Source organism: Enterococcus sp. DIV0756 (genome assembly GCF_051710745.1).
In the GTDB taxonomy this organism is placed as follows: Bacteria; Bacillota; Bacilli; order Lactobacillales; family Enterococcaceae; genus Enterococcus_A.
In genome coordinates, this window is sequence record NZ_JBIOLF010000001.1 from 905,515 (window position 1) to 1,020,857 (window position 115,343).

The window sequence follows — 115,343 nt, forward strand, 5'->3', positions numbered from 1 at the left end:
CAGCAAACGCAAAGCTATCTATTAGAAGGATTTCACTTGATCCAAGAAGCAAAAGCAGCAAATGTGGGTTTAAAGGAAGTTTTTGTTAACCAGCGCGGGTTGAACGAATGGTCTGAATGGATCGAGGAAAATTTGACAGATTATTATTTGGTTTCCGATGACGTGCTAAAAACATTAGCCAGTCAACCGACACCTCAAGGCATGATTGCAGTAGCAGAGATGCCGCAAGAGGAGACAGCAGATCTCACTGGTGCTTGGCTACTATTGGATAATGTTCAAGACCCCGGCAATGTAGGGACGATGATTCGTACAGCGGATGCAGCTGGCTTCACTGGCGTCTTCTTAGGGCAAGGCAGTGCGGATCTGTATAATCCTAAAACACTGCGCAGCACACAAGGTAGTCTTTATCATCTATCTATCAAAACTGGCGATTTAACAGAAAGAATTCCACAGTTCCAGCAAGCTGGCAGCCCAGTTCTTGGAACGGCATTAGACAAAGAGGCAAAGGATTATTTAAACGTTGAGAAACTGTCTGATTTTGCCCTCGTAATGGGAAATGAAGGTCAAGGGATGTCGGCAGAATTATTAGCGCTGACTGATCAAAATCTCTATATTCCAATTAAAGGGCAGGCGGAGTCTTTGAATGTTGCCATCGCTGCGGGTATTCTAATGTTCCATTTACTTAAATAAGTCTTCACATTTTCGCAACTGTTATTAAGGAACCCTTAAACTTTTTTCACAAGCTCATGGAAGCCTATTCAATCATGAGTAGCCGTGATATAATGAGCGACAGAACGAAGAAAAGGGGCTTTTTTATCCATGACAGAAAATTGGCGTGATGACGAAGAATACGTTTCTTATATTGAGGATTTACTAGCTACCGATGAAGTCCAAAGACTAGCAGATTACACCCAACATATGAACTCAACCAGACTGGAGCACTCTATCAGTGTTTCTTACAATAGCTACAAATTAGCAAAACAATTCAATGGCGACGCAAGAGCGACTGCTCGTGCCGGCTTACTACACGATTTGTTTTACTATGACTGGCGGACAACAAAATTCGATGAAGGTTCACATGCCTACATGCATCCACGTATCGCCGTGAAGAATGCAGAAAAAATCACCGAATTGTCTGACCTTGAACGTGATATTATTATTAAACACATGTGGGGAGCAACAATCACTCCTCCGAAATATAAGGAAAGTTATATCGTTACGATGGTCGACAAATATTGCGCCATTAAAGAAGCAGCCGAGCCTTTAGTAGATCGATTCAATTCCTACAAGGCACGTTTAAGAAAAGAATGGAACTAATCCAACAATTTTAGGCACCAAACAAAAACTTGTTTGGTGCCTTATTTTCGCAATTTATTAAGGAAGCATATTTCAATCAAAGGATAGTACTCTCAGCTCGTTCGAGTTAGTGTAAAGCTGAGCTTACAATCAATAGTAGAAATAGCTCTATTTAGACAGGTTAATAGTAATTCAATTGGGTGTCTCTTATTTTTCAAGTAAAACAGTTTACCATCATTATGAAGGATTGATTAGAGAACGGCCGGTTCAATAGTTGAAACCATAGAAAGTGAGGAAAAGGCTTATCAAACCAAATATTATCAAACAGTTATTTTTTGCCATAGTCGGGACGTTCATTGCAGCAATCGGTATTCGCCTAATTGTCGTTAGTGGATTAGGGGCGGATGCTATCAGTACATTAGTGTTAGGGATTTTACAGCACGTTCCCTTGAAATTTGGAACAATCAGTATGTTGTTTAATGGAATTATTTTAGTGTTGATCTTCTTCTATGACCGGAAGATGATCGGCATTGGAAGTATCATTAATAGCTTCGGTATTGGTTTTTGTTTGAATCTATTGGATTGGATGGGAATCTTGCATACGATTCCAGATGGCACAAATTATTTAGCCATCATCACAGGTTCGATCGTATTTGGCATCGGTACTGGCATTTATTTGTTAGCGGATTCAGGATCTGGTGCATACGAATCTCTGATGATCTTATTGAAGCGAGTGTTGAGAAGTTCTGTTAAAGTAGCTCGGATCGTTTTAGACGCAGCCTTCTTTTTAACTGGTTTCCTACTGGGCGGACATATCGGTTTAGGGACGTTGATCGTGCTTTTATTGATGGGACCTTCCTTGGAATTTACCTTGAATCAATTACCTAAGTTACGATTTTTCCGCGTACAGCAGGCAAAATAATCGATTTGCATCGTTTTTGTGCATAGTAGATTATTTTTTCCTAGTAACTACAAGGGTTATTTGCTACAATGAATAAGGTTCATTTTATCGTAGATTCGGATCAGAATGACGATCCATCGAATTTTTACAATGAAAAATTCGAACATATAAAATAGGAATAGGAGTGCTTATTAATGATTTCAGCAAGCGATTTACGCGCTGGTATGACTTTCGTTCAAGACGGAAAGTTGATCAAAGTATTAGATGCTAGCCACCACAAACCTGGTAAAGGAAATACAGTTATGCGTATGAAATTACGCGACGTGCGTTCAGGTTCAACGTACGACACAACCTTCCGCCCAGATGAAAAATTCGAAAAAGCAATGATCGATACAAAACCTGTTCAATATTTGTACAGCCAAGACGATGTTGCAATCTTTATGGATTTAGAAACATATGAACAATATGAGATCCCTGTAAAGACTGTTGAAGATGAAATGAAATTCATCCTTGAAAACATGGAAGTAAAAATTCAATTCTTCGGCGATGAAGTTATCGGCGTAATGTTGCCATCTTCAGTTGTCTTGCGAGTAGTTGAAACACAACCATCAATCAAAGGCGCAACAGTAACCGGCTCAGGCAAACCAGCAACAATGGAAACAGGTTTAGTTGTGAACGTTCCTGACTTTATTGAAGAAGGCGAGTTGCTAGAAGTAAGTACCCAAGAAGGTACCTACCAAAAACGCGCGACGAAATAGTAAAATAAAAACCACGGTCTTAAGTGATCGTGGTTTTTTTGTATGCGGATTGATACATTCATAAGCTAAAGTATCTGAAATTTCATTTAAAGAGAGTCCGATTTTTTACTTTTTCACATGATAATGAAAGGCTTGATCAATACAAATTTTTAACGGTTCCTCAGGTAAAGATTCATCTAGCTGGAAGAGGATCGCTCGGTTTTTCGAAAAGCTTAACGATTCAGAAAACAAGGATTTCCAATCATCAATCAAATGTGTTTGGCAATGGACGAAGAGAGCAACCTGAGTATCAGAAAAACGGTCAATTCTTATAGGTGTTCCATTAGGCGTGGCGAAAGAAAGCTGTCCCCATTTAGCACTCTCAACAAGTTGAATATCAGATTCTCCCGCGATTTCATGGATCAGATTTTGTAATTCTATCAGTTTTTGTTTTTCTTGTGCGGAGTACGTTGGATAGAAAGTTTGGATATCGGTTTTCATCATAATTTTCTCCCTTCACATGGCCTATTCAGTGATTATGAAGAACTGGTTTCTTATAAATTAGTCTACTTTCAGTTACCTATTCCTGCAAGCTAAAATTAAGAAAGCACAAATAAGGCGGAATAAACTCTTCAGAAGTTTATTCCGCCTTATTTGTGTTGTTACGGAGAAGGAGGGATTTGAACCCTCGCGCCGATTTCTCGACCTACACCCTTAGCAGGGGCGCCTCTTCAGCCACTTGAGTACTTCCCCAGATGAATGAAATAGGACATTCGAATCAGCCTAATTTTTACTTTGAAAAAATTATTACTTTGAAACGAATAAGGATGTCAGTTCAACTTTTCGCAGGAGACTTAGCAAGAAAACTATAAAACAAAATTAGTTAATCAATTGAGAAGCCGCCTTAGTTGAATGATATACGGCATTCGAATCGGCTTAATTTTTTCCTTGAAAAAATTATTACTTTGAAACGAATAAGGAGGATAAGGGATTCGAACCCTTGCACGGTTTTACCCGCCTGACGGTTTTCAAGACCGTTCCCTTCAGCCGGACTTGGGTAATCCTCCATGATGATAAACGGTTCCGACGGGATTTGAACCCGCGATCTCCTGCGTGACAGGCAGGCATGTTAACCCCTACACCACGGAACCTTCTTAGCACAAAGATTAGTATACCGAAAGATAAAGCTATCTGCAAGATAAAATCGATAAAATAAATAACTAGTATTTTATATGTATGGGCTTTTTAAATGCTTGTATATAAGGTTTTTAATAGATGTAAAACAACGAAATTAAGAAAAGTTCTATTCTGTTAGAGGGCGATTCTTATTTTTCTTACGTAATTGTAATCGGAGGTTATGGAAATCAATCTAAATATACTGGTGAAAAAAATTTCCTTTGATTATCAACAAGAGCAAACTGCTTTTATAAACATCCTATTTTCAAATAGAAATGACACTTAAAAACATTTTATTATGAGTTTAGAGTGGAATAAGTCGATATTGTTTTGATGATCGAAACCTTAAATTCTTTTTTTTATTAATTAAAGTCTTGTATTTGTACTTTTATGACTTAAAAATAATTTATGTTATTAATTACTTAGGAATTAGTGTAAACTATAATTAGTGTTGAAAAGAGTATCAATTTTTAGTGAGGAGAATATAGAATGAAAAAATGGATTGTTTTAGTGGCAATGGTTGCAGTGTTAGCAGGATGCGGCTCAGGTGGAGCGAAGGAAACTAGTGAATCAGAGAAAAATACCGAGTCAGCATCTACGACAGAAGTTTCAGCGTCAAAACCAGAAACTTCTTCTTCAGAAAAGAAAATTGAAATGAAGGATGTCGATTTTCAAGTTGAAGGAACGAATTATAAAATGAAGATTTTAGATAACTGGGGAGTTCTTGAAGATGAAGAATTCTCTTTTAGCGCTGACAATGAAAATACTATTGAAAAAATAATGGTTTCCGGAATGAAGAGGACTGATGTCGATGATTTCGTTGCCTTAAAAAGTGCGATGAAAGAAGAAATGAAATTTGATGATGAAGTCCGAATAAAAGAGGAAACGATTAAAGAAGAAACATATCAATCACCATATTATGCAGGTGAATGTTATAGCTTTATAGGAACTGCGGATGGAGCAAATGCAGAATTTCGTTTTTATTTTTTAGAAACGGAAACCGAGTACGTCATTCTAAACTTCATGGGGCGGCCATCATTTTTTTCAAAAAATGATGATTTAATTACTGAGATGGTGAATTCATTTGTGGCTAGGTAGATGAAAAAGCGATAGATACGGACCACAGTGTCCAGTCAGTATTAGGAGTGTTTATTGAACAGCGGACAATCAGTGGCTAGAGAAGCAAGTACGATTATTAACAGTTTACAAAGGAGAACAATATGATAAAGAAATTGGTTGTTTTAGGATTGGTATTGTTGGCAAGCAGCGGTTGCGCTGCAAAGGATACAGGAGCCATCGAAGAAACGCAAGAACCAAAGAAAGTACAAGAAAGTAGCGAACTTTTGAAAGGGGAAGCAACTAAAAACTATGTGACCGAAGTCAGCGCTGAAAATGGTGAATTATTTCATTACACAGTACTAAAGGGATGGGTAGAGCGTGCAGATAAGAATTCAGATCTGTTTGTTACGACCACTAATGAAGGCTTGAGTTTGTTCATAGAAGATAAAATAGATTATGAGGATTTTACAAGCTGTAAAAATACGCTGATCGATACCTATGAATCTATGGGGTATCAATTCATCGAGCAAGAAAAACCTATTGAGGTTCACGGGATGCCTGGAGTTGAGCTAGTGCTTGAAGGCCATGTAGATGGTGTGAAACATAAAGCACTTGTCTATCTTTTAGAGGCGGAACAAAATTTCGTGCAAGTATACATCTCTACTAAACCAAGTCGATTTGATGATAATCGGGAAAAACTCAAAGAAGCCGCTAGTTCGCTAAAAAGAGCAGAAGAACAAACAACAAACTAGTAAGTTCTGAAGAGGATATTGATTATTTTGATGCCTCGATTGCTATTCCTGTAAGAAGACATACTTTTTTTGCTGAATGATTCATTTTGCTAATAGATAATTTTGAAGAGACCTCAAGAAAAACATTAACACGTTTTTTAAGAGAATAGAAAAGATATAGTTAAAAAAACGCTGAAGACACTTTTACTAGTGTCTTCAGCGTTCTTTTAACTATAAAACGTCTTGATCTTTATATCCTGATCGTAATTTCCAAAGCCTTTGCCAAATAACGTACAACCGCCAGCGTTTTTGGCATCCTCTTTGACTTCTATGCGCAGGGTCCAGATTTCACTTTGGGTCGGTATGTCGTCAATGGTGATAGTCGATAAGGGTTCGCCATCCATGTTCGTCAGATGGTTGCTGATCCGAATCGTTTTTAAAAGACCGTACTGATTCAAATTATCTGGGTACCACTCAGGGGTCAGTTTTCCACGAATATCTGCGAAATCCCCAGGGCTTGTCCAAGTACCAAGCTCAACATCGTTCAAGTAAAAGGTAATATCAGAAGGCCAATTATTATTATGAAAAGGGAATTCAGACGATATTTCCATGGAAATTTCAATCATTTCCGCCTTTTCATCTTCATTTAGGTAGTTCGGTGTCTGGTATTCAACAAAGCCTTCTGTAAACCAAAGAATCCGTGCATCCATTCGGCGAGTATCCATAAAGTATCTTGGCTCATCGACCTTTCCGATAAATTCTTGCAGGGTCGCGAGTCCGCAGGTAGGCTTGATGGAGTAGTTGGTGTAATGACCAACAGGGATGCATGTTTCCCGTGTATCGAAAGCATTGAAAATCTTCTTTGGAAAATGAACGTCAATTTCATCGACACGAAGGCTGGAAATTTTACGTTGAGCGACTCGTTCTGTTCGAATAATATTGGCTTCCTCTAGCTTTTTAATGTGCATAGTCACAATCGCACTACTCAAGTGAAGCTTATCCGCAATTTCCTTCACGCTTAGCTTGTCTTTGGAGAGCAATTTGATAATGTCGATTCGTACTTTGCTTGCAAGCGCTTCGAAAATTGGTAACGACTCATGAGAGACATCTATCTGCATTAAGAGACTTCCTTTCTTGTATCATTTATCTGCTTGTATATTAACATATATATTAACGTGTGTAAAACTCATAATCAATGGCACTAGCATATTAATAAATATGTTAATGAATGTATTGGTTAATTTATACTAATTAATAAAAATATTGTTGACAGCGGTTTCTCAAAAATGTATTATTTGCGTAGAGGTTAAAAGCGCTTTCTTAACTATGTTCTATTTTTTTGGCTTTGACGCTGAGTGTTTCTACCCATTCAGTGTAAAAATAAATGAAAAGGGAGAATCAGAAATGAAACTGAAGAAATTTTTTATTGGTGCAGCAGCATTTGCTTTGACGACTTCTTTGCTTGCTGGTTGCGGAAATAAGGGGAAAGCTAGTGGTGATGGCGACGGCGGTGACAAAACAACTTTGACGTTTTGGAATGGCTTTACAGCTTCTGATGGAGAGATTTTAAAGGGAATTGTTGATACTTTCAATAAAGAAAATGATAAGAACATAACGATTGAAATGGATGTCATGACGTGGGCAAACTTAAATGAAAAGCTGCCTCCGGCAATCTCAGCCAAAAAAGCACCTGATTTTGTTGCTTTAAATTATGGAGATTTTGCGCAATACGTGAAAAATGGCGCGGTTCAGGATTTGGAAGATTTCTGGGAATATGATGGCGTTGATAAGAGCGATTTTGTAGACACGGCTGTTGATTTAGGAAAAGTAGAGGATAAGCAATACTTCATCCCAATGCAAGTACAGGGAATGTACATGTACTGGAACAAGGATTTATTCAAAGCAGCAGGTCTAGATGAAAATCAGCCGCCTCGCACATGGGAAAAATTAGCAGAAATGGCGCCAAAATTAGCGGATTCGTCCAAAAATGTTCACGGATTTATTTTTAATAAAGATGGCACTTGGCCATTATACAATTGGATGCTGGCAAATGGCGGTAAGTTGGTCAATGACGATTACACTAAGTCTGAATTTGATTCACCAGAAAACTTGGAAACATTAAAAACGATTCAAAAAATGATCCACGACGATAAAGCGGGTCCAGAATCTATCTCAGGTGCTGAGATGGACAACGTGATGAATGCGAACCAATTAGCGATTGAGTTGAATGGTCCTTGGTTGAACAATGGCTTGAAGGCCAACGAAATCAATTACAGTGTGACAACGATCCCTCAAGGCAGCGAAGATGGCAAGCAGCAAGCCATTCTAGATGGTGTAGGCTACGCGATTCCTGCAAGCACCGATCCGAAGAAAAAAGAAGCGATTTACGAATTCTTGAAATATTGGAATTCAACCGAGATTGGTAAAAAATGGAGTATGGAAAATGGTTTCCCTGCATACCTGAACTCTGTGAATGAAGACAAAGAAGTAAAAGAAGATCCAATCGTTTCAGAGCTGTCTAAACAAATGGATTTTGCAGAACCATTCCTACCTGGATTTGAAAAACTGCCAACCATTAACAACGATATCATCAATCCACTCATTGAGCGTTTGTTAGCAGGGGAAGATGCTGAAAAACTAATGAAGGAAGCAGACAAAAAGATCAACGATTTGCTTGCTGAGTAATTTTTAAGCAATTCAGAAGTCAACATCGACAAGCTTTGGATTGTCGATGTTGACTTTCAAATGACTCTTTTCTTAGTGATGAAAAGAGTAAACGAATCACTTTAGGAGGAGAACTAATGAACCAAGGGAAACGTGGACTGCTGACCTATTGGAACAAACCGAATCATGCAGCATATCTTTTCTTGCTACCGTCCTTTTTAATTCTTTTATTATTTACTGTTATCCCATTAATCGGGACCTTTGTTTTAAGCTTTACCAACATGAATATTTTCTTCACGAGTCAAGATTTTGTCGGCTTTGAAAACTTTATTCGTGTCTTTCAAGACCCGCGGGCAGTCAATTCGTTTATCCACTCGCTTTACTTTACGTTACTGGAAACACCTGCCCAAATTATTGTCGGATTAATCTTCGCAGTGGTTCTTTCAAGGAACACCATGTTTAATCGTTTTTGTCGTTCGACATTCTATATTCCGGTCATTTGTTCGTTAACCTCGATTGCCATTATTTTTTCCATGCTTTTAGATCCGAACATCGGGGCGATCCCTTACCTGTTCACACAGCTGGGGATGGAGACACCGCAGTTCTTCCGTGATCCGACGTTAGCGATGCCGACGGTTGCTTTCATGACTGTTTGGAAAAACTTTGGGGTGACCATGACGATTCTCTTAACCGCGATCCAAGGGATTTCGCCTTCTTTATATGAGTCAGCAGAAATGGATGGCGCTACTAAGAATCAACAGTTTTTCAACATTACGTTACCGCAAATTGTCCCTTCACTAGGCTTTTGTATTTTGACCAATTTCATTGGATCAATGCAAGTTTTCGACCAAGTCTATGTAGCAACGGCTGGTGGACCGCAATTTAAGACGGAAACGGCTGTTCAATACATCTATTCTCGAGGCTTCACCGCACCTTATGAATTAGGCTATGCTTCGGCACTATCAAGTGTTCTTTTTGTAATTATTGCTGTATTAGCAGTATCGATCAATTTGTACATGACCCGTAAAGAAAAACAAATGAGATAGGGGGAGAAAAGACATGGAAGCTTCTACAGTGATAAAACCAGTGTCAAAAAAGAAGCAAAAGACAAAGCAAATTGTGGGAAAACTGATTCTTTGTGTCGTAATTTTATTAGTTGCCTTTCCCTTCTTGTGGCTTTTGATTTCTTCATTTAAGTATGAAAAGGACATTATTTCCTTTCCGCCAAAGATTTTCGCGGATCGGTATACCTTGGAAAACTATACCAAGGTTTGGACGACCATCCCGTTGATGGATTACATCAAAAATACGGTGATCTTCGCAGGCGGCGTGGTCATTACCTCGGTATTTTTTGATTCATTAGCAGGTTATGCCTTTGCGCGAATGCACTTTAAAGGCAAATCCGCCTTCTTCTATTTCGTCATGATTACTATGATGATTCCGTTCCAAGTATTTATGATTCCTCTTTATATGGAAGTCAACTTCTTGGGGATTATTGATAGCTATCCTGGGTTAATCATTCCGCGAATGACCACCGCTTTTGGGATTTTTATGATGCGTTCCTTCTTTATCACCTTACCGAAGGATTTGGAGGAAGCGGCCCGGATTGACGGATTGAACGAGTTTAATATCTTTTTGAAAATCATGTTGCCGTTAAGCAAACCAACCATGCTGTCACTGGGGATTTTTACCTTGATGAATAGCTGGAACGACTTGCTATATCCATTGATTATGACAACCAGTTCAAAAATGCGCACCTTACCAGCTGGACTTGCTTTATTTACTGGACAAAACATTTCCTTCTACGGACCTGTAATGGCGGGAACTGTGATCTCGATGCTGCCGCTTTTGCTTATTTACATGTTTGCACAAAAATATTTTGTTCAAAGTACTGCGATGTCAGGCATGAAAGAATAGAAGGAAAAACAGATGAAACTAGTAGAGACAAGGGTTTACGCCTTTTTGATGCTTATTACGGACTATATTTTAATCGGAATTTTGTGGGTAGTGGGTTGCTTGCCACTAGTGACCTTTGTGGCTTCCTGCAATGGCGTTGTCTACACCATGCGTCAGTGGCACGGACAAGGATCAGGAGAAATTTTGCGAAATTACTGGACCGGCTTTAAACGGCAGCTGCCATTGTCGCTTTTAGTCAGTCTGCTGTATCTCAGCCTGTATTTTGTCAGTGATTCAAATGCACGGCAGATGCAAGGGGGCTTATCGAGTCAATGGGTAGCGGTGCTCTATCTAATCTCTCTCATTGTCAGTCTAAGTTTGCTGTTTCGAATCGTTTGGCAGATGACAGGGGAACGGCAATCGTGGCAAGCGGTTTTACGATCAGCCGCTTTTAGTGTAGTGACTTATTTTCTATCCAATCTATTGGTCGTAGGAATCACACTTTTGTTTATTGGCTTGGTCTTTGTTTTTCCACCGTTTATCTTTCTATTCGCGGGCGGCTATTGGAAGCTGATTCAATTAAGCTTGGCACAAAAATTTTAACGACGAGGTTTACAGCATGAAAACAACACTTACAGCACGAAAAACATTTACAGTTGGCGAGATTAGTCCACGCTTATTTGGTTCCTTTGTGGAACATATGGGCAGTGTCATTTATACCGGAATTTACGAGCCTGGGCATCCGACTGCGGATGAAAATGGCTTTCGTCAAGATGTGATGAAATTAATCAACGAACTAAATCTGGGCGTTATTCGCTATCCAGGAGGAAATTTTACTTCGGGCTATGACTGGAAGGATACGATTGGCCCGGTGGAACAACGCCCACGAAAAATCGACATTGCTTGGCGTGCGATTGAACCCAATACGTTTGGGATTCATGAGTTTATGAAATGGGTGGAGCAAACCGGTGCGGAGCCGATCTTCACGATTAACTTAGGGACGAAGGGGATTGACGATGCGCGGGATATTGTTGAATATTGCAATTTTCCAGAAGGAACCTATTGGAGTGATTTACGTCAGCAAAATGGTGCCAAGGAGCCTTTCGGGATTAAGCTTTGGTGCTTAGGCAATGAATTGGATGGTCCTTGGCAGATTGGAACGAAGCTGCCTGAAGAGTATGGTCGAATCGCCAATGAAGCAGCAAAAGCGATGAAATGGGTGGACGACTCCATCGAAACCGTTCTAGTCGGCAGCTCCACACCGCGTTTATCTAGTTATCCAGAATGGGATCGCTTAGTTCTAGAAGCGGCCTATGAAAATGTCGACTATCTTGCCTTGCACAATTACATTGATAAATACGATGAAGACGATTTGACGCGTCCACCAAAAACGGAGCGTGACGATACACCGACCTATTTAGCAAAATCGAAGCGATTTGATCGTCAGATCGAAGAAATTATTGCCACCTGTGATTATGTTAAGGCTTTGAAGCGCAGTGAGAAAACGATGTATCTAGCCTTCGATGAGTGGAACGTCCATGCGCAGCCTGAAAAGGAAAATCACCCCTTTGAAGTGGGCAGCCCGATTGATTGGTGCCAGTTTACGATGGAGGATACCCTTTTGTTTGGGTCATTGGGATTAGCTATTTTACGTCATGCGGATCGTGTGAAGATTGGGTGTCAGTCGTTATTGGTTAACACGATTCCATTGATTTTGACGGATGCTGGAGGCGACTGTTGGGTGAATCCAACGTATTTTGTGATGGAGCAGCTTTCAAATTATGCCAAAGGCGAAGTCCTGCAAACCCAGTTTTCCGGACCAACATATGATGTGGACAAAATGAAGCAGGTTGAATACGTCGACAGCTGTTTAGTCAATAATGAGGAAGAATTGGTTTTATTTTTGGTCAATCGTTCGAAAGAAGAACAACTTGTGGAAGTCGATCATGACTTTGATCAGTCGCTTTCCTTGATTGAACACCGCTTTATTGGCGATCATGACCTGTTGGCTAAAAATACTCGTGACAAGCAAGAGCAGATAAAGCCACAAATAGTAACAGATAGCGTCACATTAGAGGACAAAAAAATTGAAGCGAAGATTCCGGGCTATTCATGGAACATGCTTCGAATGAAGAAATAAGGTAGGGGTAGAGATGAAAATGGAGGGACACTATAAAAATCCAATTGTATTGCAGCGAGCCGATCCATGGGTGTATAAGCACACAGATGGCTATTACTATTTTACTGGTTCAGTTCCAGGTTATCAGGAAATTGAGGTGCGACGAGCAAAAAACTTAAATGACTTAGCGGACGCCGAACGACACAATGTTTGGCACGCACATGAGACCGGGCCGATGAGCCGCTTAATTTGGGCACCTGAAATTCATTTTATCCGAGGCAAATGGTACATCTATTTTGCAGCTAGCGATAACGATGAAGTTCGTGATAAGAACCATCATCATCGTATGTTTGTCATTGAAAACAGCAGCCCAAATCCCTTTGAAGGAGAATGGATTGAAAAAGGACAAATCAAGACGCAGCAGGAGAGCTTTAGTTTAGACGGAACAGTTTTCACGCATCGAAATGAGCTTTATTATGTGTGGGCGCAATTAGATCCCGCCATTCCAGGAAATTCCAATATTTATCTGTCGAAGATGGAAAACCCATGGACATTGACCGGTAAAGAGTTGCTGCTGTCGATTCCGGAATATGAATGGGAAAAAATTGGCTTTAAGGTCAACGAAGGACCAGCCGCTATTCACCACAACGGCAAGATTTTTATTACCTATTCGGCCAGTGCCACAGATGAGAATTATTGTATGGGCTTATTGTGGGCAGATGAAAATAGCGATTTGCTGGATGGCTACAGCTGGCAGAAAAGTCCGGTTCCTGTTTTTCAAACATCTGAAGAAAATCAACTGTTTGGACCGGGACACAATTCCTTTACCGTTTCAGAAGATGGCAGCCGAGACTTGATTATCTATCATGCGCGACCGGAAAAAAATCATTCAGGCGATCCACTAGATAATCCCAATCGCCATGCCCATGTACAAGCATTTACGTGGGATGAACAGGGTTTTCCTGTGTTTGGAATACCAAAAATGTAGAGCAGAATAGAAGGAACGCTCCTCGTCTTTTGCTACTTTCGGCGAGAAGAAATTAGGTAAACGAGAAAGGACAAATCAAATGAAAATCTTAACCAATAAAAAGGGGCCCAAAATCAGTAAATACATTTATGGTCATTTCGCGGAACACTTAGGTCGTTGCATCTACGAAGGACTTTATGTTGGAACCGATTCTGACATTCCAAATGTGAATGGCATGCGGACCGATGTGGTAGAGGCCTTAAAGAATATCAAAATTCCAGTGTTGCGTTGGCCAGGCGGCTGTTTTGCGGATGAATACCATTGGAAGGATGGGATCGGTGCGCCAGAAGATCGCAAAACCATCGTTAATACTCATTGGGGTGGCGTAACTGAGACGAATCATTTTGGCACCCATGAATTTTTTGAATTGGTACGTCAACTGGAATGTGAAGCCTACGTTAATGGCAATGTTGGTAGCGGTACCGTTCAGGAAATGTCTGAATGGGTGGAATATATCACGATGGGCGGTACGTCTCCAATGGCTGACTGGCGGCGGGAAAACGGTCAATCAGAACCATGGAAGATGGCATTTTTCGGAGTCGGCAACGAAAATTGGGGCTGCGGCGGCAACATGCGTCCAGAATATTACGCCGACCTTTACCGTCGTTACCAAACCTATGTCCGCCAATATGGAGAAGAGAAGATCTATAAGATTGCTGGCGGTGCCAATGTAGATGATTATCATTGGACGGAAGTATTAATGGAGAACGCTCATTGGATGATGGACGGTTTAAGCCTGCACTACTATGTTCATCCTCAAGGCTGGGAGAAAAAAGGCAGTGCCTTAGACTTTGATGAAGCAGAATGGTTCGTTACCTGTGAAAAAGCCGATCATATGGACGAATTAATCACCCGTCACAGCGCGATCATGGACCAATATGACCCAGAAAAACGTGTCGGTATTATCGTCGATGAGTGGGGGACTTGGTTTAATGTGGAGCCTGGTACCAATCCTGGCTTCTTGTATCAGCAAAACACCATTCGCGATGCCATGGTGGCTGCGATTACCTTAAATATTTTCCACAAGCATGCAGAGCGGGTTCACATGGCAAATATTGCGCAAACAGTCAACGTATTACAAGCGATGATTTTAACCGAAGGCGATAAAATGGTGAAAACTCCAAGCTATCATGTCTTCGATTTATACAAGGTGCATCAGGATGCGGAACGGATCGACAGCTATGGCGACGATTTACCAGCGACCATGACACAGACTGTTTCGAAAAAGGGCAATCTCGTGAGCCTGACCTTATGTAATTACGCTGTTACGGGTTCTGAGGAAGTAACTTTTGAATTTGAAAGTGTGAAAAACGCTAAGAGTGCCCGTTATATTGTGGGCGATAAAATGAACGCCTATAATGATTTTGATCATCCAGAAGAGATTGTGATTAAAGAATTTAATGACTTCACTTTAGACGGCAATACCTTAAAGATAACCGCTCCAGCAATGAGTGTCATTACTCTGCAATTCGAGGTGTAGCAGATGGCTTGTGTTGGGTGCGAAATCAAAGAAGAAGCACAAAATATGGATATTCAAGCATTGATTGACGAGCAAATAGCGTTAGAGCAGCACCTCGCCCCCGAGTGGCTCTTTCGAAAACGGATACAGACCTGCGAGCAATGCCCATTTCGATCCTTGCATACCTGTACCAAATGCGGCTGCTTTTACGAATTTCGCGCCCATCTTGCCAATAAACAATGCCCGGCTGCGCGCTGGGAGGAATAAGAACAAAGGATAAAGCAATCATAGAAAGAACGAAAAGAGGAATTTACAATGGTAAAAATGGCGCTGCAGCAGGTATATAAAAAATACGACAACGCTGAAAATTACTCAGTCACTGATTTTAACCTTGATATCGCCGATCGCGAATTTATTGTTTTTGTAGGACCTTCAGGCTGTGGGAAATCAACTACGCTGCGCATGATTGCTGGCCTAGAAGATATCTCTGAAGGAGAGCTGATTATTGGCGATACCGTCATGAACGATGTGGCGCCCAAAGATCGGGATATCGCGATGGTCTTCCAGAACTATGCGTTGTATCCCCACATGACCGTTTTTGATAACATGGCCTTCGGGTTGAAATTACGCAAATACGATAAAACAGATATCAAACAACGGGTGGACTCGGCAGCTGAAATTCTTGGGTTGACCGAATACTTAGATCGTAAACCAGCTGCACTTTCTGGCGGACAACGACAACGGGTAGCTTTGGGTCGCGCGATTGTTCGAGATGCTAAAGTATTCTTGATGGATGAACCTTTGTCCAACTTGGATGCGAAGCTGCGGGTAGCGATGCGCGCAGAGATCGCGAAGCTCCACCAACGCCTAGATACGACAACGATTTATGTGACTCATGACCAAACCGAGGCCATGACAATGGCCGATCGAATCGTCATTATGAAGGACGGCTTCATCCAACAAATCGGCACGCCGCAACAGGTGTACGACACACCCATCAATGTATTTGTCGCAGGCTTCATCGGTTCCCCTGCAATGAACTTCTTCAAGGTGACGCTAAATGACGGGATCATTTCAGATAATCACGGCTTGAAGCTACGGATTCCAGAAGGAAAAAACAAAGTATTGGTAGAAAAAGGCTACAACGGAAAAGAAGTCATCTTTGGGATTCGTCCAGAAGACATCCACAGTGAACAGGTCGCATTATCCGCCTCACCAGAAGCAACAGTTCGAGCAGAAGTCGTCGTCTCTGAATTATTAGGAGCGGAATCGATGCTTTATACAAAGGTTGGCGATACGGAGTTTGTTTCTAAGGTCGATGCTCGTGACTTCCATCGTCCAGGAGAAATCATGGAGCTGGCCTTCAATATCTCAAAAGGTCATTTCTTCGATAAGGAATCAGAAGAAGTGATTAAGCTTCCATAGTAAAAAAAATAGCCAGTCGAACGAACTACTCGCAAGTAGAGCGTTTGACTGGTTATTTAATTAGTGTCTTTTTCATTATCAACTCTTATTTTGTAGACCAAAAAACTTGATCGTAAGAGCCTGTCGCAAGTAGCTATAATTCTAAACAATTAAAGAAGACTAAGAAGGTTTAGCAAATTTCGTAACCAGCTAGCTTCAAGAGAATTGGCATAAGGTGTTGTACAAATAGACTACTTTGATATAATGAAGGTAGTCTATTTGTTCGTAGAAAGAGGTATGAAGAATGTCAAAGAGGCTTGATGATTTATTAAAAGAAAGAGATGGAAATCTTTCTATGAAAGAGGCTAGATCAAGAGGGATAAGTGCATCAACAGTTCAATCCTATGTAAAGTCTGGAAAGCTAATTGCTATTGAAAGAGGCTTTTACGTTTTGGATGGTCATGGGATAGATGAACTTTTTTTACAACAAAACAGATATTCTCGCGGGATTTTCTCATATGAGACGGCACTAGATATTCATCAATTATCTAAAAATATGCCTTCAGCGATTCATCTTACTTTTCCAAAGGGCTACAATGTAAATCGGAAAGAAGTACAAATGCAAAATTTGAAACTCCATTTCGTACCAAAAGCGGTTTTTGAACTTGGGAAAATGGATGGACTATCTTATCAGGATAATCCGATTCATCTATATGACAAAGAACGTACTTTATGTGATATCTGGAGTCCTAGATATGATATGGCTTATGATTTAAAATTAGAATCGTTGAAACATTACATGGCAAGGGAAGATAAAGACCCAGGAAAACTTAGCCTTTATATGGAAAAATTACCTGTATCGAAAGAAATGAGAGTACATGTATTAAGTTTGACTTGAGGAGGAACAAATGACACCTACACAATTTACAGCTAAAACAAGAAATTTAGCAAAAAAGAATAATCTAAACCCTCAACTAGTGCAGCGCCACTTTATGATGGATCACTTTTTAAAAACAATTGCTGAATCACCATATAGAAATGCCTTCATTTTGAAGGGCGGGTTTTTATTGGGCTCTAAATAGGGTATCCAAAACAGAACAACAACAGATCTAGATACAACATTAAGGGATATTCAAGTAACAAAAGAAAGGGTAGAACAGATTTTCAATGATTTAACAAAACATCCAACAAAAGAAGGAATTCAATTTCGTTGGCTTGCTATTGAAGAAACCAGGCTAGAAGATTTCTATCCTGGATTTAAAATCTCGATGCAGGCAAATTTAGAGAAAACAAGGGTTCCATTTTCAATTGATTTGACCACAGGAGATAGTATTGTTCCTGATGTTATAAAACATGAACACAAGTTGATGTTCGAAGATAAGTCAGTAGAAATTTATGTTTATCCAACTGAACAAATCATTGCAGATAAGCTTCACGCAGCAGTTCATTTTGGATTGGTTAATTCTCGGTCAAAAGATTTTTATGATTTATATAAACTGTCTAAGTCTGAAGAAGTATCAGATAAAGAACTATATCAAAGTTCAAGAAATACGTTTAACAGAAAAGGGATGCCAGATAGTTTTGAAAAATATTATCTTGAAAGGGTTCAAGAGTTTGGAAAAAGTCGAGAATTAAAAGACTTTTGGAAAAAATATCAATCCGATAATCCATTTGCACAGCAGATTAGTTATGAAGATACTATTAGAGCAATTGATTTTTATTTTGAGATACTTTTAAAAGAAGAAAATTGAAAGGAGGTAGTGATCATGAGTTCTAAGCTTACTGACGAGGAGAGAAGAATGGTTGTACTCGTTGAAAAACACAGAATCATTAAAGATGCCTTATACAGGCTGGCTATGAAAGAAGGACAAGACGATGGACATTTGAAAGCACTAGGATATGAAACCGCTTTAGAATTACTGGAAGTAGGCGTTTCTTTAGAAAAAATTTCAACTATTTCTAGATTAACCATTGACGAGATCAAAGAAATACAAGAGAACCAAAGATAATTGTTGCTTACATCTAATTGTTGAAGAGGAGACTGTACGATGACAATAATTGATAAAAACAAGGTCGCTGATCAAGCGACGCTTCTTAATGCATTAGAGGATGGATTAGAAGAAGGGTTTACCGAAAGAGATTATGAGATAGCTATTCGTCTACTGACGTTAGGTATTTCGCCAGGAGATATTGCGAAAGTTATTGAATTAAACTTCACCGAGGTTTTGAAATTAAAAGAGGAACGGGAAGAATTCATTTCTATTTTAGCTGATGTACATGAAGATACGATGACTTGGTGGGGAGGACAAGGGAAGTCCCATGATATTTTCCATGCTGTTGAATCTACCGCCTACGATTATGGGTATAAATTAGGCTATGCAGAATATTTGCGGGAGTCTGGTCCAGAATTCGAGCAGAGATACCAAGAAGCCCTTCGTGATTATGTCGATTATTCGTTACAAATGGGATGTACAGTGTATCAAATCCATAAGGCTACTGGTTTAGGGAACGAAGAAATAGAAAAAATGAAGCACACATAGTTGAGATATTCTAAAAAGTTAAGAGGTATTAGTAGTGACGATCCCTAGAGCAAATCGAGGATAAATTGATTGTGCTCGCTTTAACAGCAGGACATAGAAAGCAGATTTTCGAATAAGAATAAAGCTCTCGTCACACAAGGGTTTGTAGAAAAAAAGAAATAGCCAGTCGAACGAACTACTAGCAAGTAGTTCGTTCGATTGGCTATTATATTTTTCGAATTTTCTAAGTAATTAGTAATCGCCAACTTTATTTAAAATCAACATGAACTAAGTCACAGGACATATCCCATAGCTGCGATGAAACTTTTGCGTCTAAAGCCTGTTTTGCAGGTTTGATTCGCTTAGGATAGCCATATATTTCTATCAGTTTTGATGGGCCATAAAAGTCCCCACTTTTTACTTCTGGTGATGTCGCTGCAAGTAAAGAGGCGCGGGCTCCTTGACTAGGTGTTTGAAGCGTATGATAAATGAACCTCGTATAGAGATTTTTACCAGGACCATTATCCATTAAATCTGTCGCAACACCTCCAGGATGAACCCCAATGCTGGAAATTCCCCAGTTGGAAGCAATGCTACGCTTATGAAGTTCAAGAGCAAACATTAAACAAGCCAATTTTGATTGCGAATAAGCGACATTTGGATCGTAATTCTGTTCTAATTGCAAATCATCAAAATGAATTTCTCCAGAACGGTGGGCCATACTGCTAACCGTTACGACACGAGCGTTCGGTGTTTTGCGAAGAAGAGGAAGCAGGTGAGCAGTTAATGCAAAATGTCCTAAATAGTTTGTTCCAAGTTGCAGCTCAAAGTTATCCTTCGTTACTCTTCTATCTGGAGTCGCCATCACGCCCGCATTATTTATTAGAATATCCAATTGATCAAATTTTGATTGTATCATTTTCCCGAAATTTTCTATTGAGGCTAGATCAGCAAGATCTAGTTTTTGGAATTCAATGCTTGCATCAGGATAGATGGCTTTGATCTTCTGAATGGCTTTAGCACCTTTACTCGCATTACGCCCAGCTAGAATAACATGAGCTCCAGCCCCTGACAAAGAGATCGCTGCTTCATATCCTAACCCGCCAGTACCAGTAATAATGATGGTTTTACCAGCTTGAGACCCCATATCTTTTTCCGTCCATCTTTTTTTACTATTTCGATTTTCATTCATACTTATCGTTTCCCTTCTTTTTGGCGTTACGATTGAAACGTCTTGGTGATTGCAGTATAGTAATCTCAATAAGATGTTTCAAGGGCAAAATCATGAAACGTTACAGATTGGAGAAAAGTGTAATGGCAAATAAGCTGAATAGTTATAGAAATGCAATTACGAAAGAAAGTATCTTCATTGCACTGATGCTTTTAATGAAGAAAAAAGAGTTTCATAAAATCTCAATTACAGAGGTAACGACAAAAGCGGGTGTCTCCAGAATGGCCTTTTATAGGAATTATGAGGTATTGGAAGATGTTATCACTGATTACTTAGATGCTTTTTTTGCAAAGTACGAAGAAACGATCGCTGATATTGGTCTAAACAATACCTATGACATCGTTTTAATGTTCTTTTCAAGTTTTAAAACAGAAAAGACGCTTATGATGAACTTGATAGAATCCAATTTGTCTTATTTACTTCTTGATAAAAGCAATTCATTTTTAGAAGAGATATGCAAAGAATTCGTCTGTGATAAATTTTATTCTCCCGAAAAAGAAAAGTATACAATCAAATTCTTATGTGGTGGTTTCTTTAACATGTTAGTCGAGTGGGTTTTAAGTGACTTCAAAGAGGATGAAGCTTATATGGCAGAGTTGTTTTGTGAGTATTGTAAGTGAACGGGTAACAAAAAAACACTCAAAATGGTTTACCTGCGATACCGCGGTCCTTCCATCTTGAGTGTTTTGTAGTGATCAGTATGAAATCAATGGAATTTCTCGATAACTTCTCGAATATCTGCTCTGATCTTTCTTGTTCGAATCGCTATTTTTCCTTGTTCTGTAATACTTTTGATGGCAAATTTAGTCGCTTCATTCGTTAAGCATTTCTTCGAACAGCAATGAACAGCTTTCTTCCATTTTTTTCGATCAAATTTGATGAAACAACTATTGAGATTCAAACTATCAGGGTGATAGGTATAGATATAATCACCAAGCTCTTCAATGAAGACATGCTTACAAGCTGGACAAGAGTACCATTCTCTTCCGCGATAATTACTTGGAACGAGATGCGTTTCTCTGATTCGAAGATGCCGGATCGGATAGTTACTTCTTGTAGGTAAATAATGGTTTACGTACGTTAATTGGTCAATGACCTGTCGTTCATAAAATGTTTCGTATCTTGGTCGATAGAGTGTATTGCTTTTGCTCATGGCTTTCCCTCATTTCCATAATTTAGTATCTAGAGATCGATGTTTATTTAAGTGTATCTAATTACAAGAATACGAGTGTTATATATAATTATTTTAAATTACAGAGTTCCCTTATTCAAGCGCTTTTGTAACGCTTTCACGCAATCGGATACCGGACTAATCACGCCATCTGGCGTCGTGCCCATTCTTTGTTGCAGGGCAAGGCAAGTCATCGGGCCAAAGTTTCCATCTGAAGGCACACGTAATAAGCCTTGGAGTGCACGGATCATCAGTGATCCGCCATGTCCAAATTGAGCAGAGGGAATAAACTGATTGGCGGAATTTCTGATCTGTCCGCTGATGATCCCGTCTTTAGTTGTGCAATTTAATACTTCTTGCAGCCGTCGAGTGGTCGCGGGTCCCCAAGAACCATCGATCGCCAAGAGTCGTTGTTGGTTGTTATTTTCAGTGGGACCAGTGACACTCGCGTTTTTTAATCGAAAATAGCGGACGGGTAAGCCTGAGTAATCCCCCATCCAGCCAATCGCTTTGGTAACTGCGATATTTTGACAGCCTTTGGAATAGGTACAATGCAAGGCATCCCCGTTGATATTTCCTAAGAACCAACCACAATGTCCAGCTGATCCTAGTGAAGCACCTTCATGTCCAGCAACCCATAAATCTCCTCTGCGAACGTCACGTCGATTGATTTCCAGTAGTAACGTGCCCTTCAACTTGAACAGCGTCTCTGTATTCCCGATAAAGGCATTTCTGGGTAAAAAGCCCGCCGCGATCAATGAACGGAAGACAAAGCTCGAACAATCCATCGAGTGTGCCCCAAGTCTGTTGGACATGGAATAACAGACTTTTCCCCGTAAGGCTAAGCCGTATTGCAACGCGGATTCAGTAGTTGGCAATGACTTCATCCCCTTACTGAACGTTGTTTTCCTGATCGTCCTTATCAGGCGCTTCTCCGACATCTCGCTCGAACACCCCAAGCCATTTCTGCAGCCAAGTGATCTTCAAACCGAAATCATGGGCATTTTCCAGTATCGATCCTATCTCGTAAATAATCAGAAGAACGGTCCAGAACAATGCGACATTAATTGGCAGCTTGATTCCGACAATTGGTGCGATCTTGTCCAACGCTGCGGCGCATATGATGGTTGAAAAAGTGATGAATTTGGTAAATAAACCATATAGATTGATGGAGGACACCCATGTATGGCTTCTAAGTGCCTTGCCATATCCGGTTAGAAGGTCTAATCCAGTCATAGTCAAAAAGATACTCATGATTGGTACACTTCCGCCGAAAAGAAAATCGATGAATGAACCTCCTAAGATCGTTGCTAATAGATTCATAAATTACCTACTCTTTCTTTATTTTTTAATTTGTACAACCCCTGTGACCGTGATCGCAGGGGTTGAAGCTTCCTCTTTCCTACGCATGATTGACAGGCTTTAGTTGTGATTGGTTATTCTCGTGGGGTGCTCTCTGGCACGTCTTTGTTTCGGCTCCTTCTTCTGAAAAGCCGATGGAACAGGCCTTTACGTTCCTTTTTGTCTTGAATGTCAATTGATCGATGAGTATCGGCTTCTTGTTGTTGGTATTCATAACCAATGATTTCCACCGGTAGCTCATGGTTAATGGGTGGAAGCGAGTCCGTATTAATGGTGATGGTTGACTCTGTCGTATCCCCGATTTCAATCCGCGTCAATCGGTCATAATGACGCCCACGTGGTTGGATTGTGCTAGGGTTGATACTAGATACTTTGGTAGTTAGATCGTTTCCTGTTTTTTCTGCTTCATCGCTCACTTCAAAGCAACCGACCTCTTCACAGGTTGCTTCCATCGGTGGTTCGATTTCTGGAATCATTTCTTCAGGCGCATGTTCCAAATCAAAGATCAGTGTTTCAATTGTGGTCACGAACTTAGCCGATAGGGCGGAATCAAATAGTTTTACGCCATCTTGTTCAAACAGGTCGAGTGTGGTTAATAGTTCGCAAGCTTCTTTGATTTCTTCTGCCGGCAAGCTGGTGTCCACATTTTTGTAGCGCCAGGTATGTCTTCCACCGTCATTCTTCGAAAATAGTGCGACTAAATCTGTCGTTTCAGTGCTCATACGATTTTTCCTTTCATACGTTTTCTATTTCCTGCGTAGGATTTCTATATCATGACTCAGTAGTTTCTTCGGGTCGGACAGTTGAAATTAGAGAACGGACAACAGAGAAGACTTTTTCGCCAAAATTTCTTATGGGAAAGACACGTAGTTTCAGTCGTTTCCACTCAGGCGCTTGAAAGTAATCCTCAAAAAAGTAAAAGAAGCGTTTCATCGTACGTGTCGCTTTGGTGTTCATAAACAAGTAGCGGACAAGATCCTCCAGAATGTGGGCGAACTCTTGCGCGCCAAGCTTGAAGCGGACACGTAGCGCTAAGATATATTTGATGGTTACACTGCTATTTTGTGTTTCTTGATAAAATTCCATGATGCGTTTTTCTAATGTTTCTGGTTTTAGTGAAAATGCTTGGTCGCATGTCAACAGTTGCTCATTCATGGATTTCTCCTCCTTGTTTTGTCTGTAATAAAAATCTAGGAGAGGAGAGCCGTACGTCTACCGCAACTCCTCAAATTCTTCTGTTTTACGGTTGTTCCTGTGTCGTATCAAAAATCACGGTTTCGATCGTTTCGACATATTTCGCACTTTCGACGGTGTGGAATAGGTCTGCGCCGTCTTTATGAAAGAGTTTTACCCGAGTCAGTCGTTCCAATAGGGCTCGGATTTCAAGGGGCGATTTCTTTGTATCAGGATTAATCAAACTCCAGGTCTGTTTTTTTCCTAAGCTGTTTCTAAATACGGTCACTAATTTCTTTTTCATCTAGCTGCACCTCCTTATTTGGTATAACGTGATTGACTGGTTAGGATCACGCCGTCTAAGGTACTGTCTTCAGGGGAAAGAGCGGTTAAGATATCTCCCAATTCTAAAACGGCTTCTTCCGTTGGTTCATCGATGACGTTTTGAAAGGTCACCTTGCTTAGTTTGTCTTCGCCAGTATCGATTTGTACTTGTAATTTATTGCCAATTTTTTGAATCATAGTGATTCCTCCATCATGTTTGTTTTTTGTTCCGGCCGGTGATTAAAAGATAGTCGAATTCTCCAAAAAGTGCGAATTGGAAATTAACCACCATATCCCCCAATTTGACTCGTTTTGGGGTAAAAAGGGCCCTTTTTAGGCCGAAAGTGGTCAAATTGGGGGGTGTCTGTGTCAAATTCCAATTTGAGATTCATTTCTATTTGTAGTATAATTAAAGATTTTCCTAAAAATGATTGGTTAAGTAGCTCAGGAAAGGTACATGTTTTTGCGTATTTTAGAGTAAAAGAACTTTGATAGCGGTTGTTTTGCCATGCTATAATGTAGGCGAGAAAACCTGCTATCTGAAAGGCAGGAAAAATCATGCAAAAATATCTACCGACGAACGATCTTCTTTTTCGTAAGCTTCTTAGCTCAGAAGATTCCCAGCACATTCTCAGAGCTTTTATCAAAGACTTGATCGGAATTGAATTCAAGACACTGACCCCCACAGTCACTTACCATATCGACAGTTACATAAAATCCTACGAAGAAAACAAGCAAACTGAACTGAAACGAACCGAAGTCGATGTCTTGGCCGTTGATGAGAATGGCGCGCATACCACGATTGAATGTCAGATACAGTCTCATGACTATTTTCATGAACGAGTGATTTTCTATTTAACCGAAGCTTATCGTTCACCCTTTGGGGCAATTGAGACGAAAGAAGTGGAAAAGAAGAACAACTTTTCAAGCCTGCGCCCAGCCTATGGAATCAATATTTTAGATTTTGAAATGTTTGATGGGAATGAACAAGCCCTGCAATTGTTTCGGTTACTAAATGAAGAAACCTATCGTCCCTTTCACAATCAAAAGTCACAGGAACTGTTGCTTTTATGCTTTCTCAGCTTGAAAAATAAAAATATTGATAAGCAGCATCCCGCTTGGCACTGGTACTATTTCTTAAAAACAGGAGAAGTCGCAGATCAGGCACCAGATTACATCATAGAAGCCAAAGCCAGAACCGATTTTTTAAACCTAGAAAGCGAGGAACAAGAAATGATTATGCGAATTGATAAAGATAAAGACGTTAGCGATGCGATCTTGTCCACGAGATTTCGAGAGGGGCGAGAAGAAGGAATAGAGCAAGGAATAGAGCAAGGAATAGAGCAAGGGAAATGTCTAGTAGCTCTTGAATTACTAAAAACCGGGAATACGCTTGATTATGTATCAAAGGTAACAGGATTGGATATAGAAGTACTTAAAAAGTTGAAAAACGAAGAAGAGTAACGTTCTGAATATGATAAACAGAAAGGGCAAAATGATCATGGATGACGAATACAGAATCAGGCAAATGAATAAAGATAAAGCCGTTAGCGATGCGATCTTGTCCACGAGATTTCGAGAGGGGCGAGAAGAAGGAATAGAGCAAGGAATAGAGAAGGGAAAACGTATAGTAGCTTTTGAATTACTAAAAACCGGGAATACGCTTGATTATGTATCAAAGGTAACAGGATTAGACATTGAAACCTTGAAAAAGTGGAAGGCTAGATCAAAATAGTTCGTTGAATGTTTAAGAAAAGAAATCCACCTAAGCAAGCTGCTTAAGTGGATTTTTGAATAGGTGTAATTATTTTCTGACAAAGAGACGTGCTCTTATTTTCTAGCGACAAAAACGAATCGATGCTGCTGATTGAAAATAAATCCTTTCAACGAAAGCTCTTCTTGCAGCAAGAACAGTTGCTTGTAATGTGTTGCTACGCTGAAATTTGGAAATTCCCAGGGGATCGTTTTGGCATAATAAATCAGGCCATCCATGTCAAAAAAATTCTGATCCAAAAAAGCTTCATCATGGTAAAGAACCAAAAAGCCCTGTTGGCGTAATTCTGTTACCACAGAAGAGAGATGCAGATCAAAAGCCTCTTTTTTGAAATTCGGAATCAGCTTGGTGGATAAGGGAAGTCCGTTCAAATCACCTACCTGCTGCGAAATAAAAAAGCCGCCCGTTTTCAATACACGCCAAACCTCTGGAACCGAAAAAGATTCATGGGAATTCATCACTATGTCAAACTGCGCATCGGGAAAAGGCAGCTGATCATTCTCCTCAATAAACTGCACCTCTACCCCTTTTGGTTGCAATTGGTTTATTAACAACTGGTAATTTGGTTCCCACCCTTCAGTAACAGTCGTGTATTCATAGGGATGATGAAAGATCTCAAGCAGTTCGCCGCCACCTGTTCCCATGTCTAATAGTTGCATGGTAGGGGTTAGGTACTTTTTGACCAGCTCTTTATAGCTCCAAGGGGTCTTTGCCTGCGTCATTTTCCCCTCTAAATAAGAAAAATCCCAGCCGCTAAATGTCTTTTGATTGGCTTCGCTGGTTAACCAATCCTGCATGTATGTTTTCTCCATTGCTATCGCTCCTTCTCACGTTTTTTCTGAGAACGATATAGCCGATCAATAGGGAAAATTCACCTCGATACAGTGCCTATCCAATCAGCTGTATCGAGGAGCTACCTCGTTTGTCTACCATACGAATCACCTTCTAGAAAGTCTTGCTTCTAGTATAACACGTGCACTAGTGTGGATAGGAAATTTACAAAAGGGTTTTGATGGATTGGGCTAGAGTTAGGTATGGACGTTTAGAATTATGCTCAAATTCAACTTTTTTGTGAAATAATAGCAAGATCACGAGTGTGTTCCCATGTTCATTTATTCAGTCATTACTTTCTTTGATACTGTGAAAACATTAAATTTCTTTTTTTTGTGATATGTTTTTCTTGGCGAATCTATGCGGATATCTTTTTTCATTTACATTTTCCGAAGAATAAACTTTTGAATCGTTAATGGGTTGCTTTGCTAGTGGTGAGCAATTGCAGAGATACGAATGAATCAGGTGAGAGTCACTTTGAACGATAAAATGGTAGATAAAATGAACGATAAATAATTGAATAGTTGTAGGTGAAAATAAAAATCGAACTTATTTATTGCAGACCAAGGACAAGTGAGGAAGTAGGGGAAGGTACTACTAAAAAGCGAAACACCATATATTAATGAGTATGGAAACCGTACGTATAACCAAATCAAAAAGATCGCTTTAACTAAGCAATGTGACTTATTCACTTGGATTGAAGCAGTAGAAGGCATTGGCATGTTTATTAAAAAATCCATAGAGAAATCGAAGAAGTGCCATTCACGGATACTCTTCTCTTCATAAGCTATCAGGCTGATAACAAGAATAGGTTATCAGCCTGATAGCAGTACCAATAGTTCTTAAAGCCAATCAATCTGATCACTGTCTTGAGGATCACAAAAGAACTCTTCGCAGTGATAAAGCGCATATGTTTTTCGATAAAGATGGTTGATCTCACCTAACGAGGTGCGGAACTTTTTTAACATGGGGCGATTGCGAAGGTTACTCGCAAACGGCGTACTGGGAAGAAACAAATAATCGAGAGGGACAAACCCCGGGATCGCATAGTGAAAGAATCCGCGGCGCATGGTTGCCATAAGGAGACAAGCAAGCTCTGCTCTGGCGATGACGCGCCTTTTTTGAACAGGAAGGATCAGGTGGAGTCCGTTTGTCATTTGCGCAAAATGCTGCCCTTGATATTTGAAAATAGATGAGATTTTATACGGATTGAGCCAGATCGTTTGCTCCTTACTTTCCAATGGACATAAGGTAAAGAATGGACTGACCCAAGGAAACTTGTAGGTACCAAAACAACCGAGCTCTCTTAAACAAATCGAGAGTACTTGGTATTCGGGAAAAGAATGAACAGTGGAGATTTCGTGTAGTGTTGATATCGCTGTCATTTGGCTGCAATAAACGTGGTGATCAGTAAAGACCAATAACCCTTTCCTTTTTGGAATGGGGACCAAGCAATTAATATCATGGACCTGTGTAGGGTCAAAGGTTAGTACATCCGCTAAATATTTCTCCCATAATGGAGACCATCGCTTATCATCAAGATACTCAAAATTATTCATAAACATCCTCCTAAAAACATTGAAAATTTCTCCTTACACCAAAACTATATTGCAAAGTCAATAGGAATTAAATAACGAATTTTTTCGTCTGAGATTAAAAAAAACGGAAAATAGAAAAATCAGCATCGGATTTATTAAAAAAATCGATGCTGATTTATTCTTTTTTAAATATATTTTTTCTAATAAATGACAACATATAAGGTAAAATAAAAAATATATTTATTTTCGTCGAAAGAAATGCTAGTATATTTTTCCTGCTGCAATTTAATCTGACTGTTACAATCATTATATTTATTGCTTAGTCTTACAAAAAACTAGAAATTTATGTGTTTTGGTCAATATAAGATTAGATAAATTGTTGTTAGTTCTAAAGGTTTATTGATTATATTATATATTACAGATTATTAATAATCAATATCATTTAAAAAAATAATTATTTTTGAGTTGTTCTGAAAATAACGTGCTTTATGATTATTGTTTTATCGGGCTTTTCACATATAAATCTAAGAAAGAACGAGAACATGAGCCGTCTGTTAAGCCGTCAAAATTATTTGGGAAGGATGATATCGTGCGAAAAGGAGAAAATATTTATTTGCGAAAAGATGGACGTTGGGAAGGTAGGTATCCTAAAGGAAGAAAAGCCGATGGAAGAATTAAATATGGCTATATTTATGGGAAAAGCTACAACGAGGTAAAGTTAAAGTTATACCCGAAAAAAATCTACTACCATTCACTCCAACAAGTACATGGGGCATCCGCGGAAACTTTTGAGGAATGGACAGTGGAATGGTTAGCGGAGGTTCAAGAAGATGTAAAGCCATCAACCTTTGCAAGTTACTATTATAAAATAACTAAATATATTTTACCGGTGATAAAGGACATTCCGTTAAATGAATTATCTGTTGATAATGGTAAGATACTTCTTCGTGAATTACAGAATAAATTAACAAAATCAACGATCCAAGTCATTTTCAGAATCGTGAATAAGTGCTTAAATCATGCGAAAACATGCGGGAAAATAATGTCTAATCCATTTTCCGAGTTAAAATTACCTAAATCTAAACATAAGAAAATTCGTGCGTTAACATTATCGGAACAAAGAAGGGTAATGGCTGTGGCAGCTAAGGAGAAGAAAGGCTACGGAATTCCTACGATGTTGGCTTTACACTCAGGGCTTCGAATTGGAGAAATCGCAGCACTGAAATGGTCAGATATTGACTTTGAGACGAATCTGATTCATGTAAATCAAACCTATCAACGGATTTCTACTTTAGAGGAAAGAAAAAAGACACAGCTTATTTTAACTGATTCCAAGACCGAGGCTTCTGAACGTATCGTACCGATCGGTCCTACTCTAAAGAAACTGTTACTAGAACAAAAAAGAAGATCATCAAATAGTTCGTTTGTCTTTTCAACGAACGGTCAACCATGTGAGCCGCGTTTGCTCACTTATCACTTTCATCGAATAAGGATGAAAGCGAATATCGCAACGATTCATTTCCATCAATTAAGACATACATTCGCTACTCGTTGTTTAGAAGCGAATAAGGATGTGTCTTCTGTTAGTGCGCTGTTGGGACATGCCTCTACTCAAATGACGCTGGATACATATGTAGATGCGATGCTGGAACAGCGACATCAAGTCATTACGGAGATGGATCAATTAGTTAGTTAAATAGGGATGTAACCATTTTCAAAAAAATGAGAGTAATTTTTTGGGTTATTCTTTTTTTTATTCCCGAGAAAGCGCTTACTTTATTGCGGATTTCCCCTCTTCCAAGAAATAAATTAATATCCATTATTTTTTCTAAACAAAAAGATTTTTTTGTTTTTCAGTTATTTTAAAAAAGAGGCTATTAACCGTCATTAATCGTCAAACACTTCTGTAAACATTGAAGTATCAGTGTTTACAGAAGTGTTTCTAGTTTTTTGTAAGACAAAGAACTTTCTAACCAATTAATGAACAATTCAAGGAATTGTGTTTTCTAAAGAAAATAACTTTTAAAGTTATAAATAGCAATTTCATAACAGAACAGTAATAGATAAAAGATTAGAAGTTTCAGAATAAAAAACAATACATATAACGGAGGACCTTATGAATATTGAACGTTACAAGCCGAAAGTGAATGCCTTTCACTATGATGCCAAAGAGGAATATGAAGAGTATGAAAATAATTTCAACATTCATATCACTCCTTTAAGGATAGCGTATCCGGCGGATCAGGACAATTCCAGCACGCTTGGAATTCGCTTAGATTTTAATATGATTTTTGAAGAGTTTGTGGTATCAGGCAGTTTGGGGCAAGTCAATCTATTCAAAGATCGCCGAATTGAATCACAAGAGGACCTCACAAAGGAAGAGCTGGATGAGCTATTGATGCCGCTCTTTCTTTTGGTGAAGCGATTGACTTATGAGGTTAGTGAGATTGCGTTAGATGAACCAGGAGTAGAAGTCCACTTCGATCAATTAAATCAAGGATCGATGATAGATAACGATAGTGAAGAAGGAGAAATGTAAGTTGGGGAAAAGAAAGTATTATCAGAAAACGCTCAGAACAATCTACCGCTCTAAGCACACACAGCCGGTATTTGTAAGAAACGGAGTGAAGGGTGCAACGACTTTGATTGGATCGGCTTCGATTCTATTAAGTGGAGCACCGCTCTCTTTTGCGGCTGAGGAAGCTACTGTGAATGAAGCGATTGAATTAACAGCAGAAGAAACGTCGTCTGGTGTTATGAAGGAAACAGACAAAGAACAATCAGAGACAGGCGATGCGGCAACATCGACGGAGACTGATTCTGAAGAAACGGAAAAGCCGAATGAACCGGAGAAACCAACGAATCCGGTGAATCCAGAAAAACCAACGGAGCCAGAAAAGCCCGTGGACCCAAATAAACCAGAAAAACCAACCGATCCAGAGAAACCGACGGAGCCGACTGAACCAGAAAAGCCGGTGAAGCCAACCGACCCCGTGACACCAGAACAACCGGCAAAACCGACGCAACCATCGAAGCCGACGCAACCGTCACAGCCAGTGACACCGACGGCTCCAGAGAAGGCGGCATCATCAGCGCCCGTTGTTCAAGCGGCACAGCCGATCGTAAGTCAAGTGGAGACACAGCCAGTCACAGAGTTGGTTCCTGAAACAACGGTAGCCAGTGATGGGTCGATTCATTTTGAAAAGGATGAATCCGTCGAGACCTTTATCAAGAAGATCGGAGAACCTGCTCGTAAGATCGGGCAAAAAGAAGACTTGTACGCCTCAGTGATGATCGCTCAGGCGATCTTAGAGTCTGCAAGTGGAACGAGTCAGTTAGCTCAGGCACCGAATTATAACTTGTTTGGAATCAAAGGCAGCTATAAAGGAAAGAGCGCGACCTTCAATACACAAGAAGACACAGGTGGCGGGAATATGACCACGATCCAAGCGTCTTTTAGAGCCTATGAGAACTATGAAGAAAGCTTCGATGACTACGCCAAGCTGATGAAGGAAGGCTTAACGGGGAATACTACCTTCTATAGCGGTGCATGGAAGAGCAACACCGAAAACTATGAGGACGCGACGAGGTTCTTAACAGGGAAATACGCGACCGATACTACCTACAATCAGAAGCTGAATGGTCTGATTGAGACCTACGACCTGACTGAATACGACAAGGAACGAACTGTCGAGGTCAATAAGCAAGGGTTCGTTGTTCCTGTGAGAGATTACATGATCTCCAGTCCATTCGGCATCCGAGGAGCAGAGTTCCATCGTGGGCTAGATATGGCAGCTGTCCAAGGCGAACCAATCTATGCCAGTAAAGCAGGAACGGTGAACATCGCGGAATACCATTATTCATGGGGGAATTACGTGGTGATCGAACATGAAGATGGCATGGCCACCTTATATGCGCATCAGTCTCAATATGTGGTAAAGGCGGGCGATCAAGTAGAACAAGGTCAGATTATCGGGTATGTGGGAAGTACGGGGAATAGTACCGGCAGCCATCTGCACTTTGAGGTTTGTCTGGATGGTTCGTTGAGTCAGGCACAGCTGATTGATCCGACGACAGTCTTATTTTAGTTAGGAGGCGCTTATGAAATTCAGTGTAAAGGATATAAAAAATCTAACCTTTCCAACGAGCGCCATGGGGTATCGAAAAAAGGATGTCGATGACTTCCTGTCCTATGTCGCTAAGGACTATCACTCCTATCAGCAGCAAATAAAGAATGTAAAAGCCGATCTGGAAGATGTCACCGCGGAAAAAGAAATTATCCAGAATACGTCGCAGCATCAACGACGCTTTGACCAAGAAAAGCTGGAAGAATTATTAAATGAAAACCGGATACTCAGAAAACAGCTGGAAGCTGCTCAAGTCCGTAACCGCGGGCCAAAGCCTGGCGAGACTTCAGAGCTATCGCTTTCGCAAAAGGTCGCTCTAAAAATAGAGAGCCAAGCACAGGATGAAGCGATGAAGATTCGCAAGCAGGCAGATGCCTATTATCAAGAGCAGATGACACAGATTCAACATGAACGGCATTTTCTAGATACGCGTGTACGGGAAAGCTTATCCGACCTGGCCAAGAATGAAGAGGTCATCTTCACCTCTGTCGATCGACTGAAGCAGGAGTATCTACTTCTGGTCAACCATTTAAGACGAAATTTCGAAAGCTTGGTAGAAGAAGAGCCAAAAAATGAACAGAAGGTTCAGTAAGGAGTGAGCGCATATGTATTTTAAACCCGTGGATATACGGGGACTGACGTTTCGAAGGGGGCTCTTTGGCTTCCGCAAGACGGATGTCAACGACTTTATCCGTCACGTGCTGGAGGATTACGATATCTTTCTGGAAATGGAGAAACAACTAGCCGATACCCAACAGGAGCTTACCCAAAAACAAGAGCAGCTCTTCCAGCAAAATGAAAAGATTGCCCAGCTGACACTCCGTCTAGGACAGCTAAGCAGCGAGCTTACCAGTCTGAGAGAACTGGAAGGCGAATATCAAGACATCGAGAAGATCAAGCAGATGGCACAGCGTACCGCCAATACTGTCCAAGAAGAAGCGGATAAATTATTAGCAAAAGCGCGGCAGGAAAACGAGCAGGCAATGAGACAAGCCGAAGCCCATAAGATGAACCAGCTGATGAATATTCAGATCGAAGTCGATGCATTAGCGAAGAAGCAGCAGCGTCTAACGACTCAGATAGCTGACAAGAAATCTGAATTGATTGATATAGAGATTCAATGTGAAGAACTGCTGGCTCAAAGACAGGGAATCGTCGAGGAGACGGAACTGTTAAAGGAAAAGTATCTGAGCTTGCGGGAGAATCTGGTACAAGCCGCAAACGGTGAACAATCTCAAAAAAATGATGCAGAGCTCATGGGCATCCGACGAACGAAGCGAATTGGATAGGAGGCGAAGCGCTTATGGATTTTGAACAATTCATATGGATCTTTGATTTCTTGGAGCGGGTAAAAATCAGACGATACGTCTTTCCTCTCATGGTCATTATGATGACGCTTAGTTATCTAAAAGTCCGCCATGATCGCAAGAAGATTACACAAGAAGAAGAGGACGCGGCGATCGAAGCGACCTATCAGAAAGATGAGAATGGTCTATATCCATGGGAAGCAGATACCGATGACCACCCTAGTCGAGTGGCTAAAGATAGCCGACCGCTTAAGAAAGATTGGGGACCGCAGCGGGGGAAATGGTGAGTGCCTACCATGAAAAAGATAGAACGAATAAGTATGAAGCAAAAGGGGAGTCTCTGTGAAGGAAACCAGCATTGAACAACTAGTCAAAAAACTCAAACAAGTGCCCATTGAAACGAAGCAAAAGCATCTGTTCCTTTCTATCTCTAATGGAAAAGAACGGGCGAAGGTCAGAAATGTCAGAGGAGAGACATTCGAGGATTGTATCCAATGGCTAACACCGGAATTAGCCAAGAGTGACGCCGCGTATATCCGTGTAGATGCGGTAACACATATCCAGGAATACAACTACGCGGAGCTGAATAAGCGGCTATCCCTTGTCGAGCGAAATAATTACTTTCGTACAGGGATCGCTTTTGATCGGAAGTTCCGTACCGCCTTTTTAGGCGAGGAAATCATGGGAAGTGCCTTAATCCGACCGTCTGAGAATCATCGTGTCGGCTTTAATAATCCCGAGCTTTCTATTAATATGCCAAATCTTGAGAAATACGTGCAGCGCAAGTACAACGCACCGCTAAGAGATAAGCTGAAGCAGAAGACCTTTTATCTATTCACCACACAGGGCTTCTACTTTGATCGCGGCGAATGGATCAAGCTGTCGACCCAGAAGAATCAAGAAGGGATTCGGGAGACAAACTTTGGTCTCTTACCGAAACAAATCGATCACGCCATCGAATCTGGCGAAGACTTTCTCTATCGCCAGATCAAGGACACAGGACAGTTCATCTATGGCTATTATCCGACGTATGATTACGAGATCACCGGCTACAACTCTGTTCGGCATTTCTCTAGTGTCTATGCCTTATTAGAAGCGCAGGAATATCTAGGGAAAACAGAGGAATTAAACCGTTCGGAAAAAGCCCTTGATTGGGGTGTGAAGCATTTATTGATGGAAAAGGACGGTGCACAATACGTCCAAGAACAAATGCGTTCAGGGATTTCCATCAAATTAGGTGCGCAGGCCTTAGCGATCCTCGCCATGGCGAAGTTCCAGACGATCACTGGAAATGACAAGTATCAGACCATCATTACCCAGCTGATCCAAGGCATCGATGATCGGTTTGTCAATGAGATTGGGGAGACGACCCATATCTTGGATGATCAGTTAGAGGTCAAGAAGAAATTCAACATCATTTATTACGATGGAGAAGCCGTCTTCAGTATCCTGCGAGGCTATGCGATTACTAAGGATGATCGTCATTTACAGTTAGCCAAGAAACTGTTTGATCGTTTCGTAGAGAAGAAATACGAACGCTACCACGATCACTGGTTAAGCTACGCAACCAATGAAATTCTGCTTTATCTTAATGACAAGAAATATTATGAGTTCGGCTTGAAGAATGCTTTCGAGAATATGAATTTCATTGAATTTCGTGATACTGCCTATCCGACGTTATTGGAGCTATTAATGGCAGCGATCAAGATGACCGATAAAGTCAAAGAAACCAGCTATTTTAAACAAGGTGAGTTCACTCAATTTGTTTCTAAAATAGATTTCTGGCGCTTGCGACAAGTCGCAATCAAGCGTGCAGAGATTGAGATTGAAAAAGGCGTGATGTTTCCTGAGATGGCCATGTTTATGAAGTACCCAGATCGGATCGTCCATGGGTTCTACACCAGACATGACAAATTCCGGATGCGGATCGATGATCAAGAGCATTTTCTGAGCGGCTTGATTAATTTTTTTGACTATTTTTACAAATAGTTCAAGCAAAGCAACAAAACGGCAATGAAAAAAATCTAAAAAAAGGAGTTATTACGAATGAGTAGAAGGAAATTGACGTATCGCCGAGAGCCGATAAAAAAATACCGAATGCATAAAGTCAAGAAGCATTGGGTCGTTAAGAGCGGTGTCGCGGGCGCGATGATCGTGGGTACTGTCGCAGCACCAGCTAGTATGTTGTACGCACAGGCAGCGGAGACAGAAGAAGTAACACCAACAGAGGGATTAGAGAGGGACGAAACAAAAGCAACGACAGAAACACAGAAACCAACACCTCGCGCTACAGAGAATGAAGATGGTACGAAGACTTGGGTGGCGAATGAGGATGAGGGAATAACGGTATCTAATATTAAACGGATAACAAATAAAGGAGACGTAGCCCCCTCTGAATATTCAGTACCGTATTTCCACCAAGGATTAAATTTTTCAATGCTAATTGATAACTCTGAGAATAAAATATCTCCGGGTGATAAGATTATTATTCCGATAACAAGCGATCGCTCTAAAAGTGCTAATTCAGATGGTAGAAGCATGTTCGATGGGATGAAGGGAACAATATCCGGTATTGGTAGCATAGAATACATTTCCGATGAAATAGGTTTTGAAGTAACAGTTTCAACACCTATAGTGGGAAATAAAAGTATTGAAACAAGTCTATATGGATATTCTGATGCTAGTGGTTATAGTATGAATTTCATTTTAAATTATACTCCTGAATCTCAAAAATTTAGTTTTGAACCAATTAACATATATTATTCAGGTAAAGTTATAGAAACAGTCAAATCAACTTATACTCCAACTAAAGATAGTGGTTCAAATTATCGTCTTTGGATTGATAGAGGAACTAGTCCTGAAAAAGTTAGAATTGCACTTGCGTATAACAATACAAATAAAACAAGTAGTTCATTAAAAGGTGAAGTACCTAAAGAGATTGATGACAATATAGTTCAAATTGGAAGGGTTAACTTGAGTTCTGAATCAGAACTTGCTAATTATACTGGTAAAGATAAAAAAGATATTACGGGATATGGATATATCTATTTGCCAGTGCCCGATGGTTCTGGAGACCAGTTTTATATGCTCACAACTTATACTGTGGTCTTTTCTTATGTCAATATTCCCAAAGATGCTACTAATGAAGAAATATATTCAATTCTAAATAGTGCAGGCCCAAATACCTATTCAGTAGTTGAAAATTCGGATGGCTCGTTTACTACAGCCAGAAATATTGGTACTGGTGAAACAGGGTATAAATTAACAGATTCTATTGAATATCAGCAAACTGGAGCTCAGTCTCCAGCAGAATACTTTGAGAAAGTTTATGGAATTAATTATGATAATGATTTCATTGAAAAAATTAACAATACTTACAGTACAATACCCACTAGTTCAATTGTTAGATTTGAGTTTGAATTTTTTGATGATTCAGTCCCCCATACTATTATAGCTACTTTAAATGACTCTATGGGAGGTGTGGGAAGTGAAAGCGCAATATCAGTTCCTAACCAAGTAACAGTTCAAGAACCAAGTTCAGTCAGAATAAACTATCTTGATGAAGAAGGAGAAACATTACAATTTCCATTAACAAAACTAGGCTTCCCAACTTCCGAATCATCTCCTGAACAGGCGGTGATTACTGCTGAGGATTTAGTAGTCGAAGGTTATGAGTTAGATTTAGAGCAGTTACCTATCGGCGCTGATCCTGTCACGGGTGCATTAAATGTTGATTTTCCAGAAGAAGGTGAAACAACGGATATCACCTATAAGTACAAGATCAAGACTTGTCAGGTCAACGTGAGGTATATGGCAGATACTGATGGTGATGGTCTCGCGGATGTGAAGATGAATGATGGGAAAGATGACAAGGAGCTAAGCGGTGACTACAACTCCGTCTACACGACTACGGCAGTTAATTACCGAAGTGAGAAGTATTATCTAATTGCTAATCCGACAAATATGAATGGTCGTTATGCAGATGCTCCGATCGAGGTTGTCTATGTGTATCGTAAAGTAGGGAATCTAGTAATTGACACCTCTCGTTATGATAACGAAACAACGCCAACGACGACCCCATTCACGATTAATAGCAATAACAGAGATTTAGCTGATGTGACGGTACCGGAAGCACCAAAAGGTTTCCATTATGTAGATGTTAAGACAAATGAGGTCTTAACAGAAGGCGCGAAGTTAAAACCAGGTGCCCAAAACTCCTTAGATCCTAGTGAGGATACCCGTTCACAGAATATGGAATGGAAATTAGTTCCAGATGAATACAAGGTGATTTATCACTATGTAGATCAAAAAGGCGACCCAGTTGCAGGAGATGTGACTGTACCTTCTTCTGAAGGAGCAACGATCGAAGACAAAATTAATGTAGTCGACGGCTACTTATATGTGGAGACTGATCCAAGTTCTGATAGTGGAACGATCAAGCCTTCTGGAACGTCCGAAGTTACGTATGTGTATCAACCAATGGGTAGTTATACTCTGAAAAGTGATGATCCTGAGTTCACTGAGGATACTGTTCTTTATCCAAATGATCCAAATGATCCAAGTAAAGCGTTAGCTGTTGATGATGCGAATCATCCTGGCATCGCCTATGTTGAGGGTTATACGCCGACAGATAAAGATGGCATTGCGCTGGAGCTGATTGATCCAGCGGATGAAACCAAAGGATACAAATCACCAGCGATTACTGATGCTAGTAAAGATACTGAAATTACGTACAAATTAAATGCTGCGGAAATTATCTACAATTACGTGGATCAAGAAGGTACCCCAGTCACCGAGTCTAAGAGGGTTTCTGCGAAAGTGAAAGATACGATTTCAGAGAAGATTGATGTCGTGACTGGCTGGTTGTATGTGGAAAAAGCTGCTAGTTCAGATTCCGATATGATCGTGGATATGGATGGAACGTCTGAAGTGACTTATGTCTACAAGAAGATGGGTAGCATCATCATTGGTAGCGAAGATTCCAAGTTCCCAGGAAGTACGATTGTCTATCCGAATGATCCAAATGATCCAAGCAAGATGTTAGATCAAACTGATCCAGATTTCCCAACAATTGCCTATGTTGAAGGCTATACGCCAACGGACAAAGATGGGGTTCCGTTGGAATGGGTTGATCCAGAGGATGAGACTAAAGGGTATAAATTACCAGATATTGATGACCCAACTGAAGATACTGAAGTTAAGTATAAATTAGATGAAGATGAGTCAGATTCGGATAGCGATAGTGACTCGGACTCAGACAGCGATAGCGACTCGGATTCGGATAGCGATAGCGACTCAGATTCAGATAGCGACAGCGACTCAGACTCAGATAGCGACAGCGACTCAGATTCGGATAGCGACAGCGACTCAGATTCGGATAGCGACAGTGACTCAGATTCAGATAGCGATAGTGACTCAGATTCGGATAGCGACAGCGATTCAGACTCAGATAGCGATAGTGACTCGGATTCGGACAGCGATAGCGACTCAGATTCAGATAGCGATAGCGACTCAGATTCGGATAGCGACAGTGATTCGGACTCGGATAGTGATAGTGACTCAGATTCGGATAGCGACAGTGATTCGGATTCAGACAGCGACAGCGATTCAGATTCGGATAGCGATAGTGATTCGGATTCAGACAGCGATAGCGATTCAGATTCAGATAGCGATAGCGATTCGGACTCAGATAGCGATAGTGATTCAGATTCAGATAGCGATAGTGACTCAGATTCAGATAGCGATAGTGACTCAGATTCGGATAGCGACAGCGATTCAGACTCAGATAGCGATAGTGACTCGGATTCGGACAGCGATAGCGACTCAGATTCAGATAGCGATAGCGACTCAGATTCGGATAGCGACAGTGATTCGGACTCGGATAGTGATAGTGACTCAGATTCGGATAGCGACAGTGATTCGGATTCAGACAGCGACAGCGATTCAGACTCAGATAGCGACAGTGACTCAGATTCGGATAGCGATAGCGACTCGGACTCAGACAGCGATAGTGATTCGGATTCAGATAGCGACAGCGATTCAGACTCAGATAGCGACAGCGACTCGGATTCGGACAGCGATAGCGACTCAGATTCAGACAGCGACAGTGATTCAGACTCGGATAGCGATAGCGACTCAGATTCAGACAGCGATAGTGACTCAGATTCGGATAGCGACAGCGACTCAGACTCAGATAGCGATAGTGACTCAGATTCGGATAGCGACAGCGACTCGGATTCAGACAGCGACAGCGATTCGGACTCAGACAGCGATAGCGATTCGGATTCAGATAGCGACAGCGATTCAGACTCAGATAGCGATAGTGACTCGGATTCGGATAGCGATAGCGACTCAGATTCAGATTCAGATAGCGACAGCGACTCAGACTCAGATAGCGATAGCGACTCGGACTCAGATAGCGACAGCGATTCAGACTCAGATAGCGATAGCGACTCAGATTCGGATAGCGACAGCGATTCAGACTCAGACAGCGACAGCGATTCAGACTCAGATAGCGATAGTGACTCAGATTCGGATAGCGATAGTGATTCAGACTCAGATAGCGACAGCGATTCGGACTCAGACAGCGATAGCGACTCAGATTCGGACAGCGATAGCGACTCAGACTCAGATAGCGATAGTGACTCGGATTCGGATAGCGATAGCGACTCAGATTCAGATAGCGACAGCGACTCAGACTCAGATAGCGATAGCGACTCAGATTCGGATAGCGACAGTGATTCGGACTCGGATAGTGATAGTGACTCAGATTCGGATAGCGACAGTGATTCGGATTCAGACAGCGACAGCGATTCAGACTCAGATAGCGACAGTGACTCAGATTCGGATAGCGATAGCGACTCGGACTCAGACAGCGATAGTGATTCGGATTCAGACAGCGACAGCGATTCAGACTCAGATAGCGACAGCGACTCGGATTCGGACAGCGATAGCGACTCAGATTCAGACAGCGACAGTGATTCAGACTCGGATAGCGATAGCGACTCGGATTCGGACAGCGATAGCGACTCAGATTCAGACAGCGACAGCGACTCAGACTCAGATAGCGATAGTGACTCAGATTCGGATAGCGACAGCGACTCAGATTCAGACAGCGACAGCGATTCGGACTCAGACAGCGATAGCGATTCGGATTCAGATAGCGACAGCGATTCAGACTCAGATAGCGATAGTGACTCGGATTCGGATAGCGATAGCGACTCAGATTCAGATAGCGATAGCGACTCAGATTCGGATAGCGACAGTGATTCGGACTCGGATAGCGATAGTGACTCAGATTCGGATAGCGATAGTGATTCAGACTCAGATAGCGACAGCGACTCAGATTCAGACAGCGACAGCGATTCGGACTCAGACAGCGATAGCGACTCAGATTCGGATAGCGACAGCGACTCGGATTCAGACAGCGATTCGGATTCAGACAGCGATAGCGACTCAGACTCAGATAGCGATAGTGACTCAGATTCGGATAGCGACAGTGATTCGGATTCAGACAGCGACTCAGATTCGGATTCAGACAGCGACTCAGATTCAGATAGCGATAGTGACTCAGATTCGGATAGCGACAGTGATTCGGATTCAGACAGCGACTCAGACTCAGACAGCGATAGCGACTCAGATTCGGACAGCGACAGCGACTCGGATTCAGACAGCGACAGCGATTCAGACTCAGATAGCGATAGCGACTCGGATTCAGATAGCGACAGCGACTCAGATTCGGATAGCGACAGTGATTCGGACTCAGACAGCGACTCAGATTCAGACAGCGACTCAGACTCAGACAGCGATAGCGACTCAGATTCGGACAGCGACAGCGACTCAGATTCAGATAGCGATAGTGATTCAGACTCAGATAGCGATAGTGACTCAGATTCGGATAGCGACAGTGATTCGGATTCAGACAGCGACTCAGACTCAGACAGCGATAGCGACTCAGATTCGGACAGCGACAGCGATTCAGACTCAGATAGCGATAGCGACTCAGATTCAGATAGCGACAGCGACTCAGATTCGGATAGCGACAGTGATTCGGACTCAGACAGCGATAGCGATAGCGACTCAGATTCGGATAGCGACAGCGATTCGGACTCAGACAGCGATAGCGACTCAGATTCGGACAGCGACAGCGACTCAGATTCAGATAGCGATAGTGATTCAGACTCAGATAGCGATAGCGACTCAGATTCGGACAGCGACAGCGATTCGGACTCAGACAGCGATAGCGACTCAGATTCGGACAGCGACAGCGACTCAGATTCAGATAGCGATAGTGATTCAGACTCAGATAGCGATAGTGACTCAGATTCGGATAGCGACAGTGATTCGGATTCAGACAGCGACTCAGACTCAGACAGCGATAGCGACTCAGATTCAGATAGCGACAGCGATTCAGACTCAGATAGCGATAGTGACTCAGACTCAGACAGCGATAGCGATTCGGACTCAGACAGCGATAGCGACTCGGATTCAGACAGCGATTCAGACTCAGATAGCGATAGTGATTCGGATTCAGACAGCGACAGCGATTCAGACTCAGATAGCGATAGTGACTCAGATTCGGATAGCGACAGCGACTCAGACTCAGACAGCGATAGCGACTCAGATTCGGACAGCGACAGCGACTCAGATTCAGATAGCGATAGTGATTCAGACTCAGATAGCGATAGTGACTCAGATTCGGATAGCGACAGTGATTCGGATTCAGACAGCGATAGTGATTCAGACTCAGACAGCGACAGCGACTCGGATTCAGATAGCGATAGTGATTCAGACTCAGATAGCGACAGCGACTCGGATTCAGACAGCGACAGCGACTCGGATTCAGATAGCGATAGTGATTCAGACTCAGATAGCGACAGCGACTCGGATTCAGACAGCGACAGCGATTCAGACTCAGATAGCGATAGTGACTCAGATTCGGATAGCGACAGTGATTCGGATTCAGACAGCGATAGCGATTCAGACTCAGATAGCGACAGCGACTCAGATTCGGATAGCGACAGCGACTCAGATAGCGATTCAGATGCTGATCTAAACTATGATAAATGGGTAGTTGAGGCGCCAATCTTAGATCCGATTGAAGCTGGTGATTCAATTATTTCAGGAAGACTTCCAGAACAAGATGTGGATTATGATCGGACGTATACAGTGGATCTTTACGTGAATGGTCAACTTATTGCCAGTGGTGTTCCGGTTGGTCCAAATGGAGAGTTCCAATACGATCTGAATGATCTTGCAAGAGAATATGCAAGGTTGACAGGGAAGCAGCTTGAAGAAGGCGATGAAGTCACAGCAAAAGCTATTGGGCATCAAGAAGGTAGAGAGAGTAAAGAGAGTCAATCAACAAGCATAGTGGTTCAAGGAGAGAGCGATTCGGATTCAGATAGTGACTCGGATTCAGATAGTGACTCGGATTCAGATAGTGACTCGGATTCAGATAGTGACTCGGATTCAGATAGTGACTCGGATTCAGATAGTGACTCGGATTCAGATAGTGACTCGGATTCAGATAGTGACTCGGATTCAGATAGTGACTCGGATTCAGATAGTGACTCGGATTCAGATAGTGACTCGGATTCAGATAGTGACTCGGATTCAGATAGTGACTCGGATTCAGATAGTGACTCGGATTCAGATAGTGACTCGGATTCAGATAGTGACTCGGATTCAGATAGTGACTCGGATTCAGATAGTGACTCGGATTCAGATAGTGACTCGGATTCAGATAGTGACTCGGATTCAGATAGTGACTCGGATTCAGATAGTGACTCGGATTCAGATAGTGACTCGGATTCAGATAGTGACTCGGATTCAGATAGTGACTCGGATTCAGATAGTGACTCGGATTCAGATAGTGACTCGGATTCAGATAGTGACTCGGATTCAGATAGTGACTCGGATTCAGATAGTGACTCGGATTCAGATAGTGACTCGGATTCAGATAGTGACTCGGATTCAGATAGTGACTCGGATTCAGATAGTGACTCGGATTCGGACAGCGACTCAGACTCAGACAGTGATTCGGATTCGGACAGTGATTCGGATTCAGATAGTGACTCAGACTCGGATAGCGACTCGGACTCAGATAGTGACTCGGATTCAGATAGTGACTCGGATTCAGATAGTGACTCGGATTCGGACAGCGACTCAGATTTGGACAGTGATTCGGATTCAGATAGTGACTCAGACTCGGATAGCGACTCGGATTCAGATAGTGACTCAGATGGTAATACTAAGAAGAAACTTCCAAGTACCAACACCAATGATGATCAGTTGTTGTACTCAGTTGCTGGATTAGGACTAGTCTCAATGGGATTGGCTTTCTATGGAGGCAAGAAGAAGCGTAGAGAAGATCAAGAGGACAACACGATTTAGTTTTACAGAATATGAAAGGTTACGTTCGCGTCATAGAGCGTAGCCTTTTTAAAAAGGATGGCTGCTATGAAAAGAAATAGGTACAAAATAGTCACAAGTCCACCTAAAAGTGTCTATAAAAGATATAGACTACACAAAGTAAAGAAGAATTGGGTGGTAAAGAGTAGTGTTATTGGGGCAATGATCTTGGGACCATCATTAGGGTCATCTGCTAACGCTCAAACAGTCGGTAAGTCTGAAGTTATTGATGTATTACCGAATGACTCGGACAGGTCTGGTCTGGCGCGATCGCCATTGACTGAGAAGGTAGATGCGGAAATCGTACAGCCCGCGCTTAAACTAGCAGCGGCTGTTCAGAATGAACCAGAAATCGCGACATTGATCCAAGCACTGTTAGATACTCAGGCAAGTAATCCCACAGACACTGGCGGTACTGTTACGGCGGCAGCAAATGCGCTAAAAGCGGAGCTGCCTGCTGCTGAGAGCGCTAGAAAAGCTGCTAGTACTACCGCTAATAAAACCTACAATCAATTTAAAGGATATCCAGACTATGTTCCTGGTGAGTGGACCTATCACGAAGCGTTAGATCAACCATTGTTGGATCTATACAATGCCAGAATGGGTGCGGCTGCCACGCCTCCGACAGTCACGACTCAGGAATTAAAAGACGCGACAGCTACTCTTGTGTCAATCGGCAGTCAAGTTGAAGATGAGATTCTAACTATTGGTGCGGCTGGCCCACTCTCTGATCAAAAGGGAGAAGTAGGTCAAACGACAGTGACCTATCGTTACATGTCTGATGATGGGAAAACGCTTTTACCATCGGCAACAATAGATGACGCGACGATCGGAGAACAAATTCCTGATCATAAAGCAACGATTGAAGGCTATACCTTTAAGGAGATCGGTGCTGGTTCAGATAATGATATGATCGTGAATCCTGATGGTGATTCGATGGTTACCTATATCTACACCGCGAATGATGCCAAAGTGACCTACCGTTATGTTGATGAGGACGGTGAAGAGATCGCTTCTGACTATGAACTGTCAACGAAAGTAGATGCTACGATCGATGAGCGCATTGAAGAGATTGATGGGTACACTTATTTAGGAAAGGGTGCAGATTCGGACTCAGATATGATCGTGGATCGTAGTGGTGCTTCGGTAGTCACATATGTTTACAGTGTGAATCGGGCAAATGTGACACATAAGTATGTGAATGAAAATGGCGATCCTATAGCCGAGGAGCAGATAGAACAAGCAAAAATAGGTTCGGATATTGTAGAAAAACGTGAAGAGATTGAAGGATACACCTTTAAAGCTGTGGACACCGATGCTTCGGATGCAGATATGAAGGTAGATTCTGATGGTAGTTCAGTCGTTACCTACATTTACACGGCAAATGATGCCACAGTCACGTATCGTTATGTGGATGAAAATGGCAAGGAAATTGCTGATGAACGAGTGGTTTCAACGAAAGTAGATGCGGTGATCGAAGAACAAAAGGATGCGATTACTGGCTACACCTATCAGAAGAAATCAGAAGATTCAGATGCAGACATGATCGTGGATCGTAGTGGTGCTTCGGTGGTGACCTATGTCTACAGTGCGAATCAGGTGAATGTGACTTACAGGTATGTGAGTGAAGATGGCAAGATAATTGAAGAGGCAATAGTTAAGCAAGCAGCTGTAGGTTCAGATATTGTACGAAATTCTATTGAGATCGAAGGGTACACATATAAGGAAGTTGATGCTGAAAATTCAGATGCGGATATGAAGGTTAATGCAGACGGTTCTTCTGTGGTGACTTATATTTATTCGGCTAATTATGCAAAATTAGTCTTTCATTATGTAGATCATGAGGGAGAAACGATTTTTCCTAGTGACACGTGGAACTCACGAGTCGATCGTGAAATTACCAATGAATACATCAGGAATGCCATGGCGTTTCCAGAAGGATACTATTTTATCGGTCTGGATATAGAAAAATCTGATAGTGATATGATTGTCGATCGTGATGGTTATTCTGAGATCACGCTAGTCTTCAAGCCACTAGGGAGCTTTATTTTAACAAGTGATGATCCATATTTTACGGGTACAGATGAAATTCAATATGTTGTAAATGGTGATCAAATAAGTCCAGATCAACATGTTATCCCATATGTGGCTGGGTATCATGCTGTGGACAAGAATGGAAATGAGCTGGAGTTTGTCGATCCAGATGATCCGACGAAAGGATATAAAGCGCCGGTAATTGCTGATCCTACTGAGGATACAGTTGTGAAATATGTCGTGAATGATGACAGTGATTCGGATTCAGACAGTGACTCAGATTCGGACAGCGACTCAGACTCAGATAGTGATTCGGACTCAGATAGTGATTCGGACTCAGATAGTGATTCGGACTCAGATAGTGATTCGGACTCGGATAGTGATTCGGACTCAGATAGTGATTCGGACTCAGATAGTGATTCGGACTCAGATAGTGATTCGGACTCAGATAGTGATTCGGACTCAGATAGTGATTCGGACTCAGATAGTGATTCGGACTCAGATAGTGATTCGGACTCAGATAGTGATTCGGACTCAGACAGCGATTCAGACTCGGATAGCGACTCAGATTCAGACAGTGACTCAGATTCGGACAGCGATTCAGATTCAGACAGTGACTCAGATTCGGACAGCGATTCAGACTCAGATAGCGACTCAGATTCGGATAGCGACTCGGATTCCGATAGTGATTCAGACTCAGATAGCGACTCAGATTCGGACAGCGATTCAGACTCAGATAGCGATTCGGACTCAGATAGTGATTCAGACTCAGATAGCGATTCGGACTCAGACAGCGATTCAGACTCGGATAGCGACTCAGATTCAGACAGTGATTCGGACTCGGATAGTGACTCAGATTCGGACAGTGATTCGGATTCAGATAGTGACTCCGATTCGGATAGCGACTCAGACTCAGATAGTGACTCAGATTCAGACAGCGATTCAGACTCAGATAGTGACTCAGATTCGGACAGTGATTCGGACTCGGATAGCGACTCAGATTCGGACAGTGACTCGGATTCAGACAGTGATTCGGACTCAGACAGCGATTCGGATTCAGATAGTGACTCAGATTCGGACAGTGATTCGGACTCAGACAGCGATTCGGATTCGGACAGTGATTCAGACTCGGATAGTGACTCGGATTCGGACAGCGACTCAGACTCGGATAGTGACTCAGATTCAGACAGTGATTCGGACTCAGACAGCGATTCAGACTCGGATAGCGACTCAGATTCGGATAGTGACTCAGACTCGGATAGCGACTCGGACTCAGATAGTGACTCGGATTCGGACAGTGACTCGGATTCGGACAGTGATTCAGACTCGGATAGTGACTCGGATTCGGACAGCGACTCAGACTCGGATAGTGACTCAGATTCGGACAGTGATTCGGACTCAGATAGCGACTCCGATTCAGACAGCGATTCAGACTCGGATAGTGACTCAGATTCAGACAGTGATTCGGACTCAGACAGCGATTCAGACTCGGATAGCGACTCCGATTCGGATAGTGACTCAGACTCGGATAGCGACTCGGACTCGGATAGTGATTCAGATTCGGACAGTGACTCAGACTCGGATAGTGACTCGGATTCAGACAGTGATTCGGACTCAGACAGCGATTCGGATTCAGACAGCGACTCAGACTCGGATAGTGACTCAGATTCCGACAGTGATTCAGATTCGGATAGCGATTCGGACTCAGACAGTGACTCGGATTCAGACAGCGATTCGGACTCAGACAGTGATTCGGATTCGGATAGTGACTCGGATTCGGACAGTGATTCGGACTCAGACAGCGACTCCGATTCGGATAGCGATTCAGACTCAGATAGCGATTCGGATTCAGATAGTGATTCAGATTCGGACAGTGACTCAGACTCGGATAGTGACTCAGATTCAGACAGTGATTCGGACTCAGACAGCGATTCAGACTCGGATAGTGACTCAGACTCGGATAGCGACTCGGACTCGGATAGTGATTCAGATTCGGACAGCGATTCAGACTCGGATAGTGACTCCGATTCGGATAGCGACTCGGACTCAGATAGTGACTCGGATTCGGACAGTGACTCGGATTCGGATAGTGACTCCGATTCGGATAGCGACTCGGATTCGGACAGTGACTCAGACTCGGATAGTGACTCAGATTCAGACAGTGATTCGGATTCAGACAGCGACTCAGACTCGGACAGCGACTCAGATTCAGACAGCGATTCGGACTCCGACAGCGATTCGGATTCGGACAGTGACTCAGACTCGGACAGTGATTCGGATTCCGATAGTGATTCAGACTCAGATAGCGACTCAGATTCGGACAGCGATTCGGACTCAGACAGTGATTCAGATAGCGACTCGGATTCGGATAGCGATTCGGACTCCGACAGCGATTCGGATTCGGACAGTGACTCGGATTCGGACAGCGACTCAGACTCGGATAGTGACTCAGATTCGGACAGTGATTCGGACTCAGATAGCGACTCAGATTCAGACAGCGATTCGGACTCAGATAGCGACTCAGATTCAGACAGTGATTCAGACTCGGATAGTGACTCAGATTCGGACAGTGATTCAGACTCGGATAGTGACTCAGATTCGGATAGCGACTCGGACTCAGATAGTGATTCAGACTCGGATAGTGACTCGGATTCCGACAGTGATTCGGACGCAGACAGCGATTCGGATTCAGATAGTGATTCCGATTCGGATAGCGACTCGGACTCAGATAGTGATTCAGACTCGGATAGTGACTCGGATTCCGACAGTGATTCGGATTCCGATAGTGACTCAGATTCGGACAGTGATTCGGACTCAGACAGCGATTCGGATTCGGACAGTGACTCGGATTCGGACAGCGACTCAGACTCGGATAGTGACTCCGATTCAGACAGTGATTCGGACTCAGATAGCGACTCAGATTCAGACAGCGATTCGGACTCAGATAGCGACTCCGATTCAGACAGTGATTCGGACTCAGACAGCGATTCGGATTCAGATAGTGACTCAGATTCGGACAGCGACTCAGACTCGGATAGTGACTCCGATTCAGACAGTGATTCGGACTCAGACAGCGATTCAGACTCGGATAGCGACTCCGATTCGGATAGTGACTCAGACTCGGATAGCGACTCGGACTCGGATAGTGATTCAGATTCGGACAGCGACTCAGACTCGGATAGTGACTCCGATTCGGATAGCGACTCGGACTCGGATAGTGATTCAGATTCGGATAGTGACTCGGATTCAGACAGTGATTCGGACTCAGACAGCGATTCGGATTCAGACAGCGATTCGGACTCAGACAGTGATTCGGATTCAGATAGCGACTCAGACTCGGATAGTGACTCCGATTCGGACAGCGACTCGGATTCGGATAGTGATTCGGACTCGGATTCGGACAGTGATTCGGACTCGGACAGTGATTCAGACTCAGACAGCGATTCGGACTCGGATAGCGATTCAGACTCAGACAGTGACTCGGATTCAGACAGCGATTCGGACTCAGACAGTGATTCGGATTCAGATAGCGACTCAGACTCGGACAGTGATTCAGACTCAGACAGCGATTCGGACTCGGATAGCGACTCAGACTCGGATAGTGACTCAGATTCCGACAGTGATTCAGACTCGGACAGTGACTCGGATTCGGACAGTGATTCGGACTCGGATAGCGATTCGGACTCGGATAGCGACTCAGATTCCGACAGTGACTCAGATTCGGACAGTGATTCGGACTCGGATAGCGATTCGGACTCGGATAGTGACTCAGATTCGGACAGTGACTCGGATTCGGACAGTGATTCGGACTCGGATAGCGATTCGGACTCGGATAGCGACTCAGATTCCGACAGTGACTCAGACAGCGATTCGGACTCAGATAGCGATTCAGATTCAGACAGCGACAGCGATTCGGACTCAGATAGCGATTCGGACTCAGACAGTGATTCGGATTCGGATAGCGACTCAGATTCGGACAGTGACTCGGACTCCGATAGCGATTCGGATTCGGACAGCGATTCGGACTCAGATAGTGACTCAGATTCGGATAGCGACTCGGATTCGGATAGTGACTCAGACTCGGATAGCGACTCAGATTCGGACAGTGACTCAGACTCGGACAGTGACTCGGATTCAGATAGCGATTCAGACTCGGACAGTGATTCGGACTCAGATAGTGACTCGGATTCAGATAGCGATGCAGATGCTGATTCTGATTATGAAGACTGGATTATTGTGCCGCCAGTACTGAATCCACATTCTCCAGGCGATTCAATCATTTCAGGAAGTATTCCGAATCAAAATATGGATTATGACAGAACTTATACGTTGAATCTGTATATCAATGGGTATCTAGTAGCTAGTGGCATACCAGTTACACCAGGTGGCGATTTCGAATATGACTTAAACGAAGTTGCGCGCGAGTATGCACGACTAACAGGTCGTACACTTGATGAGGGTGATGTGGTTACTGCAAAATTAATTGGTCACCAAGATGGAAAAGCAGATAAGGATGGTCAAGCGGTAAGTGAGATCGTCAAGGATACAGAAAGTGACTCAGATTCGGATAGCGATTCGGACTCAGATAGTGATTCAGACTCGGATAGCGACTCGGACTCAGATAGCGACTCGGACTCAGATAGCGATTCAGACTCAGATAGCGATTCAGACTCAGACAGTGACTCGGACTCAGATAGCGATTCGGACTCAGACAGTGACTCAGACAGTGACTCGGACTCAGACAGTGACTCAGACTCAGATAGCGACTCAGATTCTGATGGCAACACTGTGAAGAAAGTAGCGTCAACTTCCAAGGTTATGCCTAAGACTGGATCAACGAAGTCTTCTAGTAAGGGTTCGTTGCCGAAAACAGGGATGGATAATGAAGCGCAGATCTATCGTACTTCTGGTTGGGGCTTGTTGACACTTGGTCTAGCGGGAGTATTGAAACGCCTAAAAAATAAGAAACAAAACGAAGAAGTAGAGAACGAATAAGCATTAGCTAGTGATAAATGACAGAAGGCGAATCATCGAGAATGATTCCCGTGATTCGCCTTTTGTTTTATAAGGAGATAGTTATGAAACGAAAAATGGTCGTCCTAGTTTTTATTCTAGCGGGACTCGTCTTTCTCTTTAATAAGCCAATCAAGAATCATTTCGTGAAAAAAACAGGTGATCTGTACCAGATTTCGAAGATAGATAAGAAAGAAATTATCGCCAATCAGAAGAAGGAAGCGACCTTTGACTTTGATGGTGTAAAGCCTTTGGATACGAAGGCCATCGCCAAGTCGCAAGTCAGTGGACAAAGTAAAAAACTACCTGTCATCGCTAGTGTAGCGGTACCTAGAGTAGGGATCTGTCTTCCGATTTTTAAAGGACTGCAAAATGATGGCTTGTATTATGGAGCGGGGACGCTCTCACCAGATCAAGAAATGGGGGAAGGAAATTACGGGATTGCGAGTCATCGCTCGGATCAGGCGGATTTACTTTTCACACCATTGGATGACGTAGTAGTAGGAGATAAGATTTATCTCACGGATTTGACCAAAGTGTATACATATGTGGCAGTTTGGAAAGAACATGTAGATCCGAGTTCGGTAGAGGTGTTGGATGTTGTTCCTGGGAAAAGATTAGTCACCCTGCTGACCTGCGGGGATGTCTACGCTACGACACGATTGGTCGTTCAGGGAGAGCTAGAGAGTGTGACATCGATCGAGATCATCTCGGAGGCTGCCGCAAAAGCATTCGGTTTGCCAATGAAGACATATTGAATGCGTAATTAGCAATACCTATTTATATAGAAGAAAAAAATTTAAAAGGATATTCATTATCGGAAAGGGTTAGGTACATGGCGAAAAAAACAAGTTGGCTTTTTGCAAAAAGCAGTCCAGAAAAAGTAGAGGATTTCAAAAATAATCGGAGCGATAAGAGCTGGCAGGTACTCGAACCTGAAGGGAATAAGGAGCAACCAGCATCAGAGGAATCTGCTAAGCAGGAAGAATACAAGCTGGAGATTGAGAAATTAAGTCAGAGCCTAGAAGAATTAAAACAGATCAGTAAAGGGCAAGCAGATGAACTCTATCAAGAAAAATGGAATAAAGAACAGTTGAATAGCCGCATTGCTGAAAGCCGGGAGAGAATCTCCGAACAAACTCGTGAGTTAGAAGTGATGGAGCAAAAGCTTAAGCGAAGTGCCGCAAAAACATCTGAGCTCACTGAACAGCTGGAGCTACATGAGGAGGAGAAGGAACGCTTACTGACGAATTATCGACAGCTGGATGAACAAATGAAAACAACGCTGGAAAATGAGCGTGCACAATATCAAACACGGCTACAAGCAATCGAACAGTTGTTGGAGGAAAAAGAAGCCACAATCCAAGAACTAGTAAAAGCTAACGAGGAAAGTAAGAAAGAAACATCTGAGCAGATCCAACAGCTCACAGAAAAGATCGCTGTGCAGCAAAGCATTATTGAAGAGTACGAAAAGCAAAAGCAGCAATTACTGAATAACCAAAGCCAATTCGTTGAGATCGAACAAGAAAATCAACGGTTGACTGCACAGCATGAAGAGGATCAGCAAAAATTCCAAGTCTATGAAACGAAGATCCAACAGTTAGAAGAACAGTTGACTAAACAAAGCATAGAAATTCAACAAAATCATCAGGTAGAAGTAGAGGAACAATTAGCTCGTTTCGAAGAAGAACGAGAAAGACTATTGAACCAAGTAGAAGAGAGTGTGAATGCGATGGAAGAACTGAAACAACAAACAACAGATGCTGAATTGGAAAAGAAACAGTTGGAAGAACAGCTGTTAGCACAATTCAAATCGGAAAAAGAAGTCTTAAACAATTCCTTATTCGAAGCGCATGAAGTGATCAATAAGCTGGAGAAGCAATTGGAAGAACAGGGCAGTACCGAACAAGCTTCTTCTGATCAGACAGAAAGAATCCATATGTTAGAAGAGAAGCTTACGGGATTAGCAGAAGAGCATCAGCAAACACAGCAACAAAAAGAGGAGTTCTATCAACACGTTCAAATGCTCCAAATGACATTAGCAGAAAAAGCCCAACACATTCAAAAGCTGGAGCAAACGATCGAAGAGTTGAGTGCTACTCAAGGAAATGATGAATCATTAGACGAAGCAAAAAATCAAATTCAAGACCTGATTACAAAAAACGCGGATCTTAAGGCCCAGCTTATTCAAGCGCAGCAAGAAATTGGTGAGGTCTTATTATCAGCGAAGAAGCAAGCGACGTATACGATCGAGGATGCGCAAGAAGTTGCCCAATTACGCATTGACGCTGCCGAATTAGAAGTGAAGAAAATGAGTACTCGTACGAAGGATCTCCTAACAGAGGTCAAAGAAGCGAAGCAAAATGTTTTAGCCATCTATTCTGAAATCGAAAGTAAAGTAGAAGAATTGGCTGAAGGAACAGTCATAGTAGAAGAGTGCGATTAAGTCAATAGAATGTGGGGGAACAACAAATGAACATCTTATTGTTAACAAATAATATCCTTTTTGAAAAAGATTTTATCGCGCAAATGAACGCTCTAGGGCACGAGGTCTTGTGCAGTAAAAAATTATTAAGAGATATCCAAACGAAAATAGACAAGCGAGAAATTTTAAAATATTTTGACAGCCTGATTTTCAGCGAAACAATCTGTGACGCGGAGGTTCGAAATGTCATTCCAGTTAATATCTACAATATTCCGTTGATTCTTCGAAAAAATGAAAAAGAGCTTACTGATATGGAGAAGGAAGAATGGAAAAAGTATGGCATCTCTGGCTTTTTCTCTAATACATCCTCCATGGATGATTTCCGTGAAATTTTAACCAACAGAGATCAAAAAAATGAATTGATGGAAAAATCATTTTTGAAGAAGAAAAACGCGCTGATTGAAGACTTAAATATCAGCCTATCTGCACAAGAGAAGCAGCTGTTTACGATTCTAAAAAATCTCAATGGCGACTTCATCACGAGAGAAGACCTTTGCTTGGAACTATGGGGCTGCACACCGCCAACGAACTCCATGGCTAGTCGTCTCTCAGGCATTGTAAAAAATCTACGAATCAAGATTGAAAACGCTGGTTTTAACAAGAACTGCCTCGTTACTTCCTGGGGCAAAGGCTATCGCCTAAAGGAGCTCACACTAAACGAAGTGACGATCACTGTACCAGTGAAAGACGCTGTAGAGAATTGAGCCAACTCACGGGATCGCTCTAGCAAAGGAACAGGATTGGTCTGAGTGATCCCGTGACACACATATGAACCTACCCATCGGAACAGTTTAGGTAGGTTTTTTGTTTTCTTTTTGGAGTGTAAATAGTGTTATTTTACGATGGAAGAAAGAGATTAATATTTGAAAAGTACTATTGAAAGTGTGGCTATACGATGAAAGCAATTGTGATGGATATAGATAATACCTTCTGTGAGAAAAGGGGATCAAAGGAGTATCAGGATTTGAATCCTTATCCAGAAGTCGTTGAACAGATGAAGAAGTACCAAGAAAAAGGTTATAAGATTATTTTACAGACTGCTAGGCAAATGAATACACATCAAGGAAATCTAGGACTAATTAATAAAATCACCGTTCCTGTATTGATCGAATGGTTGGCGAAGTGGGAGATTCCTTATGATGAATTGCACGTTGGGAAACCTTGGTGTGGTCATACAGGATTTTATGTTGATGACCGAGCAATCCGCCCGAGTGAATTTTTATCATTAACCGAAGAAGAAATCTTACAACGAATTGAGGATGAAATATGGAAGCAGTAATGATTTTAAATTCAAAAAAGATTCCATTCGAAATGCAAAAACGTTTCGGAGAGATATATCCGACAATGCTACCTTTCAAAGATGAGAGTATTGGAGAGTACTTAGTAAAGGCGTACTCGAATAAAGATTACATTTTTATTGTATCGAACAAAGAGCAAGCGCCAAATAAGAAGATTAAATCACTAAAAAAAAGCGAACAGAAATATGAATTATTTTTAGACGAACAGGAAAGTTCTTCTTTATTAAAAGTGGCGCAACATGCATTAAAGCAGATGATTCGATTGATTGGTGAAGATTTTGCATTAACGATCAATTTCGGTGATACCATTATTCAGGAAAAAGAACGGATATGTACAAAAGATTATCTATTAACAGGACAAAAAGAACATTTATCGCCTTGGACAAGTGTCTTACGTGAACAGGAACAACTGGTCTTTAGTAATAAACACGCTTCTGCTGATCAAAAGGAAGGGGAAGTCGTGGCTGGTGTTTTCGGTTTCCGTAGTGCAAAGAACTTCTTGAATGCTTGTGAGGCGATTAAAGATAACGAAACAACGGATGATAGCTTGTCATTTTACCATGCGATTTCATATTACGATCACCACTCTGAACAAGTGGAACTGATCTTTACAGAGGCGTGGTTGGATTTAGGCCATGAAAGTGAATACCTTGAAACAAAAAAGATCGTTCAGGCGCGTTTCTTTAACGCAATTACGATTGATGATCAACGAGGCATTCTGACTAAGAGTAGTGAAGAGCGCCAGAAGCTGATCAATGAAATTCAATGGTACCTGAAGATGCCGTCTTCACTTCAATATTTAACACCACGCATTTATGATTACTCATTAGAACCAACAAAACCAGAAGTAAAGATGGAATATTATCCATACGAAACACTGCATACGCTCTATATTTATGGGAATTTAGAGCTTAGTGATTGGGAAAAGATCATTGAAAAAATGTTGTTCGTCCGCAAAGAAATGTCGGAATGTTCTGAGGCCCAATCTCTGATTTTAGAAGAAAGGGACCTGTTGGATATCTATTTCCAAAAAACATTCGACCGTTTGAAGCTACTCTTACAAGATCCGGCGTTTCAGCCCTTTTATGAACACTCGCCAGAAATTAATGGAATCCAGTATCTTCCATTGAAAGACATTATCGGGAATTTGGAGAGAGTTTTGAAACATTATGGTTTGTTGCAGACGAAAGCTGCTCATGTAATTCACGGAGACTTTTGTTTAAGTAATATTTTATTGGATCGTGAAAGTAATCTGATTAAGCTGATTGATCCAAGAGGACAATTTGGTTCTTTCGATATTTATGGGGATGAGTTCTATGATATCGCGAAGATACTGCATAGCTTTGAAGGGTCTTATGATCACATTATCACAGATCATTTTGAATTAAATGAAGCAACAGACACAAGCTACACCTATCATTTTGAAAAGTCGGAACTTCAAGAAAATATTACTAAGTTGGTAAATCAAAAAGTTGGAGAAAACTATGAGATTCAGCAAATTCGTTTGATCGAAGGGCTGCTGTTCTTATCCATGATCCCACTTCATAAGGATTATCCAAAGCGTCAGAAAGTGATGTTCGGACAAGCGATGAAGCTGTTGAAGCCGTATTTTGAAGAGACAGTCAAAGTGGAGAGGAATGACGTAAATGCCGTTAGTAACTTACACAGATAAACTAGGGGATTTTTTGGAAGAAAATCATATCTATTTTGCGTATGGAAAACGAAGAAGAATTAGAGAAGGTGAACAGTTTCTTTATTCGCTTAATCTGAAAATTGAACCCTATTGTGTTTTTGGAGCCGGCAATACCATTAATTCGATGGGTCTATGTTCCTATAGTCGTAGTCGATTGACTGAACACACAATAGTTGGAAGATAGTCGTCAATTGCACCCAATTTCAGAGTGATGGGATTTCAACATCCGATTGATCGTTTCACTACCTCACCGATTGCTTATACCTCAGTTCCTTCTCATGTCAATGTGCCTTTGGCTTCAAAAGAGGAGGAAGGAGATTTTCAAGCGGTTCCTTACAAGCAAAAACCAGCAGGGGTCACGATTGGAAATGATGTATGGATAGGCGAAAATGTCACTTTTAAACCGGGAGTAATGGTTGGAGATGGTGCTGTAGTCGCTACTGGAGCGATTGTTACGAAAGATATTCCTCCTTATGCAGTCGTAGGTGGAGTTCCAGCAAAAATTATTTATTATAGATTTCGTGATTCAATTATTGAAGATTTGTTAGAACTCAAATGGTGGGATTATTGTTATTGGACTTTTGAAGGACTAAAAGGTACAGATGGTGTTGAATACTTCATCGACCGAGTAAGAGAGTTGAAAGCAAAGAATAAATTGAAAAAAGCCTCTGACTTAGGGTTTGTCACTGGTGCAGAGGGCCAAAAGAATTTTTAAAAAATAGTTCAGTAACCTCAGGAGGAAATAAATGAATGTAATTATCACAATGGCGGGACGTGGTAGCCGCTTTACAAAAGCCGGATACAAACAGCCTAAGCATGAAATTATGGCTGGAGAACGAAACCTGTTTGCTTGGTCAATGCGTTCTTTGGAGCAGTTTTACGATGAAAACTTTATCTTTATTGTTCGAAAAGGAAGCTATTCAGAAGCTAATTTAATCGAGGAAATCCGCAAGTTAGGAATTCAATCCTACTTCATTATGGAGTTGGCAGAAATGACTAGAGGACAAGCGGATACAGTCATGCAGGTAGCAGATATGCTTTCAGATGAAGAAGATATCTTGATCTACAACATTGATACTACGATCAAATCGGAATTCTTGTCGAAAAAAATAATTGTTCGAGGAGATGGGAGCGTCCCACTTTTTAAAGCAGAAGGAACTCATTGGTCGTTCGCTAAAGTAGATGAAATATTGAGTGAAATTACTGAAATGGCAGAAAAGCGTCCAATCTCATCTTGGGGTTCGGTAGGATTGTATTATTTCCGACGATGGAAAGATTTTTCGGATGCGTTTGAGAAAATGTCGAATCAATTATTAGAAGAATATGGAGAAATATATATCGCTCCGTTATACAACGAACTGATTCAACGAGGAAAAATTATTTATCCTGTCTTTTTACCAGATAACGGTTATGCGGCATTGGGAACACCTGAGGAATTAGAAGCGTTTCTTAAAAATGAATCGAACTTTGTGGAGGAGGTTTAAATGATTCAATATTCTAAAGACGATATTTCAACAATTAATTTTTCAAGTACGACAAACGCCATAGGAGATAAGGGATTAGGAAGTTTGCTTGTACTTTTACAGGTTCTTCATGCTGTTGATGAAGGACAGTTATTACTTAATGACCATGTATCCGTTAATGATGTCATTGCAAAAGAAAGTAAATCCCCCAACACTGCTCAGTTTAATGAAGGTGAACGTATCTCTCTTAGTGAGTTAATCCGATTGCATGTTTGCACAATGGGTCCAGATACGGGGCTTCTTTTGGCTAAATTATTTAGAGAACAAACAAAGAAAAGCTGTCAAAGAGAGATTAATTCTTTCGTCGCTGAAAAAGGATTAACTGAAATTTGTTGTAAAAATATTTCTGGAAGAAAAAAGAGAAGTGACAAGCAGGAATACACAATTAATGACATTAAAAAAATCGCGCTCGCTTTTATGAAACTGTCAAAGGAGTCATTGAATTACTTTAACACCACAGAGTGTTTCCATGCTGGAAAACTATTTAGGAAAAATGGGTATCTGATTGGTGAAAGAGAAGTTGGATATAGGATTTCTTGGCAAAACAACAGCATTGTTTTTGATGACAAGAAACTCGTAATCGTTTTAGAAGCAGAAAACCCATTTGAGCTAGATCAGCAAATCTTAAAGCTATGGTTTGAAGAAGAAAACGAAGACTTTAGTATCGAACAATTAGTAAAAGAAAAGAAGAAGCAAAAAAATCTAAGGAAAAAGAATGCAACAATTGTTGTTGCTGGTGATACGTATTTAGGTGAATGGTATTCCGAGAGAAGAATAAAAAGAAATCAGTGGGACCCACTTAATGAAATGGGCTATGATTATTCCTTTGAAAAAGTGCAGCATTTCTTAGATGAAGCAGACTTCTCTATTGCTAATTTAGAAGCCGTTTTAGTAGATGATCCAACCGTATCTCCGATGAACAGAAAGAAAAAATTTGTTTTGGGGGCTAAAGCAGAGCAAACAGCGAAGACCTTGAAGAATCATTCGATTGATCTAGTCACATTGGCAACAAATCACACCAATGACTTTGGAAAGGCAGGGATTCTATCAACATTAGATACCTTAAACAAACATAGACTATCTTTCATTGGCTCTGGGCATGACTATCTAGAAGCGCTTTGTCCGTATCGGTTAAAAACGAAAAGCCAAGACCTATTCATTTTTAATGGTTACTGGTTTAGAAATGGACAATACAAAGATTTTGGAATGTATGCGCATGGGAACCATTTAGGTGGAAATTGTCTATCTCAGCAGCTATTTCAAACAATTGAACGAACCAAAAAGGATTTTCCAGATTCAAAAGTAATTGCCCTGTGTCATTGGGGAATTGATTTCCAAGAAATTAATCCCTATCAGAGAGTCATTGCCAAAAAATTAGTTGAATCAGGGACGGATTTAATTATTGGTCATGGGCCACATGCCATACAGCCGATAGACGTGGTAGATGAAGTGAATGTTTTATATAGTTTAGGAAACTTTGTCTTCAATAGTAATGGAGAGTTTGATACGCATAAAAATGCTCTTCCATATGGAATGATAACTAAACTAACAATCAAAGAAGACGAACTTTTTGTTATAGCTCACTTTATCTATGCAGAAAATCATAAGACAAAATGGCAGCCATGTGAAATTGATAAGGAGACTTTCGAATCAATCATCGGAAAATGGAGTGAAGAGAAGCTTCAAGGATTGGGTTGGAAAATTGATAGAGAGAAATGCACACTTGCTAAGCAAGTTTGGTAAGGAAGGAAAAGCAGATGAAGAATACTTGGGCAGTCATGTGTGGTGCCATTCGAGAAGAACTTGAAGTACGGTTAACAATCGATAAATTATTGAAAATGAGAGAGTCAAATAAGATTGTAGGGATCGTCATTAGTACATGGGCAGGAGAGTTTGAACGATTTCCAGAACTAAAAAAAGAATTAGAAGAAAATTCGGTAACAATTATTGAGCAATCACCGTTGGAAAAGAGAACGGACCTAAATAGAAGTAATTCCATCAATTATATGAGGCAAGCACTTCAGTTTCAAGCTGCCTTGGATCATTTACCAGAAAATTGTTTTGTTTTAAAAGTTCGCACTGATAGAGCGTTGAACCATATCAGAAAATTTGAGAATTATTTATCAGATGAGCCATGTCGTGTGAAGAAAACTTTTTCAAATCACGAACATACGAGAGAGATGCCTTCTATTTTTAAATACAAAATAGCAGTAATAGGTGCAAAGGTTCATCGAATATTCAACTTTAGTGATTTTGTTTTTTGGGGACATGCGGAAGACGTAAGAAAACTAATTAATTTTGATATTGCAGAATTATTCGTCAATCGCGACTTGGTGGCAAATACCCAATGGTACATTTATCCGTTCTTTCAGAGTTTTCCAATCATCCGTGATTATTTCCGATTGATGAACTTTCGGCCATTGATCATGGGAATGAAGGATTATTTTGAAGGAAAAGAAGCCAAGGATTATTTCCCTAAATTTTTCTATCGAGTGTATGGTACGTATCTGATGATCCTGTCTCACTATTTTGATCTGGTTGATGTTGCATACGGAAAGTATAATTATTCATATCACTTTCAAGATCTTTTCATAGATAAGAAAAAAAGCGGAATTGTCCATACTCAACTAGGAAGTGTCTTGATGACCAATGAAGTTGTTAATAGCTTTTTTGATACGGATAAATGTACGGGAAACAAATCCGATGATATATTCCACACGTTCTTACAATCAGCCGATCTATTTCAAACAGTATCAAATGACGAGTTTGATGAAATGAAAAATTTTGCGAGTAATAAGGGATGGGGACTATCACCGAATTGGTTGCGAGAAAGAAATTGGCGTGAAAAAATTTCGCCAAAAGAATCAACTTATTCAAAATCAATACTTGGTTATCATTTCATTGGATTGAATGCTAAGGAAAATACGGAGTTAGTAAATCAACTAATGAATAAAGAGCGAGTGGATGTCTTCTTGTACAATTATTGGCTGAACAATCCCAAATTGGGATGTGACTCCGCGGAACAAATGGTTCTCCCCTTTGCTAGAACTCAAAATCAAAATGCCGTACTAATTTTATCAAGAATGTTGCGATTAGAGATGATTACAGATGAAAAAACGAAGGAGAGTATCCATCATCTGATTCAAGTTATGTTCGATGTGCGTGTTCAGAGAAAAACTGTGAATATTAAGAGTTGTCAATGCATGATTAATCGAGTATTTGCTTTGAGATCAGATCAAGACATGGAAGAATTTTATTCGGACGGACGAGCTAGATTTGTCGTGGATCGTTATTTGGAAAAGGAAGAATTTGAAGAAGTGATGGATGCTAAATTTTCGAAAAAGGATCTTTCAAAATATTTTTATCGTTTATCTGACGAATATAAAAAGAAAGAACGAGATGTTCGATCGTTGAGATTATTAGAATTAGCGAATGAGATAGAGTTCACTGGTTCTTCAATGAAGAAAACGCTGAATGTCTATGCTGAGCGAAGAAATAATGAAAATCGATTGCTTACAGAAAAGAGTCTCACTCTATTCGATTAGGTAATAAGAAAATCATTCAATGAGAGGAGTACGGTTATTTTGATTTCGGAATGACCGATATAAATAAATGAATCAAATAGAAAAAGAAATTTTTCAACCAACAGTACTAACATTTAATCGAAAGGAATTTCTTAGTAAGAGGCCTTCTGGTGTTCGACAGTCCCCATGGGGAACAGTTCATTTATTAGTTTATTTAGCAATCTTACAGGATATGGAAGCTAACGTATTGTCACCAGATCAGGAAATAATTTTTTCAATAGAAGCAGAAAAAGAATATGGAGCACGTAGATCAACGCATGGCAAAGCAGGAGAGAAGCGATCATTAAGTGATTTGTTAAATCAAGCAATTTCTCTGAATGCACCTGATTGTATCGTCGCGCTATTTGATGTATATGGTGGCCTTAAGGGTGCATTACGCCGTATAAATAAATTCATTTTTGCCTCGAATTATTCTAGAAAAACACCTACCGGACGTAAAATGATTCCACAACTTAGTAATATTTATGATTACTATCAAATAGGTGAAGAGTTCCTTCACCTATCAGAGGAAAGTTTTAAATATATCAGAAACCATGACCATGTAATTAATGGTGAGTTTTTTAAAGCACAGTCTCAGTTGGAAAGTCAGAAAGACATTATTGCCAGTATTTTTTGGGGGACTAATCAAAGTGACTGTTTTGTATTTTACAAAGAAAATCGAGAACTGACATGTTCCTTAGTAATTAATGGAGAGAATTATTCTCATTCAGCAGGTCTAGCAATGAACCCAGAATTTGCGCCAAAAGAGTATCTTGTAAAAAAAGATGAAACTATTTCCCACAAGCAATGGTTAGAACAAACATTTGAAGGATATTTTTTGAATGATAAGTTAGGAGAGGACTTAGTTATTGAGCATACTGTCTGTGATCCAACTTTGACCTTAAGAAATAATTGGAAAAATGTTGCCTATATTTCTTTATCAGCGGAAAGTTACAGAGCAATAATTCCAAAAGCTAAACGTGATTTTCATGGAAATGAAATAATTCTTAAATACAAAGTTGAAGAACATCTGTCAGTGATTGTTACAGACGAGCCTATTCTAAGCTTGAAAGATGAAGTTCCTCAGTTCATTGTTCCGAATAGCCTGACTTTTGCTTATCATTATGCAGCATATCAAATGGGAAATTATCACGGGAAATTCTGTGCATTAACAGGAAGTGTAGGGAAATCATCTACTCGCTTAATTTTAGAACACTTACTAAAGAATGAGGGAAACATATTAGCAAATATGGGAAATGCGAATCTCCATTACCCAACTTTCAGCTTATCTGTAGAAATAAATGATCAATACGATACTATCTTGTTTGAGGCAGCGGGGGCTTGTATGAACCGTTTAGGGTATGGAAACAATGCTTTTATTTGGAAAACCGATGTTGTTGTTATCCCCTCGTTTGGTAGTGCCCATGTAGTTGATGGTGTAGAAAATAACCTCTGTAAAAAGAAAGAGCTCTTCTTTAGTGTTAAAGAAGATGGTTATGTCATCATCAACAAAGATATGGATGAAGCTCATCTAGCAAGTTTTATAGAAATGGCAAACCTATTTAAACTAAATGTCCTACTCTTTAGTTTTGAGGATATGACTGCAGACTGCTATATGCTTGAGAAAAAAGTCTTTAGAGATAAGACTGATGTTCGTATATCTTTCAGAGGAAAAGAAGTAAGTTTTTCTTTGACAACAGATAGTGATGGACAAATTCAAAATGCAATGGGTGCACTATTGGCTGTAGAATGTCTGGGATACTCAATAGATAAGATGGCACCTTTGTTAGAAGACTTCCATAGTTTGAAACGAGTTTTAAGGCCAATACCGCTGACATTAGATTCAAAAGAAGTAACAGTAATTGATGATACACATAATTCTGCTATCGAATCAATGATGAACGGAATTGACTTTTTTACTAGTAAGAAGCCATTTTATAAAGGAAAAAATCTTTTAGTATTGGGAGAGGTAGATTATTTAGGAAATGAGAAGGAAGCGAGATATCACCATGAACGATTAATCCCGCATATTAACAGAGCGAATCCAGATCAAGCAATATTTTACGGAAAATCTTTTAAAGACTTACCAGTAGATATTGGATCAGTGACATGGTGTGAGACAAAAGAGCAGGTTGTAGAAAAAATTATGGATGAAATCACAGAAGATTCCTTAGTCTTTATTAAGGGGTCATACGGCGAGACTGAGTTTTATAAAGTTACAGAAATGATAAAAAAGAAAGCAGAAAATAATTAGGAGAATGGTATGGGATTTAAAAGTATAGAAGTGGACAGTCTTAACGAAACAGAATGTTCGCAACTCATTTCAAGAAATTTACTGAGTAATTCTTGGTGGACAAATGGCTTAAATCATTGGAGTAATACTTGTGGTGAAATAGCTATTGACGAAGATGAATATGGCTACATGAATTTGACTATGGATTCTCATGTTTCTGTACACGTTCAGCAAAACGTTACATTGAAGGAAAATCATTGCTATTTTATTTCGTTTGACGTAAAGGTGACCAGATACGTAAGTGGTTTATTTGGGATACATATGAATGGAAGATTTATATCAGGAAACTCCAGCTTGGGTGTTCGTAGACAAACGAAAAATAAGGACTATGAAACAATTGTTGGGGTATTAAAAACTGGAAACTTTCCTAGTCAAGAATATAATCTTCTAGTTGGAGGTATTGGTACAGCGAACGGAACTGGAAGTATTAGGAAATTGTCGGTTTATGATCTAACAGCTGTATATGGTTCTGAAAGCGAGCCAACTGCTGAAGTATTTTTTGATGCAATACCAGATACTCAGGATGAGTTTGGAATTTCTTTAACGAATCGCCAACTTTTTGCTGCTCTAGATAAAAAGCTCAATAAACTAGCCAGAAAAAATATTGGAGTGTCGGATAGAGAGGCGCATATTGCTTTTATTGAAGAAATGAATAGAAAAGCAAAAATGATAGGTATGTTTAGCACTAATTTTGAAAATATGCATGGTTTTAAGGCAGAAGGACAAGTTACAACCGCAAATGATTTTTTAAAACTAGGTCTAAAAGTTCTGGGTCATAGTGAAATTATACAAGCTTGGGGCGCAGAAGAATACACAGTTTTTATTTATGGAAAAAATGAGCGAGAAGAAAGAATTAGAACAACGTTACACAGTTCTTTGTTAGAAGAAAAATACACTATTCTTGGAGGCAAAACGGGAACGATCGGAAAAGAAATTCTTGATGTGATTACTTTGATAGAAGACGAAAATAGTGATTTATATTTAACTGTGGTTATGGGGGCTTCTGGAGAAACTGGAAATAGTGATCGGTTTGAAGCAGTGGATCAGCTAATATCATCATACAAACAAGAATTAATTGACTCAAAGTACCATATAAGTACGTTTGTTGCATCTTCAGGTTTTGTATTGAAAGTTCCTCCAGGTAACCCTCATTATTATTCGAAGAAACTTCCTAATTCTATTTTTAGTATAAATGGAAATGAGCAGGTTGTTCCTGCTGGAATGTCTAAAGTGATGACGGCACTTTTACTTATAGAAAATGTTAGTAATTTGAATGAAACAGGAATCATATTAGCTTCTGATATAACAGGAGGAAGTGGTCCAAAGCTGTTTGAAGGGGATCAAATTAGTTTCAGGGATGCTCTGTACTTATTGCTGTTACCAAGTTCTAATACAGCTGCAAAATTTATTTCGAGAGAGGTAGGTTATAGAATTATCCAAACAAAAGGATATATATCATAGTGATTTTTAGAAAATTTTTAGTAAATTTATTCCTGTCTTTTGTTAAATATTTTAATTATTTTTTTGTGAAATATTGCTTATGAGCCAAATTACATGAGGTATAACCGGTGAAGAATTTTTATGTTGGCTAATCTTGTAATGGTATGCCTACTTTGTTTTCCAAAGACGGGGGTTTCGAGAGAGAGCACTTAAGTTCAACCTGCTGCACATACATGAGGATTCTAAATCGGAAGTTTTTCAATTAAAAATATAGAAATCAATCTTACAATAGTATTAAGTTAGAAAACATACGTTGGAGATAAGCTGACCGAGGATATGATCTTGAGCTGGGCAAAAACAGAAAATGCGGACACGATCCAATTCGAAATTTTGGATCAAGAGATTCCGTTAAATACAGTAACCAACACATTAACTACAACAGGTGAGTACGGGATTCGCTATATTGCCTATCAAGATACTGGCAAGACCGCTGAGGAAACGATCAAGCTGACAGTCAAAGAACGTCCAGTGATCACTAACACTGGAAATACAACTCCCCAGAATAAATTGTTGAATACAAATAAGACTATTGTAAGTAAGCCCGTAAGAAATGCAACATTACCTAAGACGGGTAGTGAGAATACTAGTTTTATACCATCTTTGATTGGCTTTATTCTGATCAGCTTTGTAAGTTTCATTTGGAAGAAAGAGTAAGAGGTAAATGAGCGTACTGGGTGAATTTCCAGATTTATATTTCGTAATATGTTTGTTCAAGGTGTAAGTTAGAAAGAAAATACAACTAAAAAGACTTTTAATAAAATTTTTCCCACCTGATTATCTATCGCAATCAGGTGGGGAAAAGTTTTATATTCGTTTCTTATTTAATAAAAAAAGCAATATCCCGCAGCTGAGAAAAAGCAAATCCCGATGACCAGACTTGACCACAAACTAAACATCACGAATGGGGATGTATTTTTATTGCCATTCTTCTTCAGATTTGAAAAAGAACGCTTCGTCATAACAAACTGCCACACACCTAACAACACGAAGATAACTCCAATGAAGTAGCTCATAAATTGTCTCCTTTTCTAATTTGTGTACCTGCCACTTAGATTTTGACTTCTTGATCCAAATGAACTTATCCGCTTACAATTAAGAAAAAATAGGTAGTTTCCTTTATGATTCTAGTATACTTTTCCCTCTACAACTAAACAAGGAGTGAACGATTCTTGATTTTTAGAGTTACCAAAATTTTTGAGTATATGTAGTATGGTCAAGTGTGTGAGTTTTTGTTTTACATAATTAATAGCTGCAATAATTTTTTCATCAAACCAGTTTTAGTAAAAAATAGTCCCAGTCTTACTAGGAAGTTTAACCAAAAATACTGTTAAAAAAAGAAAAAAATATATCTAATGGAACCATTAGAAAGGCAACAATGACCTCAACGAAGCTACCAAAAAAATCAACGATGAATTCAAAGAAAGCTTGTAACATTTCCCTCACTCCTTTTTTGCAAATCATATCAGGAATTCTAAGGTTATGTTGGAAGGTGACAATACTGTAAGTGAAATATAAGAAATATTTTACGAATATTGGTTAATTAAAGTCGTTTTTTTCAAAAGTGTCTATGTTTATTTAAGAAACTAGTTCTCGTATCTTGTACATACTATGTAATTACGCGGTATATTTGGAGGGAGGGAATAGCTTGGAAGCAAGACTGGCAATAAAAGGGATTTTTTATGAATTTGTTGACGAGGTTTCATGGGGCTTTGATGATCAATTATTATGGTCTTCTGCTAAAATGTGCTCACTAAATCATCCTAACACCATTTTGATTCTTAAGAAAATCGATAATAGATATATAAAATATACTTTAATTGGTATCGGTGTGATAGAATTGCAATATAGATTGATTAATCGAATAAAAAATACTGAAATTCTAATCTGCATAGAAAACGGGTGAGATCATGCCAATTAAACTTAAACAAGTCATTATTGAGAATGTAAAGAATGTAGAATATGGAGTTATTAGCTTTAAAGAAAAAGAGAAGTTTTTAAATGTTGTTGGAATCTATGGGCAAAATGGATCTGGTAAAACAACCCTAGTAGATGTTCTTGAACTAACCAGAAAGTTGATTCTTAACATCTCAATGGATGGTGAGGATGCTGGGATGCTTAACTCGTCAGATGCTACAGTGACGATTGAGATTGAAGAAGTGAATAATAAACTGATTAGATATCTTTTTGTGTTGAGGAAAGTTGAAATAGAGAATCAAGAAGTAGTTCAGATTCAAAAAGAAGAAATTCAAATGAGAATTCTTGAAAAGTATAAACCAACTAAAACAGTTGCATCCTTTGACAGAGATTCTGATAAAATCATCTCGTTTAATACTAGTGATACTCTTATTAGTAAGGATGCACTGGATATTATCCTTAATGTGATTACTGAAGCTGGAATGTCTTTTCTTTTTAACTCTAATTTTCTCAAACTAATCAGAGAAAAGGAAAAAATGAGTGAACTATTGAACACAATAGATATACTAACAAAGTTTTCCAATAATTTACGCATTTACACGAGTGAGTATGCAGGGTTAATATCAGCAAATATTGTGGCACCAGTAGGGGTTCATTTTAAAAAAGGAAATAAAAATGTACACGGATTATTGCCATTTCGTTTGAAGGGGCAAGAAGGATATGTTCAAAAAGATATGTTATCGACCTATGAGGATGTTATTCGTCAAATGAATATTATTCTACCAGAAATCGTTCCTGATCTTTCACTAAGTCTGCTTACAAAAGATACTAGAATCAACCAAAATGGCGAAGAAGAGGTGCAATTGGATTTTCTTTCCAATAGAGGAAAGAAGAAATTTTCTCTAATGTATGAATCCGATGGAATCAAAAAAATTATTGGTTTGGTAGCATACCTTATTGAAGTTTACAATAATCCTAGTGTCATTGCAGTGATTGATGAGTTAGATTCAGGGGTTTATGAGTACCTACTAGGAGAATTAATTTCAGTGATGTCAACAGGTGCAAAAGGGCAGCTACTATTCACATCGCATAATCTGAGAATACTTGAAGTGTTAGAAACAAATAAAATTGTAGTATCTACATCTAATCCTAAGAATCGATATATTAAATTGAAAAACGTTAAAGAGACTAATAATTTAAGAGATTTATATTTACGAACGATTCAGTTAGGTGGTCAAAAAGAAGAGCTTTATCAAGGGAAAAGTTCGGCTGATTTGAGAATTGCTTTTATGAAAGCAGGTAGAGCTATTGACTAAAAAGAGAAAGGCAATTGTCCTGATTGTTGAAGGAATCACTGATGAAATCGTCATAAATCCTATTTTTAAATTAATTGAAAATCATGAACTCTTTGTAAAGGTAGTCCATGGTGATGTTTATTCAAATATCTGGAATCAGAATAAGCCTTCAAAAGTAATTGTCGGAGAAATAATGAAACAAGTAAAACAGGAAACAAAATTTAAAGATAAAGATATTGAAATGGTTCTGCAAATCATAGATACTGACGGGATTTTCCTTGAAAAGGATCGTTTTATTGTAGACGAAGAAGCTAAATTGGATTCTAAGTCATATGCTTATGATTTGTATGAAAGAATTGTTCGATTAAACACTGAACAAGATAAATCTAGACTGAATGAAACATGGGACCGAAAAAAAAAGGCTTGTTTTACCTTTAATTGGGGGTATTACTTATGGACAATCAAAAATACCTTTCACATTGTATTACAATTCATTGAATCTAGACCATGTTATCGCCGACAAGATTTTATCAGATTTTGAAAAGGAAGAACATGCTTTATTATTTATTGAGAGTCTTAATGATGACGTAGAATCATTCATTCATTTTTTTGAAGAAAAATGTCCCCATGACAGTTATGGAGAGTCTTGGAAAAGGATTCAAGAGGATGGTCACTGGAATGAGTCAAAATCGAATGTGATCTTCCTCATTCAGAAAATAATTTCGAAAGAAGAAGCGATAGACAAAAAGTAAAAATGAGCTGACCTATACCATAACAATGTTGGTGTAGGTCAGCTCATTTTCATTCTTCTACATATTCAATAATTCCTATTGGATAACTAGTGAACAAATCCTCATTTTCTCGAAATGAATTCAAGTAATAATTGATGGAATTCTCCAAAAATGCGTATGTTTATTTGAGAAACTATTTATATCTCATTTGCTGTACATACTTTGTAATTACATAAAAATAGTAGTATTATGTACTTACAAAGTATGTACGTAAGGAGCTTTTCTCATGATAACCAAAACTAGAAAACAAGGGAATTCGATCACGTTGACTGTGCCTAAGGAGTTCAATATAAAGGAGGGTATAGCTGTGGAAGCAAGATTGACAAAAAATGGGATTTTTTATGAATTTGTTGACGAGGATTCAATGGATTTTGATGTTCAATTATTAGAGGATCTAATCAGTGAAGGGTATGCCGAACAAGAATTGTTAATCGAGTTCAAAAAGCGTAAGAAAAACTTGTCTCTTGTAATAGATAAATTGACGGAACAAACACTAGCAGAAGAAAAAGTACTAAGTAAAGCAGAATTGGAGAAGGAACTTGGGTTATGATGTAATTTTATCTCCACATGTGAAGAAATATCTGAAAAAATTAAAAGATAAAACGTTGAAACAAAAGTTTATCGATGTGATTTATGATGATATTGCATTGAATCCATATCGTTTTGATCAAAAAAATGGTGACTTAAAAGATCTTTGGACTGCGAAGTTTAGATATTTTAAGTCTGAATATCGGATAGCGTATAAAATTATTGACGAAAAAGTTATTCCAATTTTGTTAATTGGAACACATGAGAATTTCTATAATCAAATAAAACGATTGATGTAGTGAAAATTGCTGTAATTTTAAAAAAGTTGGGTTACAAAAAAAGCCGTGCTTCTGCGCGGCTTTTTGCTTAATCTTCTACATATTCAATAATATCCCCCGGCTGGCATTGCAAAATCTTGCAAATACTTTCCAGCGTATTAAATCGAACGCCTTTGGCTTTTTGGGTTTTTAGTATAGATAGATTGGCTTGGGTAATGCCGACCTTTTGCGCTAACTCCTTGGAAGAAATCTGGCGATCCAGCATTATTTTATCCAAATGAATCTTGATCATCAGTCAACCTCCTTAATAAGAATTTTTTCATTTATACGATTTCTTCGTTATCCTGTTTTAATTTTACGCCATATCGAAAGACAAAGTATAACGTATAGATTCCAGCAGTTAGAAGAAGGACCTGAATAAGATTTGTTACCATCCCATTGTAGCCTAAAACAATGTAGCGACTATTGGATATTTCACAAAGCATTTTAAATGCAAAGAATAGGATGCCAATTGACAGATAGGATAGCATGATTCGACGAATATATTTTAGATTGTAGCTGCTGAACACTTCGCCATCGTTCAAATTCTGCAATAAGGTTCTCAAATAGTGGAATAAAAAGAAGGTCAAGATGCACAGAACCAATGTCAATAAAGTCATCATAAGGTTAAATTGCTGGACATCAAGAAAGGAGAACTTGTAGTTAGATGTATCAATTCCTAAAAACATGATGCCTTCGCCTGGTGGCGCTTCTTCAACTTTTCCAGTAATCAGCATGGCAATTGCTGTTGTAGCGACTGATAAAGATGTTAAAGCTAGAATGATTTGGGAAATGAAAAAAAGTGAGGTCAGTATTGCAATAGTAATTCTTGTTGATCTGTTCAAAGTACTCACACCTTCCAAATTGATATCGTTTTATTATATAAAATTATTGTAAAACAATATCGAAGAGATGTAAAGATATATTTAGTAGGTAGTGATTCTCGTTTGATTCTTATGGACAGATGAGCATAGATAAGAAATAACAGCCGAACCACAAGAAGATTCGGCTGTTTTTCACTATTTCCGTCCCGGCAGCAGTTTCTCTTGGAATTCCTTATTGATCAGAAAGCGTTCGAATTCTAAAGCGGCAGAAGTCAACAATGCATCCTTCTTTTTTGCGAGATAGACAGAGCGGAATTGTGGTTCTTCTAATTGTAAAACTTGAACATCATGAAATTGCAATAAATTATTAAAGGGCAAAATGGCGACGCCGATATCGATTGAGACGAGTCCTGCCAATGCCTGATCCTCTTCCACGCGGCAGGAGATTTTTAATGGAAGCTGGTGTTTTTCAAATAGCTTTTCCATGAAATAGGTTTTATCGAGAGACAGGATCATTGAGAAGTCTGATAGTTCCTTTAATGAGACTGTCTTTTTTGAAGCGAGCGGATTGCTGTTGGCGACGATTGCTACCAACGGCTGATCCAATATATGTGTAAACTCGATTTCAGGCTCGTCCTTCAAAAAGGAGCATAAGGCAAAATCGCAGGTTTCATTCTTTACATTTTCGATTAGCCTAGGACTATTTCCCTGCCAAAATTTAAATTTGAAATTTTGACGATGGAAATCGCTGCGGAACTGTTGCAGCAGCTGCGGGATAATTTCTGGGCCAAGGGTAAAAATGAATCCTAGATCAATACTCCCCGAATAAGGATCAACTAAGTCGCGAACAGTCTTTGTTCCGGCGGCAATGTTGTCGAGTCCTCGTTGAACATTTTCATAATAAATCTTCCCGATTTTCGTTAAATGGATGTTTCGTCCGTGATGTCTGAACAGGACAACCCCAAGCTCTTCTTCCAAGCGTTTGATCGTTCGGCTGAGCGTTGGTTGGGCGATCCCCAATTCATCGGCTGTTTTGCCATAATGCTCTAACTCTGCCAAGCGGCAGAAGGCTTCTAGGTTTTTGATATTCAACAGCTTTCCCTCCAGGCTTCTTTTTTGTCATTGTATCATTTTTCACACGATTATATATAACTTTTTTGTTATGAATAATGTGGGTAAGTGAGATTGTTTCTATCATGAATTCGTTTTATATTGGTTTTGGAAAGAAAAGCGCTTTTTTATCCGTACGAATTACTGACAATTTTGTTATGTAAACGATTAATTTTATATCTTATTGTGAAAATAGACACAATAGTGGAGGTAAAAAATGAGAAATAAGTATTTTATGACTGCTGTCTGCATGTATTTGAACTATATAGTGATCGGTGTAAGTGTCATTATTCTTTCAATGAACATGGATGCACTGATGGAGCAGTTTGGAACGGATAGAGCTGGTTTTGGGCTAGTGGTTTCCGGTATTGGTATCGGAAAGTTTATTGTTCTATTTATCTCAGGGGTGCTCTCTGATAAATTTGGGCGAAAGCCCTTCATTTTGCTGGGTATGGTGGGCTTTATTGTTTATTTCTTGGGGATCTTATTCAGTCCAAGCGTGCCAGTAGCATTGTTCTTCGCCGTGATGGCTGGAATGTGTAATTCCTTCATTGATGCGGGAACGTATCCTGCACTGATGGAAATTTTTCCGACATCAGCAGGGACAGCGAATTTGGCGATCAAGTTCTTTTCGGCAGCTGGACAGTTTATTATGCCTTTCATCTTTAGCTATATTATCCAGAACAATCTGAACTACAGCCTATCCTTTTATATTGTGATCGGCTATCTTGTTTTGAACATTGTCTTCATGTTTACTCGCGGCTTTCCTGCTTTATCTACTAAGTCTGGCGCATCAGATAAAGAGGTCAAACGGACCTTTTATGAAAAGCCGAAGATGGCTATCGAGGGTGTTTGTCTGATCTTAATGGGCTTCACCTCGACGACAATCTTTACAGTTGTGCAGGTTTGGATGGCGAAGGTTGCAGAGGAATATGCCGGAATGAGTGTTGCGGCCGCTTCTAAAATGTTGACCTATTTTAGTTTGGGTGTCGTGATTGGTGTGTTTGTGACAGGTTATCTAGTAAGAGACCGTGTTCGTCCGATCATCATCTGTTTGATCTATCCATTGATCACGATGATTTGCCTGATTGCGCTAACGATAGCACCATCACCACTCTTGTGTATGATCACGGTTCTGGTGACTGGTTTTACCAGCGGGATGCTGCAATTAGGGTTGACAACGATGGCTGAGCTGTTTCCAGGAAGCAAAGGGAAAATTACCGGCATGGTGTACAGTCTGAATTCGATTGCGGTATTCTCAGCACCTGTTATTACTGGGTGGCTGGCTACTACCAATACGATGAATACGATGGTTTATAATGCGGCGGTATCTGGACTGGCATTTGTCTTGGCATTGATAGTCTTTGTCAGATATAAGAAAGTTTTTGGTCCGGAAGCCTTCATTAGTATGAAAGAAATTACCAATTTAGCAGAAGCAAGTAAATAAGACGAGTTGAGGAGAATGAATAAATGAAAAAAGTAAGAGCAGCGATTATCGGCGCAGGATTTGCGGGGAATTTCCATACCAATGCCTATACAAGAGTGAGCGGTGTAGATTTCAAAATCAAATATGTTTATGACGTGGTTGAAGAAAAGGCCGTCGCGTTATGCGAGAAATGGGACATTATTGAACAGGTTGCGAAGTCCTATGAAGAAATTCTTGAAGATCCGGAAGTGGATGTAATTGATATTATCACCCCGCCAGTGACGCACTTGGATCTTGCTTATCAAGCGTTAGAGGCTGGAAAACATGTGATTTGTGAAAAACCATTAACGGGTTACTTCGGTGAAGAGGGCGAAGAAGAACCGATTGGCCTTACAGTACCAAAGGCGAAAATGTACGAAAGCTTACTAAAAGAAATTGACGAGTGTCGCGCAAAATTTGAAGCCTCAGATGTTTTGTTCATGTATGCAGAAAATTACGTGTATTCTCCAAACATCTTGCGCTCAGCTGAAATCATTGAAGCGAAGAAAAGTAAGATCATGTATATGAAGGGTGAAGAAAGCATTCGTTCTTCTACTTCTCCGGCTTCTGCTCATTGGTCTTTAGCAGGTGGAGGTTCCTTGATTCGCCTAGGTAGTCATCCAATCGGTGGGATGCTTTTCTTGAAAGAACGGGAAGCGAAAGCACGTGGTGAAAAGATTGGAATTCAAAGCGTAACAGCCGAAACGGCACGATTAGCACCGAATTTGAACGAACATGATAAACGCTATTTCCCAGCGAAGTCGGTTGATACGGAAGATTTTGCGACGATTATCATTACATTTACTGACGGAACAAAAGCAATTTCTATTTCTAATGACAACACATTGGGTGGTGTGAAAAACTACGTGGAGGTGTACACGAATGATAGCGCCTTGGTTAACACGATTACACCTGCGGACAACTTGTCTACCTATTTCCTTGATGAGGATGGCTTAGAGGATGTCTATGTTTCTGAACAGCTGCAGGAAAAGCTAGGCTGGAACAAAGTCTTTGTTTCAGAAGAAACCTTACGAGGGTATCTAAATCAGTTCCAAGATTTTGTTGATGCGGTAGCAGAAAACCGTGAACCGTTGTCCGGTTTGGACCTCGCATATGATACGATTAAAGTAATCTACGCTGCGTATTTGTCAGCAGAAGAAGGCCGCAGAGTCGATCTTTAATCATTCGAGTTACACATAAATAAAATAGGTGAATAACAAGGAATTGGGGCAAAGTAAACGTTTATTTTGTGCCAATTCCAGTTAGTTTAAGAAGTACCTGTGTAAAAGGGTCTGAATGAGAGAGAAATAAGGCTCTAGGAGTAAGGGGGAGAAGGATGTCGTTTCTAAGTGGTTTGATTTTAGTGATGTCATTTGTTGGTTTGGTTGTGTATTCGATCAAAGGGCATAATTTGATGATTGGTTTTATTTTGATGGCGACGTTATGGACGGTTGTTCCAATCATCAATCAAGTGGTAGCGGGAAATAGCATTACAGTTGCTGTCGATATGCTGCAGGCGGTCTATCAACGAGCGCCAGAGGCTTGGGGCGGTGTCTTAGTGAATGTCTTTTTCGGTGCCTGGTTTGGCCGTGTACTTTTGGACACAGAGATCGCTTCGACGATCATTCGAAAATCCGTTGAGCTTGGGGGAGATAATTCTGCCCTTATTCTTGTTCTGGTAAGCTTGATCACTGGAATCATTTTTACTTCTTTAACAGGTGCAGGTCCGGTTATTTCGATTGCCGTGGTAGTACTGCCGATATTATTTTCGATCGGTATACCAAAGGGAATCGCCTTTTTTTCCTATACCGGTTCAGTTGCAGCAGGAATTTTCCTGAATCCTATTAATTTTACACAATATCGTGCTTTTTTTGATACAGAGGGAGCTGCGTATACATACTCCGACTATTTTCCGTTTGGGGTTACGGCATTTGCTGTCATGCTGGTGATCATAGCGGTATTTTCGCTGATCTATATGAAACGGGAAGCCAAGTTTTTCAATTGGGAAACGACAGCAGCAGCTCCAACTGTCAAAAACGCACCGAATCTTGCGTTGATCACACCTTTTTTACCGGTGATCGGTGTGATTCTTTTGAGATTGCCGATGATTCTATGCTTTATTCTCAGCGGACTATTTGCGTTAGTTATTTGTCGAGAGATGACGACTGATTTTCGCTCAATTAGCCGAATGCTGACTAAGCAATATGCGGACGCGGTCAAAGATACGGCTTCACTGGTTGGTTTTTGGTTGTGTCTGGCTATGTTTAATGCCGCTGCATCCTTTGCCGGCCCTTATTTTCAAGCGATTATTGGAGGGATCATTCCCCAATCAACTTTGCTACTGTGTCTACTGTTTATTCTTCTATCCCCATTCACCTGGTTTCGTGGACCGATGAATTTGGTGGGCAGCGGGGCAGCAATCCTGGCTGTTGTTAGTCAGCAAAATGCTGGCTGGTCGGTGGAATTTTTGTATCCGCTGTTCATTTCGATCCTGATCGGTATGGGGCATTTCGATATCACGACCTCGTGGGTCTCTTGGGGACTAGGGTATGCTCAAATCGAGGGGAAAAGCTATATGAAAATGGCTTTTATCCCGGGAATCGTTATTTGTATCGTATTGGAGCTGCTAACCTATTTCTGGTTCGGCTAAGAAGGTGAGGAAGACAGAGATGGAGAAAAGAAAAATTCGGGTAGGCATCGACGTCGGTGGGACACATACCAAGGCGGTGGCAATTGATAATCAAACCAAACAGATCATTGGAAAATCATCTGTAAAAACAACACATGATGCACAAGCTGGTGTAGCAGAGGGTGTCGTGGCGTCCTTTTTGAAATGTCTCGAAGAACATGACATTTCAGCAAACGAAGTCGTTTTTGTTGCACACAGTACCACTCAGGCAACCAATGCACTTTTGGAAGGCGATGTTGCGAAGGTTGGTATTCTTGCGACAGCAGAAGGTAAGTTTGAAGCTTTTTTGACAAAACGTCAGACTAGCTTAAAGAGTTTGGAATTGGGGACGGGGCGCGAGATTCAAATCAGCAGCCGATTCATCCACAAAAAGAAGCTCACTGAAGAACGAATTGCTCAAGCAATCGATGAGCTCTGTGCAGAGGGCTGTCAGGTGTTTGTTACAAGTGGTGCCTTTGGTGTCGATGATTTGGCCTCGGAGCGTCAAATCATCGAGGTGCTCCATGCAAAAGGTTTAAAGGCAACAATGGCTTCAGAAATCACTAAGCTATACGGACTGTCTCGGAGAACGCGGACTGCGGTCATCAATGGATCTATTTTACCGAAAATGCTAGAAACAGCAGACTCCACCGAAATGGGTGTAAAAGGGACAGGCGTTGATGTTCCCTTGATGATCATGCGCGGGGATGGCGGCGTCATGGATGTGAAGGAAATGAAGAAACGTCCTGTATTGACCATGCTTTCTGGGCCGGCTGCGAGTGTTATGGGCGCGTTGATTTATTTGAGAGCCTCAAACGGAATTTATTTTGAAGTCGGTGGAACCTCTACCAATATTGGAGTGATCAAGGATGGTCGCCCGGTCATTGATTATTCTCAGATCAATGGACGGAGTACCTATATCAGTTCATTGGACGTCAGAGTGTTGGGAGTGGCTGGCGGCAGCATGGTTCGTGCGGGACAACATAAATTGATTGATGTTGGGCCACGCAGTGCTCATATCGGAGGAATGGACTATGCCGTGTTTACTCCGGAGGAAGAAATCGTTGATCCGCAGCTAGAGTTTTTTGCACCAAGGACAGGTGATTCAGCGGATTATGTGGCGATACGATTGAGAAACGGCAAGCGCGTAACGTTGACGACTACTTGTGCGGCCAATGTGCTTGGTTTAGTCAAGGAGGAGCATTTTTCTTATGGGAATGTCGCAGCGGCTCGCAAGGCGATGACTCCATTGGCTGAGTATTTGAACTTAAGTATTGAGGAGACTGCTGCGGCTATTCTAGAGAAGGCTTATGAAAAAATCGAACCCGTGATTATGGGACTTGCTCGTAAGTATAAATTAGAAAAAGAACAATTGTCGTTAGTAGGTGTTGGCGGTGGAGCCTCCTCGTTATTAACCTACTGTGCGGAAAAAATGGCTTTAAACTATAGCATCCCTGAGAATGCAGAAGTGATTTCTTCGATCGGTGTGGCACTTTCGATGGTGCAGGATGTGGTAGAACGGATTATCCCGAATCCCTCTAAACAGGAAATTCAACAAATTCGCAACGAAGCGTTGAACAAGGCTATAGAAAGTGGTGCTGTTAAGGAAACCGTTGAGGTGCATATTAGTATTGATTCTCAAACGCAGAAGGTTACAGCGATGGCGACTGGCTGTACGGAGGTACAGACCTGTGATCTAACAAAGCAATGTACTGTGGATGAGGCACGAGAGATTGCGCAAAAAGACTTTAGAGGAGCAGAAGCAAGCGTCGATCTTTTAGAGGAAAACAATCACTTTTATATTTTCGGGAAACAAGAAGCAACGGGAAAAGCAATTCGAGTGATTGACAATAAAGGTTTTATTAAAGTCCAGCGTGGGAATGCTCAGATCATCAAAACTTCTATTCAAAATTATTTGGAAGCGCTGCGGACTTTGTGGGAAGATATGGCAAATTACAAATCAGACTTGATCATTCGACCGGATTTTTATATTTGTGCGGGGGCTAGATTGATGGATTTTGCGACGCAGGATTTTTCACAGCTGTTGATGCTGGTGGATTTGGAAATGGCGAGTATTCAAACAGACGAGGAGTTGTTGATCATTGCATGCAATCAGCAGTATTAATACGAATGTTGAGACCACACAGATGGAAGCAGATGATCGTTTTCTAGCTTATTTGGAATTGCGGAAGGACACATTCTTTCATAAGATTCCTTCACAAAAAATCCGCTACTATATCGATGGCGCACTTGCATACGGGAAGCGGCTAGCTGCGACACAGGATTTTGTGTCTGCAACTGAGCTGTGTAATCGTCTAGATGTGACTGTTATAAAGGATACAGAGAGCGAGATGAGGACTGTTCGTGGCTCATTGGAACTTACTAAAAAGGATCAAACAATTCGTATTTACCACCAATCGTTGCTGCAAATCGCTCGTCACCATAACGTGCCGCTAGCGCAGCTAGAAGAAGCAGCTTTATTGCATGAAATATTTCATTTGTTAGAAGAACAGACACAATCAGTGTCAGAGCGATTAGGGCAAATCAATACCCTGCAGTTTCTGGGTTTTAAACGAAGGGCAATGGTGCGACAGACGCGAGAAATCGCCGCTCATGCCTTTGTTAAGGAGCGAATGCAGCTTCCATATTTGCCAAATTACTGGGATTACTCATGGAATGAGGGAAATGGAAGCGAGGAGTTGATAGCAATAGGCAGAGAGTTCCAATCGCGCATGGAAGAGCCAGTTGTAGAGTTGTGATAGAAAGAGAGTTAAGGAGAGATCGTATGAACGAGAAGTATAAAAAGATTTTTGAGCCGTTGACAATTAAACGGATGACTCTGAAAAATAGAGTGGTTATGCCGCCGATGGGAACCAATTTTGCGAACATGGATGGCACCTTCTGTATTCCACAAATCGCGTATTATGAGCAGCGAGCAAAAGGTGGCGTTGGTCTGATTACCTTAGAAAATGTCTGCATCGACTATCCGATGGGAACGAACGGTGCCCGACAGTTGCGAATGGACAACGATCAGTATATTTCCGGTTTATGGAATTTCAATGAACGGATGCATGCCTATGGAGCGGCGACTTCTGTACAGCTGAACCATGCGGGAGCTTCTGCTTATGGTCTGAGGTTGGAAGGGAATCAGCCCGTTTCCGCTTCGAATGTTCCCAGCAAAAAAGGCAATCCAGAACCGCGTCCACTGACTACAGAAGAAATTTATGACATTATCAATAAATATGCCGAAGCGGCAGATCGTGCCCAGCGTTCCGGCTTTGACTGCGTGGAGATTCATGCCGGACATTCCTATTTACTTAGTCAATTCTTATCACCGATCTACAATAAACGTACGGATGAGTTTGGTGGCTCGCCTGAAAATCGTGCACGTCTGACTTGCTTGGTTCTGGATGCTGTACGTAAACGTGTGGGGCCGCAGTTTCCGATTTGCTTACGTTTCAGTGCGGATGAACTCCTTCCGGGAGGAAACTCGCTTGAAGACTCCTTGGAGATATTGGATTACTTCGTAGAGAAAGTCGATATCTTAAATGTATCAGCCGCTTTGAATGACAGTTTGCAATACCAAATCGATAAAATGAATTTAGCAGATGGTTGGCGAAGCTTCATGGCGAAGCAAGTCAAAGAGCGTTACCCGGACAAGTTGGTCATGACTTCGGGAAATATTCGTGATCCGAAAGAAGCAACAAAAATTCTTGAAAATGGTGAAGCCGATCTACTGGCGATGGGACGTGGTTTGATTGCGGAGCCGAATTGGGTCAATAAGGTCGCCTCAGGGAAAGAAGCGTTACTTAGGAAGTGTATTTCCTGTAATATCGGCTGTGCCGATCATCGAATCGCGAAAGCACGGCCAATTCGCTGTACGGTCAATCCAGATTTACACTATGAAGATCAATACAAGCTTCAGCCAGTCAAAAATCCAACGAAAATGGTGGTGATTGGCGGTGGAACAGCGGGACTCGAAGCCGCTGCAACGGCAGCCGAAGTGGGCGTTTCTGTTGAGCTGTTTGAGGCAAAGAATTACCTCGGTGGATTGGGACAAGAGATCTCCCGCTTACCGGATAAAAAGAGAATTAATGATTTTATCAGCTATCAGATCAATCGCTGTCAAGAACTGCCGAATTTGACAATTCATATGAATCAACGATTCGTGTCAGAGGATCTGAAGAGCGTTAAACCAGATATTATCGTTAACGCTACTGGAGCAAAACCATTACTTCCTCCAATCAACGGCTTACATGAACAATTGGCAAAAGCGGGACGCAAGGTGTTCTCAATTTTTGATCTATTGAATGGGCTAGAGAATTTCCAAGAATTTTCCGGTAAAGAGATTGTTGTGATCGGCGGCGGAGCTGTTGGTCTGGACGTTGTGGAATATTACGCGGAACGTGGAGCTGCGAAGGTCAGTATTGTCGAAATGCAACAGGAACTGGGCAAAGATTTGGATCTAATTACGAAGCTGGCCATGATGGAAATTGTCGAAAAGTATCAGGTAAATGTTTATACCTCTACAAAATTGACCCAGGTGAATGCGTCAGACTTTCTGGTGGAGGATGAGAACGGCAATAAGAGTACGTTGAATTTTGATTTAGGCTTTGTCTGTCTCGGCATGCGTGCAGATGCACCGTTGTTGTCTGACCTACAGGATTATGCATTAGCAAAGGATATTCCGTTGGTAAATATCGGGGATAGTAAGGTTGCGCGACGAATCATTGAAGGAACAAGAGAAGCGCGCGATATCTTAAAGACGATCGAGCAACTGGAACAAAAGAGAGCTCGGCTAACACTGCTGCAAGAATTGCCGGAAACGGCTATTTATCAATAGAATAGTAAGATGAGATAGGAGAATAAAAATGAAAACTGTAACAATTGATACGGTCACGTTAGGCGAAGGAAAACCGAAAATCATTGTACCTTTGGTTGGGCGAACAAAAGAGGAAATCATTCAGGAGGCGCAATTTGTTGCAACGGTCGATTGTGATATTGTCGAATGGCGGATCGATTTCTATGAAGAGATTTTGAATTTTTCAGCTGCGGCTCAATTTTCAAAGCAGGTTAAAGAAATTTTGAAAAAGCCATTATTGGTGACGTTTAGAACGAAGCAAGAAGGTGGGGAACTGGCTCTTTCGGATGAGAAGTATTTTGAGATGTATCAAGTATTCTTGACTGAAGGCAATTTTGATCTGTTGGATGTAGAACTGTTTATGCCAGCGACTGGTGTCGCACAAACAATTGAACTGGCACATGAAAAAAATAAAAAAGTTGTTATGTGCAATCATGACTTCGATAAAACACCGGCAAAAGAAGTGATTATCGAACGTCTTTGTAAAATGCAGGAGAAGGGCGCAGATATTTGTAAGATTGCTGTGATGCCGCAAACAACCGCCGATGTCATCACTCTATTGGACGCGACGCAGGAAATGTATCAGGAACATGCGGATCGACCATTAATTACTATGTCTATGGGGAGTCTAGGGGTTGTCAGTCGTGTATCAGGCGCCACATTTGGCTCATCGGCAACGTTTGGTGCAGCGAAAAAAGCGTCTGCTCCGGGTCAGGTTTCCGTCGATGAGTTACGATCTGTTTTGGAAGTATTATAAGAGAAATCTGTTCTCTAATTGGCAAGAAGTTACGAATAAATAGGAAGAAGCTTGAACCTTTTGATAATGAAAGGCTCAAGCTTTTTTGAGGTGACGCTCTCTTTTACTTTTGACTGATTTATCTGAGTAGGTACATTTAATAGAAAAAAAGATAAAAACCTTCCAATCAGAAAGTTTTTATCTTTTATACTTTACATTTTTAATGCCTAACTATAATGCACTTTCATGCTTCATTAATTCGGGATAATACTCAAACTCTTCAAATAAGTTTGGATCGTAATCGACAAAGCGTTGGGCCCAATTTTTTGCTTCAAAGAAATCGCGCATTTCTTGATCTGCGGGATGATAAGGGATATTCAAAAAAGCAGTCAATTTACTGAGATCTTCGCCGATCATGAAGACATTTCTTGGATCATACATCCGGTAAAACGGCAAGACCTCATTGCAGGTAATTAATTTCTTTTGCAGAAATAGTGATTCAAAGGTCCGCAAAGTGACACCGTATTGACCGGCACGCAGAATTTCCAAAATTCCTTTACTGCGTTTAACTAATTGGAGGTATTCGTTATAGGGCAAGTACCCATCTTGTTCATTTCCGCGTTTTGGCAAGATATGATAGAAGGTCGAGAGGCCCAGCGATTCGAAACGATCTTTTAGTTCCATGGCCTGCTGTTTGCGGCCATTATCATTGGCACCGAAGAAAATATCATAATTAGTAGCATTCAATGGTTCACCAACAGATTGAGTATAAAAGGAACTGTTGTGCTTTAATCCGAGATCCCGTGCTTCTAATGGGTCGAAGTGATAGATTTCATCAATTGCGGGCTCTTTTTGTGCAGCATTCAATTTGCGATAGTGCTCTAATTTAAAGTGATTCCAGAAAAATAGGATGATTTTCGCCTTGGTAAACGGACGAATTCTCGCAGCCATTTCTGGTTCAAAGCCGTAGTCTAAAAAGATAATTAATTGAAACTCTTTTAAGTATTGTCGTAAATAGTCATTGTTTGCTAAAAGCAACTCTTTCCCCGAACAAACGCTAACTTCGGATATGGCAGGGAAAAAGTAAAGGGAACGGTCTTTAGGTACTACTAATACATCAGAATTTTTCATTTTTCTCCCAGCTTTCGTATTAAATTTTTCTCATCATAGCGCTTTATATAACGTATAGCGATTATTTTGCTTGGGAAAAATAACACAAAAACAGAGACTATCTATGGGATAAGACAGTCTCTAAAGGGATATACGCTGTGAAGAGAATAACTACTTTTACACAAACGTAATAATTTGTAAATAATTAGTGTGCACGATTAAAACGCGAAATCCATTGTTTATAAGGCAACACGCCGCCTAAGAAATAGGTGATAATTGATTGAATTGGGATCCAGATGACCGTTTTGATCAAACGGGGTGCCCAAATCACCCAGCTATTTAACGGCACATGATACATCATTGCCAACCATAATGGCGTCAGAATCAAGTTGATCACGATTGTCGTGACTAATACTGACTGAATGGAGTTCTTCCAAGTGATCTCCTTTTTATAAAAGAAGTATCCATAGATCGCTCCTTCAAGAAAGGCATTAATAGTGAAGCCGATAAAAAAAGGTGCCTTGGCAAAAAGTGACATTCCAATAAAATCAGCGATTACAGAACCGATGCCTGTCCAAAATGGACCAAACAGCATTCCCATAATAATCTCTGGGATGAAGGTAAAGCTGACTTTCAGAAATTGCGTCTCGATTCCTAATATCCGAGACAGAGTGACCATCATGGCGATCAATAGCGCCATCGTTGTGATGCTTCTAGCATCAAGGTGTTTTTTCATTTCTAGCATCTCCTTATAGAGCTGCTACATCTGCATGCAGCGAATGCGAAAATAAAACCGCAGACCAAGTCTTTCGTCCAGAGGACAACATCCCATCCCTCCAGCACTTAACGCTTTATTTTCTACTCTGATTTATTTTGGGGAGGTCCCCGCAAAAATACTAGCACAGATTTGAAAAGGAAACAATCTTTTCATTTCAATCAAAAAAAGTCTAATCATTTTTTTTTATGAATAATCTTGGGTAAAATTTCGCCTTATTTAGAGGTATTATAGAGTTAGACAATATCTAAAGAAAGAGGGGAAGGCTTTTGACTGTAGAGCCCTTGAGTGAAAGGCAGCTGTTTCGTATGAAACGGGCGAATCTAGAAAAACGAATCAATCACTATTATTCAGAAACGCAAGATACTGATTCAGTGATTGAATATGGTGTAGCGATCTTGGTGTTTAATGCAATCACGATGACGAATTATTCCTTTATCTGTAAGGAGTTGTTCAAGGAAATCTTTTTAACAAGTGAGCCAACGGATCAGCTGCGGGAGTATTGCTTATATTTTTATGATTATTTTGAATTTAGCGAATGGGAAATCGTACGAGATCGGTTATTTAAAAATCGAGCAGAATTTTCCGAACGGACACGAGAGATTCGTCCTGAGACGAAGTATGTACGAGCAGCTTCTGTTCCGACTAATAAAAAATTAGATTGGCTGTACGAAAATTATTTAGATGATAGGGAAAGAGCACTCGCTGTGAAGGAACGATATAACTATGCCTTCAAGATCGTTTTTTTAGATGAAAATGGGAAGCGGCATAAACAAACCTTTAAAAATGCAGATGTCAGTATGTCGCATACGCAATTAAAGACACTGTTAAAGATACTGACACGATTGACGATTTTTGAAAAGAATGGTGTTCGCAGATTTTATGAAATCGTCTTTCCTGAATGTGAAACTTCAGTAGGGCGCCGACAGTTTGCTGATGCCGCTGATGATGCGGCCTATTTAGAGCGCAAGCGACAAGAAGCAGAAACACAATAGTAAAAAAGGAGAGAAATAAACGTGAAACCATTGCAGGAAAGGCAGCTATTTCACATGAAGCGAGATTCTCTAGAGAAGAGAATCATTCAGTATTATTCAGAAACACAAGACGTGGATAAGGTTATCGAGTATGGGATGGCTGTCTTAGCCAGAAATTCGATCGTAGTGGAGGACTTTTCCTTTCTATGTAAAGACTTGATTCGTGAAATCTTCCTGACGAGTGAGCCGACTGAAAAAATGCGAGGCTTTTGCTTATATTTTTACGATTACTTTGAATTCAGTGAATGGGAGAAAGTGCGTGATCGATTGTTCAAAAATCAATTCGAATTCTCCGAACAAACACATGCGATTCGGCGGGACATGAAGTATATTCGTGCGGCATCAGCGCCGACTTTAGAGGATATCGTTCCTATGATTGAGAGTGTTGTAGAAAACTGTTCAGAGGAGAAAAAAGCAGAATATTTCGCTACTCCAGATAGATTTACGTTTACATTCCAAGCGGTTTTTGAAGATGAGCAGGGAAAACGGTCGAAGCTGAATTTTAAGAACGCGGATCTTAATCGAACAACTGAGGGATTGGCTGTATCATTAGGGATTTTGACGAAGCTTACGATCTTTCAGAAAGATGGAATTCAGCGTTACGCAAAAATAATCTGGCCTAAATGTAAAGATATCAGCTCTTACTTAGACGCTTGGCATAAAGCGGATGATGAGAAAAAAGTAAAGGGCTGATAAATAGAATAAATGAAGCAGGCGCTGTTGTGTACCTGCTTCTTTCACGTTCTGGAGGGTTCAAATATTTAGCACGTTCAACACCAGTATTCCCCAAATAATGAAGACTATGAATCCCTAGCCGCAGCCTTTTTTAAAGGTTGTATAGAATGGAGAAAAATTTAAATCTTCAATTTCATTCTCAAATACAGCCTTTTTCGGATCATTATTTAGATAATAGACCTTCAAATGGGTTGGGAAATCATCGCCATCGTTCCGGTACACAAAGCGTTTTTTCTGTTTATGACCGTTGATCGTGTATTCATACGTTACAAAAATCTTGGAATAATCACTCAGATCATCTGTGGCTTTGGTCGATTAAAGCAAACATAGCGAGAAACCTAAGCAAACATGACATGCTCCCTTAAACTCCCTCTAGGAATGGTAAATTATGAGTGTAGCAAGCAGCTAACATCAATAAAGGGAGCGTGTAATTCATGCAAGAATACACAAGTAAAGAAGCCTTCATCACTGAAATCAAAAAAAGAGCGGATCTGTTCATTAAAGAGTTTGAGAGTATCGAAGAGAAGGATAAGGATCTACGATTGGAGGAAGGGGAACGGACGCCTTTTGAAAATCTTGCCTATCAGCTTGGCTGGTTGGCGCTGATCCAAGATTGGGAGAAAACAGAAAATAGTGGGGAAATTGTGGCGATGCCGGCTCCGGGAATTAAATGGAATCAGATGGGCCCCTTACATGAACAATTCTACGCGGATCAACAGGGGAAAAGTTTGGAAGAAATGCGTACGCTGTTCAATAACGCTATCGAGACGACGTGTCAGTGGTTGGACAGTTTAGAGGATGAGGAGTTGTTTAAGCCTGGCGGCAGAAAATGGGCTCAGTCGACTTCGTCTAATTGGCCTGTCTGGAAATGGGTGCATATCAACACCGTCGCACCATTTAAGTCGTTTCGAACAAAGATTCGCAAATGGAAGAAATTACGAGCCGCATAAAAAAGGTCGAGGAAAAGAACTCATTTTCCTCGACCATTTGCATTACCAGATACTTACACGTTTTTCAGGAGCCAAGTACATCGCATCGGTGTCCTTGATATCAAAGGTCTGATAGAAGTCCGCCAGATTTTTCACTTGGACATTGGCCCTTAGTTTGTTTGGTGCGTGAACATCAATGGATAAAAGTAATTGAGTATACTCCTGACGCGCCTTCATGCGCCAGATCGTTGCCCAGTTAATAAAGAACCCTTCAAGATCCACGTCTTTATCTTTTTTCGCGGCTTCTAAAGCGCAGCTCAATCCACCTGCATCGGCGATGTTTTCTGAAACGGTTAGCTTGCCGTTAACTGTTCCGCCAGCGATTTCTAAGCCGTCGAATTCTGCGATCATCTGATCAGCTAATTCTTGGAAGTGTTTTTGATCCTCTTCCGTCCACCAATTGTTCAAATTCCCATATTCATCAAAGAGTGAACCGTTGTTATCGAAGGCATGGGAGATCTCATGGGCGATTACGGCACCGATACCGCCAAAGTTCTCACTGCTGGATTGTTCCAAGCTATAGAAGGGAGCTTGAAGAATCGCCGCTGGGAAAACGATGATATTTCGGAATGGGTGGTAGTAGGCATTGACTGTGTCCGCACTCATTTCCCATTCATCACGTTCGACAGGTTTATTCCATTTGGCATAGTCTTCTTTGCGCTTCAGCTTGCTGAAATGCAACGCGTTACTTAAAAGTGTTCCACCTTTTTCTGCAGGGGTCACTTTGAACTGCGTATAGATTGTTGGGATTTTATCTGGATACCCTACATGAATCCCTAATGTGTTCAGCTTGACAATCGCTTTTTCACGAGTTGCTCCACTAAGCCAAGTGTTACTGCTCAGGCGTTCTTGATAGATACCTATCATGCGACGTACCATTTGTTCCACATCTTTTTTGGCCTGTTCACCGAAGTACTTCTTACCATAATAATCACCGACAATTTGATCGAAGCGGCCTGAAGCTAAATAGAAAGCGGCTTTTTCTTGAGGACGTGCTTCCGGTGCGCCAGAAAGTGCACGGCTATAGGTTCCGCCGACTTGTCGGAATTCTTCGCTAAGATAAGCGGTCAGAGCATTGATCGTCATGACTAGCATCCAGCTTTTCATTTGCTGGAAGGTGTCTGGATTGATTAACTCGTCCAGCTTCTCGAAAAATGCCGGTTCCGTTACGATGATCTTTTCTGGCACTTCTCCAACTAAGCCAACCAATAGCTTCTTCAAATCAAGGTATTGGCTGTTTTTGATAAAGGCCTCGCCGCTTTCAGGATTGTACATTTTGCTGTAGTCGGCATTTTCTTCGGCACTTTTAACATGCGGCGCTAGTAATTTATCATATTGAAGTGCTTCATCGGTGATCTTCTCAGCCTTCTCAGCTTCAAAGCCGGCTAGGTCAAACAGCTTTATCGTCATCTCTTTAAAGATCGCTAAAAGCTGCGGTGCTTGCGGATGATCCGCTTCGTAATAAGTCTTATCTGGTAAGATCAAACTAGGGGCGCCCGCAAATAAAGCGTTGATCTTGGTGTTTTTCATATCCGCATCGACATCTACGCCAAAAGGTAAAGGCAGACCATCGAGTACCCAGCTAGTCAATTGCTGTTCTAAATCAATGAGATCCTTTAGATCTTCGACTTGTTTTAGCAGCGGCAGCATTGGTTTTGCACCATCTTGATCACGTTTTTGGTAATCGTTGGCTAGGTTAAAATAAGTGATGTATTCTTTCATCAAATCATTTGGAATCAATGAAGGATCCTCGCTCATTTTTTTCGTATCGGTAATTAAGAGGTCGTCAATTTCGTCGACCAGATCTTGAAAACCGCCTGTAGCTGGTTTGTCTGCGGGGATCGTTGCTTCTTTGATCCATTCACCATTGACTGCTTCGTATAAATCTTCTTTGATTTTTGTTTTGTCCAAAATAGATTCCCCCATCTTTTTTCTAGTTCTTTCTGTCTGTATCCATTATGATATAACTTAAGAAGATACACAAAAGAAAATGATTCGGTGGTGGTAAAAATGAATTATCCAATCAATCAATGGATCGAATTGGAGAGCTTTGAAACATATCGCGACTGGAAAACACCGCGGGGGTTTTTATGCGGCACTTATGCTAGCAGTGTGTTGTTGGCCTACTGGCAGGATCAGTTAGACGAGAGCTGCTTGCCAGAAGGGTTAAGAACAAAGAACAGCAGTCAAAATGAACCGTTGATCCGCGCGTTGCAACCATTATTACAACCTATTGATTTCCCGACGGTACCACTACAGATTTCACTAGGCTTAAACCGATTCTTTCGTCGCTATCGAATTCCTTTTCGAGCAAGAGGCACTGTCGCAGGTTCTTGGCAGCGAGTGACCAAGCGAATCCTTGCTGGAGAACCTGTGATGATCGGTCTTTTACAGTTACTTGGCAGCAGCTACAAGAACCATTGGGTGGTCGTACATGGCTTTATGGAAAATGCAGAAGGACAAAAATTCTACAAAATTCATGATAATTGGGGAAAGAGTGATGCGGTGATCCCGGCGGAGTGGGGAAATGGCACGATTTCACTGGTAGCTTTTGCGCGGGATGCTAAAATCCGAACGATCCGTTATTCCCTTTTGAATCAAAAAAGTAAAATCTACAGCAAATAACCTAAAATATGTTAAACTGGTGGTACAAAAATACTTGGAGGGACACCATGTCAGAAGAAAGTAAGGATAAGTTTAAAATTTTTAGTCTAAATGGGAACAGACCATTGGCTGAAAAAATCGCCGATGTCTGTGGCGTACCGTTAGGAAAAAGTACGGTCAAGCAGTTCAGTGATGGAGAGATCTCGATCAACTTGGAAGAGACAGTTCGGGGATATGATATCTACCTGATCCAATCGACCAATGAGCCGGTGAATGATCATTATTTGGAATTATTGATCATGATTGATGCATTGAAGCGTGCAAGCGCGAAGACGGTCAATGTCGTATTGCCTTATTATGGGTATGCTAGACAGGATCGTACAGCTAAGCCGCATGAGCCAATTACAGCGAAGTTGATTGCGAATTTACTTTCAGACGCAGGTGCAACAAGAGTATTGACCCTTGATTTACACACTGTGCAAGTCCAAGGCTTCTTCGATATTCCAGTGGACAATTTGTTCACGATGCCGTTGTTTGCACATTACTATCGCCGTCGCGGAATGGTGGGCGATGATTATGTCGTGGTTTCTCCCAAAAACAGTGGTGTTCAACGAGCGCGCAGCCTAGCGGAATATTTAGATACAGCGATTGCGATCGTGGATGTGGCGGAAGAAGGCAATCCAGATTCTGGCTACGTGATCGGTGATGTAGAAGGTCGCTGCTGTATCATGGTGGACGATATTTTGAACACGGGAGAAGTATTCTCCAACGCTTCAAAAACACTGAAGAAAGCAGGCGCTAAAGAAGTTGTTGCCTGTGCTTCTCATGGGTTACTATCACCTCCAGCAAAAGAAAATTTAGATGCTGCTGACATCGAGGATATTTGTATCACAGATTCTGTATTGACTGGGACTGAACGACATCCGGAAAAATTGTCGATCATCAGTTGTGCGGATTTGATGGGTGAAGCAGTGAAACGGATTCATGAAAATGAGTCGGTCAGCCCATTATTTACGATGGAACAAAAAGATTTTGAGTAAAAGGGCAGCGATGCCCTTTTCTTTTTTTAGAAAATTGCTCACACAGAAAGGTTCGAAAGTTTGTGGAAAATATATATTTAGATCATGCGGCGACGAGCCCTATGCATCCAGAAGTGATTGCAACGATGACAGAGGTCATGACTGAAACATTTGGCAATCCCTCCAGCGTCCATGCCTTTGGCCGGCAGGCTGCTGGAAAATTGGAAATGGCGCGTGAGGTCATAGGTAAAAGCCTCGGCGTAAAATACCATGAGATCATCTTTAATAGTGGTGGTACTGAAGGCGACAATACCGCGATTTTGGAAACAGCCTTTGGTCGTCAAGAGGAAGGCCGGCACCTAATTACGACGCAAATTGAACATCCAGCTGTAATTAACACGATGAAGTATTTAGAAACGCAAGGATTTGAAGTGACCTACTTGCCGGTGGATCGTAAAGGCAATATTTCATTGGCTGATTTTGAAGCCAGCCTGCGTCCAGATACGATCTTGGTTTCGATTATGTACGGCAATAACGAAATTGGTAATTTGATGCCGATTAAGGAAATCGGGGAACGATTAAAGGAACATCCCGCGTATTTCCATACGGATGCGGTTCAAGCTTATGGGAATCAGTTTATTCGTCCCCATGAGCTAGGCATTGATTTTTTAAGTATTTCTGCTCATAAGATTAATGGTCCAAAAGGTGTCGGCTTCCTATTTAAAAGCGACGATGCTAAATTAGCACCGTTGCTTCGCGGTGGCGAGCAAGAAGAGAAACGTCGCGCAGGAACGGAGAACTTGGCCGGTATTTGCGGTATGGCCAAGGCAGTGGAATTATTGACAGAAGATGAACGGGAAAAACGCCTTGCATTATACAATCAGTACACTCAGAAAGTGTTAACGACATTAGATGAAGCAGCCGTCGACTATCATGTGAATGGCGATTTAGACAATAAATTGCCGCATGTCTTGAATCTGCGATTTACTGGGGTCAACAATGATCTCCTATTGATGAAGTTAGACCTGCGTGGTATCGCAGTTTCCACTGGTTCGGCTTGTACCGCAGGAACGATTGATCCATCCCACGTTTTAGAGGCGATGTATGGCAAAAATACCCCAGAAATAAAAGAATCATTGCGGGTAAGCTTTGGTTACGGCAACACAATGGAGCAAGTCGATTATTTTGCGAAACAGCTGGTGGCTAGTTTACAGGAACTGACGAAGAACAAATAATGTGGATTGAAATGCCTGATACTTATCTTTATAATTAAGAATGAAAGAAAAAAGATGAGGTGAGCAAATGGCATTTACAAAGACAGCGACGATTAAAGGGTCAAAATATCAATACGCATTAGCGCCAACCGCTAAAAAGTATACGTTGCGAGACAATGGTTTTACCGAAACGAGCTCCGGCAATTTCCAATTGATCCGTCCGTTACAAGCAACGCCGCAAAGTAAAGAAGGCTTTAAGCTGAAAATTACAGTAGCTAAAGATATTAGTACCTTAAAGATGTCAGTGACGACAGCAAATGGTCTGAAGGCAGTCGATATTTTTAAAGATGTGAAGCAAGAAATGGTTCAAGAAAAATTCTACTTCCTGATGGATGGAATGATTGACCGCGGCTTGTTTGTCAAAGAAGAAATTTAACGATGAAACGAGGCTTATCGAATCAGATAAGCCTCGTTTTTTATGTATCAATCGACGCTATTCCTTCAAAATGCGGTCTTTAAAGAAATAGAAACGGTGGTTATTTTATCATTAAAAATAATGCTCTTTTTTCAGGTAAGGATTAAATCAAAAGGTTGTCAATTATAATCTGATTTCTATTTTAATATATTCGCCTTTTTTTCTGAATCTTTTTAACGCTTTGAAGCTTCAAATTAGAAAGATTATGGTACACTAATAATAAGAAAATTGTTGGAAATGAAGGTGAGAAGTTGGTTCACAAGATACATACAATCGAGCATCACAAAATTATTTCTGATTTCCGTCTCTTGTCGGGGCTGACCGTCTCAATTGAAGACTGTGCGAACCTGACAAAAGAGTTTAAAAAATACGGTGTCGAAGATTACTATATCAGTGATTATGAAGGGAATAGTTATCTTACCCGTTATGTCGATTACTTCATTGATGGGATTCCTTGTTTGAAATACAAGAAGCACTATTTGGTCCCGTTGATTTTTCGTGACATGCCCGATACGCAAAAAATGTTTCGCGATACTTATCGTTGGGAAGCTTTTTTTATTCTTTTGGATTGGTACTTGAAATACAATCCTGAAAAAGTCATCATTCAATGCAAAAAGAAAGGAAAGCGGTTAGAAGTGATCGATACGGCATTTTTAATCTTTCGTTTGTGGGAAATTTGTGATGGGGCAGCGTTTCCGATTGCGAACCTGAATAACCTTTCCGAGTTCGAAAAATGGAACCAAATCTTTCATTTGATCGACACTGGCAAGTCCTTTAAGCGAACGAAGGAGTTCGACCCGACCAAAGTAGAAGATCTAACCCAGCTGGAAACGGTAATTACAATCATCAAAATGAAATATCAATCACTATTACAAAAACAAGGCTACCAGGTATAAACTGGCGGCCTTGTTTTTGTCAGTTTTTCTTCACGCTTTAGCGTAATTAGAAAAATGATAGGCGTACGACGAAAAATTTTTTCTGGTTTTAGAAAAAATCACCATAATCGGGAGTTAGCTGCGAGTCCAACTTTTCACAGGATACTTTGTTCGAGGAAAGCAAAGATACCCCGCTATGATAAGTTACGTGAACTTTAGTTGGATCGTATGCGAAACGATAATGAAGTAATTTTTTGTTTTTGGAAAAATTATTCCTTAGAAGGAGCTAGCTGTCAGTTTTTCTTCACGCTTTAGCGTAATTAGAAAAATGATAGGCGTACGACGAAAAATTTTTTCTGGTTTTTAGAAAAAATCACCATAATCGGGAGTTAGCTGCGAGTCCAACTTTTCACAGGATACTTTGTTCGAGGAAAGCAAAGATACCTCGCTATGATAAGTTACGTGAACTTTAGTTGGATCGTATGCGAAACGATAATGAAGTAATTTTTTTGTTTTTGGAAAAATTATTCCTTAGAAGGAGCTAGCTGTCAGTCTACGTTCTTCACAATCTGCGCATTTTTTTTAGAGAGATGGTAAAATAAAAGTAAGAATCAGAAATCGATTTGTAGGTGATTAGAATGAAATACTTTATCTCAGATACCCATTATTTTCATGAAAATCTTTTAGGCGATAATGACTTTGCCCCGCGTTTATTTGACTCTGTCGAAGAGATGAACCGTCAAATGATCACCGCGTGGAATGACGTTGTGAATGAGAAGGATACAGTCTATCATTTAGGCGATGTCGCGATGCATCCCTTATATGAAAGGGGCTTTACAGATATTCTTAAGCAATTAGTCCAGTTGAAGGGAAAAATCGTGTTTATCAAAGGTAATCATGATTCGCGAACTTTTTTCAGATACCTAGAGACCCATGATCCGAAACTTGAAAACGGAGAGAATAAATTTGAATTTCATGACGTAGGTGCCATTGTTAAGTTCAACCATCATCAATATTATTTGACCCATTATCCGATGCTTCTCGGAAAGACCTTGAATATCCGAAATCTCCATGGCCATATTCACAATTACAGCATGCCAATCGCGGAAGATATTAATGTCGGAGTGGACGCGCCAGAACGCGAGTTTTTGAAAAAGCCACTTCCCTTTGGTACTCCTATCTCTGAAAACTTGATTGATGAGATCGCGGATTACAAAGAGGCGGAAATAAAAAAATTACAATAAGTAGAGGCATCGAGCGATCGATGTCTTTTTGTTTTAAAAATATTTATCGTGAATAAATTTTTAAAATGTGAACCAAACATATCTATGAATTTGCTGCTATGGTAAATTAAGTGTAAGGATAACGCGAAATTTTTTAAGGAGGTAAAAAAGTGAAGGCAAAGGAAATTTTGAAAACGGTTCTTTTATATGCTGTTATGATTGGTGCAGTACTTGCGTTGCGCCATTATGTATTTACACCTGTGGAGGCGATTGGGGATTCCATGAAGCCTAATCTAAATGATGGTGAGCGGATGTTTGGATTAAAGCATGGGGAAATCAATCGTTTCGATGTCGTAACGTTTCCCGCGCCGGATGATCCGGGTGCAGATTACGTGAAGCGTGTAATCGGGTTACCAGGAGATACGGTCGCTTACAAAAATGATCAGCTTTATATCAATGGCAAGAAATATGATGAACCTTACTTGAAAGAATATAAAAGCAAATTGACGGACGGTCAGCCGTTGACCTTTGATTTCGATCTACAAAGTTTATTTGGCTACGAAAAAGTTCCTGATGGACAGCTTTTTGTTTTAGGAGACAACCGCCGCATCTCAAAAGATGGTCGAATCATCGGAATGATTGAACAAAAGGATATTTTAACCAATGTAAAATTTGTCTTCTGGCCAATCAATCGAATTGGCGTTGTTGAATAAAAAATGCTCCCACTTCATTTACATGGAGTGGGAGCATTTTTTTATTGATGTGCCTTAACTTCTTGGTAGAGCTGCTTGGTGGTAGAGGGATCAGTGTTGGTGTAGTAATAATCACGACTCTTTGTTTTGATTTGTAAGATTGGCTTTGACTGATGATCGATGAAAAGGGAAGCAGAGTTTCCATCAACCTTGAAACTGCCAATGGCATAATTTTCTGTTGCCAGGCCATTGACTTTCATACCTACTCGAGGCAAGCGTTCAATCAAAGCTGCCTTTTCAATAGTGTCGTATGGAATTCTTCGTTCTTTATAAAAGGGTCCATCCAAAATGACACTTTCTTGTTTTACTTCGTAAGTTAATGGGTCCGGATGATAATCTAAAACGTATAAAGGAACGACTGTGACGACCATAGCACCAATCAGTACAACGGGCAGTAAACCGATAAAAATTTTTCCACCCACACGTGCTAAGTTCACCGTGATATTCAATCCAATTCGATCGGGAACCATTAAGCGACGATCATTTGGATTGTAATAGATCCCATATCGCCAATAGTAGTCGTCTCCGGCATAACGAAAACTGGATGTTTGGGTCAATAATTGATCTTGCTTTTTTCGTAAACGGAATAGCCACCATAGACTGAAGCCGCAAAAAAGGAAAATCAATAAAAACTCAATAATCAATAACATATTGAAAAAGCGTGGATTTGATTCCACCGTTAACAATGGCAGATAAACAATCAATGCAACGATAAAGCTCGTACCTGTAATAAAGGACGACCAGTAAAATTTCGTCAGATCATTGTATTGACGATTGATTTTGGCATCATCCGTTAACGCACGTACAGGTAGTCGACCGATTGCCCACCAACCCCCTAAAAATAAAAGCAAGACAAAACAATTTGTTCCTAAGAGAATCCATGTCAAACTACCCAATTCTCGCTGATGCAGCAAGAAAGTTAACAATCCCACCAGGCCCCATGAGGGAATAAACCACCAAGGTGAAACGAGCTTCCGATTTTTTTCCAGTACCAGTCTCGTGTCGACTTGAATCGGTTGTTCGGTTAATTGCCAATGATTGTCTATAATTAGCTGATGTCCTTTGCGGATATAACGTATTTGTAAAAGATAGCCACCACCGATCGTGATATACAGCAGAAGGAAGAAAAGTAGCATAAAAATCGAATCCTTCATCGGAATCAATAAACTCAAATCCAAGACAGTTAAGATACCCGCTAATTGGAATTGTCGTTTGCGGTAATTCTTTCTGAAGGACAATACTAGCGGATCATTGATTTTATCTGCGGGGAAGGTATTTTCCACGATCACGTAGTTGTGTGGTTTCGCTGCTAAGGAATTTGTAAATGCCATGATAAAGTTACAAGAAATTAATATGATCAGAATGATAGGAGATAACATTAGTGTTCATCCTTTCCAAAACTCGTCAAAATCTGTTGAACTTTTTCTTTGACTGCTCTTTCGTCAGCTTCAGCCAAGTAAAGTTCTGCTAACAATAGGGTTAGATTTTCCTCGCTAGTTTTTTTAGCAGGAACAGGTAAGGGTGCGACTAGTGTTCCTTTGCGACGATCAGTGATCAAATAGCCTTCTTCACGTAGCTGTTGATAGCCTTTTGAAACAGTCATCGTATTTACACCCAATTCATCGGCAAATTGTCGAACAGTTGGCAATTGTTCGTTTGGCTGCAGCTCACCCTGAGCAATCCCAATAATAATCTGTCTTCGTAGCTGCAAATAAATCGGTTCTTCCGAATGAGGATCAATTTCTAAGATCATTTACTCGCCCTCCTTTGTATTGTTTATATTAATACAAACAATACAAAAAGACAATAAAAATCGCTACTCAAAGAATTATCTATCGAAAATTTAAGATTTATGTTGTATAATTCGTCATACTGAAAAGTTGCGACCTTCAAATCGTAGAGTTTTCGGAAATCTATTTTGAAATGATGGTGATACTGTGTCTAACAGCAACACAAGAGTCGTCGTAGGAATGAGCGGCGGCGTCGATTCATCGGTAACTGCTTTGTTGTTAAAGGAACAAGGCTATGATGTAGTCGGCATTTTTATGAAAAATTGGGACGACACTGATGAAAATGGTGTTTGTACCGCGACAGAAGATTATAAGGATGTGGCGAAAGTCGCTGCTCAAATTGGGATTCCTTATTACTCTGTCAACTTTGAGAAGGAATATTGGGACCGAGTCTTTGAATATTTCTTAGCAGAATATCGTGCAGGTCGCACACCGAACCCAGACGTGATGTGTAACAAGGAAATCAAATTCAAAGCTTTCTTGGATTACGCAATGGAACTAGGTGCGGATTATGTCGCAACAGGACACTATGCCCAAGTCGAAAAAGACGAAAATGGCGTCGTTCATATGCTGCGTGGCGTGGACAATAACAAAGATCAAACTTATTTCTTGAGTCAGCTTTCGCAAGAACAATTAGCGAAGACCATGTTTCCTCTAGGTGGCATGCAAAAACCAGAAGTTCGCGCGATCGCTGAACGCGCTGGCTTAGCCACTGCTAAGAAAAAAGATTCAACCGGTGTTTGCTTTATTGGTGAAAAGAACTTCAAGCAATTCTTAAGCAATTACTTGCCAGCGAAAAAAGGCAAGATGGTTACGCTAGATGGAGAAGAAAAAGGTACCCACGATGGATTGATGTACTACACGATCGGTCAACGTCAAGGCTTAGGCATCGGCGGCGGCGGAAAAACCAATGATCCGTGGTTTGTTGTAGGGAAAGATTTATCTACTAATACGTTATATGTGGGTCAAGGTTTCCATCATGAGGCATTGTATGCAACGAGTTTGGATGCCAGTGACATTCACTTCACGACAAATGAAGACCGTCCAAAAGAATTCAAATGTACAGCGAAATTCCGTTATCGTCAGCAAGACGTACCAGTAACTGTTCGGTTATTGGATGATGATCGTGCAGAAGTAATCTTCGATGATCCTGTTCGTGCAATCACTCCAGGACAAGCGGTTGTCTTTTATGACGGCATGGAATGTCTCGGTGGCGGATTGATCGATCATGCTTATCAAGAAACAAAAGAATTACAATATATTTAATTCAAACTAAAACGTATGAGGCTACTCCTTTAAGGGTAGTCTTATTTTTGTTTATAATTTGATTATTCAAGATATTTACAGAAAATTCTTGAAAATTAGAATGATTCTCTTTACACGCTCATGGAATTGTGGGAATATACTAATTAAATATTTATTATAAATTGAAGAGAGTTGGGTGAGTGTATGAATGGTGTGGTTCTTCTAGTTTTTGCTATTATTTGTTTTGTTGCTGCTTATTTTGTTTATTCCCGTTGGTTGGAGAAAAAATGGGGGATTGATCCTAAAGCGGTGACCCCTGCGGTCGCTTTGGAAGATGGAGAAGATTACGTTCCGGAGCCGGCATTTGTAGTATTCAGTCATCAATTTTCATCAATTACTGGTGCTGGACCCGTGACCGGGCCAATTATTGCGGCGATGTTCGGCTGGTTGCCAGCATTTTTATGGATTTTGTTTGGCGGGATTTTCTTCGGTGCTGTCCATGACTTTGGTGCGTTATACGCCTCAGTTAAAAATGAAGGAAAATCGATTGGTCTGATTATTGAGAAATATATTGGAAAAGTCGGAAAGAAGTTATTCCTTCTATTCTGTTGGTTGTTTGCTTTGTTAGTTATTGCTGCTTTTGGTGATATCGTCGCGACGACCTTCAATGGAATGACACCAGATGTTCCAGCAGCGGTGAACACAGCGAATGCTTCTGCGGCATCTATTTCAATGCTATTTATTATTGCGGCCGTTTTAGTTGGCTTTTTTATGAAAAAGTTCCATCTGAAAGGAATCGCTATGCATCTTTTTGGGATCGCCGTTTTACTGGTGACATTAGCTATTGGTATTATGTTCCCGATTTTTGCGGATAAGCAAACGTGGCTGTTGATCGTATTTGCTTATTTATTCTTGGCTTCTGTTATGCCGATTTGGTTGTTGATGGCACCACGAGATTTTCTTAGTACCTACATGCTATTAGGAATGATTATCGCTGCGGTTTTAGGTCTCTTAATCGAAGCGCCGATGGTAGAGTTGAATGCCTTTAATGGATTTGCGGTGCAGGACGCAGCTGGCAATGTGAAATATCTATTTCCCATTTTATTTATCACGGTTGCCTGCGGTGCGGTCTCTGGTTTCCATAGCTTAGTATCTTCGGGAACTTCTTCTAAGCAAGTAACAAACGAAAAACATATGCGTCCAATTAGTTATGGGGCGATGATGTGCGAATGTGTCTTGGCTGTTGTTGCTCTAGTCGTTGCAGGAGCAGTTGCGCAAAATGGACAATTACCAGCAGGAACACCTTTCCAAATTTTTTCTGGTTCTGTTGCAGGCTTCCTAACTAAATTTGGTTTGCCTTTGAATATCGCGCAGGCCTTCATGACAATGTGTGTCTCGGCACTAGCGTTAACATCACTGGATTCGGTGGCACGTATTGGACGGATGTCCTTACAGGAATTCTTCTATGAAGAAGGTGTAGAACAAAAAGGCTTGGCGAAGCTCCTTACGAATAAATATGTGGCTACCGTTGTAACATTAGGTGTTGGCTTTGTTTTAGCACTGGGTGGTTACAATAGTGTCTGGCCGTTGTTTGGTTCAGCCAATCAATTATTAGCTGCAATGGTAATGATCGCTGTGGCAGTTTACATGAAGACCTCTAAAAAATCAGGGGTAATGTTCTATATTCCAATGGGAATTATGTTGGCAGTGACCTTCACCGCACTCGGAATGTCGATTTATGGATTAGTAACTAAATTGATTAACGCGACACAATACCTTGCGACCATACCAGCAACTCCGGCAGCCGGACAATTTGTCTTTTTATCTGATGGCTTGCAACTAATTTTTGCCTTCCTGTTATTGGGATTAGGTGTGATGGTAGCGACTAAGTGTTTACGCTCATTATTTCATGTGAAAGCTGAAAGTGCTAAAAAAGTGGTAGCTGAATAAATGATGAAACGACTCTGAAAAGGGTCGTTTTTCTTTTTCTCATTGGTTGAAAAATTTTTATTAGGTTCTTGTTTATTAGAAAAAGATGAAGGATACTTAAGAAAAAGCTTTTAATGAGAATGAGAGGGAGGGAATAATGAACATAGCTATTTGTGATGACAATCCAAAAATAATCGGTCAAATAGAAACACTGCTGCTTTCTTTTTTTGAGCATGATTTAAATCAGTTCAACTATGAGGCCTTTCTGTCCGGGGAGTCTTTGGTAGATCATCTAACGAAAGAGGAAAGCTCTTTTCAAATCTATCTGTTGGATGTAGAAATGAAGTCACTAGACGGTTTTGAGGTGGCTCGTTTTATTCGAGAAAGGGATCAGCAAGCCATCATTATCTTTATTACCAGTCATGTGGAATGGATGCCCGAGGCTTTTGAGGTGAATGCTTTTCATTATCTAATCAAGCCGATCGATGAACTAAAGGTCAAACAGGTTCTGACAAAAGCGATGGAGCAGTTATCTCTACGAAAGATGATCCTTCAGTTTACGATTCAGAAGAAAGTTTATACCGTTTATCTAGGAGAAGTGGAATATTTTGAAAGTATGAAACGAAAGATGATTATTCATTTAAAAAACGGCGAAGAGTATGAATATTATGGAACAATGAAGGAAGTTATTGATAAGGTCTCGACACAGTTATTTACGCAAATCCATCATTCCTTTGTGATTAATATGGATTATGTACAAATGAAAAGTGGGGAAACGATTGTCCTGCAATCGGGGCGGGAAATTGCGATCACGAAGAAATTCCACCAATCCTTTCAAAGTGCTTATCGAAAGTATGTTTTGATGAGGACTAAAGCATGAATCTTGCGGCTTTGTTCGAATTTATCAAATCAGTCAATGATATTTTTATCGTAAGTGTTTTCTTTTCCTGCTATTTAACTGGCCGTTCATTGGATTATTGGAAAAAGCATTATTTAAGAGGCGTTATCGCCGTACTTACAGTGATCGTAGCTTATCTTATTAGAAATATCAGCCCATTGTATCTATCATTTGGCTCCTTTTATATGTTGATTAATGTTGCGACGTACGTGTTTCTGATGTACAGTATCGGCTATTTCTTTTTTAAAGGAAGGCCAGCAACGAAGTTTTTACTGATTTTTCTTTCAATGATCATCTTATTGCTGTTTGATTTTCTAGTTTATTTGATCATTGAAGGATTGTTCGGAGTGAATTACTTTGATTCTAACCAAGCCTCCTATGCTTATGGAGGAATCTTCGCTAGTCAATTCTTACAATTAATCGCCATTTTTCTTTTACGGGCGAAGCGAAAGGCTCCGTTAGCGTTGCAAGGAAAAACCAGCTTTTATCTCTTACAAGTCGTCATTCCTTTTATGACTAGTCTATTTTTTATCATTTACCCGGTTTTTGTTGAGCAAAAGACGCAGGATGCTGACAGGCGCTTTTTTATGGTCGTTTTACTATTTGCAGTGATTAATTTGGTCCATTTTATTGTTCTTGAACTTCATCAGAAGCTGGAAAAAGAAAATTATGAAAATCTTTTTCTAGTTCAGGAATTTGCTCATCGTGAAGAATACTATCAGCAGATGGAGAACCATCAGACAAAGATACGTGCGATTCGTCATGATCTGAAAAATCAGCTGTTGACATTAATAACTGATGAGGGTGGATCAGAATCGCAAATCGAGCAATTATTGGAGGAGGTCATCCAGGAGGAGGCCTGTCAATTTACTCAAAATAGTGGAATCAATCAATTACTTAGCAATAAATACCGACGTGCCAAAGAAAGCGAGATTCAAATGAATGTAGAGGTGAAGGTTCCAGCAGAAATGCGGTTTGAAATGCGTGATTTAGGCGCATTGATTGGTAACGCGGTGGATAATGCCATCGAGGCGTGCCAACGATGTCCCTCAAATCGGCGTATTGATTTACGACTAATCTATTTCAATCATATGCTCCTGTTAGAGATTGAAAATACAACTGCTGAACGAGTAACAGAGTTCAAAACACAAAAGAAAAAAGCGTTGGAACATGGTTTCGGCGTTAAAAGTATTCAGGCGATCACCGATAAATATCACGGAGATATGCTTTACGAATCGAAAGAGCGTTCCTTTCGCTTAGAATTATCAATCTGGGAGCCTAATTAAACGTTTTATGTTACATGGAAAGGGGGCAATCGTTACATTTCGCCAAAAGAATCACTATTTCTTTCTATACTAAAGTCAGTTAATCAATGACAGGAAAAATAGGAGGAAGTAAAGATGAAGAATAAAGTAGAAGAGTATAAACCAGGAAAATTTTTTGGATGGGTATTTTTAATCACTTGGGGGAGTTGGCTGATCGCGGCGTATCTGAGCTACAATCATCCCGATCCAGATTTTTATTCGATCTTTTTGATTCCAGGATTATTTGCACCAGTTCTCGTTACGATCGCTTTTATCGCTATGCCGAAAAATCATCAACTCAGAAAAGACTTTTTCCAACGGTTATTCGATGTAAAAAAAGTTAATCTAGTTCCATTGGTTAAAATTTGTTTGGTGATGGGTTCATCAGTAGTATTAGCTATCTTCATTTCAATTTTATTTGGCGGCTCCCTTAATCAATTGCAATTATCTAAAGACTTCAAATTCTCTGCAGGGTCGATTCCAGTATTGTTAGTAATGGTCATTGCACCGATCTTGGAAGAGATTGGTTGGCGCGGTTATGGGGTAGATGCGTTGTTAAATCGGTTCAGCTTACTGACAGGTTCAATAATATTTGGTTGCTTATGGTCATTCTGGCACCTGCCGTTGATGTTTGTAAAGAATTATTCCATGAATTTGCTATTGCAGGAAAATGTTTGGTTTGCAGTGAACTACTTTGCGAGTATCATTCCATTGGGGATCATTTTGAATTGGCTCTATGTAAAAAGCAATCGTAGTACAATGGCGTTGATCATTTTTCATATCTTTTTAAATTTCATGCAAACATCCACGCAAATGACCGAATGGACAAGCTGTATTCAAACCGTGATTATCATCAGTATTGCTGGCTTGATCGTTGGGATGAATAAGGATTTGTTCTTTCCGAACTTGCAGGTTTATTCAGAACTTGAGGCATAATAAAAGCAGTCATCGTCAAAAGTTAACGGTGACTGCTTTTATTATGCTAGGCTTTGAGCGAAATGAGCCATTGCAACTTTAACTTCATCTAGTTTTTCAGGTTTGATCAAAGGAAATAGTTTTTCTTGGAGTTGTTTGAACTCCTCCAAGCTTAATGCATCAGTTTCTTGATCAGCGAAGCTTTTAACTAAGATTTTCTTTGCTTCCTCTTCTTTTCCTTCAATTGTATTATTCAGGAAAAAATCGAGAAATTTTAATTGTCCTTCAAGCATGTTGTTCACTTCTTTCATTAATGTACTTTCTTAGTATAAAAAACTACTCAAAAAGTTACCATTAATAAGTCCTAAAGTTAATGCGTTTGCTGGCTTTGATGAAGCTTATCACTAATTTCCTTTGTATTGCGATGTACCAATAGGTAATTGGTCAATACGAGTGCAGAGGTTGAAATAAAAACGCCCCGATACCCAAAGAGGGAAGAAACGCTGGAGCCGATCATTGGACCGACAACATTTCCGGCTGCTTGAAAGGATTGATTATAGCTAAAAATTCTTCCAGCAGCTTCTTGTGGCGAATATTTTGTAATCAGTGCTTGAACCGCAGGTAATAGACAAGCGTCGGAAATGCCGACTAAGAATCGTAGAAAAGCCAATTGCCAAACATTGGTAACAATTGACATAGGCAAGAAGACGAGCATAGCAAAAATCAAACCAATTCCTAGAATTTTTTCACTACCGATTTTATCTCCCAAGCGACCAAAGCGCGGGGCAGCAATCAAGGTCGCGATACCCGGAATCGAAGCGATGATCCCACTGACCAGTGTGACGTTTCCATGATTGTGCATTAATTGCCGAATATAGAGACTAATAATCGGACTAATCGAATTATTTGAAGCTTGAATAATTAACGTGGTAATGAACATACCGATCACAACATGCGGGTATTTCAGACTGTGAAAGATTTCTTTCGCAGGAAGCATATCTTTCTTTTCAACAGGGGTAAATTCTTCATGAACAAAAAAGAGACTAAGTAAGAAGACTAAAAATAAAATACTACCGGTGATAAAGAAGGTTAAACGATACCCAAAAATCGAGGCAGTGACACCACCAACTAGCGGACCAAGTAAATTTCCAGTAACCGCTCCGGTGGCTAAGGTACCGAGAACCTGACCACTTTTTTCTCGTGGTGTTCCCGTTGCAACAAGGGCAGTCGCATTGCTGATATAGCCGGAAAAGACGCCTTGAAGCAAGCGCAAACCGATCAATTGATAGACATTTCCGACGGTCCCCATTAAGCTAATAACGATTGCCATCCCAAGTGATGCGCGCAGCAACATTAATTTACGTCCTTTTTGGTCAGCCAATCTCCCCCATAAAGGAGAAACAATCGCGGTAATTAAAAAAGTCGATGAAAAGGTGATCCCGCTCCAAAAGTTTAATTGCTGATTGGTGTAGCTTCCTAATGAATCTATGTATAGGGACATAAAGGGCATCACGAGACTGAAGCCGATACCGGCCATAAATGTGCCAAACCATAAAACAATTAAATTCTTTTGCCAAGTAGGTCGTGGTTGAAATAATGAACGCTTGATTTTATTCACACTAAAAAATGCCTTCTTTCAATACTTTGAAATTTGCTCTTCACTTATCGTCAAGAAAAAAAGTTGATAGCTGCTTCGTATGTGGGGATTAGTGGATCGTTTACTAAACATGTACTTACTATTATTGACGTAAGTAATTTTGATAGGACGAAATTTTCTGAGATAAAAATGTAATTAATTGTCATAGTCATAGTTTGTGTTTATCTAGTAAAGTAGAGCTGACCTGACCGTTTTTCATTATAACTCTCTTAAGGAGCATGTAAAATCCAACGCCTTTGTGTTACGATAGAATTAAGAAAAAAGCAATATTTTTCTGAAAAGAGTTTGCAGATGGGTAACTTTTTAAAATGCTCCTGTGTCAGCTGAAACATTTTTCTTGAATTTTTATTTCATGATACTTATGATTGAGATGGAAAGAAGGGTAGCGGGATGTATCAAGTAATAACAATGTACGGTGATAATGAACCTTGGTGGTTCTTTGAGGAATGGCAAGAGGATATTCAAGAAACCGCGACTTTTGAAGATTTTGACGCGGCAGTAGCATATTATGAGCATCGTTGGAGTGAGCTCCAAAAAACCAATACATATAGTAATGCAAAACAAAATTTTCTAAGTGCATTTTGGAAAGAGCAGGACGAACGCTGGTGTGAAGAGTGTGACGATTATTTGCAGCAGTATTGGGGTCTAGCGCTATTAAAGGATGAGCAGCCGTTGACGGTTGACAGCAGAAAGGAATTTTATGAAACAGCTAATTATAGCGGAAAAGCCAAGCGTTGCAAGAGACTTGAGCAAGGTGCTTAACGCGAATCAAAAGAATAAGAACTATTTCGAAGGACCCAATGTTGTTGTGACTTGGGCCCTTGGTCATTTATTGAGCTTAAAAATGCCCGAGGATTTGAATAAGGAATGGCAAAGCTGGCAGATGGAAACATTGCCGATGATTCCTAAATATATCGGGATCAAACCATTGCCAAAAACTAGAGGACAATTAAAATCGATCCAGCAACTAGCGAAGCGAAAGGACATCTCAGAGGCTGTTATAGCCACAGATGCTGGTCGTGAAGGTGAACTGGTTGCCCGCTGGATCTTAGAGTATGTGCGATTCGAAAAGCCTGTTAAGCGGCTATGGATTTCTTCTCAAACGACTAAAGCAATTAAAGACGGCTTTAAAAAGTTGAAGCCGGCGAAAGAGTATGACAATTTGTACTATTCTGCTTTGGCACGAGCAAAAGCAGACTGGCTCGTAGGGTTAAATGTGACTCGCGCACTAACGGTTAAATACGAAGATAGTTTATCCGCCGGTCGGGTACAAACGCCGACGCTTGCGATGGTTCGTACGCAAGAAAAGAAAATTGAGAAATTCCGTCCGCAAAACTATTTCGTCATTTCATTGGAAGTCGATGGTCAGAAAGCGAAACTCAATCAAAAGAATCCTTATGGTATTACAGAACGCGAGACGGCCGAAACGTTAGTTAAAGAACTGTCACAGCAAAAAGGGACAGTGACGGACATTACGGAAAAAGAAAAAACAGAACCCGCGCCATTACCCTATGATTTAACAGAAATTCAGCGAGAAGCGAATGCGCGCTATCAATTTTCAGCGAAGAAAACTCTGTCTTTGGTTCAAAGTCTATATGAGACGCATAAGATCGTGACCTATCCGCGGACAGACAGCAAATATCTGACCAATGATATGAAGGCGACGATGAAGGAACGGTTGCAAGCAGTGAGTGATTTTGCGCCAGAAGTGAAGACTTATATCAAAAACGGGGCACAAGTGAAACAAAAGCGTGTCTTCCAAGATAGCAAAGTGACGGATCATCATGCCTTGATCCCAACCGAACAGCGTCCACGTTTTGAAAAGCTATCTACTGATGAACAACGAATCTACAATATGATCGTGACGCGATTCTTAGGATTATTTGCGGATGCTCATAAAGAAAGCCAGCAAAAAGTCACGGTGACCTTCCAAAAGGAAACCTTTACTTTCCGTCAAAGCAAGGTTTTAGTGGCTGGCTGGAAACCCGCAGAAGAAGCTAAAAAGGCAGTTCAGTGGTCTGAAGGGATGAAAATTGTACCGAACTTTACGATTGAAAAGGCCCTGACGACCCCGCCAAAACCTTTGAACGAAGGAACGCTCCTTGCTCAGATGGAAAAACACAGCTTGGGAACACCAGCGACTCGAGCAGAGATCATCGAAAAGCTGATCAAATCAGAGTTAATGGAACGAACCAATACAGGATTAGCGGTTTCACCAAAAGGAAAGCAATTGCTTGAACTGGTAAATCCGTCTCTAGTAACACCAGAGCTGACAGAGAAATGGGAGAAACAATTAGAGGCAATTGCTAATGGAAAGTTCAGCAGCAAGCAATTTCTACAGGAAATCGAAGCCGATACGAAGAAATTAGTTAGTGAAGTCAAACACAGTGATAAGAAATACCAGGACTTCTCCATTACAGCAAAAAAATGTCCAGAGTGCGGCTCGCCATTGCGGGAGAAAAATACTCGAGATGGAAAAATTTATATTTGTACCAATCCAGAGTGTAACTATCGTCGTCGGAAAGATCCAAAAGTCTCTAATCATCGCTGCCCGCAATGCCATCGCAAAATGGAGATCATTGATGGGAAGAATGGTTCATATTTCCGATGTAAATATGACGGAACGACGGAGAAAATGCTGGATAAGAAAGAACGTTCAAAGAAAATGACGAAGCATGAAGAACGTCGCTTATTGAAGAAGATCAATGATCAAGAAGAACCACAGGAAAGTCCATTAGCTGCAGCCTTAAAGGCGGCCATGGAGGAAAAGAAATAGATTGAACGCATCGAAGGTTGAATAAACCCTTCGATGCTTTTTTCTTGTTTAAAGGTGAAAAATTTGTCCTCTAATCAAAATGACCGTTGTTGATTAAAGAATTTGTCTACATTATAATAAAGTGACTATTTATAATTTTTAATAAAATATTATTTTTGTAATTTACTGATGGCTAATGAGAAGCGAGTGTAAAGGAGTTATCCAGAAATAATGAAATGCTTGTCCAAAAAATAGTCTCTAAGCAATTAGAAAAATAGTTTATCTCTTATTAAATGAAGTTGACACTATTCAAAGAGATTTAGTAGATATTCAAAAAGAAAAGGGTTACAATATAAATGGTTTATACCACTTTCGGGAGGGATTTTTTTTGAAATCAAGAAAAGATGAAGTATTAGAAGCATTAAGAGCAAATCCTAACGAACAGACAGCCCAAGAGTTAGCGGATCAACTGGGGGTTGACCGGACAAATGTCAGTCGCTATTTAAATGAATTAACGAAAGACGGAACGGTTAAAAAAATTGACGGTCGCCCAGTGAAATTCCAAATTGCCACAGTATCCACTGAGAAACATATTAATTTTGATAATTTAATCGGTCGCGAAGATTCCTTGAAGAGTCAGATTCAAAAATCAAAGGCGGCTATTTTATACCCGCCACGTGGGTTACATACGATTATTTTTGGTGAGACTGGAACTGGGAAGACAATGTTTGCGGAATGTATGTATCGCTTTGCAGTTTCAGCAAAAGTTTTAGATGAGAACGCACCCTTCATTACCTTTAACTGTGCAGATTACGCTCAAAATCCGCAGCTACTTTACGGTCATATCTTTGGTGTGAAACGCGGGGCTTTCACGGGTGCTGAGGAGACCCGTATCGGATTAATGGAGCAAGCGGATGGCGGTATTTTATTTCTCGATGAAATCCATCGGCTGCCGCCGGAAGGACAAGAAATGCTGTTTACCTTCATTGATAAAGGCACATTTCGTTCTTTAGGTGATGGGGAGGAAAAACAGGCTTCAGTGCAAATCATCGGGGCAACAACAGAGACCAGTTCAATGTTCCTATCAACGTTCAATCGCCGTATTCCGATGCAAATCGAGCTACCTTCTTTAGCAGAGCGTTCCTTGGATGAACGACTTGCGATTATCAAAGAATTTCTTCAACAAGAAGCCAATCGTCTGATGCAGGAGATTGCAATTGATAAGCGTAGTTTATTAGCGTTTCTTCTATATAATGCTGAAGGAAATATCGGTCAGTTAAAACGCGACTTAAAATTGGTCTGTGCCAAAGCCTTCCTGCATCATCAAACCAATAGCGAATCAGAAAAATTGATGATTGTAGAAGAGGATCTGCCGTTAGTTGTACAAAAAGGCTTGCTGCGCATGAATGAAGTTCAAGATAAGTTGATGCCATTCATGGATAAACGAAACCTTTATTTGACTTTGAAGCCAGGCACAGAAGAAGTTGTCTGGGGCCAAGATCCCAATAAAGACATGGAGGTTTATCATTCAATTACCTATAAATTAGAAAAACTTGGTCGAGAGAATTTATCAGAGATAGATTTGGAAGAATTGATTTCCGATGATGTTGATCAATATTTTGAAACTTATGTAGAAGAACTATCTCATAGCAATGCCTATCGGGAAATTATTTCGGATGATCTTTGGAAGCTGGTGAATGAGCTTTATGATTTTGCCTCAGTACAGATGAGTCGAGAATATGATGAGAAGGTACGTTTTGCTTTTGCACTGCATATCAACTCAACGATCGAACGAATTCGCGGCAATCAATTTATTTCCCATCCGAATTTGAATGATATTCGTCGCAATTATTCAAAGGAATTTCAATTAGCCATCGAAATTTCTAATCGGATCGAAGAAGCCTACAATATTATGATTCCATTGGATGAGATTGGTTTTATCACGATGTTCTTGACAATGGATAATCAAGAGGCACAGAAAGTGGATGAACGTCAGGTGGCGGTACTAGTCGTCATGCATGGAAAGTCAACGGCTTCCAGTATGTTAGAGACAGTACAGGAACTTTTAGGTACCACCAACGGCATCGCCTTCAATATGCCATTGACTTTACGTACAGAAGCTATGTATGGTCAGATCAAAAATTACATTCAAGGCAAACAAGAAGAATTTTCAGAGGGAATCATTTTACTGACGGATATGGGGTCGCCGAATAACTTCGGAAATCTGATCTTCCATGAAATGGGCATTCGCACACGGGTAATTTCCATGGCAAGTACCATGCTGGTACTGGAAAGTCTGCGTTTAGCCACACTGGGTCGCTCATTAGAAGAAATTTATACTAGTGTCATTTCGATGTTCCAGACGATGGTTCGTTTGGAAGAGCCTACTCAAAAAGACGAGAAGAAAGTGATCATTGTCGCATGTTTCACTGGTGAAGGGGTCTCTAAGCGGCTGAATGAAGTCGTTTCGCAAATCGTTAATTTGGAGGAATTTGAGGTTATTCAGATGCAATCCTTGGAACGCGAGAGTTTCAAGCATCGGATCGATCAGTTGATTACACATAAAGATATCGTAGCGATCGTTGGAACGATGGAGATTCATTATCAAAAGATCCCATTTATTCCAGCAATGAATCTCTTCAAACGCGATAAGATCTTGGAATTTCAAGATTTATTAGGTAGTACGATCACCTTACCAGAAATGGTCGATTCATTAACCAAGAACTTTTCGCCAGAGCTAGATGTCAAAACCTTGTTCTTGTTAATCGATGATGTATTGCAGCTGATCCGCAAAGATCAGGAGTTGATTATTGAGAACACAGCGATGCAGGCTTTAAGTGTCCATATTGCCTTTTTAGTTGATAAAATCAAAAAAGGCGAAGAACGTCCGGTATTTGAGAATGTAAAATATTTTCATCAGCAGCATCGTTTGCGGTTTAATCAAACGGCTGCTAACCTATCATTGATTGAAAAACAATTCGGTGTTCGCTTTACAGAAGACGACATCGCTTACATCGTTAAAACGCTTGAAGATAATCGAATTGAACTAGGATTGCACAGTGTGTAATCTTAGTTTTTTTGTGTGTAAGATGAAAACCTTATCACAGCAGCTTGTGTGCGCTAGAAAAGTTGGCACGCGAATTGCTTTATATAAAGTGTACAATAAAAAAATTAGGGAGTGTCACTTATGAAAAGAATTATGTTAGTTTGTGCAGCAGGAATGAGCACTAGTTTATTAGTAACAAAAATGGAAAAAGCAGCAGAAGCTCAAGGATTAGAATCAGATATCTTTGCAGTATCAGCTTCGGAAGCGGATGCAAAACTAGAAGATGCCAGCAAACCAGTCGACGTTTTACTATTAGGCCCACAAGTTCGTTTCATGAAGAGCCAATTCGAAACAAAATTAGCGGACAAAGGTATTCCAGTTGACGTTATTGATATGAAAGATTACGGCATGATGAACGGCGAAGCAGTTCTAGGAACAGCTTTAAAATTAATGGATTAAGAGAGTAAAAGGGGAGCTAAGCAAATGAGCGATACGATGAGTCAAGAACAATTAGAAGCAGTAATGGGGCTGATCATTAATGCCGGCAACGCAAAAAGCGATGCGATGGAAGCGATTCAAGCAGCGAAAGATGGCAATTTTGATTTGGCGCAAGAAAAACTTGAGGCAGCCGATCAAGCCTTAGTAGAAGCACATCATTCTCAAACAGGGCTGTTAACAGAAGAAGCTAGTGGCAATCCAATGACCGTGACACTTTTAGCTGTTCATAGTCAAGACCATTTAATGACTAGTATTACGTTTAACGACATGGCAAAAGAAGTCGTTGATCTTTATAAACGTTTGGGGAACGAATAGGAAGTGATCCCGTGAAATTAGCTCGTGATCATGAATCGTTGAAAGCGATCACAGGTTTAATTGAATACGCTTTTAGAAAGCAGGAAACAATCATTGATGATCCGCTTTTCTTGTCGCGCTATGAGCATGCGGATAGTTATGGTATGTATCATGACGGTGAATTAACAAGTTTAGTCATGGCGAATCATTTTGAGATTCAGCTTTTTCAAGAAAGAGTGAAAATGGCTGGTGTTGGTTATGTCGGCAGCTACCCAGAATATCGAGGTCAAGGGGGCGTTAGCAACATCATGCCTGAACTTTTGACGGATCTTTATGAACAAGGTGTCGCAGTTTCCCAACTCGCTCCTTTTTCGGAAGGGTTTTATCGCCAGTTTGGGTATGAACCGACGAGCCGTAGAAAAATCTATCGTATTCCAGCACTGGCCTTTAATTATTTGCCAAGTGAACGAAGGGGGAATGTCAAACGCGGAACCTGGCAGCAGATGAAGCAGGTGATCCTATCGGTTTATCAGCGCTTATTACTGCAACAACAAGTCGGAACAGTTGTACGTGAAGACTGGTGGTGGGAACGACTAAATCAGTATTATCCACACCGATTTTACGCCGTTGTTTATGACGAAGCTGGTGAAGCGAAGGGCTACATTATTTATCGAATGCAAGGCAGTACACTAGTAGTCGACGAGCTTGCTTATGAAAACGAACTCGCATTGCGAAAATTATTAACGTACTTAAAATCCCATGTCTCATCATTTGAAGAATTTCTTTATTACGCACCTGTTCAGGAACTTATAGAAAAATGTTTTCGTGAACAAGAGCAACTGACGATTACTTTAGAACCTTATATGATGAGCCGAATTATCGACATTAAGCAATTATTACCGAAACTTCCAATAAATCAAAAAGAAATTATTTTAGAAGTAACTGAAGATAAGGAATGTCCTTGGAATGTTGGTAGCTGGCTAGTTAGTCAGGGGACTTGTCAAAAAGTACAAGAAGCAGGCGACATCAAAGCGTCCATTCATGGGTGGAGCGAATTACTACTAGGAGAATTGACTTTAGCAGAAGGACTTTTCCTTGGTAAGTTTACTGCAAATAAGCAGTTCACTGAGGAAATATTTCAAAAAGGGAAACAAAGTTTTTACGATTATTTTTAAAATAGGGGGAACACAATAATGGATGGATTTATTAATTTTATGGAGAAACACTTTATCCCGCATGCATCAAAAATCGGTAACCAACGTCATTTGATTGCAATTCGGGATGCCTTTACAGTAACGATGCCGTTAATGATTTTAGGGGCGTTAGCGGTAATGTTAAATAACTTACCAATCCCAGGCTTCCAAAACTTTATGAATGGTATTTTTGGTGGTGAAGCTTGGAAAGGTTTCGGTGGAGCAGTCTGGAACGGTACATTTGGTGTTCTTTCAGTTTTCATCGCTTTCTTAGTTGCCTATAACTTAGCACATCACTATGGTAAAGACCCAGTTGGTACTGGTGTTGTATCTGTTGCTTCTTTCTTCACTTTAGGAGCAGCAACTAGCGGAATGAACTCTTCTGGTTTATTCGTAGCGTTAATCGTTGGTATCGTAGTAGCAGAAATTTTCACTCGTCTAGTTGGTAATGAAAAATTAGTTGTTAAAATGCCTGAGGGCGTGCCGCCAGCAGTTGCACGTTCATTCGCATCACTATTCCCAGCAATGATCACTGTTTCTATCTTTGGTTTGATTGCAGCAATTATTGCCGGATTTGGTATCGAAGATATGTTTGCAGCCTTTTACGGAGCTGTACAAGAACCATTCATGGGCTTAGCTAACTCTTACGGCTCTGCATTATTGATTGCCTTCATTACACCATTCTTATGGTTCTTCGGTTTACACGGTGCCAATATGATTGACCCATTCATGCAAGCAATCAATGCACCTGCAATTGAAGCAAACAACGCAGCTCTTTCAGCAGGAAAAGCAGCACCTTATATCGTTAATAAACCATTCATTGATTCATTTGTAAACATGGGTGGTACTGGGGTAACAATTGGTCTAATCATTGCTATCTATCTAGTTGGACGTAAGAATAAACCATTCATGGTAGTAAACAACTTGGCGGCTGCTCCTGGTATCTTCAACATTAATGAACCATTGATGTTCGGTCTACCATTGGTATTGAACCCAATTATGTTTATTCCATTCATTCTGACTCCAATGGTTTGTGTGACAACAGCGTACTTTGCGACAAGCTTTGGTTGGGTGCCAGCAGCAACAGTTATGCCACCATGGGTAACACCACCAATCATTGGCGGATTCTTAGCAACTCAAAGCTTCTCAGGTGCAATCTTGGCGGCTGTTAACTTAGTAATCTCAATTGTGATGTACGTACCATTTGTATCATTAGCAACAAGACAAGAGCTTAAAAAAGTAGCAGAAGCATAATTATTGAACTAAGGGGGTGCGGATCACTGGATTCCACCCCTTTTACTATTGCAAAACAACTAATTTTTAGAATGAGGTAGATCTACAATGAAAACTTTCCCAAAGAATTTCTGGTGGGGTGCTGCAACATCTGGCCCACAAAGTGAAGGACGCTTTAACAAAAAACATGCCAATGTCTTCGATTATCATTTCGAAATTGAACCTGAAAAATTCCACAATCATGTTGGACCAGACGTTGCATCCAACTTTTATAACAGCTACAAAGAAGATATTCAAATAATGCGTTCTATCGGGATGAATAGTTTACGGACAAGTATCCAATGGAGTCGCCTGATTGATGATTTAGAAACGAATACAGTCAATCAAGATGCTGTAGATTTTTACAACAATGTGATTGATGCGATGATCGCTGAAGGAATGACTCCGGTCATGAATCTGCACCATTTTGATTTACCAGTAGAATTATTTGATAAATATGGTGGCTGGGAATCGAAAAAAGTGGTCGATCTATATGTTGGTTTTGCAGAAAAATGTTTTGAATTGTTTGGCGATCGGGTAAAATTCTGGACGACTCATAATGAACCAATGGTGGTAGTGGAGGGTGAATACTTATTCCAATTCCATTATCCAAATATCGTTAATGGGAAAAAGGCCGTGCAGGTTGCCTATAATTTAAATTTGGCCTCTGCTAAAGCTATTCAAGCATTTCGTAAATTGAAGATCGAAGGTGCACAAATTGGCACTATTTTAAATCTTACACCTACGTATGCAGCCTCTGACGCACCAGAAGATCAAGAAGCAGCGCGGATCGCTGAACTGTGGAATAACAAAATGTTCTTAGAACCAGCGATTTACGGACATTTTCCAGCTGAATTGGAAGAGCTATTAATAAACGATAAAGTTCTATGGGAAACTACTGAAGAAGAAAAAGAAATCTTGAAAAACAATACAGTCGATTTCTTGGGAGTGAACTTCTATCATCCAAATCGTGTGAAGGCTCCTGATGTGGCGCCAAATTCGGTGGGTGAATGGATGCCAGACCGTTATTATGATGCCTACGATATGCCAGGCCGCCGTGTGAACCTAGATCGCGGATGGGAAATATATCCAAAAGCGCTTTATGATATCGCAGTGAACATCAAAGAAAATTACAAAAACATTCCGTGGTATGTATCTGAAAATGGTATGGGTGTTTCAAACGAGGAGCGCTTCAAAAATGCTGATGGCATGATCGAAGATGATTATCGGATTGATTTTGTTCAGGAACATTTGGAATGGCTACACAAGGGAATCGAAGAAGGATCTAATTGTTTTGGGTACCATATGTGGACACCAATTGATTGCTGGTCTTGGTTAAACTCATACAAGAACCGCTATGGTTTCATTTCAAACAATATTCATACACAAATCAAAACGGTTAAGAAATCCGGTTATTGGTTCAAAGAAGTAACCGAAAGAAATGGTTTAGAAGATTAACCAAGGAGGAAAAAATTAGTGAAACGTGAACTAGGTATTTCAGTCTATCCCGATCATAGCAATCCGCAGGCAGATCGTGATTACATCAAGAAAGCAGCGGAGCTTGGTTATACGCGGATTTTTATGAGCATGCT

General features: G+C 40.4%; 103 protein-coding genes, 3 tRNA genes and 1 riboswitch (2 of these 107 only partly in view). Of the genes, 80 read left to right on the plus strand and 26 right to left on the minus strand.

Annotation, left to right across the window (positions count from 1 at the left end; genetic code table 11):
• The 4 genes from IGI44_RS04390 to efp form a co-directional block, all read left to right on the plus strand.
• On the plus strand, positions 1-690 hold the 3' portion of the coding sequence (locus IGI44_RS04390; protein ID WP_438786598.1) for a TrmH family RNA methyltransferase. 72 nt of this gene lie to the left of the window's left edge; the window shows 690 of its 762 coding nt (coding positions 73-762); its start codon lies beyond the left edge, outside the window; it ends in the stop codon at positions 688-690.
• A 129-nt stretch (positions 691-819) separates the two neighbouring features.
• A complete protein-coding gene (locus IGI44_RS04395; RefSeq protein ID WP_438786599.1) occupies positions 820-1,317 on the plus strand; it encodes an HD domain-containing protein in 498 nt (165 codons plus the stop codon).
• Positions 1,318-1,585: 268 nt separating this feature from the next.
• Positions 1,586-2,218, plus strand: coding sequence for a YczE/YyaS/YitT family protein (locus IGI44_RS04400; protein WP_438786600.1), 633 nt, complete (start codon positions 1,586-1,588; stop codon positions 2,216-2,218).
• 173 nt (positions 2,219-2,391) lie between these two features.
• Positions 2,392-2,955, plus strand: a complete 564-nt coding sequence (efp, locus tag IGI44_RS04405) for an elongation factor P (RefSeq protein ID WP_216405511.1) — start codon at positions 2,392-2,394, stop codon at positions 2,953-2,955.
• A 105-nt stretch (positions 2,956-3,060) separates the two neighbouring features.
• On the opposite strand, the gene IGI44_RS04410 is transcribed toward efp, so the two are convergent.
• From IGI44_RS04410 to IGI44_RS04425, 4 genes are all read right to left on the minus strand, one after another.
• Positions 3,061-3,438 (minus strand): DUF1801 domain-containing protein, encoded by a 378-nt coding sequence (locus IGI44_RS04410; protein ID WP_438786601.1) that lies wholly within the window; start codon positions 3,436-3,438, stop codon positions 3,061-3,063.
• Between the two features lie 161 nt (positions 3,439-3,599).
• Positions 3,600-3,687, minus strand: a tRNA-Ser gene (locus IGI44_RS04415).
• A gap of 224 nt (positions 3,688-3,911) precedes the next feature.
• Positions 3,912-4,001: transfer RNA gene (locus IGI44_RS04420), tRNA-Ser, on the minus strand.
• Between the two features lie 11 nt (positions 4,002-4,012).
• Positions 4,013-4,085 (minus strand) — tRNA-Asp (locus tag IGI44_RS04425).
• A 514-nt stretch (positions 4,086-4,599) separates the two neighbouring features.
• Here IGI44_RS04425 and IGI44_RS04430 point away from each other — a divergent pair.
• Together IGI44_RS04430 and IGI44_RS04435 are read left to right on the plus strand one after the other, a co-directional pair.
• Entirely contained in the window at positions 4,600-5,208 is a 609-nt protein-coding gene (locus tag IGI44_RS04430; RefSeq protein ID WP_438786602.1) for a hypothetical protein, read from the plus strand.
• Positions 5,209-5,330: 122 nt separating this feature from the next.
• Positions 5,331-5,921: a hypothetical protein gene (locus IGI44_RS04435; RefSeq protein WP_438786603.1), complete on the plus strand. Its 591-nt coding sequence runs from the start codon at positions 5,331-5,333 to the stop codon at positions 5,919-5,921.
• 206 nt (positions 5,922-6,127) lie between these two features.
• Here the strand turns inward: IGI44_RS04435 and IGI44_RS04440 are convergent, their stop codons facing one another.
• On the minus strand, positions 6,128-7,018 hold the full coding sequence (locus tag IGI44_RS04440) for an ArsR/SmtB family transcription factor (RefSeq protein WP_438786604.1): 891 nt from the start codon (positions 7,016-7,018) through the stop codon (positions 6,128-6,130).
• 286 nt (positions 7,019-7,304) lie between these two features.
• Between IGI44_RS04440 and IGI44_RS04445 the strand changes: the two genes are divergently transcribed.
• From IGI44_RS04445 to IGI44_RS04510, 14 genes are all read left to right on the plus strand, one after another.
• Positions 7,305-8,585: an ABC transporter substrate-binding protein gene (locus tag IGI44_RS04445; RefSeq protein WP_438786605.1), complete on the plus strand. Its 1,281-nt coding sequence runs from the start codon at positions 7,305-7,307 to the stop codon at positions 8,583-8,585.
• A 116-nt stretch (positions 8,586-8,701) separates the two neighbouring features.
• Positions 8,702-9,610 (plus strand): carbohydrate ABC transporter permease, encoded by a 909-nt coding sequence (locus IGI44_RS04450; RefSeq protein ID WP_438786606.1) that lies wholly within the window; start codon positions 8,702-8,704, stop codon positions 9,608-9,610.
• Positions 9,611-9,623: 13 nt separating this feature from the next.
• Positions 9,624-10,481 (plus strand): carbohydrate ABC transporter permease, encoded by an 858-nt coding sequence (locus tag IGI44_RS04455; RefSeq protein ID WP_438786607.1) that lies wholly within the window; start codon positions 9,624-9,626, stop codon positions 10,479-10,481.
• Positions 10,482-10,493: 12 nt separating this feature from the next.
• On the plus strand, positions 10,494-11,063 hold the full coding sequence (locus IGI44_RS04460) for a DUF624 domain-containing protein (protein ID WP_438786608.1): 570 nt from the start codon (positions 10,494-10,496) through the stop codon (positions 11,061-11,063).
• A gap of 16 nt (positions 11,064-11,079) precedes the next feature.
• On the plus strand, positions 11,080-12,600 hold the full coding sequence (locus IGI44_RS04465) for an alpha-N-arabinofuranosidase (protein ID WP_438786609.1): 1,521 nt from the start codon (positions 11,080-11,082) through the stop codon (positions 12,598-12,600).
• A 19-nt stretch (positions 12,601-12,619) separates the two neighbouring features.
• Entirely contained in the window at positions 12,620-13,567 is a 948-nt protein-coding gene (locus tag IGI44_RS04470; RefSeq protein ID WP_438786610.1) for a glycoside hydrolase family 43 protein, read from the plus strand.
• Between the two features lie 79 nt (positions 13,568-13,646).
• A complete protein-coding gene (locus IGI44_RS04475) occupies positions 13,647-15,086 on the plus strand; it encodes an alpha-N-arabinofuranosidase (protein WP_438786611.1) in 1,440 nt (479 codons plus the stop codon).
• 3 nt (positions 15,087-15,089) lie between these two features.
• Positions 15,090-15,332: a DUF6171 family protein gene (locus IGI44_RS04480; RefSeq protein ID WP_438786612.1), complete on the plus strand. Its 243-nt coding sequence runs from the start codon at positions 15,090-15,092 to the stop codon at positions 15,330-15,332.
• 48 nt (positions 15,333-15,380) lie between these two features.
• A complete protein-coding gene (locus IGI44_RS04485) occupies positions 15,381-16,490 on the plus strand; it encodes an ABC transporter ATP-binding protein (RefSeq protein WP_438786613.1) in 1,110 nt (369 codons plus the stop codon).
• A gap of 283 nt (positions 16,491-16,773) precedes the next feature.
• On the plus strand, positions 16,774-17,367 hold the full coding sequence (locus IGI44_RS04490) for a type IV toxin-antitoxin system AbiEi family antitoxin domain-containing protein (RefSeq protein ID WP_438786614.1): 594 nt from the start codon (positions 16,774-16,776) through the stop codon (positions 17,365-17,367).
• A 10-nt stretch (positions 17,368-17,377) separates the two neighbouring features.
• Complete coding sequence (locus tag IGI44_RS04495; protein ID WP_438786615.1) at positions 17,378-17,551, plus strand: hypothetical protein; 174 nt, start codon at positions 17,378-17,380, stop codon at positions 17,549-17,551.
• A 3-nt stretch (positions 17,552-17,554) separates the two neighbouring features.
• Positions 17,555-18,220: a nucleotidyl transferase AbiEii/AbiGii toxin family protein gene (locus tag IGI44_RS04500; protein WP_438788918.1), complete on the plus strand. Its 666-nt coding sequence runs from the start codon at positions 17,555-17,557 to the stop codon at positions 18,218-18,220.
• 15 nt (positions 18,221-18,235) lie between these two features.
• Positions 18,236-18,478: a hypothetical protein gene (locus IGI44_RS04505; protein WP_438786616.1), complete on the plus strand. Its 243-nt coding sequence runs from the start codon at positions 18,236-18,238 to the stop codon at positions 18,476-18,478.
• A 39-nt stretch (positions 18,479-18,517) separates the two neighbouring features.
• Entirely contained in the window at positions 18,518-19,009 is a 492-nt protein-coding gene (locus tag IGI44_RS04510) for a hypothetical protein (RefSeq protein ID WP_438786617.1), read from the plus strand.
• Positions 19,010-19,256: 247 nt separating this feature from the next.
• Here IGI44_RS04510 and IGI44_RS04515 read toward each other — a convergent pair whose 3' ends face one another.
• Positions 19,257-20,180, minus strand: a complete 924-nt coding sequence (locus IGI44_RS04515; protein WP_438786618.1) for an oxidoreductase — start codon at positions 20,178-20,180, stop codon at positions 19,257-19,259.
• A 122-nt stretch (positions 20,181-20,302) separates the two neighbouring features.
• Here IGI44_RS04515 and IGI44_RS04520 point away from each other — a divergent pair, with 122 nt between their 5' ends.
• Entirely contained in the window at positions 20,303-20,839 is a 537-nt protein-coding gene (locus IGI44_RS04520) for a TetR/AcrR family transcriptional regulator (protein ID WP_438786619.1), read from the plus strand.
• Positions 20,840-20,925: 86 nt separating this feature from the next.
• On the opposite strand, the gene IGI44_RS04525 is transcribed toward IGI44_RS04520, so the two are convergent.
• The 7 genes from IGI44_RS04525 to IGI44_RS04555 form a co-directional block, all read right to left on the minus strand.
• Entirely contained in the window at positions 20,926-21,372 is a 447-nt protein-coding gene (locus IGI44_RS04525; RefSeq protein WP_438786620.1) for a hypothetical protein, read from the minus strand.
• A 98-nt stretch (positions 21,373-21,470) separates the two neighbouring features.
• Positions 21,471-22,277 (minus strand): peptidoglycan amidohydrolase family protein, encoded by an 807-nt coding sequence (locus tag IGI44_RS04530; RefSeq protein ID WP_438786621.1) that lies wholly within the window; start codon positions 22,275-22,277, stop codon positions 21,471-21,473.
• Between the two features lie 4 nt (positions 22,278-22,281).
• The gene (locus IGI44_RS04535) at positions 22,282-22,713 is read right to left on the minus strand and encodes a phage holin family protein (RefSeq protein WP_438786622.1); all 432 of its coding nucleotides are present in this window, start codon (positions 22,711-22,713) and stop codon (positions 22,282-22,284) included.
• A 113-nt stretch (positions 22,714-22,826) separates the two neighbouring features.
• Entirely contained in the window at positions 22,827-23,474 is a 648-nt protein-coding gene (locus tag IGI44_RS04540; RefSeq protein ID WP_438786623.1) for a DUF2922 family protein, read from the minus strand.
• 49 nt (positions 23,475-23,523) lie between these two features.
• Complete coding sequence (locus IGI44_RS04545) at positions 23,524-23,907, minus strand: hypothetical protein (protein ID WP_438786297.1); 384 nt, start codon at positions 23,905-23,907, stop codon at positions 23,524-23,526.
• An 85-nt stretch (positions 23,908-23,992) separates the two neighbouring features.
• Positions 23,993-24,229, minus strand: a complete 237-nt coding sequence (locus IGI44_RS04550) for a DUF2922 family protein (RefSeq protein WP_438786624.1) — start codon at positions 24,227-24,229, stop codon at positions 23,993-23,995.
• Positions 24,230-24,243: 14 nt separating this feature from the next.
• Positions 24,244-24,447, minus strand: a complete 204-nt coding sequence (locus tag IGI44_RS04555; protein WP_438786625.1) for a hypothetical protein — start codon at positions 24,445-24,447, stop codon at positions 24,244-24,246.
• A 360-nt stretch (positions 24,448-24,807) separates the two neighbouring features.
• Here IGI44_RS04555 and IGI44_RS04560 point away from each other — a divergent pair, with 360 nt between their 5' ends.
• The gene (locus IGI44_RS04560; protein ID WP_438786626.1) at positions 24,808-25,713 is read left to right on the plus strand and encodes an Rpn family recombination-promoting nuclease/putative transposase; all 906 of its coding nucleotides are present in this window, start codon (positions 24,808-24,810) and stop codon (positions 25,711-25,713) included.
• Between the two features lie 31 nt (positions 25,714-25,744).
• Complete coding sequence (locus IGI44_RS04565; RefSeq protein ID WP_438786627.1) at positions 25,745-25,984, plus strand: hypothetical protein; 240 nt, start codon at positions 25,745-25,747, stop codon at positions 25,982-25,984.
• Positions 25,985-26,079: 95 nt separating this feature from the next.
• Here IGI44_RS04565 and IGI44_RS04570 read toward each other — a convergent pair whose 3' ends face one another.
• Together IGI44_RS04570 and IGI44_RS04575 are read right to left on the minus strand one after the other, a co-directional pair.
• Positions 26,080-26,835 carry a methyltransferase domain-containing protein gene (locus tag IGI44_RS04570; protein WP_438786628.1) on the minus strand — a complete coding sequence of 252 codons (756 nt, stop codon included), beginning with the start codon at positions 26,833-26,835 and terminating at the stop codon, positions 26,080-26,082.
• An 861-nt stretch (positions 26,836-27,696) separates the two neighbouring features.
• Positions 27,697-28,413: a hypothetical protein gene (locus IGI44_RS04575; protein ID WP_438786629.1), complete on the minus strand. Its 717-nt coding sequence runs from the start codon at positions 28,411-28,413 to the stop codon at positions 27,697-27,699.
• Positions 28,414-28,981: 568 nt separating this feature from the next.
• On the opposite strand from IGI44_RS04575, the gene IGI44_RS04580 reads away from it, so the two are divergent.
• The 21 genes from IGI44_RS04580 (at position 28,982) to IGI44_RS04680 (ending at position 66,295) form a co-directional block, all read left to right on the plus strand.
• Positions 28,982-30,088: a tyrosine-type recombinase/integrase gene (locus IGI44_RS04580; protein WP_438786630.1), complete on the plus strand. Its 1,107-nt coding sequence runs from the start codon at positions 28,982-28,984 to the stop codon at positions 30,086-30,088.
• A 420-nt stretch (positions 30,089-30,508) separates the two neighbouring features.
• The gene (locus tag IGI44_RS04585; RefSeq protein ID WP_438786631.1) at positions 30,509-30,931 is read left to right on the plus strand and encodes a DUF1149 family protein; all 423 of its coding nucleotides are present in this window, start codon (positions 30,509-30,511) and stop codon (positions 30,929-30,931) included.
• Position 30,932: 1 nt separating this feature from the next.
• Positions 30,933-32,480 carry a glucosaminidase domain-containing protein gene (locus IGI44_RS04590; protein ID WP_438786632.1) on the plus strand — a complete coding sequence of 516 codons (1,548 nt, stop codon included), beginning with the start codon at positions 30,933-30,935 and terminating at the stop codon, positions 32,478-32,480.
• Positions 32,481-32,493: 13 nt separating this feature from the next.
• A complete protein-coding gene (locus IGI44_RS04595; RefSeq protein ID WP_438786633.1) occupies positions 32,494-33,111 on the plus strand; it encodes a DivIVA domain-containing protein in 618 nt (205 codons plus the stop codon).
• Positions 33,112-33,124: 13 nt separating this feature from the next.
• Positions 33,125-33,808 carry a DivIVA domain-containing protein gene (locus IGI44_RS04600; RefSeq protein WP_438786634.1) on the plus strand — a complete coding sequence of 228 codons (684 nt, stop codon included), beginning with the start codon at positions 33,125-33,127 and terminating at the stop codon, positions 33,806-33,808.
• Positions 33,809-33,822: 14 nt separating this feature from the next.
• Entirely contained in the window at positions 33,823-34,113 is a 291-nt protein-coding gene (locus IGI44_RS04605) for a hypothetical protein (protein ID WP_438786635.1), read from the plus strand.
• 55 nt (positions 34,114-34,168) lie between these two features.
• Entirely contained in the window at positions 34,169-35,815 is a 1,647-nt protein-coding gene (locus IGI44_RS04610) for a hypothetical protein (protein WP_438786636.1), read from the plus strand.
• A 57-nt stretch (positions 35,816-35,872) separates the two neighbouring features.
• On the plus strand, positions 35,873-44,221 hold the full coding sequence (locus IGI44_RS04615) for a KxYKxGKxW signal peptide domain-containing protein (protein WP_438786637.1): 8,349 nt from the start codon (positions 35,873-35,875) through the stop codon (positions 44,219-44,221).
• 153 nt (positions 44,222-44,374) lie between these two features.
• Positions 44,375-51,268 carry a MucBP domain-containing protein gene (locus tag IGI44_RS04620; protein WP_438786638.1) on the plus strand — a complete coding sequence of 2,298 codons (6,894 nt, stop codon included), beginning with the start codon at positions 44,375-44,377 and terminating at the stop codon, positions 51,266-51,268.
• Between the two features lie 83 nt (positions 51,269-51,351).
• Positions 51,352-52,044 (plus strand): class A sortase, encoded by a 693-nt coding sequence (locus IGI44_RS04625; protein WP_438786639.1) that lies wholly within the window; start codon positions 51,352-51,354, stop codon positions 52,042-52,044.
• Positions 52,045-52,121: 77 nt separating this feature from the next.
• Positions 52,122-53,732: a hypothetical protein gene (locus tag IGI44_RS04630; RefSeq protein ID WP_438786640.1), complete on the plus strand. Its 1,611-nt coding sequence runs from the start codon at positions 52,122-52,124 to the stop codon at positions 53,730-53,732.
• Between the two features lie 26 nt (positions 53,733-53,758).
• Positions 53,759-54,475, plus strand: coding sequence for a winged helix-turn-helix domain-containing protein (locus IGI44_RS04635; RefSeq protein ID WP_438786641.1), 717 nt, complete (start codon positions 53,759-53,761; stop codon positions 54,473-54,475).
• Positions 54,476-54,666: 191 nt separating this feature from the next.
• Positions 54,667-55,050 (plus strand): LNS2 domain-containing protein, encoded by a 384-nt coding sequence (locus IGI44_RS04640; protein WP_438786642.1) that lies wholly within the window; start codon positions 54,667-54,669, stop codon positions 55,048-55,050.
• Positions 55,038-56,741: a hypothetical protein gene (locus IGI44_RS04645; RefSeq protein ID WP_438786643.1), complete on the plus strand. Its 1,704-nt coding sequence runs from the start codon at positions 55,038-55,040 to the stop codon at positions 56,739-56,741. The genes IGI44_RS04640 and IGI44_RS04645 overlap by 13 nt, the downstream gene beginning before the upstream one ends.
• Positions 56,742-56,973: 232 nt before the next feature.
• The gene (locus IGI44_RS04650; RefSeq protein ID WP_438786644.1) at positions 56,974-57,477 is read left to right on the plus strand and encodes a CatB-related O-acetyltransferase; all 504 of its coding nucleotides are present in this window, start codon (positions 56,974-56,976) and stop codon (positions 57,475-57,477) included.
• Between the two features lie 31 nt (positions 57,478-57,508).
• Positions 57,509-58,246: a glycosyltransferase family 2 protein gene (locus IGI44_RS04655; RefSeq protein WP_438786645.1), complete on the plus strand. Its 738-nt coding sequence runs from the start codon at positions 57,509-57,511 to the stop codon at positions 58,244-58,246.
• A complete protein-coding gene (locus IGI44_RS04660) occupies positions 58,247-60,028 on the plus strand; it encodes a CapA family protein (RefSeq protein WP_438786646.1) in 1,782 nt (593 codons plus the stop codon).
• A gap of 14 nt (positions 60,029-60,042) precedes the next feature.
• Positions 60,043-61,830, plus strand: coding sequence for a hypothetical protein (locus tag IGI44_RS04665; RefSeq protein WP_438786647.1), 1,788 nt, complete (start codon positions 60,043-60,045; stop codon positions 61,828-61,830).
• A 67-nt stretch (positions 61,831-61,897) separates the two neighbouring features.
• A complete protein-coding gene (locus tag IGI44_RS04670) occupies positions 61,898-64,102 on the plus strand; it encodes a Mur ligase family protein (RefSeq protein WP_438786648.1) in 2,205 nt (734 codons plus the stop codon).
• A 9-nt stretch (positions 64,103-64,111) separates the two neighbouring features.
• The gene (locus IGI44_RS04675) at positions 64,112-65,602 is read left to right on the plus strand and encodes a hypothetical protein (RefSeq protein WP_438786649.1); all 1,491 of its coding nucleotides are present in this window, start codon (positions 64,112-64,114) and stop codon (positions 65,600-65,602) included.
• Between the two features lie 321 nt (positions 65,603-65,923).
• The gene (locus IGI44_RS04680; RefSeq protein WP_438786650.1) at positions 65,924-66,295 is read left to right on the plus strand and encodes an LPXTG cell wall anchor domain-containing protein; all 372 of its coding nucleotides are present in this window, start codon (positions 65,924-65,926) and stop codon (positions 66,293-66,295) included.
• Positions 66,296-66,462: 167 nt separating this feature from the next.
• Here IGI44_RS04680 and IGI44_RS04685 read toward each other — a convergent pair whose 3' ends face one another.
• Positions 66,463-66,654: a hypothetical protein gene (locus IGI44_RS04685; RefSeq protein ID WP_438786651.1), complete on the minus strand. Its 192-nt coding sequence runs from the start codon at positions 66,652-66,654 to the stop codon at positions 66,463-66,465.
• Positions 66,655-67,286: 632 nt separating this feature from the next.
• On the opposite strand from IGI44_RS04685, the gene IGI44_RS04690 reads away from it, so the two are divergent.
• The 5 genes from IGI44_RS04690 to IGI44_RS04710 all read left to right on the plus strand — a co-directional run bounded on the left by IGI44_RS04690 (position 67,287) and on the right by IGI44_RS04710 (position 70,468).
• On the plus strand, positions 67,287-67,544 hold the full coding sequence (locus tag IGI44_RS04690) for a hypothetical protein (RefSeq protein ID WP_438786652.1): 258 nt from the start codon (positions 67,287-67,289) through the stop codon (positions 67,542-67,544).
• A 4-nt stretch (positions 67,545-67,548) separates the two neighbouring features.
• Positions 67,549-68,871 carry an AAA family ATPase gene (locus tag IGI44_RS04695; RefSeq protein WP_438786653.1) on the plus strand — a complete coding sequence of 441 codons (1,323 nt, stop codon included), beginning with the start codon at positions 67,549-67,551 and terminating at the stop codon, positions 68,869-68,871.
• A complete protein-coding gene (locus IGI44_RS04700; RefSeq protein WP_438786654.1) occupies positions 68,864-69,391 on the plus strand; it encodes a hypothetical protein in 528 nt (175 codons plus the stop codon). The genes IGI44_RS04695 and IGI44_RS04700 overlap by 8 nt, the downstream gene beginning before the upstream one ends.
• A 476-nt stretch (positions 69,392-69,867) precedes the next feature.
• On the plus strand, positions 69,868-70,191 hold the full coding sequence (locus IGI44_RS04705; protein WP_438786655.1) for an AbrB/MazE/SpoVT family DNA-binding domain-containing protein: 324 nt from the start codon (positions 69,868-69,870) through the stop codon (positions 70,189-70,191).
• Positions 70,181-70,468, plus strand: a complete 288-nt coding sequence (locus tag IGI44_RS04710; protein ID WP_438786656.1) for a type II toxin-antitoxin system RelE/ParE family toxin — start codon at positions 70,181-70,183, stop codon at positions 70,466-70,468. Before IGI44_RS04705 ends, IGI44_RS04710 begins: the two co-directional genes overlap by 11 nt.
• A gap of 67 nt (positions 70,469-70,535) precedes the next feature.
• Here IGI44_RS04710 and IGI44_RS04715 read toward each other — a convergent pair whose 3' ends face one another.
• From IGI44_RS04715 to IGI44_RS04725, 3 genes are all read right to left on the minus strand, one after another.
• A complete protein-coding gene (locus IGI44_RS04715; RefSeq protein ID WP_438786657.1) occupies positions 70,536-70,739 on the minus strand; it encodes a helix-turn-helix domain-containing protein in 204 nt (67 codons plus the stop codon).
• A gap of 31 nt (positions 70,740-70,770) precedes the next feature.
• On the minus strand, positions 70,771-71,331 hold the full coding sequence (locus IGI44_RS04720; protein ID WP_438786658.1) for a DUF2975 domain-containing protein: 561 nt from the start codon (positions 71,329-71,331) through the stop codon (positions 70,771-70,773).
• A gap of 174 nt (positions 71,332-71,505) precedes the next feature.
• Positions 71,506-72,402, minus strand: a complete 897-nt coding sequence (locus tag IGI44_RS04725; RefSeq protein WP_438786659.1) for a LysR family transcriptional regulator — start codon at positions 72,400-72,402, stop codon at positions 71,506-71,508.
• A 235-nt stretch (positions 72,403-72,637) separates the two neighbouring features.
• Here IGI44_RS04725 and IGI44_RS04730 point away from each other — a divergent pair, with 235 nt between their 5' ends.
• The 7 genes from IGI44_RS04730 to aroD all read left to right on the plus strand — a co-directional run bounded on the left by IGI44_RS04730 (position 72,638) and on the right by aroD (position 82,171).
• Complete coding sequence (locus IGI44_RS04730; RefSeq protein ID WP_438786660.1) at positions 72,638-73,867, plus strand: MFS transporter; 1,230 nt, start codon at positions 72,638-72,640, stop codon at positions 73,865-73,867.
• Between the two features lie 23 nt (positions 73,868-73,890).
• Positions 73,891-75,066 (plus strand): Gfo/Idh/MocA family protein, encoded by a 1,176-nt coding sequence (locus IGI44_RS04735; protein WP_438786661.1) that lies wholly within the window; start codon positions 73,891-73,893, stop codon positions 75,064-75,066.
• 155 nt (positions 75,067-75,221) lie between these two features.
• Positions 75,222-76,535 carry a citrate transporter gene (locus IGI44_RS04740; RefSeq protein ID WP_438786662.1) on the plus strand — a complete coding sequence of 438 codons (1,314 nt, stop codon included), beginning with the start codon at positions 75,222-75,224 and terminating at the stop codon, positions 76,533-76,535.
• A 19-nt stretch (positions 76,536-76,554) separates the two neighbouring features.
• Positions 76,555-78,678 carry a hydantoinase/oxoprolinase family protein gene (locus tag IGI44_RS04745; protein WP_438786663.1) on the plus strand — a complete coding sequence of 708 codons (2,124 nt, stop codon included), beginning with the start codon at positions 76,555-76,557 and terminating at the stop codon, positions 78,676-78,678.
• Positions 78,656-79,312: a hypothetical protein gene (locus IGI44_RS04750; RefSeq protein WP_438786664.1), complete on the plus strand. Its 657-nt coding sequence runs from the start codon at positions 78,656-78,658 to the stop codon at positions 79,310-79,312. The genes IGI44_RS04745 and IGI44_RS04750 overlap by 23 nt, the downstream gene beginning before the upstream one ends.
• A 26-nt stretch (positions 79,313-79,338) precedes the next feature.
• Positions 79,339-81,396 carry an FAD-dependent oxidoreductase gene (locus IGI44_RS04755; protein ID WP_438786665.1) on the plus strand — a complete coding sequence of 686 codons (2,058 nt, stop codon included), beginning with the start codon at positions 79,339-79,341 and terminating at the stop codon, positions 81,394-81,396.
• Between the two features lie 28 nt (positions 81,397-81,424).
• Positions 81,425-82,171 carry a type I 3-dehydroquinate dehydratase gene (gene aroD / locus IGI44_RS04760; protein WP_438786666.1) on the plus strand — a complete coding sequence of 249 codons (747 nt, stop codon included), beginning with the start codon at positions 81,425-81,427 and terminating at the stop codon, positions 82,169-82,171.
• 210 nt (positions 82,172-82,381) lie between these two features.
• On the opposite strand, the gene IGI44_RS04765 is transcribed toward aroD, so the two are convergent.
• Positions 82,382-83,281: an oligosaccharide biosynthesis protein Alg14 gene (locus tag IGI44_RS04765; RefSeq protein ID WP_438786667.1), complete on the minus strand. Its 900-nt coding sequence runs from the start codon at positions 83,279-83,281 to the stop codon at positions 82,382-82,384.
• A 184-nt stretch (positions 83,282-83,465) separates the two neighbouring features.
• Entirely contained in the window at positions 83,466-83,996 is a 531-nt protein-coding gene (locus IGI44_RS04770; protein WP_438786668.1) for a folate family ECF transporter S component, read from the minus strand.
• 35 nt (positions 83,997-84,031) lie between these two features.
• Positions 84,032-84,128, minus strand: a riboswitch (THF riboswitch).
• A gap of 215 nt (positions 84,129-84,343) precedes the next feature.
• On the opposite strand from IGI44_RS04770, the gene IGI44_RS04775 reads away from it, so the two are divergent.
• The 3 genes from IGI44_RS04775 to IGI44_RS04785 all read left to right on the plus strand — a co-directional run bounded on the left by IGI44_RS04775 (position 84,344) and on the right by IGI44_RS04785 (position 86,754).
• Positions 84,344-85,030, plus strand: a complete 687-nt coding sequence (locus tag IGI44_RS04775; protein ID WP_438786669.1) for a hypothetical protein — start codon at positions 84,344-84,346, stop codon at positions 85,028-85,030.
• Between the two features lie 21 nt (positions 85,031-85,051).
• Positions 85,052-85,762, plus strand: a complete 711-nt coding sequence (locus IGI44_RS04780; protein WP_438786670.1) for a hypothetical protein — start codon at positions 85,052-85,054, stop codon at positions 85,760-85,762.
• Positions 85,763-86,238: 476 nt separating this feature from the next.
• Positions 86,239-86,754, plus strand: a complete 516-nt coding sequence (locus IGI44_RS04785) for a ClbS/DfsB family four-helix bundle protein (protein ID WP_438786671.1) — start codon at positions 86,239-86,241, stop codon at positions 86,752-86,754.
• 42 nt (positions 86,755-86,796) lie between these two features.
• On the opposite strand, the gene IGI44_RS04790 is transcribed toward IGI44_RS04785, so the two are convergent.
• Positions 86,797-88,704 carry a M13 family metallopeptidase gene (locus IGI44_RS04790; RefSeq protein WP_438786672.1) on the minus strand — a complete coding sequence of 636 codons (1,908 nt, stop codon included), beginning with the start codon at positions 88,702-88,704 and terminating at the stop codon, positions 86,797-86,799.
• Between the two features lie 99 nt (positions 88,705-88,803).
• Here IGI44_RS04790 and IGI44_RS04795 point away from each other — a divergent pair, with 99 nt between their 5' ends.
• The 7 genes from IGI44_RS04795 (at position 88,804) to lepB (ending at position 94,916) form a co-directional block, all read left to right on the plus strand.
• Entirely contained in the window at positions 88,804-89,418 is a 615-nt protein-coding gene (locus tag IGI44_RS04795; protein WP_438786673.1) for a hypothetical protein, read from the plus strand.
• Between the two features lie 47 nt (positions 89,419-89,465).
• Positions 89,466-90,437 (plus strand): ribose-phosphate diphosphokinase, encoded by a 972-nt coding sequence (locus IGI44_RS04800; protein WP_438786674.1) that lies wholly within the window; start codon positions 89,466-89,468, stop codon positions 90,435-90,437.
• A gap of 62 nt (positions 90,438-90,499) precedes the next feature.
• Entirely contained in the window at positions 90,500-91,651 is a 1,152-nt protein-coding gene (locus tag IGI44_RS04805) for a cysteine desulfurase family protein (RefSeq protein WP_438786675.1), read from the plus strand.
• Between the two features lie 67 nt (positions 91,652-91,718).
• Positions 91,719-92,066, plus strand: a complete 348-nt coding sequence (locus IGI44_RS04810; protein ID WP_431405076.1) for a DUF1831 domain-containing protein — start codon at positions 91,719-91,721, stop codon at positions 92,064-92,066.
• A gap of 290 nt (positions 92,067-92,356) precedes the next feature.
• On the plus strand, positions 92,357-93,001 hold the full coding sequence (locus IGI44_RS04815) for a hypothetical protein (RefSeq protein ID WP_438786676.1): 645 nt from the start codon (positions 92,357-92,359) through the stop codon (positions 92,999-93,001).
• Between the two features lie 617 nt (positions 93,002-93,618).
• The gene (locus IGI44_RS04820; protein ID WP_438786677.1) at positions 93,619-94,224 is read left to right on the plus strand and encodes a metallophosphoesterase family protein; all 606 of its coding nucleotides are present in this window, start codon (positions 93,619-93,621) and stop codon (positions 94,222-94,224) included.
• A gap of 149 nt (positions 94,225-94,373) precedes the next feature.
• Positions 94,374-94,916: a signal peptidase I gene (lepB, locus tag IGI44_RS04825; RefSeq protein ID WP_438786678.1), complete on the plus strand. Its 543-nt coding sequence runs from the start codon at positions 94,374-94,376 to the stop codon at positions 94,914-94,916.
• A gap of 41 nt (positions 94,917-94,957) precedes the next feature.
• Here the strand turns inward: lepB and IGI44_RS04830 are convergent, their stop codons facing one another.
• Complete coding sequence (locus IGI44_RS04830; RefSeq protein WP_438786679.1) at positions 94,958-96,334, minus strand: PH domain-containing protein; 1,377 nt, start codon at positions 96,332-96,334, stop codon at positions 94,958-94,960.
• The gene (locus IGI44_RS04835) at positions 96,334-96,708 is read right to left on the minus strand and encodes a GntR family transcriptional regulator (protein ID WP_438786680.1); all 375 of its coding nucleotides are present in this window, start codon (positions 96,706-96,708) and stop codon (positions 96,334-96,336) included. Before IGI44_RS04835 ends, IGI44_RS04830 begins: the two co-directional genes overlap by 1 nt.
• A 184-nt stretch (positions 96,709-96,892) precedes the next feature.
• On the opposite strand from IGI44_RS04835, the gene mnmA reads away from it, so the two are divergent.
• From mnmA to IGI44_RS04860, 5 genes are all read left to right on the plus strand, one after another.
• Positions 96,893-98,011: a tRNA 2-thiouridine(34) synthase MnmA gene (mnmA, locus tag IGI44_RS04840; RefSeq protein ID WP_438786681.1), complete on the plus strand. Its 1,119-nt coding sequence runs from the start codon at positions 96,893-96,895 to the stop codon at positions 98,009-98,011.
• 183 nt (positions 98,012-98,194) lie between these two features.
• Positions 98,195-99,940: a carbon starvation CstA family protein gene (locus IGI44_RS04845; protein ID WP_438786682.1), complete on the plus strand. Its 1,746-nt coding sequence runs from the start codon at positions 98,195-98,197 to the stop codon at positions 99,938-99,940.
• 136 nt (positions 99,941-100,076) lie between these two features.
• Positions 100,077-100,799, plus strand: a complete 723-nt coding sequence (locus IGI44_RS04850) for a LytR/AlgR family response regulator transcription factor (RefSeq protein WP_438786683.1) — start codon at positions 100,077-100,079, stop codon at positions 100,797-100,799.
• Positions 100,796-102,103, plus strand: a complete 1,308-nt coding sequence (locus tag IGI44_RS04855) for a GHKL domain-containing protein (RefSeq protein ID WP_438786684.1) — start codon at positions 100,796-100,798, stop codon at positions 102,101-102,103. The genes IGI44_RS04850 and IGI44_RS04855 overlap by 4 nt, the downstream gene beginning before the upstream one ends.
• A 114-nt stretch (positions 102,104-102,217) precedes the next feature.
• The gene (locus tag IGI44_RS04860) at positions 102,218-103,057 is read left to right on the plus strand and encodes a CPBP family intramembrane glutamic endopeptidase (protein ID WP_438786685.1); all 840 of its coding nucleotides are present in this window, start codon (positions 102,218-102,220) and stop codon (positions 103,055-103,057) included.
• Between the two features lie 41 nt (positions 103,058-103,098).
• Here the strand turns inward: IGI44_RS04860 and IGI44_RS04865 are convergent, their stop codons facing one another.
• The gene (locus tag IGI44_RS04865; RefSeq protein ID WP_438786686.1) at positions 103,099-103,347 is read right to left on the minus strand and encodes a hypothetical protein; all 249 of its coding nucleotides are present in this window, start codon (positions 103,345-103,347) and stop codon (positions 103,099-103,101) included.
• A gap of 59 nt (positions 103,348-103,406) precedes the next feature.
• Positions 103,407-104,654: a multidrug efflux MFS transporter gene (locus tag IGI44_RS04870; protein WP_438786687.1), complete on the minus strand. Its 1,248-nt coding sequence runs from the start codon at positions 104,652-104,654 to the stop codon at positions 103,407-103,409.
• A gap of 429 nt (positions 104,655-105,083) precedes the next feature.
• Between IGI44_RS04870 and IGI44_RS04875 the strand changes: the two genes are divergently transcribed.
• The 9 genes from IGI44_RS04875 to IGI44_RS04915 form a co-directional block, all read left to right on the plus strand.
• Positions 105,084-105,455 (plus strand): DUF1033 family protein, encoded by a 372-nt coding sequence (locus IGI44_RS04875; protein ID WP_438786688.1) that lies wholly within the window; start codon positions 105,084-105,086, stop codon positions 105,453-105,455.
• Complete coding sequence (locus tag IGI44_RS04880) at positions 105,394-107,469, plus strand: DNA topoisomerase III (protein WP_438786689.1); 2,076 nt, start codon at positions 105,394-105,396, stop codon at positions 107,467-107,469. Before IGI44_RS04875 ends, IGI44_RS04880 begins: the two co-directional genes overlap by 62 nt.
• Positions 107,470-107,836: 367 nt before the next feature.
• Entirely contained in the window at positions 107,837-110,515 is a 2,679-nt protein-coding gene (locus IGI44_RS04885; protein ID WP_438786690.1) for a sigma 54-interacting transcriptional regulator, read from the plus strand.
• A gap of 120 nt (positions 110,516-110,635) precedes the next feature.
• Positions 110,636-110,953 carry a PTS sugar transporter subunit IIB gene (locus tag IGI44_RS04890; protein WP_438786691.1) on the plus strand — a complete coding sequence of 106 codons (318 nt, stop codon included), beginning with the start codon at positions 110,636-110,638 and terminating at the stop codon, positions 110,951-110,953.
• 24 nt (positions 110,954-110,977) lie between these two features.
• Positions 110,978-111,307 carry a PTS lactose/cellobiose transporter subunit IIA gene (locus tag IGI44_RS04895; RefSeq protein ID WP_438786692.1) on the plus strand — a complete coding sequence of 110 codons (330 nt, stop codon included), beginning with the start codon at positions 110,978-110,980 and terminating at the stop codon, positions 111,305-111,307.
• Positions 111,308-111,318: 11 nt separating this feature from the next.
• Positions 111,319-112,461, plus strand: coding sequence for a GNAT family N-acetyltransferase (locus tag IGI44_RS04900; protein ID WP_438786693.1), 1,143 nt, complete (start codon positions 111,319-111,321; stop codon positions 112,459-112,461).
• Between the two features lie 18 nt (positions 112,462-112,479).
• Positions 112,480-113,733 carry a PTS sugar transporter subunit IIC gene (locus IGI44_RS04905; RefSeq protein WP_438786694.1) on the plus strand — a complete coding sequence of 418 codons (1,254 nt, stop codon included), beginning with the start codon at positions 112,480-112,482 and terminating at the stop codon, positions 113,731-113,733.
• Between the two features lie 87 nt (positions 113,734-113,820).
• A complete protein-coding gene (locus IGI44_RS04910; protein WP_438786695.1) occupies positions 113,821-115,209 on the plus strand; it encodes a glycoside hydrolase family 1 protein in 1,389 nt (462 codons plus the stop codon).
• 18 nt (positions 115,210-115,227) lie between these two features.
• Positions 115,228-115,343 carry the beginning of a DUF871 domain-containing protein gene (locus tag IGI44_RS04915; protein ID WP_438786696.1) on the plus strand. The gene runs 976 nt beyond the window's last position, so the window shows 116 of its 1,092 coding nt (coding positions 1-116); it begins with the start codon at positions 115,228-115,230; its stop codon lies beyond the right edge, outside the window.

Bases quoted from the DNA above. Each gene is read 5' to 3' on its own strand.
- IGI44_RS04860 (WP_438786685.1), top strand. From the start codon at position 102,218: ATGAAGAATAAAGTAGAAGAGTATAAACCAGGAAAATTTTTTGGATGG.
- IGI44_RS04595 (WP_438786633.1), top strand. From the start codon at position 32,494: ATGAAATTCAGTGTAAAGGATATAAAAAATCTAACCTTTCCAACGAGC.
- IGI44_RS04685 (WP_438786651.1), bottom strand. From the start codon at position 66,654: ATGAGCTACTTCATTGGAGTTATCTTCGTGTTGTTAGGTGTGTGGCAG.
- IGI44_RS04640 (WP_438786642.1), top strand. From the start codon at position 54,667: ATGAAAGCAATTGTGATGGATATAGATAATACCTTCTGTGAGAAAAGG.
- IGI44_RS04395 (WP_438786599.1), top strand. From the start codon at position 820: ATGACAGAAAATTGGCGTGATGACGAAGAATACGTTTCTTATATTGAG.
- IGI44_RS04855 (WP_438786684.1), top strand. From the start codon at position 100,796: ATGAATCTTGCGGCTTTGTTCGAATTTATCAAATCAGTCAATGATATT.
- IGI44_RS04835 (WP_438786680.1), bottom strand. From the start codon at position 96,708: ATGATCTTAGAAATTGATCCTCATTCGGAAGAACCGATTTATTTGCAG.
- IGI44_RS04575 (WP_438786629.1), bottom strand. From the start codon at position 28,413: ATGAATAATTTTGAGTATCTTGATGATAAGCGATGGTCTCCATTATGG.
- IGI44_RS04430 (WP_438786602.1), top strand. From the start codon at position 4,600: ATGAAAAAATGGATTGTTTTAGTGGCAATGGTTGCAGTGTTAGCAGGA.
- IGI44_RS04560 (WP_438786626.1), top strand. From the start codon at position 24,808: ATGCAAAAATATCTACCGACGAACGATCTTCTTTTTCGTAAGCTTCTT.
- IGI44_RS04745 (WP_438786663.1), top strand. From the start codon at position 76,555: ATGGAGAAAAGAAAAATTCGGGTAGGCATCGACGTCGGTGGGACACAT.
- IGI44_RS04890 (WP_438786691.1), top strand. From the start codon at position 110,636: ATGAAAAGAATTATGTTAGTTTGTGCAGCAGGAATGAGCACTAGTTTA.
- IGI44_RS04650 (WP_438786644.1), top strand. From the start codon at position 56,974: ATGGGATTTCAACATCCGATTGATCGTTTCACTACCTCACCGATTGCT.
- IGI44_RS04830 (WP_438786679.1), bottom strand. From the start codon at position 96,334: ATGTTATCTCCTATCATTCTGATCATATTAATTTCTTGTAACTTTATC.
- IGI44_RS04540 (WP_438786623.1), bottom strand. From the start codon at position 23,474: ATGAGCACTGAAACGACAGATTTAGTCGCACTATTTTCGAAGAATGAC.
- IGI44_RS04850 (WP_438786683.1), top strand. From the start codon at position 100,077: ATGAACATAGCTATTTGTGATGACAATCCAAAAATAATCGGTCAAATA.
- IGI44_RS04910 (WP_438786695.1), top strand. From the start codon at position 113,821: ATGAAAACTTTCCCAAAGAATTTCTGGTGGGGTGCTGCAACATCTGGC.
- IGI44_RS04655 (WP_438786645.1), top strand. From the start codon at position 57,509: ATGAATGTAATTATCACAATGGCGGGACGTGGTAGCCGCTTTACAAAA.
- IGI44_RS04450 (WP_438786606.1), top strand. From the start codon at position 8,702: ATGAACCAAGGGAAACGTGGACTGCTGACCTATTGGAACAAACCGAAT.
- IGI44_RS04875 (WP_438786688.1), top strand. From the start codon at position 105,084: ATGTATCAAGTAATAACAATGTACGGTGATAATGAACCTTGGTGGTTC.
- IGI44_RS04895 (WP_438786692.1), top strand. From the start codon at position 110,978: ATGAGCGATACGATGAGTCAAGAACAATTAGAAGCAGTAATGGGGCTG.
- IGI44_RS04505 (WP_438786616.1), top strand. From the start codon at position 18,236: ATGAGTTCTAAGCTTACTGACGAGGAGAGAAGAATGGTTGTACTCGTT.
- IGI44_RS04455 (WP_438786607.1), top strand. From the start codon at position 9,624: ATGGAAGCTTCTACAGTGATAAAACCAGTGTCAAAAAAGAAGCAAAAG.
- IGI44_RS04645 (WP_438786643.1), top strand. From the start codon at position 55,038: ATGGAAGCAGTAATGATTTTAAATTCAAAAAAGATTCCATTCGAAATG.
- IGI44_RS04485 (WP_438786613.1), top strand. From the start codon at position 15,381: ATGGTAAAAATGGCGCTGCAGCAGGTATATAAAAAATACGACAACGCT.
- efp (WP_216405511.1), top strand. From the start codon at position 2,392: ATGATTTCAGCAAGCGATTTACGCGCTGGTATGACTTTCGTTCAAGAC.
- IGI44_RS04550 (WP_438786624.1), bottom strand. From the start codon at position 24,229: ATGAAAAAGAAATTAGTGACCGTATTTAGAAACAGCTTAGGAAAAAAA.
- IGI44_RS04810 (WP_431405076.1), top strand. From the start codon at position 91,719: ATGGCATTTACAAAGACAGCGACGATTAAAGGGTCAAAATATCAATAC.
- IGI44_RS04705 (WP_438786655.1), top strand. From the start codon at position 69,868: ATGATAACCAAAACTAGAAAACAAGGGAATTCGATCACGTTGACTGTG.
- IGI44_RS04695 (WP_438786653.1), top strand. From the start codon at position 67,549: ATGCCAATTAAACTTAAACAAGTCATTATTGAGAATGTAAAGAATGTA.
- IGI44_RS04460 (WP_438786608.1), top strand. From the start codon at position 10,494: ATGAAACTAGTAGAGACAAGGGTTTACGCCTTTTTGATGCTTATTACG.
- IGI44_RS04570 (WP_438786628.1), bottom strand. From the start codon at position 26,835: ATGGAGAAAACATACATGCAGGATTGGTTAACCAGCGAAGCCAATCAA.
- IGI44_RS04555 (WP_438786625.1), bottom strand. From the start codon at position 24,447: ATGATTCAAAAAATTGGCAATAAATTACAAGTACAAATCGATACTGGC.
- IGI44_RS04445 (WP_438786605.1), top strand. From the start codon at position 7,305: ATGAAACTGAAGAAATTTTTTATTGGTGCAGCAGCATTTGCTTTGACG.
- aroD (WP_438786666.1), top strand. From the start codon at position 81,425: ATGAAAACTGTAACAATTGATACGGTCACGTTAGGCGAAGGAAAACCG.
- IGI44_RS04495 (WP_438786615.1), top strand. From the start codon at position 17,378: ATGACACCTACACAATTTACAGCTAAAACAAGAAATTTAGCAAAAAAG.
- IGI44_RS04880 (WP_438786689.1), top strand. From the start codon at position 105,394: ATGAAACAGCTAATTATAGCGGAAAAGCCAAGCGTTGCAAGAGACTTG.
- IGI44_RS04755 (WP_438786665.1), top strand. From the start codon at position 79,339: ATGAACGAGAAGTATAAAAAGATTTTTGAGCCGTTGACAATTAAACGG.
- IGI44_RS04410 (WP_438786601.1), bottom strand. From the start codon at position 3,438: ATGATGAAAACCGATATCCAAACTTTCTATCCAACGTACTCCGCACAA.
- IGI44_RS04820 (WP_438786677.1), top strand. From the start codon at position 93,619: ATGAAATACTTTATCTCAGATACCCATTATTTTCATGAAAATCTTTTA.
- IGI44_RS04565 (WP_438786627.1), top strand. From the start codon at position 25,745: ATGATCATGGATGACGAATACAGAATCAGGCAAATGAATAAAGATAAA.
- IGI44_RS04730 (WP_438786660.1), top strand. From the start codon at position 72,638: ATGAGAAATAAGTATTTTATGACTGCTGTCTGCATGTATTTGAACTAT.
- IGI44_RS04630 (WP_438786640.1), top strand. From the start codon at position 52,122: ATGGCGAAAAAAACAAGTTGGCTTTTTGCAAAAAGCAGTCCAGAAAAA.
- IGI44_RS04515 (WP_438786618.1), bottom strand. From the start codon at position 20,180: ATGAATGAAAATCGAAATAGTAAAAAAAGATGGACGGAAAAAGATATG.
- IGI44_RS04770 (WP_438786668.1), bottom strand. From the start codon at position 83,996: ATGAAAAAACACCTTGATGCTAGAAGCATCACAACGATGGCGCTATTG.
- IGI44_RS04635 (WP_438786641.1), top strand. From the start codon at position 53,759: ATGAACATCTTATTGTTAACAAATAATATCCTTTTTGAAAAAGATTTT.
- IGI44_RS04865 (WP_438786686.1), bottom strand. From the start codon at position 103,347: ATGAAAGAAGTGAACAACATGCTTGAAGGACAATTAAAATTTCTCGAT.
- IGI44_RS04435 (WP_438786603.1), top strand. From the start codon at position 5,331: ATGATAAAGAAATTGGTTGTTTTAGGATTGGTATTGTTGGCAAGCAGC.
- IGI44_RS04845 (WP_438786682.1), top strand. From the start codon at position 98,195: ATGAATGGTGTGGTTCTTCTAGTTTTTGCTATTATTTGTTTTGTTGCT.
- IGI44_RS04775 (WP_438786669.1), top strand. From the start codon at position 84,344: ATGAAACGGGCGAATCTAGAAAAACGAATCAATCACTATTATTCAGAA.
- IGI44_RS04475 (WP_438786611.1), top strand. From the start codon at position 13,647: ATGAAAATCTTAACCAATAAAAAGGGGCCCAAAATCAGTAAATACATT.
- IGI44_RS04735 (WP_438786661.1), top strand. From the start codon at position 73,891: ATGAAAAAAGTAAGAGCAGCGATTATCGGCGCAGGATTTGCGGGGAAT.
- IGI44_RS04465 (WP_438786609.1), top strand. From the start codon at position 11,080: ATGAAAACAACACTTACAGCACGAAAAACATTTACAGTTGGCGAGATT.
- IGI44_RS04615 (WP_438786637.1), top strand. From the start codon at position 35,873: ATGAGTAGAAGGAAATTGACGTATCGCCGAGAGCCGATAAAAAAATAC.
- IGI44_RS04740 (WP_438786662.1), top strand. From the start codon at position 75,222: ATGTCGTTTCTAAGTGGTTTGATTTTAGTGATGTCATTTGTTGGTTTG.
- IGI44_RS04480 (WP_438786612.1), top strand. From the start codon at position 15,090: ATGGCTTGTGTTGGGTGCGAAATCAAAGAAGAAGCACAAAATATGGAT.
- IGI44_RS04600 (WP_438786634.1), top strand. From the start codon at position 33,125: ATGTATTTTAAACCCGTGGATATACGGGGACTGACGTTTCGAAGGGGG.
- IGI44_RS04625 (WP_438786639.1), top strand. From the start codon at position 51,352: ATGAAACGAAAAATGGTCGTCCTAGTTTTTATTCTAGCGGGACTCGTC.
- IGI44_RS04520 (WP_438786619.1), top strand. From the start codon at position 20,303: ATGGCAAATAAGCTGAATAGTTATAGAAATGCAATTACGAAAGAAAGT.
- IGI44_RS04660 (WP_438786646.1), top strand. From the start codon at position 58,247: ATGATTCAATATTCTAAAGACGATATTTCAACAATTAATTTTTCAAGT.
- IGI44_RS04905 (WP_438786694.1), top strand. From the start codon at position 112,480: ATGGATGGATTTATTAATTTTATGGAGAAACACTTTATCCCGCATGCA.
- IGI44_RS04440 (WP_438786604.1), bottom strand. From the start codon at position 7,018: ATGCAGATAGATGTCTCTCATGAGTCGTTACCAATTTTCGAAGCGCTT.
- IGI44_RS04535 (WP_438786622.1), bottom strand. From the start codon at position 22,713: ATGAATCTATTAGCAACGATCTTAGGAGGTTCATTCATCGATTTTCTT.
- IGI44_RS04525 (WP_438786620.1), bottom strand. From the start codon at position 21,372: ATGAGCAAAAGCAATACACTCTATCGACCAAGATACGAAACATTTTAT.
- IGI44_RS04585 (WP_438786631.1), top strand. From the start codon at position 30,509: ATGAATATTGAACGTTACAAGCCGAAAGTGAATGCCTTTCACTATGAT.
- IGI44_RS04670 (WP_438786648.1), top strand. From the start codon at position 61,898: ATGAATCAAATAGAAAAAGAAATTTTTCAACCAACAGTACTAACATTT.
- IGI44_RS04510 (WP_438786617.1), top strand. From the start codon at position 18,518: ATGACAATAATTGATAAAAACAAGGTCGCTGATCAAGCGACGCTTCTT.
- IGI44_RS04675 (WP_438786649.1), top strand. From the start codon at position 64,112: ATGGGATTTAAAAGTATAGAAGTGGACAGTCTTAACGAAACAGAATGT.
- IGI44_RS04795 (WP_438786673.1), top strand. From the start codon at position 88,804: ATGAATTATCCAATCAATCAATGGATCGAATTGGAGAGCTTTGAAACA.
- IGI44_RS04490 (WP_438786614.1), top strand. From the start codon at position 16,774: ATGTCAAAGAGGCTTGATGATTTATTAAAAGAAAGAGATGGAAATCTT.
- IGI44_RS04765 (WP_438786667.1), bottom strand. From the start codon at position 83,281: ATGAAAAATTCTGATGTATTAGTAGTACCTAAAGACCGTTCCCTTTAC.
- IGI44_RS04605 (WP_438786635.1), top strand. From the start codon at position 33,823: ATGGATTTTGAACAATTCATATGGATCTTTGATTTCTTGGAGCGGGTA.
- IGI44_RS04470 (WP_438786610.1), top strand. From the start codon at position 12,620: ATGGAGGGACACTATAAAAATCCAATTGTATTGCAGCGAGCCGATCCA.
- IGI44_RS04785 (WP_438786671.1), top strand. From the start codon at position 86,239: ATGCAAGAATACACAAGTAAAGAAGCCTTCATCACTGAAATCAAAAAA.
- IGI44_RS04665 (WP_438786647.1), top strand. From the start codon at position 60,043: ATGAAGAATACTTGGGCAGTCATGTGTGGTGCCATTCGAGAAGAACTT.
- IGI44_RS04715 (WP_438786657.1), bottom strand. From the start codon at position 70,739: ATGATCAAGATTCATTTGGATAAAATAATGCTGGATCGCCAGATTTCT.
- IGI44_RS04800 (WP_438786674.1), top strand. From the start codon at position 89,466: ATGTCAGAAGAAAGTAAGGATAAGTTTAAAATTTTTAGTCTAAATGGG.
- IGI44_RS04530 (WP_438786621.1), bottom strand. From the start codon at position 22,277: ATGAAGTCATTGCCAACTACTGAATCCGCGTTGCAATACGGCTTAGCC.
- IGI44_RS04545 (WP_438786297.1), bottom strand. From the start codon at position 23,907: ATGAATGAGCAACTGTTGACATGCGACCAAGCATTTTCACTAAAACCA.